Genomic DNA, 115,343 nt, shown 5'->3' on the forward strand with positions numbered 1-115,343 from the left:
TGATAACTGATAACTGATAACTGATAACTGATAACTGATAACTGATAACTGATAACTGATAACTGATAACTGATAACTGATAACTGATAACTGATAACTGATAACTGATAACTGACCAACCTATGAAAATTCACCTTGTAGATACACAAGCAACAATGAACCTGGGTATTGTTCTTGGACAAACTTTAACAGCTGGCACTGTAATTTTACTAGCAGGTGATTTAGGTGCTGGTAAAACCACTTTAGTACAAGGTTTAGGTAAAGGTCTAGGTATTATTGAACCCATTGTCAGCCCTACTTTCACACTGATCAATGAATATACTGAAGGACGTATCCCCCTTTACCATTTAGATTTATATCGCTTAGATCCGCAAGAAGTTGTAAATTTAAACTTAGAAAGTTACTGGGAAGGTATTGAGGTGATTCCCGGTATTGTGGCGATCGAGTGGTCAGAACGAATGCCCTACAAGCCAAGTTCTTATATTAACGTGCTTTTGACTTATGGCGATGAGGGCAGCCGTCAGGCGGAAATTACACCATTCAATTGCACTATCAATGAGTACATTGCTACTATCTGAACGGCTTTAGCTCCAAATTGGGTAAAACGCTGCGTAGCACTTTGTAATATTCGGGTTGTTTAGCACTGTCTCATCACAGTAAACATTTACCCAAATCATACTAATTTTATCCTCAAATTACCAAATCATCAGCGCCATACCCAATTAATCTCCACATAGTTACAACAAAATTTTTAGCGATAGATGAGGAAGAATTGCACAATCGTTCTATCTACCACTACCGCGCTCATCAAATAAATTCACTAACATAATTGCCTTCATAATCATAGAATCGGTGAATTACTCTTCAAAAAAACATTTGATTACGTTTGCTCTATACTGTTGCCATCTACTGATTTATTGATTAAGGTTAGCTAGGATTGCTTATGCTTTGGATTAATCTGTCTGTAGATGGATGGAAACAGAACTCTAAGTGTGTCCAAGGTTTTTGTACAAGTAATATCTAGCAAGCTGCAAGATTTCCTTAATACCTGTTTTTAGAAAAAATTAGATTGGTCTTAACTTTGACATAAACTTTTCCTCTCACGAATTATTTATCTAATCAGGCTTACAGCAGACTTTTAATAAATCAGTCAATACTGGAAAATTCTTTTTATTTATTTGCACTAACGTTGTGGTTCTAAACTCACTCTCTGAATTATCTCTGTAAAATTTGTTCTCTAATATGCAGGAACAAATACTGATTTCTCGTTTCTTGCTATGTTTTGCTAAGTAATCCTGAGATCCCAAGCATTCCAAAGTTTAGAAGCATTAAACAAGCCCAGATGTAAGAAATAAGTTTTTAGAACATACAATTTAAGTGCATATAAAATTTTTATATGTATAAAACATTGTTTTCACAAAAATTTGCCCGTTTACTTAACCCTACTTTTCTCTACGGTTATTTGCTAAAAAATCCGGATAGTTAAATGCAAAAAGCTCATCGGGGCAAGTCAAGCCTTACTACTTTGCGTACTAGTTGCTTAGTCTATCTTGGTACTTAACTATTCTCAAAAACAATTTAGGTTGTATACCCGTAAGGTTACTAATAATCAATATATAAGCAAATATAAATTAAGTTAAGTATATGTAAAGTTTATGTTATAAAAAGAATAGGATTTCAATAATTTTAGTGTGGAATTTCGCTAGCTCACACTATCAGGACTTACGCACCAATGTTATCTGTTAAGACTGGGTGTAAGGGTGTAAGGGTGTAAGGGTGTAGGTTTTGAAGGCTTACCCCCCTATACCCCTATACCCTTGTCCAAACCCTTGATTTTTCGTTTTCATGCGTAAGTCCTAACTATTTTACGGAATGCCTGATACAGATATATGGATAAGGGCGCACAGATGTGCGTCCCTACCAAATGCCCCACTACCGCACTTTAGCATCCACAGTTTTACCCGTTCTACTCTAAGTAACAGGAAAATATGATTAGCTACACAAAACTTAAAGCTTGACCACGCACTTCTGTGTTCAACTTGCCTTTATCATAAACAATCTGACCGCCAACTATAGTTGTGACAGCCCATCCTGTGAGGTTCCAACCTTCAAAGGGACTCCAGTGGCATTTGGTTAACAGTTCTTCTCTAAGAACGGGGCGGTATGTATTTAAATCTACAAGCACTAAGTCAGCATCGTAACCAGGGGCGATCGCACCTTTATTTGGGATACCATAAGCTACAGCTACAGCTTGAGACATCCAGTTAACGACTTGGGCAACGCTACATTTCCCTTCCATCGCCGCCGTCAACATCACCGCTAAGGATGTTTCTACCCCAGGCATTCCCGAAGGGCTGTTGGGATAGGGTTGTGCTTTCTCTTCTAAGGTGTGGGGTGCATGGTCTGTAGCGATAAAGTCTATCACCCCATCCCGCAAAGCTTGCCATAAAACTTCATTATCTTGGGGCGATCGCAATGGCGGATTCATTTGTGCTAATGTGCCAATACGCTCATAAGCACTAGTATTTAACACCAAATGTTGTGGTGTTACCTCTGCTGTTACCCAACTAGGTTTATCTTGACGCAGCAATTCGGCTTCATCGCCAGTGGACATATGCAGAATATGTAACCGACGCTGATATTTTTTAGAAAGTTTTAATGCTAGTTGCGTTGCTAACAGTGCCGCTTGGTTATCTTGAATTTGGGAATGAATTGCTGGGTCTTGAATTCCCGCAAATTGTTGGCGACGCTGGTTAATTCTAGCTTGGTCTTCGGCATGAACGGCAATTAGGCGCTGACCTTGAGCAAATATCGATTCGAGTATCGCTTCTTGGTCTACCAACAGTTGCCCGTGCATCGACCCCATGAAAATCTTAATGCCTGGTGTGGGATGCGCCGCTAACAAATCAGGAGTGTTATCCCCCGTCGCCCCAATAAAAAAGCCATAATTTACCAAGCACTTTTGAGCAGCACGTTGTAACTTGTCATCTAAAGCTGCTTGGTTAGTTGTCAGAGGGCGCGTGTTGGGCATTTCCAAAAAAGAAGTTACCCCCCCCTTGGCACAGGCACAACTAGCCGTGAATAGGTCTTCCTTATGTTCTAGCCCTGGTTCACGGAAATGTACCTGGGGGTCGATGACTCCAGGCAACAAAGTTAGTCCTGCCGCGTCAATTTCTGTAGTTGCTGTATTGTCGGCAATTGTCGGGGCTACTTCAACGATGTGGCGATCGCGCGTCAACACATCCCCAAGCAAAAATTCACCATTCGGTAAAATGATGCGAGCGCCGCGAATTAATAAACTTTGTGGAGATGTCATGAGGCTAACACTTTTCCAACTAGGAGCTATAGACTATAGAAAACTATGCTTTTAGGTCAATCTCGTAAACCGTTTTTGTAATAATTTTTTGCACTAAGTTAAAAAAAAGTTTATTTTTAACTTATGAATCAGCCTCACCCCCTAAGTCAACAGTCAACAATTTAGACTATGGACTGATGACCAATCACTAACCCACTCTCTCCCGCTAAGATTAACAAATATAGTCTCTCTAAGCGAGTTAATTGCTTACACTTTTCTTACTTCAGTAATTTCATGCAAAATCAAGTGTCTGAAAATAATTCCAGTAAACAACCTGATAACTCTTGGATCGGAGAGTTAGGTAGAACAGTTGTATTAAGTATTGTTCTGGCTTTAGGTATTCGTACCTTTGTAGCGGAAGCACGTTGGATTCCTTCTGGTTCGATGGAACCCACTCTCCACGGAACCCCGAACCAGTGGGAAGCAGACAAGATTATTGTGGATAAGTTGAAGTATAGATTTGCTCAACCCCAGAGGGGAGATATCGTAGTTTTTTCACCTACCGAAGAGTTACAAAAAGAACAATATCAAGATGCTTTTATTAAACGGGTGATTGGCTTACCTGGAGAAACAGTAGAACTGAGGAATGGTAAGGTATATATCAACAAAAAACCCTTAAACGAGGGCAATTATCTAAGTGCTAAACAAACTACTGTAGTTGATGTTTGTACATCAGGTCAGCAACCAGCTTTCTTAGCAAAACCCCAGACTATACCCCCTGATTCTTACTTAGTCTTAGGAGATAACCGCAATAGCAGCTACGACAGTCGTTGCTGGGGTGTTGTCCCTCGTCAGAATATTATCGGTCGTGCAGTGGTTCGCTTCTGGCCACTTAATAATGTAGGAGGAATTGATAAATCACCCCTATACCCACAGTAAAAAATAGAGGCAGCCAACAGTCAAAAGTCAACAGTTAAGCAATTTTAGACTAATGACTAAAAATGTCATGCCTTACCTAGCTAAGATGCTCATCTACCCAATTAAATCACTGGATGGGGTAGAAGTAGAACAAAGGCGAGTGCTTGCTAGTGGCGCATTAGAAAATGACCGGGAATTTGCGATATTTGACGAAAATTCTCAGGTGGTGAATGGCAAGCGTCATTCATCAATTCACAAATTGCGATCGCCTACGGCGGGGCGTAGCCCATCGCACTTTAGCATCCCTCATCGAACCATCTCTTTGCAACTCCCTGGTCAAGCATCAAAACACATATTTCATCTAGACAAAGAAAGACAAGCGCTAACGACAGTTCTGAGTGATTTTTTTGGGTTTGCTGTAACGCTACAGCAGAACTCTTTAGTTGGCTTCCCTGATGATTTAGAATCAACAGGGCCAACTGTCATTAGTACAGCGACTTTGCAAGAAGTCGCTTCTTGGTTTCCTGGCGTGACAGTCGAGGAAATGCGCCGTCGAATGCGTGCAAATCTGGAAATTGATGGTGTCCCCGCCTTTTGGGAAGACCAATTATTCACCGCATCAGGTGATATGGTTGCTTTTCGGATTGGAGATGTACAATTTTTGGGTGTTAACCCTTGTCAACGTTGTATAGTTCCCACAAGAGACTCCCTCTCAGGTGATGCTTACCCAAGCTTTCAAAAAATCTTCATCCAAAAGCGACAAGCTACCTTGCCAGAATGGGTTGCTTCATCTCGGTTTAACCATTTTTATAGGTTAAGCATCAATACAAAATTACCCAAGTCAGAAGCAGGGAAAATTATTAGGACTGGTGACAAGGTAGAAATTTTGACAAGTGATGCGTAACATTCCGTTACCCTTTCGGCAGCAAAAAGGCAACGAAAAGCTCATATAGCAGGGGACAGGGGACAGGTGACAGAGTTAAAAACCTTTCACTGTATAAGTTTTCTCATTTTCTGATGTCCTAACTGTCTTGGCTATTGCTATATCTCAAAATCAGGGGTTGTCAAATGGATATCCCCTACATCTTTGCTAGCAATTTTAGTATTGAAAATATAGCAGGGGACAGGTGATAGGTGACTCTTGACAGGGCTGCAAGCCTTTGAAATAAAAAGTTTTAAAATTGTATGATGTCCTAACCTATGCTTCGACTGCTATATAAATTATTATTTTTACACAAATTAATTTAGCAGAATTTAGGGGCTTGTGTTCCTTTCCCCTTCTTAATCATTTAGAGTTTCGATAATACCAATTTGAAAAATGAATGGAACAGATATGTGGAATTATCGTTAGGTCGCACGCTTAACCTTAACACAACGGCTTTAACGCGGGAGAGGCACAGTTCTTTGACTTCTCTACTTAATATTTACTGCTTAATCAATATCAATGTATGAGGGCGCTCATTCAATCATTCATATTCATGTATTTTCGGATGAAATCTCACAAATTCTAGTGTTATAAAAAAATTTAAGGCGGCAAATTAGAAGAGATAGCCTACTTATACGATATGTGTAAATATAATTTAGTATGTCTTTACTCACATCTTGCAGCAAGAAAAACTGATGTAATTTTATTACTCAATAAAAAAGCAAAACCCTTGATTTAGCGATGAAAGCCCATAAAAATGATGTAGCTTTATCTCACATTTTTTTACCTTACCTGGGTTTTTACGTAGAAGTGCAAGATATGAGTTTATACAAATATCAGCTAATTGCTTGATAGAATCTGCTATTGTAGACCATACTAATCTTTAATTTTCAGGTGGTTTATATATAGTAAATTCACCATAATTTACATTGTATAACTTGCCACAACTTATGTTCTCCACACTTCACTATCTTAGGCTATACTACCGCTCAATTAACAACAAGTTTTTCCATAAAACTCTGATGTTATCCCTAAAAGTACCAATTTTATTGTTGAGTTTATAAAACCAATGTAGCAAAATTTATTTAAAAATCTCTAACTTGCGTTTTGCATGAGTTAAGAAATAACCATCAATTTGCCAAAACATGGCTAATAATGAGAAAGAATCCATAATGAGTTATAAGCAGTCAAACCAATACAGAAAAGATATTTTAATTATTGATGATATGGCAGATAATTTGCGTGTTTTATCATCAATTCTTACAAGTCAAGGATACAATGTACGCAAAGCTTTAAACTGGCAGATGGCTTCTACTGCTTGTCAAACATTATTACCAGATTTAATATTACTGGATATCATGATGCCAGATGTTGATGGTTATGAGGTCTGTCAACGATTTAAAGCTTGGAAACTGACTGCTGATATTCCAGTGATTTTTATTAGCGCTTTAGATGATGTTTTTGACAAAGTTAAGGCTTTTAAAACTGGTGGAGTAGATTACATCACAAAACCATTTGATTTGGCAGAAGTACTAGTGCGTGTACAAAATCAAATGGAATTACGCGCTGCAAAACTGGAGATACTAACCCTCAATGCTGAATTAGAACAAAGGGTAAAACAGCGCACTTGGGAGCTAGAAAAGGCTTTGCATAAATTGCAGATAGAAGTTAATGCCCGTCAAAAACTGCAAAATCAACTATTAGAAATGGCTCTACATGATGCGCTTACTAGTTTACCAAACAGAATTATGTTTATTAAGCGATTAGAAAAAGCCTTAAATCTTGCTAAACAAGAATGTAACTATCAGTTTGCAGTTTTGTTTTTGGATTGCGATCGCTTCAAATTTATTAATGATTCTTTAGGTCATTTAGTAGGTGATGAATTACTGATTGCTGTGGCTAACCGTCTACAATCTTGCCTCACACCAGATGCTACTTTAGCCAGATTAGGTGGTGATGAGTTTGGGATTTTGTTGGAAAACATGGAAGATATTCATGCTTCAATCCATGTAGCTGATCATATTCTGCAACAATTATCAATGGCTTTTAAGTTATCTAGATACGAAGTTTTTATCAACGTCAGTATTGGGATTAATTGGGGACATAAAGGCTATGAAAAACCAGAATATCTATTGCGAGATGCTGATACAGCTATGTACCGTGCTAAAGACTTAGGACGAGCTAGATACCATGTTTTTGATCCCCAAATGCACCAGGAAGCCATCAAAACCTTAGAAATAGAAAATGATTTACGTAGAGCTGTTGAGCGACAAGAGTTTATTGTTTATTATCAACCAATTATTTCTTTGACTACAGGTCAAATTTCTGGATTTGAAGCATTGATTCGTTGGTTACATCCAACTAAAGGTTTAATTCACCCTACAGATTTTATTCCCGTAGCGGAAGAAACCGGTTTAATTAATGCTATTAATGTATGGGTATTACATTCTGCTTGCCGCCAACTACGTATCTGGCAAGCTCATCCAGTAAGGACAAAAAACTTAACTATTAGTGTTAATTTAAGCGCCAAATTATTTTTACAATCTGATTTTCTAGTGCAGATTGATAAAATTATTGAACAAACTCAAATAAATCCCTCTAGTTTAGAGTTAGAAATTACAGAAACTGTAATTATGCAAAATAGTAATGAAATTAAAACAATTCTTCAACAATTAAAGGAGCGAAAGATTAAACTAATTATGGATGACTTTGGCACAGGTTATTCATCATTAAGTTACCTACATATATTTCCTTTTAATGCTTTAAAAATTGACAAATCCTTCGTCAATCGGATGTTAGACAATCAAGCAAATATGGGGTTAGTACCTGCAATGATCAGCATTGCTGCATCTATGGGAATGGCGGCGATCGCAGAAGGAGTAGAAACCGAAGCACAACTTGAACAATTGAAAAGTTTAAAATGTGATTTTGCTCAAGGATATTTGTTTTCTCAACCAATTCCACAGCACTTAGTCATGGATTTTATTACTTCAAAAACCCAATGGTAACTTTCTGTCGCTACAGCATTTTACTCATTAATAATTTATATCAGCTTTTTATCTATTAGCTTCTCGCAATCATGGCAATTAAATAAGATTTAATACGTTTATCAAATTTTTATATGTATATACTATAGCGTTTCCCCAATCCCCAATCCCCAGTCCCCAGCCCCCAGTCCCCATCCCTAAAAACAATAATCAAGAAATCAGAATTTTTATTGAACAGAGACTACTATTTTTTGTGACATAAACGCATAATAGAAGAGTGACTGATCTGTTAGCCCCTTTACAATCTTTAAAGCAAGGTCACTGGTTCAAGCTCATCTGCGGAGCTAGTTTCCAGCACCTACCTGCTGTCAGAAGTTTAACATTAGCCTATACCTTGGCAGGTGCTGACTGCATAGATGTCGCAGCTGATCCGGCGGTGATTAAAGATGCCAAAGAAGCAATACAAGTAGCCAAAACTTTGGCAAAGGAAGCCCAAACAAGAGGGCTGAATTACAAAGGTGATGCGCCTCTGTTGATGGTGAGCTTAAATGATGGCGAAGACCCCCATTTTCGCAAAGCCGAGTTTGACCCCAGTCAATGTCCTGAAGATTGCCCTAGACCTTGTGAAAAAATTTGTCCTGCCCAAGCAATAGTTTTTAACCATAAAAAAGATAGTTTTTCTGGGGTGGAATCTCAGAAATGTTACGGTTGCGGGCGTTGTCTACCAGTTTGTCCTTATGATAGAATTTATACAAATTCGTATATGTCCAAACCAGAGGCGATCGCGCCTATGGTCATGTCAGCAGGGATCGATGCCGTAGAAATCCATACCAAAGTAGGACGTTTGACCCAGTTCAAGCAATTATGGCAAGTAATTTCACCGTGGGCAGAGCAATTGAAAGTATTAGCTATCAGTTGCCCCGATGGCAAAGATTTAATTGAGTATCTGCAAGCAATTTATGAACTAATTTCTCCACTCCGTACCACCTTAATCTGGCAAACCGACGGCCGCCCCATGAGTGGTGACATCGGAGACGGTACTACTTTAGCCGCAGTAAAACTAGGGCAGAGGGTTTTAGCAGCTAAGTTACCAGGATATGTACAGCTAGCAGGTGGCACTAACAGCTACACAGTTGCTAAGTTAAAGGCAATGGGACTACTGAAGAGAGCAGGGGGAGTAACCCACCCCTACCCCCTCCCAGGAGGGGAAAGGGGAGATGAGGGAATAGGGGGAGATGGAGGAGTAGTATGTTCCTTATCCTCCACAGGGGGACAAGTTAAAGCTATATCTGCCTCATCCCCCTCATCTCCCTCATCCCCCCCATCCATCGCCGGAGTCGCTTACGGTAGCTACGCCCGTGTCATGCTGTCACCGATTATTGAACAGTTAGAAAAGGAGGTGAATCATAACAGTGTTAAGGCAGTCCGCCTGGAAGAAGAACCCCAATTGCTCTGGCAAGCTGTAGAGCTTGCACATTCTCTCGTCTCTCAGCTCAAGTCACAGCAGGAGCGCTAATCGCTCTTCGTTATCTCTCAAAACGTCACCATAGAAAGCATGACGATTACAGACGATCTCCAAAAGTTATTAGACATTTTGCCCCAAGACCTGCGACAAGTACTAGAGAATCATCCTCAGCGAGATAGTTTAGTAGAAGTGGTCTTGGATTTGGGTCGTCGCCCAGAAGCTCGCTTTCCCAAGGGAGCCGAATATCTGAGCGAAACGCCCGTCACTCAAGCTCAAATAGATGATTGCATTCAGCGAGTTGGAAACTTTGGTGGAGATAATCGGGCAGGAATTGAGCAAACTTTGCACCGGATCAGTGCTATCCGCAACCGCAACGGTAAGATCATCGGTCTAACCTGTCGCGTTGGTCGAGCGGTATTCGGTACTATCGGCATGATCCGCGATTTGGTAGAAACTGGTAAATCAATTCTCATGCTAGGCCGTCCAGGCGTAGGCAAAACCACAGCTTTAAGAGAAATTGCCCGCGTACTAGCTGATGAATTGCATAAACGTGTGGTCATTATCGACACCTCCAACGAAATTGCCGGGGATGGCGATGTGGCTCACCCTGCCATTGGTCGTGCTAGGCGGATGCAGGTGGCTCATCCAGAACAGCAACATCAAGTGATGATTGAGGCAGTAGAAAACCATATGCCTGAAGTCATCGTCATTGATGAAATTGGTACAGAATTGGAAGCCTTAGCTGCCCGTACCATCGCCGAACGGGGTGTACAGTTGGTAGGTACTGCCCACGGCAACCAGATAGAAAACCTCATCAAGAACCCCACATTGTCTGACTTGGTTGGGGGTATCCAAGCTGTCACACTGGGAGACGATGAAGCAAGACGCAGAGGTAGCCAGAAAACCGTTTTGGAGAGGAAAGCGCCTCCTACCTTCGAGATTGCTGTAGAAATGTTAGAACGGCAACGGTGGGTAGTACATGAAAGCGTCGCGGATACTGTCGATACACTGTTGCGAGGTCGCCAGCCTAGTCCGCAGACACGCACCGTAGATGACCAAGGTAAAGTCTCGATTACCAGACAGTTAGCCGTGGTTAACGGGCGTGGCGGGTTGGCAACATCAGAGGAGTCCTTTGCACCTGCCAGACAAGCCAATGGTTGGCGTTCATCAGGTCAGATGCTAGCTGTACCATCATTAACTGTGGAGCGGGAAAGGCTGGGACAAAGCGAATTTGACCGCTTGTTAGATGAATCCTTCAATTACCCAGAAGTTGTTGATTTCAACAGCGCTAGAATACCAGGGCCGAATGGGGAAGATTTGCCCTTGCACATTTACCCTTACGGTGTCAGTAGACATCAATTGGAACAGGTAATTAGTGTCTTAACTTTGCCTGTGGTCTTGACAAAAGACATCGATAGTGCTGATGCAATTTTGGCTTTGCGATCGCACGTCAAAAACCACGCCAAACTCAGGCAAATGGCTAAGGCGCGTCACGTACCCATCCATGTGATCAAGTCCAGCACCATCCCACAAATTACTCGTGGGTTGCGACGGTTGCTGAACATTGATGACCCCGATATGGCTGATGATAAAGAACTGCAACTGTTCTTGCACAACGGTAGCGATGACGAAATCGACGCTTTAGAAGAAGCAAGACTAGCCGTAGAGCAAATCGTCATTCCCAAAGGACAACCAGTGGAGTTATTACCCCGTTCTGCACAAGTCCGCAAGATGCAGCATGAGTTAGTAGAACATTATCGCCTCAAATCTCATAGCTTTGGGGAAGAACCAAATCGCCGTTTACGGATATATCCAGCGTAAACTGAGGAGAGTAAATTAGGCGATCGCTCTGATTCTAGGGCGATCGTTTTTTTATGGCAGGGGATAGGGTTGAAACCCCTTTGAAGTAAGGGTTTTATGATTTGTTGATTTCCTAATCTATGTGGCTACTGATATATATAGCAATAGCCAAGACAGTTAGGACATCAGGAAATTAAAAAACTGAAACAGCAAAAGGCTTTTAACTCTATCACCTGTCACCTGTACCCTGTCCCCTGCTATATAAGCTGAACACTGAAGTCACGGTTTATGCCAAGATAACATCAACGTATAAGTTCAATCTAAGATTGCTTGTTGTGAGTGAATTAAATTAATTGGATATTATAATTAAAATTACTCCTGTCAGCACAAAATTAATGTAAAAATTAACCAACACTGAAAAACATGACTACGATTACTCTGATATTATCACCAGAATTAGAGCAAAAATTACGAGAAAGTATTGCTAGAAACGACACTGAAAGAGTTCGACAGTTATTGGCTGATGCCTTTGCGCCAACAGTAGAATTATTACTAGGAGAAAAAACAAACAGTAAAATTCATGATGATGAATTCGAGGTAATTGCTGACCAATTAGTTGATGATTTTGCAGCTTGTGTCGGGTCAGACGTACTTCCATTATCAGATTATGCAGTAAGTCGTGAAGGTATTTATGAGGAGCATCCTTAAACGTGGATTACCTTTTAGACACTAATATTTTGTTGCGTTTTATTTTTCGTACTGATCCGCGATACCCAATCGTAAAAACTGCGATACGAAAACTACGAAATGATAAACACACACTGTATATCTCATCACAAAACTGTATCGAATTTTGGAACGTCGCTACAAGACCTACAGCAAAAAATGGTTTTGGTTTGACTCCTACAGATGCAAAAAGAATGCTGCAACGGATTGAGCGTCTGTTTCCATTATTGCCTGAGACACCTGCTGTTTATCATGAGTGGCGTAGACTTGTGGTAACATACAATGTCTCAGGTGTGCAAGTGCATGATGCTCACCTTGTTGCTGCTATGAAAGCACAAAATTTATCTCATATTTTGACATTTAATATTAATGATTTCAGGCGCTATGCAGCAGAAGGTATTGTAGTAGTTGACTCTGGAACAGTATAAATTTTATTTGCAATGAGAAAATGCGATCGCCTCCTGTCGGCTGACGACATTGCACAATCTCCAGCAAAGCAGCTCGCGCTACATCCCTAACTTATAGCAGGTTACAGGTTACAGGTAACAGGTAACAGTCTTTAAAGCCTGTTCTTATAGACATTTTATGCTTAGTCGGTGTCCTAACCTATCAGGGGATTGCTATATATATGCCTAGCCACTGTTGAAGTTGTCTGAGATAATTCAGCGCATTCTGATAAAAATTGACCTTGCTTTTTCATAAGTCTAGAAGACTAAACATTTTAAAAAAGTGTAAATCGCTTTACAACGGGAATACACTGAGATAGAAATGCAAAACGGTATATTTACTACCATACTGTAAAATTACCACATTCGTCTGTCTTTTTAATCATCATGCCCAGACTCAATTTTTTGGTAATTACTTTTAATCGCACTCCAGTTACTGGCTATTGGCATTCGCCAACCAGTACCAAAGGCGCGGTCAGTGATTTTTAAGCCTGGGGGTGCTTGGCGGCGTTTAAATTCTGCCCTCGCTACCATTTGGATAACTCTGTCTACCACTGTTGGGTCATGTCCGGCGGCGACAATTTGCCCTACTGATTGATGGTCGTGAATTAGGCGCTGTAAGATATCGTCTAAGATTTCGTATGGAGGTAGGGAGTCTTGGTCAACTTGACCGGGTTTGAGTTCGGCGCTTGGTGCTTTGGTGAGGATGTTTTCAGGGATGACTGGGGACTGGTGGGAGTTTAGCCATTTGCACAGGGAGTAGACGCGGGTTTTGGGAACGTCTGCAATGACTGCTAAACCGCCGTTCATGTCGCCGTAGAGGGTGCAGTAACCGACTGCCATTTCTGACTTGTTACCTGTGGAGAGTAGTAGGTAGCCAAATTTATTGGCGATCGCCATTAATAAGTTACCGCGAATCCGTGACTGAATATTCTCCTCAGCCAAACCAAATTCTGTACCCGCAAATAACCCCGCCAAGCTATTATCAAAGCTTTGCATTAACTCCCCAATGGGTAAAATCTGCGTTTTAATTCCCAAATTATCAGCTAATTGTAGAGCATCACTAATAGAATGGTCGGAACTATAAGGGGATGGCATTAATACACCCAAGACGTTTTCTTTACCTAATGCCGCAGTGGCAATTGTCGCTACCAGTGCAGAATCAATTCCCCCACTTAACCCCAGTACTACTTTATAAAAACGACATTTTTGAGCATAATCTTTCACACCCAAAACTAGAGCCTGCCAAATTTCTTCCTCTTCTGATTCATATACAGGGGCAACGGAACTTAATCTAAAATCTCTTTGTGTTTCCTCAAATTCTACTGTAACTAAATCAGTGGTGAAACCATTAGCAAGGCACATTACCTCACCTTGACGATTTAAGGCAAAGCTGCGACCATCAAACAGCAAATCATCATTACCACCGACTTGATTAGTATAAATAACAGGCTGTTGAAACCTGACAGCGCTATGTTTTAGCATTTCTTCTCGAAAGCTTGGCTTACCCACACTGTAGGGTGATGCCGATAAATTAACTATGAAATCTACTCCTAAAATTGCTAAGTCAGCAATAGGATTTGCTATATAAGTACGTTTGCCCCAAAACTCCTCATCATTCCATAAATCCTCGCAAATTGTCACGCCAATTTTGACATTATCTAATACAAAATAATTTGTTTCCTGTCCTGCTTCAAAATAACGCTGTTCGTCAAATACATCATAAGTGGGCAATAATCGCTTATAAAAGTATTGCTTAATTTTGCCATTTTCTAATAAAGCTGTGCTATTAAATAAAGGTTTTCCCCCTGTAGTAGAAGCTTGATGATTGGCATCAACCGTACCTACTAATACAGCTAAATTCGCAGGTAAATCTTGAGCTAATTGGTGCAAAGTTCCCGTCATAGCTTTCAGAAAACTAGGATTTAATAATAAATCCCGTGGTGGATATCCACATAAAGATAGTTCTGGTGTTAATAATAATCTTGCACCTTGTTCGACTGCCTGCTGTGCCATTACTAGTATCTTCTCGGCATTGCCTGACAAGTCACCAATTATGGGGTTAATTTGAGCGATCGCAATTTTCATAGTCATTAGTCATTAGTCATTGGTCATTAGCTACAACTATTCGCATATCAATAATTACGAATTAAATAAATACTAAAGGTTTGTCTTTAAAAGGAGCGAAAGCTTCTGCATCAAATTTGTACAAACTAGCGGGACGACCTGCACCTCTTGAGACTTTTACCCCAGTATCAGATAAGAATCCTAGTTTCAACAGACGGGCGCGGAAGTTGGAATAATCGGAGAAGTTCTCACCTAAAACTGTTGTATATAACTGATATAAATCACTTAAAGTAAACATTTCTGGCAACACTTCAAAAGCCACTGGGCTGTATTCTAATTTATTACGTAAACGTCTATGTCCATAAGTCAAAATTTCATTATGGTCGAATGCTAATTTTGGTACTTGCTTGACTGGATACCAAGCAATACCTGTGACACCATCAGCAATTAATTCTGCTTCTTCAAATCTGACTAGAGCAAAGTAACTAACTGATAGGTAACGTACACCATAACTCTCATTTGCTTCTCTGGGGTCACGATTAGGGCCGCCAAAGGTATATAACTGTTCTAAATAGAGATTTTTGACTCTAATTTTTTCTGCCATAATGCGATAAGCAGCATCTTCTAAAGACTCCCCTTCTCGTACCAAAGTCCCAGGAAGACTCCAATAATTTAAAAAAGGTTCTTGCTGTCGCATTACTAACAGTACTAACAGCCGATTTTTTTCGGTATCTACAGAAAAAATTACATTATCAACACCAACCTTAAAATTAGCTAAAGGTTGTTGATTTAAAGAAGTTGGAAACTTTTTGTGGTTGCGTCCAGGCATTTGTACAAATGCTGTTGATGAATATAAGCGACAATAGGGGGGGTGAGAGCGGCGGTATCTCCACATTCGCGATAAGCAGTTGAGGAAACATCTAAACCTGTAAAAGAGGCGATCGCAATTTTGCCTCCCAGTTGTTGGACAGTTTCTAGACTAGCTTCATCTATTGCATATCCTGGTCGTGGCACTATCAACAGTTCTACCTGCTGTAACAATTCTTCAATTCGATACCAACGCGGTAACTGACTCAGCAAATCTGAACCAATTACTAAAGTAAACTCTGTTTGTGTACCCCAACGCAATTTTGCTTTTTCCAGGGTTTCCAGTGTTCTCAAGCTACTTAAATCCTGTTCTAAAGCAATATTCTGTCTAGGTGCGTCTATATCCGCAATCAACAACCGCAACATTGCCGCCCGATGTGCTAACAATGTTTGATGGGCTTTAAATGGGTTATCCGCCGCCCACACAGCCACCCAATCATAACGCTCAGACAACCACCGCAGTATAGTTTGATGCCCTGCTGTTGGCGGGTCTGCACTTGTACCAAATAAAGCGATTTTGTTCATAGTCGGTTGACAGTTGACAGTTGACAGGTGACAGGTGACAGTTGACAGGTGACAGTTGACAGGTGACAGGTGACAGGTGACAGTTGACAGTTGTTCTCCTCTGCTCCTTTCCCCTCCTGGGAGGGGTTAGGGGTGGGTTGCTCCTCATCTCCCTCATCTCCCCCCACTCCCTCATCTCCCTCATCTCCCTCATCTCCCCCCACTCCCTCATCTCCCCCCACCCCCCACTCGCCTCTGAGTCTGTTGTGTCAACTCTTGTAGTGTGGCGGAAATTTCTACGGGAATGGGAACAGGATGATCTAACCTTCTTGTTTGTTCAGGTAGGCTAGCGACGGAAGCGGCGGTACGTTGACGGATTTCTGCTAGGCTTTGAGGTGGTTGTAGGCGTTGACCTTGTTTGACTACTAGTTGTAGTAAGGGTGTTTCCAGGGCGAGAGGTGTATCTGTAATTAACCCCAGTCTGTCTGCTTTGACTTTACCTTCCGCATACGACCGGAAAATTTGTTTGCGTCCGGGGTATGTTACTTTTCCACTGGAATGTTTCATGACTGGGATATTGTCAATTTCTACGAGTTTGTAAACTCCATTCACAGGGAAACCTGTAACAAGTTTAGTTCCGAGTCCGTAGCCGTCGATTTCTGCACCGGCGGCTTTGAGTCTGGCAATTTCCCATTCATCTAGATCGCCACTGGCAAGAATTGCTACTTCTGGTAGGAGCGATCGCACTTGTTTTGATAAGCTAACTAGGTCGCCAGAATCTAACCTCACGCCGGATAATTGCATTTTTCCACTATTTACTTTCTCTGCTAACTGCTGGGCCGCCGCGACGGTATCATAAGTATCTATTAATAGTGGCGCACCAGGAAAATAGCGATGAAACGCACTAAAGGCTTTTTCCTCACTGCCTTCCATCGCTGACAACGCCATAACCAAGGCGTGAGCCATCGTACCACTTGGTAGTTGCCCTAGTTGTAGCGCTGCTAACACATTCGAGGTGGCATCTAAGCCACCAGCTAAGGCTGCCCTAGCCGCCCACAAGGAGGCTTGGGGACTAAAGGCTCTTCTTGTCCCAAATTCTAAAAGTGTAGCTTTTTCACCCGCTATATCACGCAGGCGTGCTGCCTTTGTTCCTATTAAGGTTTGGTAGTTGATGGTGTTTAATAAGTATGTTTCTACTAACTGAGCTTGCCATAGAGGCGCTTCCACCCGTAACATTGGTTCGTTGGCAAATACGGCCGTCCCTTCCGGTACTGCCCATACATCCCCAGTGAACCTTGCCTGGGCTAGCAGTGACCAAAAGCTGTCATCTACATGAGCAAAAATTCCTGTGGCTTGTAATGCAGCTATTTGTTCCTGGCTAAAGCGTAACTTTTCTAAATATTCCAGTGCTTGCTCTAGCCCCATCGCAATTAAGTAGCCAAAACCTTCTGGCGATCGCCGCACAAATAACTCAAAACTTGCCCTTTGTTGTTCTATACCTTCACCTGTATAACAAGCGGCCATTGTCAACTGGTATAGGTCGGTAAGCAGACTGTAGTCAGCCGCAGAGATGTTTAAGTCTGGGGTTTGCTGAACATCCCAGATGGGGATAGTTGTCATGCAAGCGCTTCCTTAAAAGAATGCTTCTTTCTATTATGGTATTTTTTACCAAAAATATTGTCAAGTAGCAAAAAATATTTGGCTAGATGCAGGTTAATACAGCATCTTCAGCAATTAATAAATTTAAAAATATCTATTAATTATTATTTCTTAATAGTTAAATTAGACAATATTTCGCTGTTGGTCAATTCTGCATAGCTATAGCAGGGGACAGGGGACAGGTTTCAGGTAACAGGCGCTTTAGCTGCTTGCTATCAGGATTTTATGATTCACTCATGCCCTATAGGCTACGGCGATAAATTAGCTGTTGACTGGGAAAATTCCTCCTCACCTGCTCCTATCTCTTTTCTTGGGTTAAAATGTTAGTGAAAGCTTTTGCTTGCAGAGACTTTAAAGTATTGCAAAGCTATCTAAAAAAAGATTTCAGACATTATCAATATATTGAGAAAGAGAGTCAGCCAACTTTGTTTGAATTAGAGTAGATAAATCACCAGGAATTGGCTCAAATAGGAGTCTAAGTTTATGGCTATTTCCAAAATGCTTGCTGGCGTAATGCAATATATTTCTGAAGCCTTCTTGCGGATTTTTGGGCCTACAGACGATGCTTATCCAATTATAGGTGTACAACCATTTACAGGTGAACCTTATAAAAAACGTGCAGCAGATATTTGGTGAATATAGTAAGAAGCGGAGAAAATCAACTCGCTGATTGTTGCTATTACGCATTCATCAATACATGAAAAATAAAGTTTTAAGTCATGGAAAGGCATGGGATGATCATCCCATGTCTTTTTTGTTGATTGCTAAAAGTTGATAGCTGTTACGGGATCATGAGTGTAAAAATTCTTGTTGGATAGGGATTTCAATTGTAAATTTTGTACCCTGTCCGGGTTCGGAAAAACATTCTAGTTTACCATTATGTTTTTCGGTGATAATTTGGTAACTGATAGACATCCCCATACCTGTTCCCTTACCTACAGGCTTAGTAGTAAAGAAGGGGTTGAACACTTGCTGTTGAATTTTTTCTGGCATTCCCATACCATTATCAGCGATCGCAATCTTAATCTTACTAGAACGACTGACTGAAGTAGAAATACGAATAGTAGGTATTTTCCCACTTTCCCAACCCCCTTCCTCTTTCCCCAAACCATCCTCCAAAGCATCAATAGCATTTGCCAAAATATTCATAAAAACTTGATTGAGTTGCCCAGCATAGCATTCAATTAGGGGCAATTCGCCGTATTCTTTGACAACTTGAATGGCTGGACGTTCTGACTGTTCTTTGAGACGATGTTGCAAAATCATCAATGTACTATCAATACCCGCATGAATATCCACAGCCTTAAACTCGGCTTCATCCATGCGAGAGAAAGTACGCAGTGACAGCACAATTTGACGGATACGTTGAGTACCTACCTTCATGGAATTGAGGATTTTGGGTAAATCTTGTTGGATGTATTCCATGTCAATTTCTTCATACAATTCCTGAAGATCAGCATCGTAATTAGGAAATTTTTGTTGGTAAAACTGAATTACTCGTAATAATTCTTGTGTATGTTCTTCCAGATAATTCAAATTGCCGTGAATAAAGTTGACAGGGTTATTAATTTCGTGGGCGACACCAGCAACTAGTTGTCCCAAGCTAGACATTTTTTCGGCTTGAATCATTTGTGTTTGAGTGCGTTGGAGTTCTTGTAGAGTTTTTGCTAAATCTTGGGCTTGTTGTCTAAGTCGGGCTTCAATTTGTTGGCGATCGCGGATATCGCGGGCAATTGTCGAGATAAATTCCAGTTCTCCCTGTTCATTTTTATGTGCAATAATTACCTGAGACACAGGAAATTCTTCACCACTGCGCGATCGCAATATAGATTCTCCAGACCAGCTTCCCTGTTGTATGGCTGTGGGTATAATTTCCTGGTGAAATTTCTCTAACATCGAAGTTGCCACCATCTCAGTAACCGGCAAATTGTCAGATTCACTAATGTTAATACCAAGTATCTTTTGTCCGGCTTTATTTGTATAGCAACTTTTTCCAGACGCATCAGCGATACCAACAATATCTGGCGTTGCTTCTAAAATAGCTAGTAATTTTTTTTGCTCTCGTTCTGCCTGTACCCGCTCGCTAATATTGCGTATTACTGCAAGTGCATGAGGCTTACCATTATAGTTAAAACTTCTTGCTGTCACCTCTATATCAATGAGAGTACCATCTTTGTGAATATCGATAGCCTGAGAGTAAAATATTTTTCCGGCTTTGATTGTATCGACTAATTTTCTAAAGTTCGGAAGTGAATGAGGATGAATATAGTCTTCGGGGCCTAAATTCAGAAAATCTTCCTGAGTATAGCCGTGCATTTCACAAAAAGCAGGATTAAAAGCAACAAGCTGGCCCGTTTCCAGATCATTAATACCGATACCATCACTGACAGTTTCAAAAATACTCCGATAATGGATTTCTTGTTGACGCAGCATTACCTCAGCTTGTTTACGTTCGCTAATATCACTCAAAGTACCCAGCATTCGATATGCCTGACCTTCATTGTTGAACAAAAAGATGCCGGTATCTTGGATATCAATGTATGTGCCATCTAGCTTTTGAAAACGATACTCAACTTTATAGCGGGTTTTTTGCTCCATTGCTTGTGTCAGCAGGCTAGTTGCCAGATCCCGATCCTCTGGATGTATTCTTGATTTCCAACTAGCAACATCAAAATTTGGCAATTCTTCAGCAGTCAAACCTATGACTTTTTCGCTAGTCCCCGCCCATAAAATTTTGCCTGAGAGAATTTCATAGTCATAGATAGCTTGCCCAGTTTGCTCAGTTGCTAGGCGAAATCTTTCTTCACTATCGCGTAGAGCAACTTCTACCTTTTGGCGATCGCTCACATCCTGTACCATTGAACAGATGCCTAAGAAAGTACCATCAGCATCAATCAACGGGGTATTAATCCATTCACAGGTAATCAAGTTGCCGTCTTTGGTAATGTTTTCATTCAAACTGTAATGACCACCTCCATTTTTTAACAGAGATTTCATCGTCTCCATCACAACATCTCTTTGATTTTCCGGCAAAATATCTAGGGCGTTTTGATGTAACATTTCTGCTGCTGAATAACCAAAGATTTTTTCTGCCGCCGGGTTCCATTCAATTATTTCAAAATCAGAGTTCCACTCAATCATTGCTAAGGGAGTCTGTTGCACCAAAAATTTTATTTTCGTCTCAAATCGCTTTAAAGCCTCTTCTGTGGCTTTGCGCTCAGTCACATCCCTAGCCACAGCAAAGATAAAGTTATCATGAGCCACCGAAGTCCATGATAGCCAGCAATAAGAGCCATTTTTGCAAAGATAGCGATTTTCAAACCGAAAAACTCGAATTCCTTGATTCAATTTCGACATTTCCTGCAATGTGGCGGCTCTGTCATCTGGATGTACTAGGTCTAGGAAAGAAATTGATAGTAATTCTGCTTGAGAATAGCCAAGCATTCGTTCACCAGCCGAATTTATTTTCTTGAAGTAGCCATCGAAGCCTGCGATGCAGAGCATATCAACTGATATCTCAAAGAATAGCAATAAGTTTTTGGATTCGTTGAGTTCCTGTTCGAGTCTAGCGATGCCTGTGCTAAATTCATTGGTAGTGCCTGCTAACTGTTGCTTTAATTTCGCATTTTCTTGCTGGAGAAGTTTGATTTGGTGTTGTAGTGTCTCTGTATACATAAAAGCTATTCCTTCCATTGAGTGGCAGCTATCATAACCGTCACTCATGACCTAATCTTTGCTTCATAGTATTATTCCCATGACTGCTAGTAAAAATTACTCTACTCATGTGTGGGTAGAGGAATTTTTATCTGTGCTTAGTCATTAATTCATATTCAAACGTTGACGTACTCCCCACAGATGAATCTAGGGGCTTGCGCGTCATTGATTTTCGGTCAACAAAGAAACTTAAAACTGACTAGAATTTTCTAACAGAGATTTTTTTTGTAACCAATCTTTACCTACTTGAATACTAATATCAGAATTGAGGCTACCAGTACTTTCAACGCGCACTTCGCCGAAGCCAAGAGCGTTACGGATAGATTCAGCACTATTGCCGTCTCCTTGTTGGGCAATAATATTAGTTACTTCTAGAGGTTCAGTCCAAGGTCTAGCTATATAAATATTACGATAACCTGCTTGTTCTAAGGCACGGATCAAGGGACGTAGCTGAGAGCGATCGCTTCCTGTACTATCTTGAATTGCTACCCGTAATGCAGTTGGTTCATTTACTGGGTTTTCCGAGATTGATTGCAAGCCAAAGTGCTGTCCCATTAATTTAGCGATACCATCTCTATTTGGTATCCAATAGCTAGCATTATACTCACCCTGTTCGCTAAAACGTCCAGGTAGCATTAACATCTGCATATTCGTGCGATTAGTCCGCACACCAAAACCCACCAGCGCTACCAATTCCTCAACGGTTAAATTAGTGTCGATGTTATCTTTAACTACGTTAAGGATTTTTGGTATTTGAGCCAGTGTTACCGGGTTAAGTGTCTGGTCGATTAAAGCGCGAATTACCATTTGCTGGCGTTGAATGCGGCCAATATCTCCCAATTCATCATGGCGATAACGCAGTAATTGTAGTGCTTGGTCGCCGTTGAGATGCTGCTTACCTGCCTTCAAATTGATGTATAGGTGTTGAGAATCATCACGATATTTCATGTCTTTGGGTACATATACTGTCACTCCCCCCAAAGCATCAATGAGTTTGGCTACACCTAAAACGTTGATGCGGATATAGCGATCAATTCCCACACCACCCAAAAGATTACTCACAGTGGTAGCAGTTAAGGCTGGACCACCTTCCACATTGGCAGAGTTAATTTTTTTCACACCATGCCCTTCTATTTCCGTGCGGGTGTCTCTAGGAATCGACAGCATCGCTACTTTTTTCGTTTCTGGGTCAAATTTGACCAACAGCATCACATCAGAAAGACCATCAAAAGAGTTGACTTGAGGTAAGTATCTGAGATTTTTGGTATCAGCAGGAGGATTTTTAATATCTGGCGGTAGGACGCTCATCCCCATTACTAACAGATTTACCGGACGGGTTAACTGCGAGAAGTGCAAGCCACTACCGGCGATCGCATCACTATCAAAAACTGCTTCTTCCTGGGGACTCATTTGCGCTTGTTGCAACGGTGTACTCGTCAAAGAAACCGCCAGTAAAGCCCCGGCCGTTGCCGACACCATCGCAATCCCCCCCATACCCATCCAGAACCATAGCCAACGCCCCGGTTTCGTATTTTGCGACTTTTTGCCACCAGAGTTAGGGGCATTCGACGATTGGTTTCCTTCTGCTGAAGTTCTTTGAATGGTCACAGACTTCCTCACACTTAACTAATTAATTAATTTAGGTAAATTTGCCTACTAACAATAATGCTAATAAATCAACCCATAATAGCTAACTTTTAACAGTTATCAGTTATCAGTTATCAGTTACCAGTTGTCAGTTATCAGGTTATGACCATTGTCCACTGTCCACTGTTCACTGTTCACTGATAACTGTCCACTGTCTACTGTTTACTGTGGCTTTAACCACAACACTTATAGCAGGATTTTTTGAATGTTGTGGCATATTCCCTCATGATTTATAGCAGTATGCCAATAGTATGTTCAATTTGGCTAGGCCTGGCAGAAAATCATTTGTAATTTATTAGCCTTAAAGTACAAATACTGCCTTAGCTTGATTTTGGGCAAATTAGTTCAGAGAGCTACTTCCTAAATATACGTTCTGCCAAGCTGCTCATTCCTGGTAAACGGTAAGATTTACCTTGAAGCACACGCACAACCAGCCAGATACTCACCAAAAAGTAACCGGATGTAAAGAAGCTATTAAGTATTAGTAAACGCAATGTAAAAAATTCTGAAGTTGCTGCTCCAGTAGCCAATAACAAGTAACTCGACAACCAAGTAAACGCCAGAGTAATAGACAGACGGCTCACTGCCAGTTGTTCCCGGCTAGCTTGATGGCGATAAACAACCCACAAAGAGGGGAAAAAGCCAATAACGGGGATTAGATGCAGAATTAACTGAGTTTTGGGAATAGGAACCTTTTCCCCAGTCTCCAGAGATGCAGTGAAGCTCTCGTTCGCACAGCGTCTCGTAGAGAAGTCTCCCCAGTCCCCAGTCGGGATAATTTTCTTACCTGATTGAAAATCTTCCATTGTTGTTGTCAAATCCTAAAGTAGAGGGATGAATGACAATGATGTAGTTAGAGATAATAAGCTATAGATACAGAATTTTTTGTTCTATCCCGCAATCAGCTCAAGATGCAGACACTCAAGCTACTCAACTGGTGGCAAGCACTAACACCAATAGCGAGAATCGGGGCGATCGCTCTATTCGCTCCTTTGCTAGTTCTCAATGGTTGGGCATTTTCCGCAATTTTCGATTACTTCCACTCCCTAATAGTTATTTTAGTCGGAGCCTCAGTTTTAGCATTTCTGCTGAACTACCCTGTAAGCTGGATGGAACGTCACGGTGCGAGGCGAGAGCAAGTTGCTATTTTAGTATTTTTATTAGCTCTAGCCATTTTATTAGCCCTTGGCGTTACCTTAATTCCACTAGCGCTGACGCAAGCTCAACAACTGGTAGCCCGAATTCCAGAGTTAATTGACTCTGGGCGATCGCAGTTAATGATTCTTAACGAGAAAGCAGAAACTTTAGGCTTACCGATTAACCTTGATGCTCTTGTAGTCCAAATTAACGATCGCGTCAAGGGGCAACTACAAGCGATCGCCGGACAAGTTCTCAATCTGGCCGTAGTTACCTTCACCAGCTTGCTAGATTTTCTGTTAACAATGGTTTTAACCTTCTATCTATTGCAGCATGGTGACGAACTCTGGGAAAGCTTAGTAGACTGGCTACCTATTAGATTCCGTGACCCTTTTTCCCAAACAGTACGCCTGAGCTTTCAAAATTTCTTTATCACCCAATTAATTTTATCCACTTGTATGGCCTCAGCCCTCATTCCTGCCTTCTTGTGGCTGAAAGTGCCATTTGGGCTATTATTTGGTCTAACTATTGGGATTATGGCGCTTGTCCCCTTTGGTGGCTCTGTAGGCATTGCTCTCACCACCTCACTAGTAGCGCTGCAAGATTTCTCAATGGGGATTAGGGTTTTGATTGCTGCCGTGATTGTACAGCAGATTCTCGAAAATTTAATTGCACCCCGTATTCTAGGCAATTTTACTGGTTTAAATCCAGTTTGGATACTCATCTCAGTATTGACAGGCGCAAGAATTGGCGGACTTTTAGGTGTAATTGTGGCTGTACCCACTGCTGTAATTATTAAAACAGCTTTGACTGCTTTGCGTCCCTCTAGTGTAGGTTCGGAAATGGAGGTAACAGATACTACAGAGATAGCTGCATCAATAGTGCAGAAAGAAAATACTCAAAATCCTCTCAGCATTTCCGAACCAACAGTACCTTAAATCAAGTGATGAGTACCCAAGTGCGGTTAAAAAAGGATATCCACCTTGTGTGGGTGATTTGTCAATAATTGAAAATATCTGTCTATATTTTCAGTGAATAAACCCAATACTAATTTTATCGCGGAAATTTCTCCTGTAGCGGTGAACCAAGGTTTTCTCCACTGGTTGAATGCAGAAGTACCGATGCGATCGCCATTAAAAACTACTTCATAATTAGCAGCCGTAGCCGTAGGGTGGGCATTGCCCACCAAGTCTATTTTAAGAATCAAGATAAATTTAGTAGGGTGGGCAGTGCAGCACCTCATTATGGTTTCAGGTAAAATCTTCACTTCCCTAAGTACCAGAAAACCAAGGTTTTGGTCGAAACAGTACGGTAGGGCATACCGGATCTGGCTTCTGTAATGGAGCGAAAGCTTGCGGACAGACCCACCTCTGGCATAATTAGGCAACTAATTATGGTAAGTGGACTGAATGAAACAAGAATCCCATTGGCTTTTAGCCGTGGGAGTGTCAAAAGCTTCTGTTGTGTTATAAATTGTTTGCACGTTCTCCCTTAACAAAATATTTGGATGAACAGCGTAAATCTTATATTTCATGGAATGATTTTGTAGAAATACGCGATTATTTATCCCAATCATAGAGTTAGAGGTCATTTATAAAGTAAATATTAAGTAGTGGCTTGTCAAGGCTAAAATGTGGCAATAGATTTGGAAAAAATTGAACGCAGATCAACGCAGATGTTGGCGGAGCCTTAAGGCAGGGTACGCAGATGATTAGGGGCCGCACATCTGTGCTTTACGTGAGATACTGTCAAAGATAGAAACCTCAGACCGTCGTAAAATTGACAATGCTATTGCTGATGCCGCAGAAGAAATCAACAAACTACAGGTTGTGGGCATACTCAAGACAGGGACGAAAATGCGTCCATCAACCTTGAGAATGCCCTAACAATAAAGTCAGGTGGACTTCCCCTTAACTTAATGCCTGTGGACAAGCAGTAGCCGTCTACCTTGGTTATTCGCGCTAGCGTCGCGTTGGCGTAGCCTCTCGTAGAGAAGCGAAACAGGAAGAAAACACTAAACTAATCAAGAAGTTTGACAAAGTTTAGGTAAGTTTTTTGGAGCAGTGTCAGACATGAGAATCTGGTTAGATATATAAACGAACCTATAAAAATACAGGAGTCGATAAGGTGAAAAAAGTAGAAGCAATTATCCGCCCATTTAAGCTAGATGAAGTGAAAATCGCTTTAGTCAACGCAGGTATCGTGGGTATGACTGTTTCTGAAGTCCGGGGTTTTGGACGGCAGAAAGGACAAACAGAACGCTATCGCGGTTCTGAATACACTGTTGAGTTTCTCCAAAAACTCAAGGTGGAGATTGTGGTAGAAGATAACCAAGTTGATATGGTAGTTGACAAAATTATTGCAGCTGCCCGTACAGGCGAAATCGGCGACGGTAAAATCTTCATCTCACCCGTAGAACAAGTAGTTCGGATTCGTACAGGAGAAAAGAATACCGAAGCCGTGTAATTAGCGAGTGCTAAGTAATTGTAGGGTGGGCATTGCCCACCAAAACCATAATAGAGTGGCAATGCTTACCCATATCAATCAAAATTACGTAAGTAAGCGATCGCAAATAAATCAAATTATGTTAAGTAATCTAAAGTTATCGTAATTCCGAGGGTTAAAGACCCCTACGTCTGTACGTAGCAAATTTTCAGTTGGGGTTTAAATCCCCAACTGTTCGCGTAGCGTGCCGTAGGCAAAATGTCTTTAATGCGCGAATGCGTGAATGCGTGAATTGTTAACACAATAGGGTTCGTAGTAAGGACTTTAGTCCTTTTTTGAGGACTGAAGTCCTGACTACAAACCTTGATTTCTTTAGTCCGTTCTAGTTAGTTGTTCCAGTTGAGGTAATAAAGCGGCAAAAGCCTTACCTCGATGACTCACTGATTTCTTTACTTCTGGTGTCATCTGGGCAAAGGTTAATTGCTTTTCGGGAACATAAAAAATTGGATCGTAGCCGAAGCCGCCATTACCACGGGGTGCATGAAGAATTTCCCCACGACACACACCCTCCGCCTGTAATACGATCGTCCCATCAGGAGATGCGATCGCCACTACACAGACAAACTGCGCTCCTCGGTTAACTTCGCTACCCAACTCATTTAACAATCTCCCAATACGTTCTGCATCTGTATTCCCATAACGAGCAGAATAAACCCCAGGCACACCATTCAGCGCATCCACTTCTAAACCAGAATCATCGGCGATCGCCCAGTTACCTGTAGCCTTAGCCACTTCGGTAGCTTTAAGACAAGCATTAGCCGCAAAAGTATCACCCGTCTCCTCAACCTCTAACTCCGTCGGTTTGAGAGTTAATTCCCAGTCAGTCTTAGCCAGATAAGCCTGCATCTCCCGCAACTTACCCGGATTACTTGTTGCTACTACAAGAAGTTTTGTCATTGGTCATGGGTAATTGGTAATTGGTAATTGGTAATTGGTAATTGGTAATTGGTCAACACAACTTCACTCAGCCCACTCCTTCGCCCAAGCCAGGGTTTTATGGACTTCTTCCAGGGTGGAGGCTTCACAGTAGAGGCGGAGGACTGGTTCTGTACCACTAAAACGAATCATTAACCAGCTATTATCAGCTAGGCGGAACTTGTAGCCATCAATGGTATTACAGTCAATCACGGCTTTACCCGCAATTTCTGTTAAGGGTTGGGTTTGTAGTTGTTGCAATAGACGCGCTCTCACATCCATACTAGCTAGGGGTAAGTCGATGCGATCGTAAGCAGAAGTAAAGCCTGTTTGCTGTTGTAGTTGTCGGTAATAATCGCCTAAATCTAACCCAGATTCCACGATCGCTTCTAAAACATATAATGCTGATAATAAAGCGTCCCGTTCGGGAATATGGCTACCATAACCAATTCCCCCCGATTCTTCCCCACCTAATAATACTGGTGCGGCTAGCATTCGGTCAGCGATATATTTATAACCTACGGGTGTTTCAAATATTGACAAGTTATGCAGTGCTGCTACCTTGGGCATTAAATCGGAACCACTGACGGTTTTCACGATTTCCCCTGTAAAGTTGCGTCTTAAGGTTAAGTGGTCAATTAAGATAGGAATTAAGACTTGAGAACTTAAGAAGTTAGCATTGCCATCTACAGCAGCGATGCGATCGCAGTCTCCATCGAATACCAATCCTACAGATAAACCTGATGGATTCTGTTCTCGATAATTGCGGATAGTCTCGAATAACTGCAAAAGGTATTTGGGTAAAGGTTCCGGCGCACCACCACCGAATAAGGGGTCGCGGTTAGAGTTGAGTTCTTGCACGCGATCGCCCAATAATCTACCTAAGCCGCTTGCTGCTGCACCGTGCATCACATCGGCAAATACTGCCAGTTTACCAGAGGCGATCGCTTCTCGAATTTTGGTAATATCAACCTTCCCTTCTAAACCTTGAGTATAACTAGGCCAGGGGTCAAACCGTTCCAACTTCCCTGGAGTAGCTGCGGTTGGTACTCCCTCTGATAATAATGCTTCTATATCTTTTGTAACTTCTGGTGATACTGAGCCACCGAAATAACCTTTAACTTTTAAGCCTAAATATGGGCCTGGGTTATGACTGGCGGTAATAACTAGCGCCCCCAAAGCATTGAGTTGTTTTGCAGCCCAACTAAACGCCGGCGTTGGTGCATAACTTTCACTAAGTAAAACATCAAAACCGACAGCCGTGACAGAATTAGCGACAGCAAGGGCAAAATCCTCCGCCATAAAACGGCGATCGTACCCGACGATAATTGTCCGACTACCCACCGTCGAATAATAAGTATCATATAATACTTTTGCTGCAACTGGTGCGACCAAAGCTAGGCGTTCAAAGGTGAACTCATCACCAATTACGCCCCGCCAGCCGTCAGTACCGAACTTAATAGAGCTAGCTATAACTGGCATTGGGGAACCCTCAGTATACACTTGAGGATTTTAGCATTTATACAGTTCCTCAAGTAACAAAAGAATCTAGCTGATTTAACTTTTTACCTATTCTTGTCAAAAACAAGCAACAAAGTCTTGTGACGCACAGACAAAAATTTTTGCCAAGTTCCAACTTAGATATGCAATTGCTTGATTCATGACAAATGATTCCTGTATAAGTTATCTTAAGTATAGTAAGTATAAAAATAAGAACTCTTTTGATTTTTCACCACTCACAAGTAAAAATGCTAACTAAGTCGGTAAATCGCTACATAATAATTGTAGGGATGAATTTTGCGATCGCTTCGGGTAACATCACCTCTGCATCAGCACAAATACCCAATAATCTCCAACCTAATTCTAATCCCCTTAACTTGCCAACCTCACCAGCACAAGTCACAGTTCAACAAACTCAGTCACTCACTCTACAGCAAAGCTTAGAATTAGCAAGACGACGAAATACAGAGTTACAGGCTGTTTTATTACAAATTGAACGCAGTCGTGCAGCCTTAAGAGAAGTAGAAGCTTCTCAATATCCCAGCATTAGTTTAAATATTGAGTTAACTCGTTCTCGCTCTGTTTCCATCCCGTCAGCGTCACAGCAAACACAACAATTTGAATCAGGATTAAGTCAAACAAATACTGTTAATCAACCAGAATCCGTGACTACATTTAATAGTAATTTGGAACTGACTTATGGTCTTTATAATTATGGGCAAGGTCTTAATAGTAGACGAGCAGCTGAAGAACAAGTGCGTCTGGATGAATTAGAAACAGAGCTTACATCGGCAGAAGTCCGCCTAAATGTCACCCTTGATTATTATAATCTCCAACAAGCTGATGAAAATGTCCGCATTAGGCAATCTGCGGTCTCAAATGCCCAAGCTAGTTTAAGAGATGCAGAAGCTCTAGAAAGGGCTGCTGTAGGTACAAGATACGACCTGCTGCGATCGCAAGTAAACTTAGCTAACGCTCAACAAGAATTAATTAATGCCATTTCATCACAAAGAACCGCCCAGATTCAATTAGCAACGCGATTGAATTTACCTGAAACAATCAGCGTTAGAGCCGCAGATCCAGTAAGATTAAATGGCTTATGGAATCGGACGCGAGAAGAAAGTATTATACTAGCCTTGCAAAACCGACCAGAATTGCGCCAAAACTTAACACAGAGGAATATTGCTGAATTAAGAAGAAGAATAGCACTTTCTCAATTGAAACCAGAAATTAGCTTAGTAACCAGATACAATCTTTTAGATAGATTTGATGACACAGTGTCCGTTACAGACGGTTATGTAGTAGGAGTCCAAGGAACAGCCACATTATTCGATGGAGGAGTAGCAAGAGCGCAGGCTGCTCAACAGGCTGTTCAAGCTAACATTGCTGAAGCACAATTTGCCAATCAACTCAACAATATTCAGTTGGAAGTAGAACAAGCCTATTTTCAATTGCAGTCCAACCTAGAGAACGTGAATACAGCTAATATAGCCCTTGAGCAAGCCAGAGAAGCTCTTCGTTATGCGCGGTTAAGTTTCCAAGCAGGTGTAGGTAATCAAACTAATGTAATTAATAGTGAAAATGATTTAACCCAAGCAGAAGGCAACCGAGTTCAAGCTATAGTAGAATACAACCGTGCGCTAGCTAGATTACAACGAGCCGCTAACTTAGAGTGAAAGCAATTTACAATTAAAAACCTAGATGCAGCAAAACTTTTCTAAGTTTTATTTGTTGCCTAATTTCGGAGAATTGATCAAATCACTTGCTTTTATCTTTTCATATAATAAATAATCCTTAATAGTAGATACTATTAAGGATTATTTATAAGATCCAAATTCCTCACAAAATATAGATTTTTGTTAAAAATCGTCAAGAAATTGACTTAATCTGCTGATAAGAGGGTCAACTTCTTCGGGAGGCGTAACAGCATTAGTAGTAGTAGTAGGATTAACTACTTCTACTGCTGGTGCTGGTGGAGGCGCAGCGTAAACCACGGTGGGACGCTCATTCACCATAATTGCCAGATGCGCCAGTTGTTGCGTTAATTGCAAAATCTGGCGTTCTAGCGCCTCCAAGCGATTAGATTCCTTGGCAAAAAAACGTTCCTCAAGGTCAGCTATTTGACGGCGAAGTTCAGCGATTTTCGGTTCAACCGACTCTGTAGCTGCTGTTGTAGAACCAGATTTTACAGATTCCGGTACGCATAAATACTGCCATAAGGCTTCTTTACAGAGGTCGCTAAAAGTCTTCTCTGGTTGTTTTTCAAGCAAATTTTCTACAACCGCTAACAAACTTTCATCAGCGACCTCTGGGTTGAACGTAACCGACTTAACTACTTTTTTTGACCATTGGAACATTCTTTTTAAGCCCTAGAAGAGCGACTGGAAGCTAATTGAGCCTCTCCATAAATATACTGCCCTAAAGCGTTTGCTTGTCGGGAAGGAGCAGCTAAGTGAGCATTAATTTTGGCATCCTTAAGTAAACGTTGTACATCTTCCCAGAAGAACTCACCACCGCCACCAGTGATAATTACATCAGTGACACGTTCTGGCAACCAAGCCAACACACGGCTGCAAATTTCACGTGAAAACTGCTCTATTAAGTTAGGCAAGGAGTCATCTAGGTTAGTAGGTTTGCTAGCGCCTTTGGGACGATAGAAACGCTCACCTTTGGGCTTGTTAACAGCAGAAATTAACGCTAAAGATTGACTGTCTGCACCTTCGATTTCCGCAGCTACTAGTTCATAGAACTTGTTCATACCGAAATCTTCACTCTTAGAAGCACCGCGTGCAAAGCGGAAGTTATCGACCATCAACAAATCAATGGTTTGATGTCCGATATCAACGATCGCCGTAGAAATTTTGGTAAAATCGGGGCTACTGCCATTCTTTTTAGGTTGCGCTTCCGACCAAAGAAGGCTACCGTAGCCTTCAGGCATCACCCATACTTTGGTAATATTCAAAGATAAAGATTCGCCTCGGAAATTGAGAACATGAGGCCCGGTAACTTGGCTAATTAACTGTGCTTTTTCCCGTTCAAATTGCTCTAACGAGAGAAAAGGCAAACCCAGAACTACAGAAATTTCGTCTTTAAGCTTGAAGTAGCCAGCACTAGACAATACCTTAATTAGTGCATCCTCTACTTTAGATTGACCCACTCCCAAGTTAGCCCCAAAGTCTGCTGCTAGTTGACCGACAGCATAGCCTTTACCTTGATATTCCAGCCACAAGTCCATTAAAGGGTCGGTAGCACGGGCTTCAAAAACACCGCCGCGTACTTGTTCTATTGTCATTTGCTTAACGTTGGCAGGTACGAACACAACATTATTTGGTTCGCGGCTGACACAAGTTTTTGTGGAAGTTCTGCCTAAGTCAACACTGAGAATAGCTTTCCCAGAACCATTATTTGGCTTGTTAGCTGGAGCAGCATTCACTGGAACTCTGTTTAAAGGGATAGCAGCAGCATTCATTGGGGTAGCGGCCGAAGGTTGGTCTGTCATAAAAGTCCTCGTACTTACCTGTAAAAAGTTATCATGCTAGTTGTACAAACAAGGGGAATACCAGATATCCTGAGTTTCGTCAAGTGTAGCTACAAATACGCCAAATTTTAAAATTTTTGTAAAATTTCGGCGAAATCAATTCAGCATTATTGGGCATAGTGTAGGCGAATTTTTACCAGTTGTAACCCCCAAGTGTAAAGAAAAAAGCACTTTATGTTAAACTCTGGTATTTCTACGCTTACGTTTGAGTACCCAGACTACAAATGCCACAACTAAAGTCCCTAATACAATTTTGGATACAGGAGCGAGGTACTTATCCACAAGTTCATACTGACTACCTAAAAGATACCCTGAGTATGTTAACAAACCAACCCAAGCAGCGCTACCTAATGTCGTATAAAGTAAGAAAGGTAACAAAGGCATATTGCTAATGCCTGCCGGTACGGAAATTAAAGTCCGCACACCAGGGATCAGACGACCGATAAAAACTGCCTTGTTACCTTGATTGTCAAACCATCGTTTAGCTTTGCTGATATCTTTGCTGGATACACTAATCCACTTACCATATTTATCAGCTAAATCTCGTAAACGCCTTTCACCCAAAAACTTTCCTGGGTAATACCAGATCAGCGCCCCAACTGTAGAACCTAAAAGCCCAGCAACAAATACACCGACTACATTTAACTTTGAACCCGGCAGATTTGCTGTATAGCCTGCCAATGGCATGATTAATTCTGAAGGAATTGGTGGAAACAGATTCTCTACAAACATGAGTAGAGCAATTCCCCAATAGCCCAGGGATTCAATAATATTTTTTATCCAATCAGATGACATGGATTTGATGATTCAATCTTTGGTAATATTTCGTTGTTCAGTTTAGCTTTATTTTCACAGAACTTCATAAATTCCGTAGACATAAGCCGTCTAGAGAGACTGGAAGACATAAGGGAAAGAATCATTGCTTCATCTCTCCCTTTTTTCCCATCTGTTGCTATACAGTTGGAGTTAGTGATTGCACTCTTGATTCAGATTGCCAGTCTAAAGGGTTCCATACCCGTTCTTCCAAAGCCATCTGCTCAATTAAACTTGCTAATCTCAAAGCTTTGAGCGCCTGTTCACCACCAACTGAGGGTTGATTACCACCGTGTACGCAGTTGACAAAATGCTCAAGTTCTGCACTTAACGGTTGGATGTTAGTAGTGTAAACTTTCTCAATTAAACCATCTTGTCTGTAATGCCGATGATCATTTAATGAGCTAGCAGGGGTTTGACGATGGATCAAAATTTCGTTCTTCAAGAAATCCGCCTCGGTAAAGGAGTTTTTACAGTGGGCGACGATGCGACGGATTTTCCGATGAGTGACTTTGCTGGCTGTGAGAGTTGCCACAATTCCGTTAGCAAATCCTAAAGTTGCAGTCACATAATCCAAATAACCGGAATCTAAGGAGCGTGTGCCACTAGCGGTTAATTTTGTTACTGGTGAGGCAGCTAGTTCTAGAAGCAAGTCAATGTCATGAATCATTAAATCCAGCACTACCGAAACATCATTGGCTCGGTCTGAATAAGGACTCATGCGGTGAGCTTCCAGTGCGAGGACTTCTTCAGTCTTCAGGACTTTGCTGAGTTCTTGAAAGGCTGGGTTGAAGCGTTCAATGTGACCTACTTGCAGAATACATTGAGATTCGGCGGCGGCGTTGACAAGCAATTCTGCCTCGGAAATACTAGCAGCGATCGGCTTTTCAATTAAAACGTGGATTCCTGCTAATAAACAATTAATCCCCACAGCATAATGTAAGCGGGTGGGGACAGCGATGCAGACAGCTTCCACGTGAGGAAGCAAGTCACAGTAATCTTCAAAAAAACGCACCTTATACTTACTGGCGGTTTCTAAGCCTCGTTCGACATTGATATCTGCCACGCCAACCAGTTCAACATCCTTCATGGAACTGAGTACGCGGGCATGATGTTGCCCCATGTTACCCACACCAATCACGCCTATGCGAATTGGTCGTGGCTGGTTACGTTGTGTAAATGAATTTGGTTCTGCCACTGACATGCTATTTTGCACTATTGTTCTCTCCTCAACCACCAAATTTAGAGACGCTATGGCCGTTGGCCTTTATACTAAACAGCCAATTATGATCCGTCTAAAACCATCCAGATGGTAACATAGAGGCCTGTTCATGAAGAATTTCAAACTTTGCAATCAGTTCCCGTAATTTGGCTGTCTTTAGTTATAGACATTTCTAAATTCTCAATTTCTTGAGCTTGATATACGAAAAAGGTGTATCTTTTATTACATAAAAACTCCTGTCAATAGTTAAATAATCATCCTTGAAAGTGATTTAGTTAATCAAATAACTATATGAGAAATTAATGCTTTTATTGTTAGTAAAATCACTAATCAATATAAATAATACACGTAGGGGAACAGATAAAAAAATATTTATCTGAAATTGTCATGGTAGTTAGACTTAAATGATTGTGGCATTATTTGCAGATTATGCCCTCTATTTTTAGGGAGACAATGGTGTAAATATTTTGCTTTGGCTACGGTAAAAGACTGTTGCAGGATGCAAAAGCTAGGAGTAGTGGTTCAACCGCGCCCTTCTCCTTCCCTGCGGGACGCTACGCGAACGGAGACGCTACCGCGTAGCTTGCTTCCACAAAGTGGTACGACTACGCTCAAGACAGGCTCACCAACCGGAGGCAGAAGATAGCAGATAGAAACATTTCTGTTGCTGATTTGCCCTCTGAGAATTTACTAATCTTGATGCTGTTGGCTGGGAAAACCTAAAATTCTTGGTGTATTTTAGATTGCTTCTAGCTGGCGACAGAAAGATAATTTTGTGATTAACTGCCAAGAATTGAAACTGAAATGAAAGCTGTAATTTTATTATCTGGTGGATTAGACTCTTCTACAGTTTTGTACCAAGCAAAAGCCGATGGTTGTGAGTGTTACTCTATTTCCTTTGACTACCAACAGCGCCATCGACGAGAGTTGCACTCTGCTTTTTTAGTAGGACAAAAAGCCGGGGTAGTGCAACATCAGGTGGTAAATTTTGATTTACGCCTCTGGGGTGGTTCGGCACTGACAGACGACTCAATTGATTTACCTCAAGAGCGTTCTTTGGATGAAATGTCACAAAATATTCCTGTGACCTACGTACCAGCCCGGAATACGATATTTTTAAGTTTTGCCTTGGCATATGCGGAAGCGATCGCCGCACAAAGAGTATACATCGGAGTCAACGCCCTTGATTATTCAGGATATCCAGATTGTCGCCCCGATTATATTCAGGCGATGCGCGAAGTTTTCCGCCTGGGAACCAAACAAGGACGCGAAGGTCAACCCATAGATATAGTTGCACCTTTAATTAATCTGAAAAAAACCGAAATCATCCAACTAGGGAACCAATTAGGCGTTCCTTGGGATTTAACTTGGTCATGTTATGCCGGTGCTGATGTTGCTTGCGGTGTCTGTGATTCCTGCCGCTTACGCCTAGCAGCATTTGCGGAATTGGGGTTAGAAGACCCGGTTCCTTATGCGTAAGGACTGGGGATTGGGGATTGGGGATTGGGGATTAGGTAGTACGAAGTGCTGAATGTTGAGTTCTGAGTGAAAATTTCTCCCTCATCTCCCTCATCTCCCTCATCTCCACCATTTCCCAGTCCCCAATCCCTAAGATCCACCCAAGCGCCGCAATTGAATTTGATGCAGCCTCGGCCCGTCAACGGAGATGATTGTAAATTCGATATTGTCGTAGCAGAAAATTTCGCCTTTGATGGGCATTTTCTGCAATTGATATAGTAAGAATCCTGCTAAGGTCTGATACTGTTTTGTTAAAGGTAAATTGAGATGTAATACTTCATTCAGGTCTTCTAGGTTGACTTGGGCTTGCACTAAAAATGTTTGCTGGTCTTGCATCTCAATCAATAAATCCTCGTTACTTGAGGGTTGACCAGCGTTACCAATAATTTCCGCTATGACATCTTGAATTGTTACTAGCCCTACAGTCCCGCCAAATTCATCTACCACAATGACCATTGCTGGCTTCTCTTGCTGCATCATGGGCAATAGTTCACTCAGGGGAGTGTGTTCGGGGACAAACCGCGCTGGACGCATCCAAGGTTGAATTTGTGTTTCTTGAGATAGCTTACCGACTGCCAAGGGTTTGGCTAAATCTCTAAAATAAACAATCCCCCGAATATCATCTAAGGATTCACCAATGACGGGATAACGAGAGTGTCCAGTCACGGTCATTTGTGCGAGTAGGTTTTGAAAAGTGGCATCTTTGGGTAAGGCGATAATGCCGTTGCGGGGAATCATCACATCTTGGGCTGTTACATCTCCAAACTCAAAGATATTATTTAGCAGTTCTCTCTCTGCCATCTGTAAACCTGTGGATTCTCTCTCTGTAGAGATAATTAACTGCAATTCTTCTGGGGTTACAGGTGGTCGCCAACTTTGACCTGTGTATTCAATGCGAAACAGGCGTAATAAATAACTGGTAGATTGGTTGAGAATCCAAATAAAGGGACGGAAAAAACGGACGATCGCTCTTATAGCTGGCCCCAAAAAACGAGCTAGCTGTTCTGAATACAGCATAGCGACAGATTTGGGGCAAAGTTCGCCTAAAACGATTTGCAAGTAGGCTATTAAGAAAAAGGCAATGGGAATTGAGAGAGAATGAGCGAAAAAATTATTGATATTGATGGGTAATGGCCAAGATTTCACCCACCAACGCATGACTACGGCGATCGAACTTTCGCCAATCCAACCCAAAGCTAAACTAGAAAGGGTGATGCCTAACTGGGTAGTGGATAAGAGTCTATCGATGTTGCGCTGTAGTGACTCGACAGAGATCGCCTGAATATCACCAGCCATGACTAACTGATGAATGCGCGATCGCCTGACGGTCACTATCGAAAATTCTGCCGTTACAAAAAAAGCATTGATTAAAATCAGCAGCAGCACTGATAATAACCGCAGCCCCACATCTGTCAAACTCAAATTAGGAAATTCATTCACCGCCAAATCTTTTTAGTCATTAGTCAATAGTCCATAGTCAATAGTCATTAGTCCATAGTCATTAGTTTTCCTCCTCTGCTCCTCTGCTCCTCTGCTCCTCTGCTCCTCTGCTCCTTTCCCATCCTGGGAGGGGTTAGGGGTGGGTTGCTCCCCTGCTCCTCTGCTCCCCAGTCCCTACTTATCCACTGGAACATTTGTCACTTCTAGCTTCAATTTTTGATCTGGATAATCTGTCAGTGAGAGAGAGACTTTCTTGACATCATCTAATAAAGCTGTGGGAATACTGACAGTACCAGTAAATGCTGGGCCGTTGGCGGGTAAATCTGTTGGTAAACCCTCGGTACTTGCACTGAGAGTTCTACCTTTGTCATCGGTAACATCCAAAAAACTATACAAAAAGCGTACAGAATCTTTACCTTTATTCTCCATTTTGACTTTTAACAGTAAATCACCGCCAGAGTAACGAGCAGATTGTACAGCCATTGTTACCCCTTCGCTTTCGGCGCTAACGGGAAACCCTGGTTGGAGTTTTTCTTCAACTACTTCCTTGGGCTTTTCTTCTGGTTTCTGCTTCTTGCTGGTAATTTCCTCATCATCTTCATTTTGTTTGTCGGACTTAGCAGCTTTTGACTTACCGTCAATACGTGCTTTAACAGTTTTTAATATATCTTCTTCTTTTAAGAAGGTCACAGACCCTGATTGTGAGCTATTTGTTTTAGTAGCAGCAAACTTGCTGGTAGGACGACCATCGGGTGTGGTTACGCCTTTGAGTGCGGAACTTCCCAAGTCAAAACCTAGAAACGCACTCACGGAACCTGCGCCTAACATAAGGAATAACAAAATCAAAGTTAGAAGTACAGTAGAATTTATTTTCATAAGCTATTGCAGAAAAATGCTGGTCTATATTAGCTGGTCTATGTTAAGACCTTTGAAGCTGTATAGCTAGTTCCTTAAAATAACTGAATTAATCATAGTCGCCACTATTCCATAATTAATTATGTAATATAAAAATCTAATAAACCATTTTAGAAGGTACACAAGTCTGATAGTCTAGGATACAATTAAAACTTAACCAGGGTTGGCCGAGCGGTTGAGGCAGCGAACTCATAATTCGCCCAAGGCAGGTTCAACTCCTGCACCCTGGATTATAATCAGTTATGAGAAAAATAATTGCTATTAAAGGGTGGGGGTTGGTAAAGGGCAAAGCAGGATGATTTCATACGAAAAAAGAAAAATTTATAAGTCTTGATTTCTGGTGTTGTAGCAGAGATTTTGACCCCTATCCAAACCTCTCCCCCCAAGGGGGGAGAGGCTTTGCAACACATTGGTCTTTTTTCTTTGATTGTATGAAACCACCCTGGGGGGTTAGTAAAGGGCAAAGGTAACTGATTCTTACTTTTCGCCTTAACCTTTCCCCTTTCCCCCTCTTTTATCTTTGTGTCATATTGTCAAACCGAAATTCCGTTCCCGTCTTTAATTTGTTGGCATTCATACGCGGGGACATGAGCAAAGTTGTATCGTAGGGATTGGGTAAATCTGGAGTGCGAAGATAGGGGTCATTCATACTCTGTTGGGTAAGAACATCGCGGTAGAGTGTGTTGACTAACTCAGCATCGCGGACAATTTCATTTTCTGGGAAGGATTTGCCAAAACCATTACCAGTACCAAAAAATGAGTCTAACTGGCGTTTGATTGTGGAATTTCGGTAAAAGTTGGGGTCGTGGCGAAAGAAAGCCCGCTCAAATACATCACTTGCACTTTCATAATTAGGGGGTGCTGATTCGGCAACGGCTATAGAAGGAATGGCGATCGCAGTAGCTAACAGCAATAATAAACCACTGAGGGGTGGAAATTTTATACCCATCTTTTTTACTCCTCAACTTTTGGGTGAATCTTAACTTATGCTTAATTGCAGAACTCCGATGAGTTCAACCTTTGGTGTAGCACAACTTATAATGTTTTGTAATGACGTATTCTACTGAAACCCTTACGCAATCGGATAATTGGGCAGCCACTGCCGATGTTACCACCCTGCGCCAAAAACTACTGGATTTATTTTGTCAACTGGCTTATCAAGAGGGTGATTTTGTTCTCTCTTCAGGACAACCCAGTTCTTACTATATCAATGGTAAACAGGTGACACTGCACCCCCAAGGGGCTTTAGCAATTGGTAGGGTGCTGTTGTCTATTTTACCTCCAGATACTCAAGCAGTAGCTGGATTAACACTGGGGGCTGATCCAATGGTGACAGCAGTGAGTGTGGTTTCTGCTTATGAAAATCAACCCATACCAGCGTTGATTATTCGTAAAGAAGCTAAAGGTCATGGGACTAAGGCATATATTGAAGGCCCCAATTTGCCAGAAGGGGCTAAAGTTGTGGTTTTGGAAGATGTGGTTACGACTGGACAATCGGCGATGAAAGCTGTTGACCGCCTCAGAGGGGCGGGTTATGTTGTAGATGAGGTAATTTCTCTAGTAGACAGACAGCAAGGGGGAGCAGAGTTTTACCAGTCTGTTGGGTTGAAGTTTACAGCAGTGTTTGCGATCGCGGATCTTCAACAAAGGTATCGAGAATTGGGTAGTCATACCAGGGGACAGGTAACAGGTGACAGGTGACAGACCAGGGAAGCTGCTTAATATAAGGGTTTTATGATTTACCTATGTCCTAACCTATGTGGCTACTACCATAGTAAGCCATAACTTAAGCACAAGGTTGTGTTTTGAGGCTGGGTGTAAAGGTTTTGGAGACTTACACCCTCATAACCTTGTCCAAACCTGTGATTTTTCCTTTTCGTGGATAAGTTCTCAAGTTTTCAGCGATCGCACTCTTTGATACTTTGATAGGCGATGGTGTGATTTCCCATCCTAGTTTACGTAGAAATACTAGCTATCATAGAAGATAAGAGTTCAGCAAAGTGAAGTGTCTAACAAGAAACTACGGCAATGTGAACTGTGCCAACGTGAGATGGATAAATTGACAGTCCATCATTTGGTTCCGCGACAAAATACCAAACGCAAGAAACAAGACCCTGGAGAAACTGTAAATATCTGTTCTGCTTGTCATCGGCAGATTCATACTTTATTTGATAATAAGCTTCTTGCCAAGGAATTAAATACTGTTGAAAAACTCAGTACTGAACCACAAATGGAAAAATTCTTGACGTGGGTAAGGAAACAACGCCCCGATAAGCGGATTTCCGTCCATCGCTAATAATTAAGCAATTACAATTTAGGTGATTAGTTATACTTGCGGATGGGTTTATGGCAGATATTCGTTTAGCTATTGAAGGTGAGGATGCAGTTGCAGCTACAGAAGCGTTGTTAGCAATTCCTGGGATATCGGGGAATTATCAGGTGAGCGATGAAGCGCCGAAAAAAGAAACTGTAGTGGCGACTATAGCGACTATTATCGGGATTGTGGGGGGTGCGATCGCCATTGCTGAACAAATCCGCAAATGGTATCAGGAGTATAAAGCGAATCAGTCTGGAAAACGGATTGAAAAGGTGTTGATTGTCGGGCGTAATGGTAGGCGTATCCTTTTGGAAGATGCAACCATAGAAGAAATTCGGCAAATTTTAGAAGAGTGAAGGTTTTTGAGGAAGTTTGTAGTGAGGACTTTAGTCCTCAAAGAAAGGACTGAAGTCCTTACTACGAACTCAGTGTTATATTTGATTGAATTACTGAGTTTTTGGACTTAGAACGTGCGTAGGCATTGCCCGTCGGAGACATCGCTCCACATCGACCTCAAGCTAATTACCGATAATTTTGTTTAGTTACGCTACTTTGCGACTGTTCTTTCTCTAGTGCCAATAATAGAAAGTATGATTGATTACTCCAAGACAAAATGAGTCAAAGTTATTTGATAAAAGCATCAATAGAACATCACTTTTTATCGTTCTTTGGCTTCTAAAGCTGCTACTCTTTCCTCAAGAGCAACTATCCTTTGAATTAGTGGTATATCGGAAGTAGAATCAAGGTATTTAGCTAAAGCACTAACTACAACATCCGTTTGAGACATACCTGTTTTTTGGATATGAATATTGAGCTTCCGTAAAATAAATAGTGGAACTCTTACAGCAATCTGAGCTTTTCTTTTAGGTGATGAGCCTTTAATTTTTGGTTCTACCGTTAATGGATCTACGGCTTCTATAGGGCAATTATTATTTGTATATGCTTCATAATCCCCGTTACAAATCGTAAAGTATCTTCGATAAAAATACTCTGGATCTCCATTCCTTGAACTAGGAGGCGTATGATCTTCTAGGTTTGCATAGCCAATAAGTTTATGTCCCTCCTCAATCTCTCTTTTCCGGGATTGAGAAATTCCTTGTCTTGTAGAAAAATCTGTGAATCCTTCTCGCACCCAAGGATAATCATTAGGATCAAAGAGCCAAATAATTTCTTTTTCGTAGTTAAGACTTTCTTCTTGCCGCATATTTTTATTTTTTGTAAATCGATTACTATTTTAGCTTTGCATGGCATTGACATACAATGCCATGCAAAGCTAAATTCTTTCATAGCCCTCTTGGGTGTTATCTCATAAGTGGGCGGTAGCACAACAAAACTGAGAGGGCAGGTCTTCTGTGTCACTACCACTCCCGACAGCACAGTTATTAGAATGAAATAGCCGACTCGCAATGGTTTTATAAGGAGGATAATGAGTCAGTCAGCAATCATTACCGCATCGCCAGATGTGATGAGTGGTACACCAGTCTTTGCAGGAACGCGAGTGCCTGTACAAACCCTGCTGGATTATTTGAAGGCAGGAGAGTCAATTGATGATTTTCTAGAGGGATTCCCCACAGTCAAGCGAGAACAGGTGATTGCCTTTCTGGAAGCCGCACAAGCGCAGATTCTGAAGTTGGTTGCATAGTGTGAATATCTTATAAAGCTTGCACATGAACAGGAGAATTAGCATTGGTCAGCAGTCTTAAAGAACTAATTTATGAGCCAGAACTGGGTAATAGTGACGACCCAGAGGAAAGGTTTATCAGTAGTGGAGTAAGTTGGGAAAACTATGAATCCCTGCTAGCCAAACTAGAAAACAACTCTCATTACCGTGTTACTTATTTAGATGGAATATTAGAGATTGTGTCGCCATCAATCAGGCATGAAAGAGTCAAAACGAATTTAGGAATGCTGCTAGAGCGTTTCTTCTACTACAAGCGCATTCGTTTTGTACCTATGGGAAGTTCTACTTTTAAAAACAAAGCAAAAAAAGCCGGTGCAGAACCAGACGAGTGTTACTGCATAGGGGAAGAGAAAAAAGTACCGGATTTAGCTATAGAGGTAGTTCTTACCAGTGGCAGTGTAAGTAAACTGGAAATCTACCGAAGATTAGGAGTTGCAGAAGTCTGGTTTTGGGAGAGAAACCAGTTTAAGTTATACCATCTACGGGACAATCAAGAGAGTGAGTTTGCCACTGTTTACCCTGATACATATGGGTATGAAGCTTTGGTAAAAAGTGAGGTACTGCCAGAATTAGACATTCTCTTGCTAGAGCAATGCCTGACAATTTCCGATTCAATTCAAGCCATTGACGAATTTGAGCAAGGGTTAAAAGCCGCTTCCGAGCAAAAGCTGCTTTAGCCGCAACCTCGCAAGAAAGGTGGGCGGCATTGGCTCTTGAAAGTTCTGCCATTGCTTACTTTTAACCACCAAAGTAAGCAATTAAGTCCTAAAGTTTCTTAAAACTCCAAATTTCCCTTGTAAACAAACAAAGTGTGTGGCACACCAATAATTAAATAACAACCATCTGCTGAAAAGGTCGCCCAACGCCAATCATGTGACTCATCCCAAAATTCAATAATCTGCTTAATTTCGTAGGAGCGATTTAAAACCACTAACCGCTCCTGTTGTGGTTCTAAAGGCGTTGCTGAATTAGAATATGAAATCGCAAAATGACCGTCCTTTTTCTTTGTAACTTAGCGCCTTTGCGCCTTTGCGTGAGACAAATTCATATCTTGATTCAGCAACGCCGAATTTTTTATGTTCCTGATGCTCAACAGTTGAAAGGGGTGCGACTTTCTAAAGTTCTCTGTCAAGATGCACTTAATAAAATGTTATTCCTTTGTGCCTTTGCGCCTTTGCGTGAGCTTAATAATCTAGGGTATTAAGTGAATTTATATAGAGAAATGGTATCACTTGGATTGAGAGTAGGAAGTGAGGCGACAAATTACGAATTACGAATTACACTAATTCCAATCCTGCTCCTCCCGTTTCCCCCGACTCTTATAAATCCCCCCCACCTGATGTATCTGTCGGGTTTTCTCGAATAATTCCGATTCGGTTAACCCCCATTGTTGCAAAACTTCATCTAAGTCCTGTTGTATGTCCCTCGCCCCTGGGAAGCCTTGATAGCGGATTCTTAACCGAGCTAATTCGGCTAAATCTTGGTCTGAGGGGGCTGGAGTTTGTAGAATATTATTTATGAGGGGGCGATCGCGGTTGTAAAGTGGGTGTTGTTGGTCTTTTCCGCCTTTTTGCTCAGTCATGGTTCATTCCTTTAGATAGAGAGTAAATTCAGTCAGAGTCTAGAGTCCAGGGTCTTGCCAACGCGCCATAATACCATCATGACGGCAACTACACCTGAGCCAATACGGCTCTCACCACTGTCGGTCAATATCAGACAAAGATACATTGTCTTTAAGAAAGTACAGAAAACTTTAACAGTGAACAGTCAACAGTGAACAGTAAACAGTTAAATACGAAGGTGCAACACCACACCATACACCGTCAAAACTGATAACTGATAACCCTTACGGGTTCGCCAGTCGCTCATGGGGGAAACCCCCAAGACCGCGCTGGCTCACTGATAACTGATAACTGATTTAAGAACAGGGTGAATTTATTAAGTCGCCCAAAGTCCAAGCAGCAAGGGAGCAAGAACCCGCTATGTTTGAACACTTCACTTCCGAAGCCATCAAAGTCATTATGCTCGCTCAGGAGGAAGCACGTCGCCTGGGACACAACTTCGTAGGAACAGAACAGATTCTCCTGGGTTTGATGGGAGAAGGAACTGGGGTTGCTGCCAAGGTGCTGAGTGAGTTGGGTGTGACTCTTAAAGACGCTCGCCGTGAGGTTGAAAAAATTATTGGTAGAGGTTCTGGCTTCGTACCGCCAGAAATTCCTTTCACCCCAAAAGTTAAAAGCCTCTTCGAGCAGTCGTTTAGAGAAGCTCATAATCTCGGAAATAACTACATCAACACAGAACATTTACTCTTAGGTTTAACAGAAGCAGGCGAAGGTGTTGCCGCTAAAGTATTACAAAATCTGGGCGTTGACCTCAAGAGTGTCCGCTCTGCTGTCATTCGTCGCTTGGGTGAAGACCCGACTGTAGTAGTCGGCGCTGGTGGTAGTCCCAACAGACGCACCCAAGCACCAACGACAGAAGAGTTTGGCAGAAATCTGAGCAAATTAGCTAAAGAAGGTAAACTCGACCCCGTAGTCGGTCGGGAAAAAGAAATCGAACGTGCAGTGCAAATTCTCGGTCGTCGCACCAAGAACAACCCCGTGTTAATTGGTGAACCAGGGGTGGGTAAAACTGCGATCGCCGAAGGTTTAGCACAAAAAATCATTAACCAAGATGTCCCCGACATTTTGCAAGATAAACAAGTCATCAGCCTGGATATGGGCTTACTGGTGGCGGGAACCCGCTTCCGGGGCGACTTTGAAGAACGCATCAAGAAAATTATTGATGAAGTCCGCAATGCCGGTAACATCATCCTGGTCATCGATGAAATTCACACCTTAGTCGGTGCTGGTGGTACAGAAGGCGGTTTGGATGCAGCCAACATCCTCAAGCCAGCCTTAGCCAGAGGTGAATTACAGTGCATCGGTGCTACCACACTAGATGAATATCGTCAACATATTGAACGGGACGCAGCCTTAGAACGGCGTTTTCAACCCATCATGGTTGGCGAACCATCAGTCAACGAAACCATTGAAATTCTCTATGGTTTGCGGGGAGCCTATGAGCAGCATCATAAAGTAGAAATATCTGATGCGGCGGTAGTAGCAGCAGCCCAATTATCTGATAGATATATTAGCGATCGCTTCCTCCCCGATAAAGCCATTGACTTGATTGATGAAGCCGGTTCCCGTGTGCGCCTGCGGAACTCGCAAATTTCCAACAATAAGGAACTCAAGCGTCAACTAGCTGAAGTCAGCAAATCCAAAAACGAAGCAGTGAGATTGCAAGACTTTGACAAAGCTGGTAAACTGCGTGACCAGGAAATCGCCTTGGAAGCTGAACTACAAGCAGCATCCGCAGGACAAACTCCCAAACCCGTGGTAGACGAAGAAGACATCGCCCAAATCGTCGCCTCTTGGACTGGTGTCCCCGTCAACAAGCTGACAGAATCCGAATCTGAATTGCTGTTGCACTTAGAAGACACCCTGCACAAACGGTTAATTGGGCAAGAACAAGCAGTTACAGCCGTTTCTCGCGCCATCCGTCGCGCCAGAGTTGGGTTAAAGAATCCCAACCGTCCCATTGCTAGCTTTATCTTCTCCGGCCCCACTGGTGTCGGTAAGACAGAATTAGCCAAAGCATTGGCGGCTTACTTCTTCGGTGCAGAAGAGGCGATGATTCGGTTAGATATGTCCGAATACATGGAAAGCCACACCGTATCCAAACTAATTGGTTCACCTCCAGGTTACGTAGGCTACGACGAAGGCGGACAACTCACTGAAGCCGTGCGTCGCAAACCTTACACAGTGTTGCTGTTCGACGAAATCGAAAAAGCGCACCCCGATGTCTTCAATATGCTGCTGCAAATATTGGATGACGGACACCTCACCGATGCTAAAGGTCGGAAGGTAGACTTCAAGAACACCTTAATTATCCTGACCTCCAACATTGGTTCTAAGGTGATTGAAAAAGGTGGCGGTGGTTTAGGCTTTGAATTTGACAACCAAGCCGATGCTAGCTACAACCGCATCCGTAACTTAGTTAATGAAGAATTGAAGAATTACTTCCGTCCTGAGTTCCTCAACCGACTGGATGAAATCATCGTCTTCACACAACTAACTAAGGATGAAGTCAAGCAAATCGCCGATATCATGTTACGCGATGTCGCCAGCCGCTTGACCGAGAAGGGAATTACCTTACAAGTTACCGAAGCCTTCAAAGAACTAGTAGTAACCGAAGGTTATAACCCCAGCTACGGTGCGAGACCATTACGCCGGGCGATTATGCGCCTGTTAGAAGATTCCTTAGCAGAAGCCATGCTAGCTGGGGAAATTACGGAGGGAGATGTGGCGATCGCTGATGTCAACGATGATGGTCAAGTATACATCCGCCAGTCCAACAGCAGAGAGTTACTCTTGGCAAGCGTTAGCTAAATCAATCACATTGCAGTAAAACTGCGTAAGTAACTAATTTGGGCTGAAAAGCTTAGTAAAAATAAACCCTGGTAGAAATACCAGGGTATTCTTTTATCAAATTTTAAGTATATATTGTGCTTTATATAGTAAATTTGGGAACCATATGTCATGTAAGACATTGATAAAAACCACCTATCTGTCTTTGAATGTAAAAATCAGTATCAGCGCGATTAAACCAAATAGTTCCCTCCTGCCTCCTGCCCCCTAACTCCTGCCTCCTTTGATAAAATCCTGAGAGCAAAAGCTTTCCTTGCCAGTCCCCAGTCCCCAGTCCCCTACTATATAAGAAAAAAAGAGGCATATCTCTCATTTACAACATGGTTAAGAAGACACATACTGACGACACCATTCTCTACTTACCGCTACTCAAAGCAGGCGTGCTGAGTCGGGCAATTACCTCTTATTCACAGAAACTGGGGATTTTTCCACCATGAATAAGAGTTTATCCTTGCTGAAAATCCGCTCACTTCCCTTGCAATTACTATTAATTGTCCCCTTTGTGTTGCAAATTTTTGGAGCAGTAGGATTAGTTGGGTATGTGTCATTTAAGAACGGTGAGAAAGCCGTTCAGGATTTAGCAAAGCAGTTGATGGAACGCACTAGCAGCCAGGTAAATAGCCATTTAGACTCCTATCTAGCGATTCCTCATCAACTCAACCAAATCAATGCTAGTGCGATACGTATGGGATTGCTGAATGTACGCAACGGGCAAGACCTGACGCTAAATCAACGCAAAACAGTTGGCAAATTCTTTTGGCAGCAAATGCAGGCTTATGACGTGACATACATTAGCCTAAGTCTGCCTACAGGGGAATTTGCTGGAGCAGCCCGTTACGATGGGAAAACTGTCACTATTGATGATGTAGTCACCTATACGCCTAGTAAACCAGAAAACCTTACCACTTACCTGACAGATCAGGATGGCAATCCCACCAAAGTCACTGCCACCGGAACCTGGGATACTCTCAACGAAGTTGTTTACACCGAACCCATAAAAGCTGGAAAATCTATCTGGGTGAGAATCTATTCCTTCAACGATCCTGCCTATCCGCCCTACATTGCCGCATCAGCAGGTCGCCCAGTTTATGATGCCAATGGCAAGCTGTTGGCTACGGTGGCGGTAGATATTCATCTGTTGAAATTGAGTGAATTTCTCCGATCCCTAGATATTAGTCGTTTTGGGCAAGTATTTATTCTGGAGAGGAATGGGATGTTGGTGGCTAATTCTGCCAAACAACAGCCTTTTGTGGTCTTTAATAAGGAAACTAAACGCATCAAAGCCACCGATAGTCCTAATCCGGTTGTGAGCGCTTTGGCAAAGGATATTCAAAAGAGTTTGCCAAACCTGCATAGCCTAACTCATGGTGAAGACTTAAAAATTAAGTTGCAAGGACAGCTTCATTATCTGCATATTACTCCTTGGCGCGACCAATATGGCTTGGAATGGTTCATTGTTACCAGTGTGCCAGAAAATACATTCATGGCACAAATCAACGCCAACACCCGAACTACAATCTTGCTATGTGTGGGGGCGTTAGCAGTGGCAATTGTCGTGGGCATCTTCACATCGCGTTGGTTAGCAATTCCTATTTTGCGTGTAAATAAAGCCAGTCAGGCAGTCGCAGCTGGTGACTTAGACCAAATAGTCACCGGAGGTAATATCCAAGAACTTAACTCCCTTGCCAATTCCTTCAACCAAATGGCAGGAAAATTGCGTGAATCATTTACCGCTTTAGAAACAAGCAAGGCAGAACTAGAAATACGGGTGGTAGAACGCACGGCACAACTGCAACAAGCAAAGGACATCGCCGAAGCCGCTAACCGCACCAAGAGCGAATTTCTCGCCAATATGAACCACGAACTGCGGACTCCACTCAATGGCATTCTCGGCTATGCCCAAATCCTTCAGCGTGATCCCGCCACCAACGCCAAACAACTCAAGGGGGTAAATGTAATTTATCAGTGCGCTTCCCACCTGTTAACCCTCATCAACGACATTTTGGATCTGTCGAAGTTGGAAGTGCAGAAGATGGATCTCTATCCCCAGGACTTTCATTTGGCAAATTTCCTGGCTTCCACAGTCGATATCTGCCGCGTCAAGGCCGAACACAAAGGTGTGGAGTTTCATTACCAGCCCGCAGCCAACCTCCCCACTGCTATCCATGCTGACGACAAGCGACTGCGACAAGTGCTGTTGAATTTGCTCAGTAATGCCGTCAAGTTTACCGATGTTGGTAAGGTAACTTTCCGGGTGGAACCAGTGGATGTACTGATGGAGTCTGTTCACATCCGCCGCATTCGCTTCCAAATCAAAGATACAGGCATTGGTATTCCCGCAGATAAACTGGCAACAATTTTCTTACCCTTTGAACAGGCTGGGAAACGAGAACGCAATATTGAAGGTACAGGACTGGGTTTGGCGATCAGCCAACAGATTGTCGAGAAGATGGGTAGCAGGATTCAAGTTGAAAGTGTATTGGGTCAAGGGAGTTGCTTCTGGTTTGAAGTAGATTTGCCTTTAGCTTCAGACTGGAGGCTAACACAGGCGACCGATGAAAAAGTTATGGGTTATCAAGGCGATCGCCGGAAGATTTTGGTGATTGATGACCACCCGGAAAACCGCATGGTTGTAGTCAATATGCTGGAACCGTTAGGTTTTAAGTTGGCAGAAGCAAACAATGGACAAGCTGGCTTAGATACCGCCTTGCAAATGCGCCCCGACTTAATTATTACTGACGTACATATGTCTATTATGGATGGCTTAGAGATGACTCGCCGCCTACGTCAATTATCTGACTTTGCCACCATCCCCATCATCGTTTCTCCCGCTACTCTCTCTGAGGTGGATATGCAGCAAAGTCTGGATGCTGGCTGTAGTAGCTTTTTCCCCAAACCCCTCGATTTCAATGGGTTATTGGCTGAATTACAACGACTTTTGCAGTTGCAATGGGTTTATGAAGGTTTGCCAGAATCTTGCCCAATTGCTAATACTGACGATGATGCCGATTTATTGCTGCCTCCGTTGGCAGAACTCACAGCCCTTAACACTGCTATTCAAGGTGGTTTTATAGGTGATGTGCAGCAGGAAGCCCACCGAATTAAGCAATTAGCACCTGAATATACTGCCTTTGCTAACCGGGTGCTGGAACTCAGCCAAAGATTTGATGATGAAGCCATCCTGCGTTTGTTGAAAAGAGCGGTGTAATCATCTAAGGAGTTAATCAGTTAGCAGGTTATATTGATTGATAACTGATAGCTGATAGCTGATAACTGATAACTGATAACTGATAACTGACACACCCACTCACAGGTTTACGATAGTTTAGTTTTTCTACGTCGTTCTACTTAATATTAATTTAGGGCTGTAATTATGTGTGTTGATTACTTGGCGCAGGAAAACACGATTCTAGTTGTAGATGACACTCCTACTAATCTGCAAGTTTTGTTTGATTTGTTGAGTGAACAGGGCTATCGAGTGGCGATCGCTAAAAATGGTGAAACTGCCCTGCAACGTCTACAAATCTCGCAACCTAACTTGATTTTATTAGATGTGATGATGCCTGGAATCGATGGTTTTGAAACCTGTCAACGGCTCAAAACCAATCCAGCCACTGATGATATTCCAGTAATTTTCATGACCGCTCTTTCTGACTCAGTGGATAAGGTCAAGGGTTTAAGCCTGGGTGCAGTAGACTACATCACTAAACCAATTCAGAATGAAGAAGTCTTAGCCCGTATCCGCGTACATCTGCAACTACGGAATGCCAATCTTGTCTTGAAACAGCGCACGAAGGAACTTAACCAAGCATTAGAAGACCTCAAGCAAGCCCAACTGCATTTAGTCCAGGCTGAAAAAATGTCTGCACTCGGTCAGTTGGTGGCGGGTATTGCACACGAAATCAACAATCCCGTGAATTTTATTCACGGCAACCTGAACTATGTGAAGGAATATACTCAAGATTTGCTGGAGTTTGTCCAACTCTACCAAAAACATTACCCTCAACCAGTGCCGGAAATCCAAAAGCGGGCAGAACAATTGGATTTGGAATTTTTGCAAGCGGATTTGTTAAAGATATTGGGTTCGATGCAGATAGGCAGCGATCGCATCCGTGATCTCATTCTCTCTTTGCGTAATTTCTCTCGTTTGGATGAAGCCGAATTTAAAGCCGTGGATATTCATGCCGGCATTGATAGCACCTTACTAATTTTGCAACATCGTCTCAAAGCTAAAACAGATTTTCCTACTATTCAAGTCATTAAAGACTACGCTAAATTACCACAGGTGGAATGCTATCCTAGCCAACTTAACCAAGTTTTCATGAATATTATCAGTAATGCCATTGATGCCTTAGAAGCGCCGGCGATCGCTTCCCCCACCATCACCATCCGGACTTCTCTCATCGAGACTAACTGGATCGAAATTCGCATTATCGATAATGGAGTTGGCATTCCCGAATCTGTCCACCCTAAACTTTTCGATCCCTTTTTCACCACCAAATCTGTTGGTAAAGGAACTGGATTGGGGCTGTCGATTAGCTATCAGATTGTCACAGAAAAACACGGTGGTAAAATCGATTGTTATTCCACTGTCGGGCAAGGAACTGAGTTTGTCCTCAAAATTCCCGTGTGGCATAGCGAGGTTAGAGGCTAGAAGAATTTATCATAGATAGAAACTGTTGTCTCAAAATGACCACCACTTTTTTTCTGTGAATAAAATCTTCCCATATATTGGAATACCTGATTATTAAATTTACTCTTAATATTAAGATAGCGAAAACTTTAAATAAAATATAAAAAATCTGTCAACCAACAATATGGTTTTTTAACAAAGAATGTAGGGCGGTTCTTACCCATCATATAGCAGGGGACAGGTGATAGGTTACAGGTGAGTCCATTCCTGTAGGCGGTGAGTGCAGTGCTGCGGGAGGGTTTCCCTCTCTCCGAGACGCTTACGCGAACCGCAGGCAACTGCCGTTAGCGCAGCGTTAGCGAGCTTGCGAGCTTCACCCGGAGGGGTTTCCCGCGCCCTGGTAACTGGCGTTCGCCGCAGGCGTTCTCGTCAGAGTACCCGGAGGGTGACAGGTTCAGAACCTGCTTACTATAAAGATTTTTTGATTCATCAATGTCCTAACCTATGTGCCTACTGCTATAAATTTAACGTGAGTTCGATGAACCTCTCCCTCCCAACCTCTTACTCCCCTCTCCTCGTAGGAGAGGGGTTGGGGGTGAGGTCAAAACAACGCTGGTCGAACTCACGTTAAATTTAAAATTTTTGTAAAGATACAACAATATCAACATAATTTCTTATAAATTACTTCAGTAATATTTCCCTTGGCTCTGCAACTATTACAACCTTAACGTATTGATATCTCAGATTAATCATCAAAACTAAGTATTCAATGCGTAATTTTTTTGTTACTACCTTATTATTTAGCCAAGCTTTGATATTGCTACCATGCCAAGCTCAAACTGTTAGAGAATCAGAGCAGCCAGCTAACAATCCTGTATCTATATCTTCAGAAACAATTTCTAACACAAACAAAACTTCATCGGCTAGATCCAGCAATTCTCCTAATTCTAGCGAGTTGAAAACAGAAATTGCTTCGGACACGAACAGTAGTGAACCATCAGTAGCTAATCAACCTAGCTCAAGGATTCCCATATTTAGTAGGATTTTCTTTCATCCTTCGATGCAACAGTAGATTTACATAAAAATAGGGGTATGGGGGTGTAAGTTTTCAAAACCTACACTCCCACACCCAGTTTGAACAGATAATCTTGTTGCGTAAATCCTGTATAAATTCGACTTAAAAGCTGAAAGTACTGCGGAGTATACCGATAGTAACAGGATCATTATCAGGTGTATGACCGGGTTCTATGATATGAATTATCCCTGGTGTCAGGCTGATATTATCAGTTAACTGAAAACGATAAAATGCTTCAATTTGAGTAGTCGTTCCCGGTTGTCCTCCTGCAAGTCCTCTACCAGAATTATTCTTGTCGGGGACATTACTACCTTCAGGTAAGTCACTGCTAATAATTTTTGGCGGTTGTCCAATATAAATTCCACCTAGATTACCTTTAGCAAATAAATCAGGGAAATTCATAAACACCATATAATTGGTTGTCTCTACATTTCCTGAACTACCAGGAATGTAGGAGTTGGTGTAACCACCCCATGCACCTAAAGCGACACGCGGCGAAATTTGCCAGTTTACGGTAGCACCAACAGCATTCGTTTGTAGAGGTTCTGAATTAGCGGTTAAGCAATCATCACCGACCGCACTTAACCAACAACCGTCAGGAGCATAGTTGTTGACGTAGTATAAGCTCACATCTAGATTATCATTTGGCGTTAACAACAACTGTAAACCTGTAGTAGTTTTGCCATTAAATAGACCAGTTTTTTTACTGGGATTGTCGGGCGTATTACTAGTATAAATGGCTTGCAAACTGGCACGTTTAGCAAATTGCCAATCGAAGGCTACACCACCACGACCAAAGCCTATATTTAAAATTGGGTTTCTCTGGGCGAAATAAGATAATGGGCCTGTAGCCGCACTTTCTACTCGATTTGGGCCTCGGAAGGCGTTTGTCATGTTTACGCCTTCTGTTCCTATCATTAAGGCTAAGTTATCTGTTATTAACCAGCGATAATTGAGGTCACTGATGATTAGTTGATCTTTTATGGGATATTCGTAGCCGAGAAATACATCATTGCGAGAAACATTATTGCCAAATCTAGGCGCAGTGTTACCAGCAGTATACAAAAGATTTGTGACTAGGTAACTGCGGGGAGTAAATTGGCTAGTTAAAGATAACTGTGTTAAAGAGAGAAGGTTAACATTTGTTCCAGCATCATCTGTATCTTTCTGACCGTCTCTAGGGTTGACATCACCGCGATTGCTAGTCCGCCCTTGCACCCCAGCGATTAACAATCCACGGAGTTTAGTAGTAGGAGAAAATTGTTTGGCGGCTATATCGGCGGTACGGGATTCTAGACTGTCAATTCGACCGCGTACAGTCGCTAATTCACCAGCAAACTCTTCCCGCAATTTCTGCAATGTTGCTAAATCTTCTTTGGTGACTAAATCACTAGTGGTTGTGGTGATGAGTTCATTGATGCGAGTTAAGCAAGTATTCACACCAGCAGCAAATTCATATCTGCTGATCGCCCTATTACCCCTATATGTGCCATTGGGATAACCAGCTATACAGCCATACCGTTCGACTAAAGACTGTAATGCTTGGAATGCCCAATCTGTAGATTCTACATCCTGTAATTGGGAAACCGATGTGACTTGTGACATCGGTTCTTGGCTTTCTGTTGAGGAAGCTAAGAGATTGAGGTCTGGACTTTCATTAGCTTCGGAAATTGGGTATTCTTGAGCGATCGCTTTTTGGGTAACTCCGCTTACTTGTGCAACTATTAGACAGACGGCAACCCAGAATACATATTTACTAGAGTACAGTACGGTTTTTTTCAATTTTTTTACACTTCGGCTTATCTAGTATTACGTATAAAGTATATTTAAGTAATTCTAGTATCACCTGAGTAAATTTACGATTTTACAATCACCCTTTACTAGAGCAAAGTTGCACTGTGTTTTTACAAAAAAAATATTCTGTGATATCCCTACTTTTTAATTTTATTTTCAGTTTCTGGTAATACATTAATAACATCATATTGTTCCCTTTCTCAAGGTAGAACGATTTACTTTTAATTAGGACTTACGTCAGTGTCATTATCAAACTAACTGTAAGGTGCGTCAGCCCCAATAATTCCGTACAGATTCAAGCATTTTCCACATCTGACGCACCCTACCCCAAGTGCCAGTCCTGTTAATAAAATTTTGTCAGTACATTTGAAAGTATAGGTTATAATTTTTACAAATTTTATTATGGTCTTGGTGATTTCCTAAATTATGGATACACTTGCTTATTTGTATTTAGCTGAGACTTATGAAGCACCTACTAGCGAAGTAACTTTCCCTGAAATATCTTACCCAAAAAACCAAAGTAAAGCCTTGATGTTGGCGGTTTCCTTTGCTATGGGTTCTTTGAGTGGGTATTTTCCGGCTACGGCTGCTTTGAAAAAAGGCCAAAGAAATGCTCAGGTGATGTCACTCCAGCAAAAATTAAGAGCAACTGGATATTTTTCGCAAGCTGCTACCGGGTATTTTGGCCCTGTGACGGAAGCGGCGGTGAAGAGATTTCAACAAGATAATGGGTTAAAGGCTGATGGTATTGTCGGCGCAGCAACCTTAGCAGCATTAAATTTTAATATGGGTGCATCAGATTCTCCTGTTGCATCGCCTCAAACAGTGGAAACTAAATCTGCTTTGAAAAAAGGTGATATTAGCGATCGCGTCATTTCTTTACAAGAAAAATTACAAGCTGATGGATATTATATAGGAGATATTAACGGTATTTTTGATGATGCAACTCAAGCGGCTGTAATTCGATTTCAAAAAGCTAATCTCCTCGTTGCTGATGGTATTGTTGGCAAAATCACAGCATCTGTTTTAGAATCCAATTCCAGAAAATTAGCTAATTCTCTTCCCCGAAAAACTACACTTAAACCTTTTCTGGCTGAAGAACCACAACCACAAAAGCAGGTAGAAATTGCACCCCAATCAGTAACGCCTCCCGACCCTTCATCAAAAATGAGGCTAATCAAAACTATCTCTGGGAGAATTTCCCCTAAATCTGTAGTTTATTCGGGCAACGGTTTATTTTTTGCCCAAAATATGATGTATAACCATACAATTACCGTGTATAATCGCGACTATGAATTAGTCAAAGTTATTCCCGATGAAGTAGATTTGTCTAAATATGGGCATTCCCAGTTTAAAGGTAAGTATAGAGGTTCACCAGTTGAAGCTAGTTTTTCCCATAATGGTAAGTATGCTTGGGTGTCTAATTATCAAATGTATGGGCGAGGCTTTAACAAACCTGGTGATGATAGATGTAACCCATCTCAAAAAACTGACAAGAGTTTTTTATATCGCATCAATACAGAAACTCTCAAAATTGACCGAGTTATTCCTGTTGGTTCTGTACCCAAATTTGTAGCTGCATCCGGTGATGGAAACCTAGTATTAGTTAGTAATTGGTGTTCTTGGGATTTGAGTGTAGTAGATGCTAATCAAAACCGGGAAATCAAACGCATTCCACTAGGACGATATCCTCGCGGAATTGTTGTTGATGCAGCTTCAGAAACCGCCTATGTTGCCATCATGGGTGCTTACGAAATTGCTAAAGTGAACCTCAAAGATTTTTCTGTAAGTCGGCTAAGAAATATTGGTCGTTCACCACGTCATTTAAATCTTGACCCATCAGGTAAATATCTCTATGCTTCCTTAAATGGCGAAGGTAAAATTGCCAAAATTAGTTTACCTGAAGGTAGAGTAATAGATAAAGTTGCTACAGGCGATGCTCCTCGTAGTATGGTTTTATCGGCTGATGGGGAAATTATTTATGTTGTAAATTACGGCGAAGATACAGTTAGTAAAGTTCGTACTAGCGATATGAAAGTTTTACAAAAAGTCAAAGTGGAACCTAATCCTATAGGTATTACTTACGACCCAGAAAAAAAGGAAGTTTGGGTAGCTTGTTATTCTGGTAATATTATGATTTTTCAAGATTAGAAGTTTCTAGTGGCTTGTCTAACCTAAAATGTTGCATTATTCCTTTCTTGTAGGATGGGCATCTTGCCCGTCCGGTGCGGGCAAGATGCCCACACCACAAGATTTATTTTTATTGCAACATTTTAGCCTTGCCACGCCAATATGGTGTGTTAGCCCAAGATAACACACCATTTTAGTAAAAATTAATCAATAGATTATCCAAATTGACTTTTATTCGGGTGCATCACTATAAATATTTTCTGTATAATAGCTCATCGGTAATTGTTTTTTAGGATTACCAATCACCAACTACCAACTCCCACGATATGATCAATGTTTAAGCAAACATGATATTATTTCACTTTCTACTCTTAGGAATAGTTTTCTTATGCTGCAAAGACTATATATACACAACTTTAGATGCCTAGAAAACTTTGAACTACCTCTAAAGGGTCTGTCCTCTGCTCTCTTAATTGGCAAAAACGGTGCAGGTAAATCAACTATTGCTAGTGCATTAGAAGTTCTTCAGTCTGTTGGTAGAGGTATAAATAGAGTTGCCCAACTTGTCCAGCCGAAAGATTTAGTTCGTGGCAGATCAGATGTGCCAATTCGCTTTGAGATAGAAGTATTAATTAAGCAGAAATTATATAGATATGTCTTAGCTTTAGAGTTGCCAGAAAATTTTAAAGAACTGCGAATTTTTGAAGAACAACTGTTAGTTTCAGGAGAGCCAATCTACTCTCGAAAAGCAGCCCAAGTCAATCTGTATAATAGTCCACAAAATCGTGAGGCGCAATTTCTCGTAGACTGGCATTTAGTAGCCCTTCCAGTAATTCAGGAGCAATCAGAGACTGATCCGCTTCGGATTTTCAAGAATTGGCTGGCTCACATGATCATTTTAGCCCCGATACCCAGTTTGATAACTGGAGAGTCCAACGGTGAAACTTTGGAGCCAAAGCGAGAGGGTTCAAACTTTGGAGAGTGGATTTCTGGGTTACTTAGTCGTTATCCGGCTGCTTACACACAGATTGATAAATATCTGCGAGAAGTTATGCCTGATATTCAGGATTTTCTCAATGAACAGACTGGCAAAGATTCTAAAAGTATGATTGTGAGATTTGAAGCAAAAAATGCCAATCTAAGTATTGAATTTAAAGATTTATCTGATGGGGAAAAATGCTTTTTTCTTTGTGCTGTCGTCTTAGCTGCTAATAAATTTTATGGGCCTCTTTTTTGCTTTTGGGACGAACCTGATAACTATTTATCCTTGTCCGAGGTTGGACATTTCGTGGCTTCATTGCGACGCTCATTTAAAGATAGTGGGCAGATTTTAGTAACTTCTCATAATCCTGAAGCAATCCGAAAATTTTCTCATGAAAATACTTTATTTTTGGATCGAAAAACTCACTTAGAACCAACTTTAGTCAGACTGCTCAGTGATATCCCTGTTCAAGGTGATCTTATAGATAACTTGATTCTTGGTGATATAGAACTATGAGCATCAATAAATATCAACCGCACCTCGTTGTTTTACCTGAAGATGATGCTGATCGCCAAATCGCCAACGGATTTATTCTTGATTCAAATCTTAACGACCGTGCTATTCAAATCCTACCACCTGCTGGTGGATGGGGAAAAGTTGTGGAGCAATTTTTGGCAGTTCATGTTCCTGAAATGCGAAAGTTTCCAGAGAGATTCATTGTTTTACTGATTGATTTCGATGATCAGCAGGACACAAGATTTGATTATGTTAAGAATCAGATTCCAGATGAAATTATTGATAGAGTATTTATTATTGGAGTGCTATCAGAACCAGAGGCTCTTAGGGCAAAGACTAACAAAAATTTTGAAACAATTGGAGAGACTCTTGCAAAAGATTGCTCACAAAACACAAATGAATTATGGGGACATGAGCTTTTACGACACAATAAAGCTGAGTTAGATCGTATAGTTGTATCTGTCAAACCATTTCTATTTAAATAAATACTTATAAATAAAATAGGGAAAGTATTAGCTTTCCCTTTACTGCTAAACAAATGCTAAAGCTCCCATACTTAACAGCAATAGCTTTTAGCCTATTTAGTTGCTTCCTAATCTTATTCAAGCTAATTTATCAGAAAATATATTCAGACTAAAGTCACAATTATATCCATGACTTTAGTCACGGTTAAAGTAAACAGCATATATAAATTTATGGCTAAGGTAATACTAATTAATAGTGGTAAGATTCAAAAAATTTATTAAGATAGAGTTTGTGACTTGATGCTTTGACTCTTAATTGATTTTTGTTCCCTATGTGTAGATTAATTGGCTATCTTGGCAAAAGTATTCGCTTGGATGAATTGTTATATAAACCAGAACATTCTCTACATGAACAAAGTTATAATTCTCTGGAGTTAAAATCTGGAGTGGTATGTGCAGATGGTGTTGGTATAGGCTGGTACGATGAAGGGGGGAAATCATTTATTTACCGTAATACTATCCCACTTTGGCATGATTCAAATTTGCAAGAATTAAGCCAATATGTACAAGCTCATTGTACTGTAGGTTATGCAAGATTAGCTGGAGTAGGTGAACCACTGGATATTAGTAATTGTCAGCCGTTCCGTAGTGGGAAACTTTTGTTTGTTCATAATGGTGAAATATTGAGCTTTCAGCAGACATTATATAGACCAATACGTGATAGCCTTGCTGATTCAACGTATAATTTGATTAAAGGTCAGACTGATTCTGAACACATTTTCGCTCTACTTGTAGAAATGTGGCAGTCATTTCCAGATAGTAATCTGGTGTCAGCTATAGGGATGACGCTACAAAGATTGACTGATTTAGCGCAAAAACATGATACCAGCTTTAGTGCTAATATGATTGTGAGTGATGGTCAGGCGATCGCAGCAGTGCGTTACGCCTATGGTATGGAAGCACCTACCCTTTATTGGTGTTGTGATGACAGTCAGCCAAACGGTGTTACTGTTGCATCTGAACCTTTATCTCAGGACAATTGGATAGCCTTTCCAGAACAAAGTATTTTATTGGTGGAATCAGATGATTTAGTGCCTAGAATTATAGCTTGGGAGAAATATTTTTAGTTCACTGTGACAAGGTTTGTAGTAAGGACTTTAGTCCTTATTACGAACTCTAATTTTTTGCCAGTTATTTTAATTATCAATGTTAGATAATATCTTATAAGCTTCATTAAACAAAAGCATCTTTTCTTGCGCCTGCTTTTGCAGTTCTGGCTTACCTACAAATAAATCTGGATGCCATTTTTTCACTAAATTTCGGTAAGCCTGTTTCACATCAGCAAAAGATGCACCTTGTTGTAATTCTAATATCTTATAGGCGTGAGCAATTTTATCCTTTTCGCCTTGATTTTTTGGTGGTGTAGCTGTTTGCTGATTTTGAGAACTAGGTGAACCCATTTGTGCTTTTATCTGCGCTATTTCCTCATCCAATTCCCAGTTACGAAACTTCGCTTCTAACTCTGCTGGGTTAGGAGAAGGTGGCGGGGGAGTAGATACTTGCTGACGAGGTGGTTCTACTTTTTTCTCCGCAGTATTTCTTGGTGGGGGAGTAGATACTTGCTGACGAGGTGGTTCTACTTTTTTCTCCGCAGTATTTCTTGGTGGGGGAGTGTAAACCCTTTGCTGTTGTCGAGATGATGGTATTGCTGTATAAGGCTGATAGTTAGAACTGATTTTGAATTTTGCCAACTCATGTAGTAATTGATTAAAGCCATTTTGCAATTGCTGTAATTCTTCCCGCTTTCTAGTAATTTCCGGTGGTTCTGGACTAACTTTAAAACATATTATTATTTCAGCTTGGCGTTCGTATGCAGCTAAGATTGATAAACCTTGATGACTTAACTGAGAAAAATAATCTTCGGTTGCAGCAATACAAAGTTTTGCTACTTGTTGATGATATGATTCTTTCACAAAATCATCATCTTGCTTTTGGACATTTTTGTTTAACAAATAAGAAATACTACCCACCACAGCCGCACCTACAGGCCCACCTATTAGCCACCCAATACCGCCACCTACAGCAATTGAACCGGGTTCACTCCAAGTATCATCATTATCTGGCTTAGGTGGTAATGTAATAGTTGGTTGACTAGGGAAGGGAATTAATAAATCTTCTGGTCTTTCTTCTTGGAAAAAATCATAGGCTTGATACAGCCATTTGACTACTGCTAATTGTAAATCTTGTAGGTCTTTTTTCAGCTTATTAGTTTGCCAAGACTTAAAATTATTCTCAGCCAAAGCCACAGCAGCATCAGATTGATATTTATTAAGTAAATTAGGTAAAGCTAACCAATCGCGTAACTCTTTCACACTGGTATTAAAGCCACGCTGAATCAAATCTAAAGCTTTTTGTTTAATCTCTAACTTAGTATTTTGTTTATCATTAAATGACTGAATTTCATTCACAAGTGGGTCAATTTTATGCTTTAATGATAATTGAATTTGCGAAGCGATCGCCTGCACTCTCGGCAACCTCACCCCACCCCGACTTTGTTGTAAAATCCCCACAACATTTTGCAAAGCCGCTTCAAAACTCGCCAAACCGCTACTGCTAGCCGCCGCGACATCACCTTTTAATCTGGCGCGTAAAGCAGGTAAAGCATCAACACGATATAAATTACTAAATCCTGGTGGTAATTCAGCCCGGAAACTTTCAGCTACAAACCGCAAGCGATTTTGTACAGACTGTTGTTCTTCCGGTTCTAATAAATTAAGAAAATTAGCAACAAAAATAACCGTCTTAATACCCCTATCCAATAACCAATCTCGCAGATTTTCTCGTTCTCCCAAAGTCATCAACTTACGCGCATCAAGTAACTGCACAACTAAATCTGCACTTAAAAGTTGTTCCTTAACTAAATTATCCTGTTCCTCCCTATCATTAGTTCCAGGTAAATCGATAAACTCTACACCAGTTTCTAAAAAAGGATGAGGACAGAACACCTCAACAGATGCCACATCTTGGCGCATTTGTCGATTACCATCAAGAATAGCAAACTGTTGTAAAACCTCCGTACCACTGCGATAGACTTCCGTACCGTCCACTAACATGATACGCGATCGCACATTAAAACCATACTTAACCGTAATCGCCGCGCCCGTAGTCGGAATTAAATCAATAGGTAAAGTCCGACTTCCCAACATGGCATTTAACAAAGTAGACTTACCATAATTAAAAAGCCCAAAAACCGCAATCCGAAAATTAGGATTCACCAGATAATCACATATAGAAATCACATCCCGATACTGTTTTGATTTTCTCTCCCACCCCAACAACTCACACCCAGACTTCAACCCACCAATTAAACCCTCATACTCCCTCATACTCTCCCCTCCTCAACTAAAAACAGAGAGAGAAGAAAACCCCCTCTCCCTCATTAAACCTCCACCTTTAACAGTGAACAGTGAACAGTAAACAGTAAACATAACCTGATAACTGATAACTGATAACTGATAACTGAATCAGCCATAATAAGCCAACAAACTACTATAAGCCCCCTCAATCTTTTGCAACTGCGCTATCACATCCTCCTGTAAACTCTTAAACCTCCGCAACTCACCCTCCCTATTAATTTCCCTCGTTTTCTTCTGCTTCAGCAAATTATCCAACTCAGACTTACGAGAATTGATATCATCATTAATGCGTTTACTCACCTCCCGTTCATAAACATCAAAACATTCCTTCACCGCATCATATACAGTTTGAGATTGTTCATGTGCTACCTGCGGGAGATATTTCACCAACTCTGTCTTAGCAGTTTTTACTAACTCCTTCCGCGCTTGATCTGCTTGTAAAAAACCGACTCCCAAACCAAGTACAGCAAATCCAATAGGGCCTAAAAGTGTCCCGGTAACGGCTGTAATTATTCCCCCAATACCGATAACTGTGAAATAGTTTAAGAGGATATTCTTCCAATCAAAACCAGCACCAGCCATCGCTACCCCAGCTAGATTTCCGCGAGTTAAAGATAACAATCCCATCGCCCATTTTGCCCAAGCTGGGGATTTATCATCTTCTGTAGTTGTGGTAGGGTTAACTGTAACTTTTTGTCCCGTAAGTTTTTCTGTTATTCTATCTGTTACTTGACTGTAAGATGCACCGTATTGAGAAGCACTATAAGACAGTTCTTTAAACGCCCGATTAATATCTTTCTCTGCTGTTAAAGTCCAGGCGGCGAACTTATCAGTCATGTATTCTTCAAAAGCTTTTTGTAATGCAGCATTAAATGCTTCCCGCTTACCACTACTGAGGAAGTCCAACAACTTTAACTCTGGTTGGTAGCGTAAGAAATCAGTTTCAAAAGTATTACCCAAATTTAATATATAGCTGCGGAAAGATTCAGAAACTTTTCTCGCTTGTGTATCTCTGGTATTGAGAATTTCCTTTTGAAATTGGTCGCGGATGTTGGTAAGTTTGGTAAACTCTGGTTCAACAGAATTGATGCGTTTTTTTAACTCATCAACATCGTGATCTAATAATGGTAGCCTGCGTCCAATGGCTTCGCGGGTGTGGTTTACAGCTTGTCTAGCAAGGGTTCTGGCTTGTCGTAGTTCGGCGATCGCTCTTTCTCTGGTAAGAAATATATTCAGACAAGCCATAAACTCAGGAAAGCCAGTCCCGGTTAAATCAGCTTCGGTATTTTTCAACCGCCGCCGCAATGCTTGAATTGATGAAAGTTCAAACACTCTTTCATCATAAATATCGTGACCATCTACATAACAATATTCTGATAAATTGGCTTTAAATACTTGCCGTAATCTATCTTCCGCCGCTTGCAACTCTTCTACATCATCAGGATCAATCAATGATTCTTTCACCTGATCCCAAGCATTAATTAAGAAGAAAACTGATAAACCTCTACCTTTAATATAGTTTTCTAAATACCGACGCTCACCCAAAGTGCAAGGTTGGGAAGCTCTCATCACAAATAGGATAGCATGACAGTTGTTCACATATCCCAAAGATAATTCATTACGTGCTTCCGTGTCATTCAACCCTGGACTATCAACAATTTCAATCCCCTTTTCTAATAAACTTAAAGGATATTCCACCACTGCATAATCAACATCAGGAAAAGCTTGTTTTTTCTCTTGCTCTAACTTCTTCGCTTCGGCTGGATCAATGGTATATTTATATTTAAAACTAGCAAAATCTAATACTTGTGGGCTTTTGCCATCATTAAAATGAATTGTAACTTTCTTCTCTGCCCCGTAGCGTAACACAGTTAAGACTGCCGTACAGGGATTCACATCACTAGGTAGTAAATTCTCTCCAATCAAAGCATTAAGAAATGTACTTTTCCCTCGCTTCATATCGCCTAATACCAACAGGCGAAATACACCTTGTTTCAGGTTATTACTAGCTACAGAAATATCTTCTAAATCTCGTTCTAAACTGAGTTTACCTGATGATGTATCCCCAACGAACTCAGCTTGACTAATTGTTTGGGATAATTGTTGTAAAGATACGGCAATTTCCGAACGTACTTGTGCAACACGTTCCAAATCTTGAATAAACTTATCAGTTGCTACTTGATTAACCACAATATTTACACCTTAATTAAGATTGTTTGCGAGAGGCAAAAAATAGTTGATAAGATACCCATCCCAGCACAGCAATAATAATGAACCCAGCCAACAGTGAAGCAATTCTTACCGCCACTAACGCCGCCACACCTAAAGCAAATAACTTCCCACCCAGAATCACTTTTTTCATCCAAGCTTTTTGTTCTGGCTGATGCTTAACAGTCTTATACAAAGGAACATCGTTTTCCCTTAGCCGTAATTCCACTTCTTTCTCTCGTAGCCTACGTTCCCGTTCCTCAAGTTCTTGATTGCGATCGCTTGGAGATGTCATTGATACCCGCCCAGGCTAAAATATTAATCGGAATATTGGCACTTATAGTATTAATGTATATTAATTCACATTAATTCTTGCCAGCTACAGTAAAAATACTATTTTGTCATTTGAAGAATTGAGTTTGTAGTGAGGACTTTAGTCCTCAATAAAGGACTAAAGTCCTTACTACAAGCTTGATTTATTTACACGGTTTTACTTAGCTTCCACAAGCTACACTCGCTTTTCGGAAAGTTAGATAAATTAAATAACAGACCCATCAGCTATTACATTCTTTTATATTGCATATTTATTTATCAATTTCCTTGCCTGCTGACAGTTAATTAACTGTCAACTGTCAACGGTATTGCCGAGATAGCTAGAATAACCGTATATCTTGCCACTACATAAGCCACAATTTTTATATGCACTCAACCCAAGTGGAAACACAATGGATATCAAAAATGGCTTCGTAGGCACTATTGGCAACACACCACTGATTCGTTTAAATAGTTTTAGTGAGGAAACAGGGTGTGAAATTCTCGCTAAAGCAGAATTTCTGAATCCTGGTGGTTCAGTTAAAGACCGTGCTGCACTTTACATTATCCAAGACGCAGAAGAAAAAGGTTTACTCAAACCCGGTGGAACCGTTGTCGAAGGAACTGCTGGTAATACTGGTATTGGACTGGCGCATATTTGCAATGCTAAAGGCTACAAATGTTTAATTATCATTCCCAATACCCAGTCACAAGAGAAAATTGACGCACTCACAGCATTAGGCGCGGAAGTTCGTCCCGTGCCGGCTGTACCCTATAAAGACCCAAACAACTACGTCAAGCTATCTGGTAGAATTGCTGCTGAGTTAGATAACGCTATTTGGGCAAATCAGTTTGATAATTTAGCTAACCGTCGCGCTCACTACGAAACCACAGGCCCGGAAATTTGGACACAAACAGATGGTAAAGTAGATGGTTGGGTCGCGGCAACTGGTACTGGTGGTACATTTGCAGGTGTAGCTATGTACCTGAAAGAACAAAATCCCGCAATTAAATGTGTTGTCGCCGACCCACTAGGTAGCGGACTTTACAGCTATATTAAAACTGGGGAAATCAAGATAGAGGGAAATTCTATCACCGAAGGGATTGGTAATAGCCGCATCACAGCTAACATGGAAGATGCACCAGCAGACGATGCCATTCAAATAGATGACAAGGAAGCTTTGCGAGTAGTTTCTCAATTGCTACGCAAAGATGGGTTGTTGATGGGTGGTTCGACGGGTATTAATGTAGCGGCGGCTGTAGCTTTAGCGAAGCAATTAGGCCCCGGTCATACTATCGTTACCATCCTATGTGATAGTGGTTCCCGCTATCAATCACGCATATTCAACCGCGAATGGCTGGCCTCTAAAGGTTTATCACTAGATTAGTCAATAGTCAATAGTCAATAGTCAATAGTCAATAGTCCATAGTCCATAGTCCATAGTCCATAGTCCATAGTCAACAGTTAACAGTTAACTATGGCTTTGACTATCGACTCAATTTTTTCAGGGTGAAATATGACAGATATCGCACAACCATCCAACTCGCCCATAAAAGAAGCTTCCACTCCCAAATGTGTACGGGTATGTCAAAATCGCACTTGTAAAAAGCAAGGTGCAAAAGAGGTGTTAGCGGCTTTTGCAGCTTTACCAGTTGCTGATGTGAGTGTCACAGGTAGCAGTTGCTTAGGACAATGTGGAAATGGGCCGATGGTGCTGGTTTTACCGGATATGGTTTGGTATAGCGGTGTTCAAAGAGATGAAGTACGTCTGTTGGTAGAACAACACTTGCTAGGTGGTCAAAAGGTCAAGCAGATGCTCTATTATCGGTTTCATCCCAGTACGTAGTAAAGGCTTTAGCCTTTTGTTGAGGACTTTAGTCCTCATTACAAACCTGGATAAAAGCAATTTAAAAGTCTGCACTATTTTTGACTGAAGCGAGGCATCCGATGGACATTCAGGGGCTGCGTCAATCCTTGAAAATGAAGTGGCTGAGTTATTACGAGCAAAATCGTGCTTGGTTGGTGAAAATGAGGGTTTGGGCTACTTATAATGGTTTACGGCGGCCTTCCTCTGGATTTATTTTGGCTACACTTTCTGTTTTAGAACCAGAGTTTGATCAGGTACTGGCTTTTATTATGGAGTTAAATAATGACCCAGATGAAATTGTGACGGCTTTGGGTTTGAATTTTAATCCCGATGCTGAGTTACGGCAAACGCAACTAAACCAGCAGCCAACCAAAGCTACAGCATCAAACGGCTGTGTTGTCAATAATGCTTCCCAAAATCAACAATCGGAAAGTCAGCCATTGCTGTCACTGGTAGACAAACCTGTGCGATCGCCTGTTAATATTAACCAGGTTGATGAACACAAGGCAATAGGCTACACTTCACCCAAAGTTAAGGCAGTCTCTACCAACGGTAAAGATGTATACGCTCACTCAGTGGAAATGGCTGTGAGCGATCGCACTAGGTCATCCCCAATTCCCACTACGGAAATCCCCGTCAAATCTAAGCCCCCGTCTATCAGGCTGGCATTAGCAAGCGAAACTATTCCTAATAGTAAAACAATACGTGTTTTAGAAATTACAACTAAAGTTCCAGTCCAACAAAAAACCCTACCTTTATTAACCTTGGCTACAGAAACGCCCCAAACCGAAGCATCTACTCACAAATTCAACCCATCACACAGCACAAACGCCACTACTTTGGCTTCTTGGGTGGATGAATTTTGTCAGGGTACTGGTTTTGAGCGAGAAGAAGTATGTAGTAAGGACTTTAGGTGAACTACCTACACTGACCTGACGGTACAGTGTAGGTAGTTCACTCCTTTGACCCAGCACTAAAGTGCCTACTACATACCTCTAATTCACCAAAACGTTGCTTGTTTCCGGTTGTAGCAACCCATTCAACAGGGATGCAGGACGTTGACCGTAAGGCCAAGCAAAGGCATGGCGGAAAGCTGCATCCTGACAAGCTTGTAGCTGTTTAAAGTTGATAATGTCGTAAGTCAAGAGATTTTCATACTCAAAAGGCAAACGTACATTATGCAGCCCAGCGTTGTCAGTACAAATAGCGATATCTACCCCAGCATCAAAACATCGGTCAAAGACTAACTTAAGTTGGCGGATGTCTTGTAAAGTGCCAGTTTGAATATAGGTTGTGGGACAAACCTCTAAACATTGTCCGCGCCTAGCTACATCTGGTAGTAACTCTGGATACAATAGGGGAATTTGGATACCGTGACCTATCCGCATGAGGTAGGGTAACAGTTGGGGGTAACAACCAGCCGGGGTTTCATAAAAGTGTCCGGTGGTATTGATGTTTTGCGATCGCGCATACTCAAATAAGCTAATCCATTCTGCCATGCGATCGGCGTAATGGCTATCACCCCCAGCTACATCTATCCCACATACATAATCTCTGTTTTGCACCGCCAAATCAACGATCGCCTTATTTACCTCATAGGGTAGCCTTGTGTGCATACACAAAATTTGGCTAGTCACAATGGGATATTCTGGCTGACTACTAGCTTCCCCTACAACTTTGACGATTTCCACCATCTTATCAATTCTTGCGGACTGACTCAGATGTTCTGGTGTACGTAAGTAGGGAGTGTAGCGCAGTTCCAGATAAGCCAAATTTTCAAAAATGTAAGCACCGCGTACCAGACGATAAATAAAGTAAGGTAGGGTATCTACGGTTTGCACACTTTCTACAAGGGTATGCAGTTCTAAATACTCGTCCAAGGTATTGCGGGGACGGGTGTAAAAATCCTCAAACTCTGGATACTCAGCAAAACGAGAAATCAAATCTGATGAATGTCGCTCAAAATAGCGCCATAAGACACGGGGGACGACAGAACCGCCCAAGTGTCTATGTAATTCCGCATATAATGCCATAGTGGTACTTTTTTATAAAAATTTCACTAATATTAACAAATACATCAAGAGAAAAAATCTATCCCTCCACAAAGATTGTATAGCAGGGGACAGGTGACAGGGCTGAAAGCCTTTGAAATTAAAGGTTTTAAAATTGTATGATGTCCTAACTTATGCTTCGACAGCTATATAAATTTACTTATATAGCTGTCGTCTCAAAGGTTGACACTCAGCACCTGACCATAACTGTGAGTATTAACCTTATTAATTGTCTGTACTAACTCTTGGGCTGTGCAGGGTTTAGATAAAAATGCCTTCACTCCCATGTTAGCAATTGCACTCTCATCTGGTTCAGATAATAGCCCACTCATGGCAATAATTTTGATTTGGGGGTTAATCTTTTGTAACTTGCGGATAGCGATCGCTCCATCCATTGATGGCATCATCATATCTAGCAGCACTACACTAATTTGCTCTTGATACTTTGTATAAATTGATAGCGCTTCCTTCCCATCCCTAGCAGTTAATACTTGATAGTTATATGCTTCTAAAGATGATTTAGTAATTTCGCGAATAATAGCCTCATCATCCACTACGAGAATTAATTCTTTATTCCCCATAACTGAGGGTATCTCTACACAATTCCCTAGCTGGGTATGAGATACTAAAGCAGGCAAATAAACTTGAAATTTAGTACCTTTACCTTCCTCACTCTGCACATTGATAAAACCACCGTGATTATCAATGATACTCAATGCTGTAGATAGTCCTAAACCTGTACCTTTGCCTACTTCTTTTGTTGAAAAGAATGGCTCAAAAATTTGCTTTTGGATTTTTGCAGGTATGCCTAAACCAGTATCTTCTATAGATAAACTAATATAATGTCCACCTTGACGGGAAAGCACCACATTATCAGCAGTAATTTTTAATATCCCACCATGAGGCATGGCATCACGAGCATTAATTACCAAATTCATCAATACTTGATGTAATTGAGTTATATCGCCTGATACATACCATAGATTTTCAGGAATATTTGTCTGACAGGTAATTGACTTAGGAAAAGTTTGTTGGACAATTTGTTCAATTTCTAACACCAATTGTTTGACTGAAACTATTGTCTTTTTACCTTCAATACCCCGTGCAAAAGATAACACTTGTTTAAGCAAATTTGCCCCGCGTTTAACATTATTTTCTAAAGTATTTAACACTTTTTGCATCTGCAAGTCGTGGGTTTTCATTTGCAAAAGCTGCACCGCCATTAAAATCGGAGACAAGATATTATTGAGGTCGTGTGCAATACCACTTGCTAGTGTACCGATACTTTCGAGGCGTTGCGATCGCAATAATTCTGCTGGGAGTGGTTGTTTAGGTGTAAGCGTATTTACCATCACAATAGATTTTGGTTGTCCCTGCTGATCCCGCAGCAAAACCCAACGACTAAAGACGATAAGTTCCTCGCCATTTTTCCTCAGTTGATGTAACTCTCCTTCCCACTCACCCTGATGAATAACTTTTGACAGTGCTATTTCTAACTGGGTTGAATTTTTTTGATACAATTGTCCAATATCTTTCCCTAAGATATCCTCAGCTTTCCAGCCATATAAACGTTCTGCGCCTTTATTCCAAAAAGCAATCTCATAGCGGAGATTACTGACTAAAACCGCATCATTAATTACATTGAGAATTGCAGCTTGTTCAGAAATTTTTTGTTCAGCCTGCTGATGTTTAATAATGTAGCGCCATAAGCAACAGAAGAATGTAAAAAATATCACATTTCCACAAGCAGCCAGACAAAATATTGGTTTGAGCTGATGAATAACAGAAACATTTTCCATGCGATCGCCTTTTATCCTATCGATACCTCCAATGAGTTACAAGTAAAAGTAGAAATTTCTCAGTTTAAGGTGAATACAAGAATTTAAAATTATCATAATTACAGCAGTTGTAGCTCACTGTAATTAATTACAATCCAGCAGACACCATAACAGCATTAAGAGTTCCTTTTCTTTTTTAGCAGGGGACAGCTTTCAAGGGCAGGTTTTTTACACTTCGATCCAATATACTGGTTTTAGGGTGTAGGGGTGAATGAAACTGGGATAATGTCGTGGTTTTACAGTCCTCACTCATTACTTTATTAAAAACCTGCCCTTAAGAGGTGTATTAATTTCCCCTTTCCCCTTTCCCCTTTCCCCTTTCCCCTTTCCCCCACCATACACCTTTAAGTTAAAATAGCCCCGCCCATCAAGCGTTCATAGCGATATTTCAACTCTGCTTTCATTAAAGGCCAGCGTTCCAAAGTTGCATCTATCTCTATCACCTTTTCGGCTGCTTGTCTTGCTAATACTAAAATTTCTTCATCCTCAACTAAACTAGCCAAGGTAAAATCAGGCACACCCGACTGTCTTGTTCCCAACACCTCACCCGGCCCGCGAAAACGCATATCCATTTCCGAGATGAAAAAACCATCCTGGGACTGTTCCAACACCTTCAGCCGTTGTTGAGCGTCGGGGCTTCTAGAACTACTCATCAATAAACAGTAAGACTGCGCTGCACCCCGACCCACACGCCCCCGCAATTGATGGAGTTGCGATAAACCAAACCGTTCCGCATTTTCAATGAGCATAACTGTAGCATTAGGTACGTCTACACCAACCTCAACAACGGTTGTAGATACAAGAATCTGCGTTTGATTATCGCGGAACTTGGTGATGGCTTCGTCTTTCTCCGCAGAAGTCATGCGACCGTGGAGTAACCCGACCTGAAACTCTGGAAACACACTCTCTTGTAACTTTTGGTGTTCTTCCACAGCCGATCGCAAATCTAATTTCTCAGATTCTTCCACCAAGGGCAACACCACATAGGTTTGTCTACCTTGGGCAATTTCCCGGCGGATGAGGTCATAAGCCTGGGAACGTTGTTGACCAGTTAACAAGGTAGTTTGTATTTTCTGCCGTCCTGGTGGTAACTCATCAATTTGGCTGACATCCATATCCCCATGTATGGTTAACGCCAGCGTCCGGGGAATGGGTGTGGCTGTCATAGTTAATACATGAGGTTGTTCGCCCTTTTGCTGTAACAGCGCCCTTTGTTTCACCCCAAAGCGATGTTGTTCATCAATGACAACTAAACCCAAGCGTTGAAAGTTTACCGGGTCTTGAATTAAGGCGTGAGTTCCCACCAACAAAGGTAATTCCCCCGTTTCTAACTGGGAATGTATTTGTCGCCGTTTAGCGGTTTTAGTCGAACCTGTGAGCAATTCCACAGGTAAATGCAACAGGTTAAACCAACCAACTAATTTACGGTAATGCTGTTCGGCTAACACTTCTGTAGGAGCCATGAGGGCGGCTTGATAGCCAGATTGAATTGCTGCTAAAATTGCTACCACAGCCACAACTGTTTTCCCTGAACCTACATCACCCTGTACCAAACGATTCATTGCTGTGGTTTGTTGTAAGTCGTTGAGGATGTCGTTGAGGACTCGTTGCTGTGCGCCAGTCAGTTGAAAAGGTAGAATTTCGTAGAACTTTTCGATTAACTGACCCTTGGGAGCGAGGACAGCACTAGTTTGAATAGCTTTAGCTTGCTGCTGACGTTGTAATAAACCTAATTGTAAGTAGAAAAATTCATCGAAGACCAGACGACGACGGGCAACTTGTAGGGTAGCACTTTCATCAGGGAAATGAATGTTAGCGATCGCATCCTTCAATTCCATCAAATTATACTTTTCCCGCAAACCTTTCGGTAACGGGTCTTTCAAAAGAGCCGCCGCAGGTAAAGCCGCCAGCACCGCCTGTCTCACCATATTTGCCATCACCCCTTCCGTAAGGGCGTAAATTGGCACTACCCGCCCAATAGTCAAGGATTCAATTGTATCCCCTGGGTTCCCTAAAACCTCCAACTCTGGGTTATCCAGCGTCAAGCGCCCGTACTTATTACCTTTAACTAACCCGCAAGCCGCTAACACGCTACCCACCGGATAACGCCGTTTTAAACTTTCCTGCCAACCACGACTAGCATACCGCGAACCCGCCCAAAAGCGACTAGCGTTAATTTGCCCTGTATTATCCTTGAGAGTTAATTCTAAAATCGTTAACTTCTGATTCTTCGGGCTAGTAAAACAATTGCATTTCTTCACCGTCGCTACTATAGTCACCGTCTCACCCGCCTGCAACTCGCGGATATTTACCTGACGCGCATAGTCAATATGGTCACGGGGATAATAAAACAGCAAATCCCGCACCGTATACAACCGCAAAGCCGCCAACTTATCAGCCTTGCGAATTCCTATTTCGGGTAAATCACTTAGTTTCTGGTCAATTTTCGGAGCCAGCCTGCGGCTCACCTCCGCCACAACTGGCGCAGCATTGGGAATCTTAGATTTATAACTCCTCCCCTGCTCCCCTGCTCCTCTGCTCCCCTGCTCTTCTTTCGGTTCTTCCTGTTCCTTTTGCAGTTGATATAGATACCTACGAGTTTCCGCTATTAAATGTTGCCTTTCTTTCTGCCCCAAATTTGGATAATTAGCAAATTTTTCCGCCAATTCTTGCCAGCGACGACGTTCAATTGCAGGTAAAACCGTCGGGAATTTCCCAAAAGTCAGGCTGAGAAATTCACTGAAGCGGTATTGTCTACCCAGCAAGTCAGTAAAGCCGTTGTCTGCTTCTACTGCCAAGGCTTTATGCAATCTTATCCAGTCTGGTTGGTCATTAGTCATTAGTCATTAGTCATTAGTCAATAGTCAACAGTCAACAGTCAACAGTCAACAGTCAACACAGCTTTGGACTGTGGACTTTGGACTATTGACTAATCTTCATACCAACTTGAACGCCATGCGGCTTCAGCTTCGGCAATTGAAAGTTCCCTTTGCTTTTTTTGATACTCTCGTCCTAGTTGGTTGAGTTTGCCTAAAACATGGCGAATTTGGCTACGACTGGAAGAAAGGGTTGGATCAGCAAACTCTATTTCTCCTAACCTTAAATTAATTGTCGTGATTTGTGTCAGGCTAGATTCATCTTCATCTTGCTCATTTTCAATTTCAATCACCAAGTTTAAAAGGTTAGGCGGACCTGGCATCATTTCTGCCGCAGCTTCAGATGCAGCCGCAGCCGCTTCTAAAATAGGTTCTGGCAATTTTTTGGGCAAAATGTCAGCATTCTGCAACAAAACATTAGCTTCATGAGAAACCTTTCTCAACGTCCGTTGTGTTGCCTCTTCTACAAGCTTTTGCCACTTCGCCAAGTCTATAGGATTAGAAGTATCCAATACATAAACCTGAGAAGCCGGAGCCACAGAACTCACCTCCCCTACTCCCTCATCTCCCCCTACTTCCTCATCTCCCTCATCTCCCCCTACTTCCTCATCTCCCTCATCTCCCCCTACTTCCTCATCTCCCTCATCTCCCCCTACTTCCTCATCTCCCTCATCTCCCTGAATAACCAACTGAGCCAGCAACAACTCCGCTCCTTGTTTACCTAATTTACGGATACCTTGTTGTAATTGTTGCCTTTGATTTAATGATAACTTCAAGAAATTTTCAGGATAGTTATGGGTACAAAGGTGATAACTTGCCAGCACTAACTGCTTACCTAGTGCTTGACCCAAAACGCCCAGATAATTAGCATAAGCGCTGTGGAGTTCTGAGGCGATCGCTTTTATCGCTTCTTGCAAAACTGCAATATCCTGCTCAATTCGCTCAATTGCTCTTCCCATATCTTGTAATTGTCCACCTGAACCTACTTATGGTACAAATGTACGCAACTATTCTAAAATAATTACCGAAGAAATTTAATATAACTGATAAATAAAATACAGGTCACGCAATTTGCTTGACCTGTTTAATAAGAGTCAGTGGTCAGTTGTCAGTGGTCAGTTGTCAGTAGCTTAAAATCTCTAATTTGTTAACTAATGACCAATGACCAATGACTAATGACTAATTAATTACTTCGCACCAATTTGGGCGGCGACTTCTTCAGCAAAGTTGCTTTCTTGCTTCTCGATACCTTCACCCAGGACGTAGCGCACGAAGCGTTTTACTTCGATATCTTCGCCGACTTTCGCCTTAACTTGCTTGATCAAGTCTTCCACAGAAATACTTTGGTCGCGAATGTAAGGCTGATCCACTAGAGTAAGTTCTTTCAGGCGTTTTTCAATCCGACCTTGAACAATCTTTTCTCTAATGTTTTCTGGCTTATTCGCCAAATCTTCTTTACCTGACTCGATGTCCTTTTCTTTCTGGACAACTTCAGCCGGGATTTGGTCTACGTTGACATACTCAACGTTTGGGCAAGCTGCTACCTGCATGGCTGCATTTTTTGCCAAGCCTTGTACTTCTTCGTTAGCAGCCGCAGCATCAGATTTAGCGCTAACTTCAACTAACACACCAACTCTACCGCCAGTGTGAATGTAGCTATCTACTACTCCAGGTTGACCTGCTACATCAAAATTGATAAAGCGGCGTACTTGGATGTTTTCACCTAAGTTAGCGATCGCTTGCTTAATCGCTTCATCTACGGTAAGGCTAGAATCTTCAATATAAGATTGAGCTAGCAAAGACTCAACACTCTCGGCAGTTGCTGCTTGTTGAGCTAGGTTCTTAACGAGATTTTTGAAAGCATCGTTACGGGCGACGAAATCTGTTTGGCAGTTAACTTCGATCAGTACACCTATTTTACCACCAGGCTGAATATAGGTATCTACTAGACCTTCTGCCGCAATGCGATCGCTTTTTTTACCCGCAGAGGCAATGCCTTTTTTCCGTAGCCAGTCAATGGCTTCTTCAACGTTACCTTCAGTTTCTTTCAGCGCTTTTTTGCAGTCCATCATGCCAGCACCAGTCTTTTGGCGTAGCTCTTGGACGAGTTTTGCAGATATTTCCGCCATGTTGCCTCAATTCCTAACTTGACCTTGAGTTATATTCGCTCACTAAAACAGTGCTGAGTTCTGAGTGCTGAAGCGCGGTAGCGCGGCTTTGAGCCAGTTCTGAGCAGAAATCTTGTGAGAGTTACTAGAACATGAGTAATTACTTTTTACTTCCGTTCTCGTGAGCCAAAACTAGCAATTTTCTTGCTGATTTGTCTAAACATTGATTTTGGGATCATACTCAGCACTCATAACTCAGCACTCAGCACTAGCAAATGTGTTGAGTATTTCTATCTTACTCAGGGCTGGTGAAGAAAAAGCGATGAAATTTTAAGTCTGAAAGATAAAGTCTCAAGTTTGAGCTTCTAACCCCATCCTTCATGCTTAAATATGGCTTATTCTTCTTCGTCTTCGTCGTCGGGAATCAACGAATCAGTGTAGTCACTTTCATCGTAATCGTAATCTTCCTCAGCGCCTTCGTAATCTTCGTACTCTTCTTCTACATCCAGTTGACCGTGACGACCTTCGTAAATCGCATCTGCCAATTTACCAACTATCAACTTGATTGATCTGATAGCGTCGTCATTGGCTGGGATGGGGATATCTACTACATCTGGGTCGCAGTTTGTATCCAACATAGACACAATGGGAATTGCCAGTTTTTGACATTCTTGAACTGCGTTGTATTCCCGGCGTTGGTCTACAATTACCACAACATCGGGGACTTTCCGCATCGTTTTGATGCCGCCCAAGTATTTTTGTAGTTTCGCCAGTTCGCGCCGGAGCATGGATGCTTCTTTTTTCGGCAGTAAGTCTAAAGCGCCGCTTTCTTCCCGACGCTCCAAATCTTTGAGGCGGTCTACTCTGGTTTTGATGGTTGCCCAGTTGGTGAGCATTCCCCCCAACCAGCGCTGGTTAATATAGTGAGAACCGCAACGAGCAGCTTCTTGAGCGATAATGCCTGCTGCTTGCCGTTTTGTGCCGACAAAGAGAAACTTCTTCCCTTGCTCGGCTTGCGATCGCATATAGTTATAAGCCTCATCCATCAACTGGGCTGTTTGCACCAAGTCGATGATATGTACACCATTGCGAGAGGTGTAAATGTAGGGAGACATTTTTGGGTTCCAGCGTCGGGTTTGATGCCCAAAGTGAACCCCAGACTCCATCATCTGAGCCAATGAAACGACTGGCATATATTTTCTAACTCCTATTCGGGTTAAACCTCCACCTGGGCGTATTTCCCCAAAGGAAAACACCCGAATCCCCAGATGTGCGGAAATTGGTCAACCATACTAGGGTAGCACATTTGTGCAAACTTTCAGGAAAAAGTAAACAATCTTGAGAAGTCCTTGATTTTTTCACCACAATCGCTGCTTAAATATGAGCAACAATAGATTAAAAATAACGTATGCTTATCTTTAGAGGTTCGCAAATAAAAAACAGCAGCTTCATGCTATGAGTAAGCACAAGCAAGTAGAAGAAAAGGATGCTTTTACTAGGGCAAGGTTTGAAAGAGCTTGTACCTTAATATATCTTGACTTTCAAAATGCCCCTGAGCTTAAAGATAGGCGATGTGTACGTAAGATTACTGCTTGGGATAAGATATATTTTGTTCAGTTTTATTGGGGTAGTCCTGTTTTTCTAACTAAACAGACATATCTGTCCTCTGCTAGTGAATTAGCTAGTGATGTAGGCCTAGTGCGTGAGTTTGCAGATCCCTACCGTCTTCAAAACAATAAGTCTCAAAAAACTAGACAAAAACATCATGCTGATTCGAGATGGAGTAGGGATGTTCACCAGAAGTGGCTTGATGATCATGAGTTAATGGTTCGCTTATATTTAGCACGTAAGAAATATCAAGATTTGGGAGATTCGGAAGATTTGGCTCATGTCAAAGCAAGTTATGATTTATTGAGGATAGAGCCTTTTTCGAGTCCTGAAATTGTAAAATCAGCGTATTATCAACAAGCAAAAAGTTTTCATCCTGATTATGGTGGAAATACAAAAAATTTTTTGTTACTTCAAGAAGCTTATAAAATCGCATTAGAAAACTCTGTTGAAGTTAACGTTACTTTGCTTTTAAAGTCATGAGTGTAAATGTTTGAAGTAAGATATTTTCACGGAAATCCAATTACTTTTTCTAGACAACTTATTGAATTAGATGAATTTCTTAAGGCATTAGGAGTGCAGCAATCGCAAAAAACTTACTTGCAGATAGTAAAGGAACATAATGAGTATTTAGCTAATACTAGTGGGGATGCAAATAATTGTGAAAATCTATCTGATGAAAGCATTTTCTTCTTTGGACAGGAAAAAATAAGTTTGGTGACTGGACAAAAGCGGAGATTTATCAATTCGCGTCAATTAGTTATCTGTATTCAACAACTAATTGAGATGGGAAAGATATCTAGCAAGAATGGTTGGATATTTCTTCAATGGTATAATGGAATTGTTGACAGTGCTATTGAGCAGTGGTACGTAGAGAAAACTGAAGAAGATATTCAGGATAAATTAGTGCTATTGGCTGGTTACAGTAATATTCGACTTCGCCAAGAATTTACTGTTATTGACAATATCCCCGATTCCGATAAGAAAACTCGAAGATTTGATTTAGTAGAGTTTGTCAATCGTTCAAATTTGGTAAGAATACGTGAAATAAAGAAACATAGAATTACACTCAATCATGTTAGAGATGCGATTGAAAAACGTTGTTATATAGAACTCGCTTCTCGTAATTTTCCTGGAAAGCAAGTTGAGTTTGTCTTTTGTAGTCCGAGTGGAATTGAAGAAGATGCAAGCCAATTCATAGACCAATTAGGTAGTATTTACTATGAAGCAGTGCAAGATTTGGGATTACGTTTGTATCTAAATGCGCTTAAAAACAGACCGATTGAGGGTTGGACGTTTTTCCAGTTGAATGTTGCTGGAAAGTTTCGTAACGTTTTACCAGAGACAAGGCTTCTACAAGCAGCAGAAGAAAGATTACGCAAGCAAAAATGATGCTAGCATCGCCTACAATAAAATAATTGTTGTAGCGATGGCAAATTGTCAGCATTAGTAATTAATCAAGCGAACATGATGTTAAAAGTCATTATTCGCCACTCAATTGAGAATAAGCCTCATACACACCCTTAACGTTGTACCAGTTGAGGAAAATACGCGCTATTTCCAAAGCTAACTGAGGTTTACCAGATTTAATTAACCACCGCAACAAAGGAGCCATTGTTTTTTCATTCAGTGCGCCATTGAGTGAAAGTATTCCCCACAGTAAACGGTGCAACCATGTCATTTGAATCATCATCCGCACTTCCCATGTAGGATGTTTTTTGTAGAACAAAACACCCATGCGTCCGCGTTGAATTTCTTTATCTATTAAGTTGGGTATTTGCTCTAAATTAAATGGTGGATGCCAATGATAGCCGACAGCAGCCGGACATTTTATTAGTTGTAATCCCAGGTTTTTTAATCTAACACCTAACTCTAAATCTTCCCAACCGTAGAGTTGAAACCCTGTATCAAATAAACCTGCTTTATTTAGCCAATGTTTAGGGATGGCGACGTTACCTGTGGCGAAAAAGGCGGCGGAAAAGTCTGTGATTTTATAAGGTTCTGCCGTGGGATTATCGAAGTTACAAGTATTAATTACTGCACCGTAGGTAAAAAAGCGATCGCTCCCCAATTTCTCTTGTCCCTGCACCAACGCATCAGTATGAGCTTGCAGGAAATTTTCCAACACAACTAAATCGCTATCAATAAATATAATTATATCCCCCAGCGCCTTTTCCACGCCTAAATTCCGCGCCGCCGCCGGCCCTGCATGGTCTTGTTCAAAAGGGCGCACATGGGGAAACTCTTGTTTATTTGCTGCTAACCAATCTATTGTCCCATCTGTCGAACCATCATCTACTAAGACAATCTCGTAGTCTTTGATGACAGTCGATGCACTCAGCGTCTGCACTTCCAAAGCGCGTAGACACTTCTCCAGAATTGGACGGCGATTGTAAGTTGGTATCACAACACTAATAAACACAGTCTCACCTACAACATTATTACCCATCTCCAGAATAGGACACTGTGGTACTTCAGTCTGTTCCTTGTCTCTTCTGGGTGTAAGGCAAAAACTTCAGCTTTGATTGTCCCCCATACCGCTACACTCCTACACCCTGAATTTTTCGTTTTCATGGGTAATTTCTATTAACCCTAACAGACAAGCTGATTCTTTCTTGTGTAAATACTGATTTAAGATGAATTAAACATTACATAAACTATTCTTAATCTTTTGTGAATAAAGTTTTGTAAAGGTGGACAACTTTTTCGCATTTGAGCAATTTAGATAGATTTCCATCAGCCTTGAAGCTAGGAAATTTAAACTTAAAACTTTAATAAAATCGCAAATTACTGATATCTTCAGTGAATTTGTAGATTGTCTAAATGAACATTTATTCTGCTAAATAGAGGGGTATTTGATGTCTAAATTCAGTCGGAGACAACTTTTAATTTTTTTTGCAGGCAGTGCTGGTGCTGCTGTATTAGGAGACAAGTTATTTGAAGGTGTTTCCAACGTTGCAGATGCACAAACTACACCACTGACATTTACACCAATACGATTACCGCATCCTCTGCCAATTTATCAGCAGCAGAAAAATTATTTACCCACAGGTATAGGACAAGGGCAGGTACTCAACGCTTCTGCCAATACTGCTTTATCAACTTATAACGTTATAGATGATGTTGTAGTAGCACCAGAATACGAACGTTATGTAATTGTAGGTTGGGGAGATAAAGTATTTACCAACAAGGATGAATATTTTGGTTATAACTGCGATTACACAGCTTTTGTACCCATTGGTAGAACCACAGAAGAAGGCTATTTGTGGGTCAATCACGAATATGTTAGTTTTCCCTTTTCAGGTTTAGCACCAGAAACTCCTGCTGATCTCCAAGGATTTCCTACCGCTTTTGCATCGGTAATTGGGCGGCCTTTACCCTCAAGTAATAACATTGAACTGCAAGGGGAATTTCTGTATAACTTAGGCGGATCGATTGTTCGCATTTCTAGCCGCAACGCTAGCAGGCATTTTAAAGTAGTAAATGATTCTAAAAATCGCCGCATTCATGGTTTATCTGGGTTAAAAATTAACGCCCAAAGAAAAGATGCTTATAAAGACGTGACTTCATGGGGAACTCTCAGCTATCAGCAAGGTGACGACAAATATTTAATTGGTACTGGCCCAGCTGCAACAGAAGTTTTTAATATCAGTGCTGATGGACTGGGTAACAAAATTATCGGTACAGCATACAACTGTTCTGGCGGTATAACTCCTTGGGGAACAATCTTATCTGCTGAAGAAAACTTCCAAGGTAGTTCAGTCTTTTTCGTGGGTGTGACAGAAGCAGTTAAACCTGATGGCACTCAGACAGGTTACACTAGTGGCACTACTGGCGCAACCTTTGGGTTAGTTGGGGAAAAATACGGCTGGATGGTAGAAATTGACCCAGCTGATCCTAACTTCCACCCACGCAAACATACATGGCTGGGTCGTTACCGCCATGAAAACATTGCCCTGCGCGTGGAAACTGGAAAAAGATTAGTGGCTTATTTGGGTGACGATAGACGCGGGGGACATACTTGGAAGTTTGTCAGTTCTGGTACTGTCTCCTCCCCAACAAGTAAAGCTAACAGCCAGTTGTTTGAAAGCGGTACTTTGTATGTCGCCCGTTACAACCCAGATGGTACGGGTCAATGGCTACCCTTACAATTAAATACTCCCACCAATCCCATACCACCGACAACACTGTCTTCTGTAGAATTTGCTGCTTTGGGGTCAGCACAAAGAGATGGGCGGCTACCATTACCAAGGCGAAATGGCATTGCTGGACAAACTCAGGATGGTGGTGCATTCAACTGCGATCGCACAAATGAAACAACAGCTTTAAGTGGCTATCAAAATAAAACTCTAGCTAGTTTCTACCCTACCCAAGGTGCAGTTCTCGTTGATGCTTTCTTAGCAGCCAACCTAATTGGCGGAACTCCCACAGCCCGCCCAGAAGACATTGAAGTTCATCCCTTTACCAAAGAAGTCTTCATTGCATATACTGATGGTGCGCCTGGTAGCGATGGTTATCCTGATTCGCGTATTTTCCAGGTTGCTAAATTAAATGCGAATGTCAACGCCACACAGCAGTCAGGCGGAATCTACAAAATTATTGAAGATAGCGCCGATGGTACAGGTACAACCTTTAAGTGGCAAAAATTTGCCCAAGGGGGAGAAGCTGGTTCAATTGGTGGTGCAGGTTTCGCCAACGTAGATAATTTAGTATTCGACACTCAAGCAAACGTTTGGGGTGTAACAGATATGTCTACATCAACCCACAACGGTTTTAACGTTGGTGCAACAGGAAACCAAACTACTATCAATCACACGGTTAGTGGTAACGTTTCCAATTTTACAGGAGTTTTTGGTAATAACTGGCTGTTCTTTATCCCCACTAGCGGCCCCAATGCTGGACAGGTATTGCCCTTCGCCTATGGGCCAGTACGTTGTGAGATGACTGGGCCTACTTTTGTGGGAGATACATTAATTGTTGCCGTGCAGCATCCAGGCGAAGACTGCCCAATTAACGATGGTACGCTACTCAACCGCAGCATTGAAATACTTAATTTGGATGGTACAACATTCAATCAGACTCGTACTGTACCCCGTGGTAGTAGCTGGCCTAGCAATATCTCAAAAAATGATGGTGGTCAAGGTCAATCTACAGGTGTCCCTCGTCCTTCTGTAATTGGTATCCGTCGTAAAAACTCCACTGGTAGATTTATCTAACTTTTCACGTTATGTGGAAAAGTTAACGCTCCTACCTAACCCCCCAGCCCCCTTCCCTTCAAGGGAAGGGGGAGCAATTAAAGCCTCTCCCCTTTTAGGAGAGAGGATGGAAGTGGGGTTTTCTAGACCCCGTGAAAAGTCAGGTAGATTTATCTAACGCCAACTTTGTTGAGAGAGACGTTGCAATGTCATGTCTCTAAATAATTTTCGTATCGGTTAAATCAAGGTTAGGGTTGTCAACATTCAACAGTCCAGAGTCGAAAATGTGGCTTGTTTGGACTTTTGAAGATTGACAACCTCAACCACAAATTGCCGTAATTTGTATCCATCCTGTGCATCCATCCTGAGAATCGAGGCATAAAAATGAAAACTTTCATTCGGTTGGGCTGTGTATCATTATTATGGGTAATTGCGATCGCTTCCACAGCAAAAGCCCAAACACCATCAACCGAAAGCACCCCCCAACAGCCACCAATATTTACACCCCGCTTAGGAGTCCGCTACACCACCGAAGGCGCAGGTTTTGATTCTTTTACTAGCTTGGAAGGATTTCTGCCCCTATTGCAAAATGCTGGTAACAATCTCACTTTTCTGCAAGGGGCAGTGCAGTTAGATAATAACTCCACCGTAGCCACAAATATATTATTAGGTCATCGATTCTACAACGACGAAAGCAACCGTGTCACAGGTGGTTATATCTCCTACTCTACCCGCGATACTGGCGAAAGTAATTTCGACCAATTAGGGCTAGGTTTTGAAAGTTTAGGTAATTGGGATGTACGCTTTAACGCTTATTTGCCATTAAATTCTACAGAAAATCAAATCACCCAATTCATTAGTAACCAGGGTTCATTTCAAGGAACATCTTTACTTTTACCTCGGACAAGATTATTTGAAGTCGCCTTGTCAGGTGTAGACGCAGAAGTGGGAACAAGGCTAACAAAACTTGGTAATGGTGATTTACGAGGTTACGCTGGCGTATATTACTACAGTGGCGGCGATAGTAGAGAAGCATTCGGCTGGAAAACCAGAGTAGAAGCCCGTCCTACAGATTTATTAGGCTTAAGTTTGTCAGTTCAAAATGACCAACTATTCGACACTAGAGTAGTTTTTAGTATTGGTGCAAATTTCCCAGGTAGCGGTGCAACCAGAAGCAAGCCTAACCCTGACAGCGCCTTAGCGCGGATGGCTGAAACAGTAGAAAGACAAGCTACTATTCTAGTAGCTGATGAAACTAGAAACGATCAAATTGCGGCTACTGTTGCTGGTACTGGCACAGGCAATCAGACTTTAACCGTTATACACGTAGCTCCGGGTGGCAACAGTGATGGCAGCTTTGAATCTCCTTTTGGCACAATTGGTCAAGCCGTAGCCATAGCTAGACCAGGTAACATTATTTACGTCCGTTCTGGTGATAATACAGCTATTTCTCCATTTACTATTCCTGATGGTGTTCAAGTATTATCTAGCGGCCCAGTGCAAGTAGTGAATACTAGGGAATTAGGAACTGTACAGTTACCTTTGTCCGGTAGTGGTAGATATCCTACTGTTACAGGAACAGTATCAAGCGGTAATGGATTAATTACATTAGGAAATAATACAGTTCTATCTGGGTTTAATATTCAAGTTGCAGGTGGCAACAATATTAGAGGTATTCAGGGAAGAAATATTAGCAATGTTACTATTCGTGATAATAGAATCAACAACGCTACAGGTGAAGGAATTTATTTACAAGACGTAAATAATTCAACAATTGTTTACAATACTATTAGTAATAGCTTGGGTGCAGGTATTCAATTAAATAATGTAAATTCTTTATCAGTTAATAACAATAATATTAGCAATTCTAGTAGCAGAGGCATTCAAATAGAAAGAATAGCTGGCAATAGTGAAATTGTTAATAATATTGTTAATAATTCTAACTCAGATGGTATTAGTTTAAGCCAAGCTACTGACAATTTAGCTATTAGCAATAACAATATTAGTCAGAATAATGATAATGCGATCGCCATCACCAATACAACAGGTACAGTTAACTTAACCTTGGCAGAAAATCAAATTGAAGATAACTTCAACGGCATCAATTTGAATCTATCAGGCAACAGTCAAGGCACAGTTACAATCGACAAGAACAGCATCACCAACCCAGGCAATGCAGTAGATGTGACCTTAGCAGGAGATGCCAATTTCAGCAACTTGACTGTCAGCAATAACCAGATAACTGCATCTACAGCAAATATTCCTGCACAAGGTATCAATTTCCAAGCCTTTGAGAATGCGCGGGTGAATGCAGCTAACATCAATAATAACAGCATCAGTAATACCCAAGGTGACGGCATCACTATACAACTCAATAATGATACAAATACCACAGTTAATATTACAGGCAATACAATTAGTAGAGTCCAAAATCCCACAGGTACAGAATTTACAGATGGCATAGACCTACAGATATTTGATAATGCTACATCGACAGTGAATATTGCTGGCAACAACATTTTCGACATAGCAGGAAGAGGTGTTAGTGCATCTAACTTTAGTAACAATAGTAACAATTTGAGAATTACTAACAACAATCAAATCAGGGACACCACAGAAGAAGGTATTGGCATAGATAATTTCACTGGCACAATAGAAATTGCCAACAACACAGTCAGCAACAGTACAATCGATAGCATCAAATTAACCGGAACCGCAAACGCGACAATTCAAAATAACACCATCAATAACTCAGGAAATCGAGGCATAAGATTAGAAAATGCCACTGGTAACACTACCATCACAAATAACACAGTTAGCAACTCCACAGGCGAAGGTATTAGCCTATCCCAAACAACAGGCATAGTGGCAATTTCTAACAACACAGTTGGCAACAGTGCCGTCGATGGTATCAAATTAACTGGAACCTCAAACGCGACAATTCAAAATAACACCATCAATAACTCAGGAAATCGAGGTATCAGATTAGAAAATGCCACTGGTAACACTACTATTGCTAATAACACAGTCAGCAACTCCACAGGTGAAGGTATTAGCCTATCCCAAACAACAGGCACAGTAGCCATCAATCAAAACAACATTAACAACAATAATGCTAATGCTATAGCCATCACCAATACAACAGGTACAGTTAACTTAACCTTGGCAGAAAATCAAATCAAAGACAACTTTAACGGCATCAATTTGAATCTATCAGGCAACAGTCAAGGCACAGTTACAATCAACAAGAACAGCATCACCAACCCAGGCAATGCAGTAGATGTGACCTTAGCAGGAGAGGCAAATTTCAGCAACTTTACTATCAGCAATAACCAGATAACTGCACCTACAGAAAATATTTCTTCACAAGGTATCAATTTCCAAGCCTTTGAGAATGCGCGGGTGAATGCAGCTAACATCAACAATAACACCATCAGCAATACTCAAGGCGATGGTATTATTGTTGGGCTAAATCAAGATAGCAACACCACAATTAATATTACAGGCAATAGCATTAGTAAAGTGCAAAATCCCATAGGCACAGAATTTACTGATGGGATTGACATACAGAGATTTGATAATGCCACATCGACAATAAATATTGCTGGAAACAACATTTCGGAAATTGCTGGTAGAGGTATTAGTGCCTCAAACTTTGGCAGTGCTAATAATTTTAATTTAACGATTAACAACAACAATCAAATCAGTAACACCACCAGCGAAGGTATTGGTATAGATAACGTTGGCACAGTGACAATTTCTAACAACATAGTTGGCAACAGTGCCATCGATGGCATCAAATTAACCGGAACCTCAAACGCAACAATTCAAAATAACACCATCAATAATTCGGGAAATCGAGGTATCAGATTAGACAATGCCACTGGTAACACTACTATTGCTAATAACACAGTCAGCAACTCCACAGGTGAAGGTATTAGCCTATCCCAAACAACAGGCACAGTAGCCATCAATCAAAACAACATTAACAACAATAATGCTAATGCTATAGCCATCACCAATACAACAGGTACAGTTAACTTAACCTTGGCAGAAAATCAAATTGGGGATAACTTTAACGGCATCAATTTGAATCTATCAGGCAACAGTCAAGGCACAGTTACAATCAACAAGAACAGCATCACCAACCCAGGCAATGCAGTAGATGTGACCTTAGCAGGAGAGGCAAATTTCAGCAACTTGACTATCAGCAATAACCAGATAACTGCACCTACAGAAAATATTTCTTCACAAGGTATCAATTTCCAAGCATTTAATAATGCTACTGTAAATGCAGCTAACATCAATAATAACACCATCAGCAATACTCAAGGTGACGGTATTATTGTTGGACTTAATCAAAATAGCAACACCACAATTAATATTACAGGCAATACAATTAGCAACACAAAAGATATCAATTTAATGAATTTTGCTGATGGTGTTGACCTGCAAGTATTTGATCAAACCAATTCGTCAGTTACTATTTCTAACAACATCATTTCAGCTATACAAGGACGTGGTATCAGTGCTGTCAGAGATGGTAATGCTGCTAATGTACAGTTGGAAATTAAAGACAATAACATTACAGGCACTAACGATCAGCCTATCGGAGTTGATAACATCCCTAATGCTGCTATTAACCAGTAAATATAGGCAATGAAACAAACCGCTCTCAGTATTATGTGCTAAATATGGCTTTATGCAGAGGGTGCTGATGAAATTTTTGTTAATTGCATTTAGGTCTACCAAAAGAGTATGAAGCCATATCATAAAAAGGAGAAATGCTCTTAAAGTCTCCTATTTTGATGATACATACAGCGCAAATAAAAACCCCACTCTGTTAAAGTGGGGAGTGATTCAATCAGGATTTCTCTTGTCAGTACAATTGTACTATATATTTCAGAAAATAACAAGCTAAGTAAAACGGCCTAAATAAATCAAGGTTCGTAGTAAGGACTTTAGTCCAAGAGAAAGGACTTTAGTCCTTACTACGAACTCAATTGCGATAACTTTACATCACTTAACATACTTTGATTTATTTTCGACGGCTTACTTATATGCAGAAGACTATTGATAGCCTTCAACTGTGCTTGTTATGAGTTGCTAGCATAAATTTTATTCTGACAGTTGAGTGCTTTTTTGCGACGGTTCACCCATAACCCAGCAACAGAGGCGATCGCAGTTCCCACAACAGCCAAAGGTTCTGGTACTGTAGAGTAGGTGACTGTTCCTACCTGGTTAGCAGTGAATAAATCAGCACTCTCAACACTATAAAAAATGTTCCCGCCTACAAAGGGATCATCTAAATCTCCACCGATAAAAAACTGGTCTTCAACTAAATAACTCAGTCCTAAAACTTTGCCATCTTTAAAGCTAACTGTTGGTGCTACTCCTGTTCCGTAATCAACATCATCTACTTCTGTATATTTAGTACCCAAGTAATCAAATTTCACAGATAATAATCCATTGCTGACATCTAGACTCTCTTCACCAACACCAGTCAAATTTGAGTCATCGTAACTAAAAGAACCAAAGTACTGACCTGGATTAGCACCAGATGTGGCATTCACCGTGAACTTATAATTAAATATAGCAGCTTGTGTTGGTTTAACTTCTAAAGCACTCAAAGAGACGGTAAGAGCAAAGGTAGCAATACCAAGACTTTTGTTTAATTTCATTAGACAAGCTCCAAAACAAAAATGTAAATAATATACCTATATCATTTAAATAAACTTTGAACTAATGAGAAAAGGTTAAGATAAATACAATAAATGGTTAAGCTCGTAGTAAAGGCTTTAGCCTTTTACGGAGGAATAAAGTCCTGACTACAAAACTAAAAATCATAAAACTTTGACACAAAACGAATAGATTTTATGCCTGTTCCCTGTTCCCTACTAATTCCCTAATTATTTAGGGTACAGAGAAAATATACAGGGTGTAGTTAGATATAATAATGACTCATTATTTGTTTTCCTAACTGGAGAAAGCAATGGGTCGCGCCAAAAAGGTTGTTCTGGCATATTCTGGTGGGGTGGATACCTCCGTTTGCATTCCCTACTTGAAGCAAGAGTGGGGAGTAGAAGAGGTAATTACCCTCGCCGCAGATTTAGGCCAGGGAGATGAATTAGAACCAATCCGAGAAAAAGCTTTAAAATCGGGTGCAAGTGAATCCCTAGTAGCGGATGTTAAAGACAGTTTTATTAAAGATTATGCTTTTCCCGCGATTCAGGCCAACGCCCTTTATGAAAATCGCTATCCTCTAGGAACTGCCTTAGCCCGGCCGTTGATTGCTAAGATATTAGTCGAAGCAGCAGAAAAATACGGTGCTGATGCGATCGCACATGGTTGTACAGGGAAAGGTAACGATCAGGTGCGCTTTGATGTATCTTGCACCGCCCTCAATCCTAACTTAAAAATCCTCGCCCCAGCGCGAGAATGGGGAATGAGTCGGGAAGCAACCATCGCCTATGGTGAAAAGTTTGGTATTCCCGCACCAGTGAAAAAGTCTTCCCCATACAGCATTGATAAGAATTTGCTAGGTCGCAGTATTGAAGCTGGCTCCTTAGAAGATCCTACATTTGAGCCGCCAGAAGAAATTTATGAAATGACAAAAGCGATCGCCGACACCCCCAATGAGCCAGAATACATTGAAATAGGATTCACTCAAGGTATTCCCACCAGCATCAACGGTACGCCCAAAAATCCCGTAGAACTCATTCAAGAACTCAACCAGCTAGTGGGAAACCACGGTGTCGGACGCATTGACATGATTGAAAACCGACTAGTGGGAATCAAATCACGAGAAATTTACGAATCCCCCGCTATGTTAGTGTTAATTCACGCACATCGCGACTTAGAAAGCTTGACCCTAACCGCAGACGTTAGTCACTACAAACGAGGTATTGAAGAAACTTACAGCCAGATAGTTTATAACGGTTTGTGGTACAGTCCCCTCAAAGCAGCCTTAGATGCTTTTATTCAAAAGACCCAAGAAAGGGTATCGGGAACTGTCCGAGTAAAACTGTTCAAAGGTAACGCCACCATAGTCGGACGTTGGAGTGACAACACACTCTACACCCCAGACTTAGCCACCTACGGCGCAGAAGACCAATTCGACCATAAAGCCGCCGAAGGCTTCATCTACGTTTGGGGACTACCCACACGTATCTGGGCGCAAAAGGACAGAGGTTAGGGATGAGGTATTGGGTATTGGGTATTGGGAAAACTCTTTCCCAGTCCCCAGTCCCCAGTCCCCAGTCTCTACTCCTCAGCTGCACGTTTAACCTGACGAGACTCTAGCCATATTGGCACGAAAATCAACGCCGCAAGTATTAATACAGCTACAATGGCAAACTGACTTACCCAAGCCACTAATTGTTCAAGAGAAATTACCTTGCCAGCAAAAAAGGCTAATGTCACCATCAAACTAGCCCAAGCGGTCGCCCCTGCTACGTTATATGCAAAGAATTTTCCAAAAGGCATCTCAGCTATACCTGCTAATGGTGCTGCAAAAATTCTTAACAATGCAAAAAAGCGTCCAAAAAATACTGCCTTAGCAGCATTCTGACTAAATTGTTCTTTGATATTTAATAATCGTTTTTCAGAAACCCGAAAAATTTTCCCAATTCGCAGTAAGAAAGGCCAACCGCCTAGTTTACCTATCCAGTAGCCGCAATTAGCGCCAATTACAGCTCCAGTAACGGCGACACTGAGAACTAGCCAGTAATTCAATTCATCACTGCCAGCCAAAAATCCACCCACTAGTGTTACAGTTTCACCGGGTATGGGAAGACCCAAATTTTCTAGTAAGATTCCTAAAAAAATCGCCCAGTAACCGTAATGATGGGCAAACTCCTGAATGTTTTCTAGTGAAATCAGCTCAAGAGACATCCCGCACCGCCGCCTTTACAATTTTTTACCATATACCCTATCTTGGCTCGTTTATGCCTGGGGTGTCAATCAAACCGCCTTTGCATATAAGATTAGGGCTTACGCCAGGGTGTAAGGGTGTAAGGGTGTAAGGGTAGAAATTCTTCTAATCTTTTCCCTATACCCCTATACCCCTATACCCTTGTCCAAACCCTTGATTTTTAGTTTTTATGCGTAAGTCTTAAAGATGATTTTGCACCGCCTGTCCCCTGTCCCCTATCCCCTGCTACATCTACTACTGCGTAGGTATTGACAATAGAAGATTGTGCCGTTAAATAGCACAACCGCATAATTACGGACATAAATCAACATTTAATTATAAAAAATTTATAAAAACCCTAGACAAATATAAAAATTCTGTAAAAGATGCGCTTGATACCGAATTCATTAGGCGTTTGTGCCTATATTGAGAAAAGTTAACACAAATTATACGACATGAATACTGACGGAAAACTTGTCATCTAGATAACTCTCTCTATTCGCTTATGCAAATAGAAAAGAACTTTTTTTGATGATGTTCAGTCAGTATTAATGTTTGTTTTTTACTTTTGTTAAGTGTGCAGTTTACTCACTAAACTTTATGACAATTACACAAGAACCACAGATCGTTTTGTTCAAGCCCCAAGGCAGCATTGATTTACAGGGTGGCTTGGCTTTGACGGAACAGATGGCTCAGGCAGGCTCGCAACCGGATCAACTCTGGGTAATTGATTTAGCAGAGGTAGATTTTATGGATAGCTCCGGTTTAGTATCGCTGATAAAGGGACTCACATCTGCACGGCAATATGGTTGTCGCTTGGTTCTGTGCAATGTACAAACACCAGTAAGATTGATTTTAGAACTTACTCAACTAGATTCTGTATTTGAAATTTTTGACACTTACGAAGACATTCTTACCCTCGTCGATAGTAGCAGTTTAGCTTTAGTGAGCTAACCTACAAATTTACGATAGATAGATGGCAATGTCAATATAAAGTGGTAATTTTTCCTCAAAATCATCCTTCTTGATCATTGCCTGCGATCGCACCTATTGCCCCAGTATCTCATCACAGAAGTATCAGTATATGATTTATCAAACAAGGGGCTTTGTCGTCAGTTAGGCAATAATCAAGTAGCTTTTCTGGTCAAAGCGGGTGCAGTGGGAAATAGCCGTAATACTTTACAAGTATTGGAGCAGAAAGCCCACCAGTAACAGACTAAAAATCCAAAAAATTTTCAGTCTGTTACGTCCTTTAGGGGCATCACAAGGTCGTTCGCGCAGCGTGCCATAGGCAAACGATGTTAGTCTTAGAAGCAAAATTAAATGGCAAACAAAGTCAATACAATTTGTTAGATGAAGCTATTAGAACATCTTTATTTATCCGCAATAAAGCTCTAAAACATTGGATGGACAACAAAGATGTCGGCAAGAACGACCTTCAAAAGCTTTGTGCTGTTTTAGCTAAAGAGTTTGATTTTGCTGACAAACTAAACTCTATGGCTCGTCAAGCTTCTGCTGATAGAGCTTGGTTTGCTATTAAACGTTTCTACGACAACTGTAAAGCTAAAAAGCTAGGTAAAAAAGGCTATCCGCGATTTAAAAAACGTGGACATTCTGTAGAATATAAAACTTCGGGATGGGCGATTTCTGCTGACAAGAAGTACATCACTTTTACTGATGGCTTCAAGGCAGGAAGATTTAAGTTAGTGGGAACTCGTGACCTAAGCTTTTATTCTACCAAGCAAATTAAACAAGTCAGAGTAGTTAAACGAGCAGATGGTTATTATTGCCAATTTTGTGTTGATGTCGAGCGCCAAGAGCAACATCAACACAATGGTAATATTGTAGGAATCGATGTAGGACTTGAGTTTTTCTATACCGATTCTGACGGTAAAACTGTAGAGAATCCTAGACTTTTGCGTAACTCTGAGAAGTCTTTGAAACGCAAACAACGCAAGGCTTTTAAATGTAAAAAAGGTTCTTCTAATCACCGTAAAGCTGTTAGAAAGTTAGCTAAAAAGCATCTCAAGGTAAGTAGACAGAGGAAAGATTTTGCTGTTAAGACAGCAAGAACTCTAGTCCAGTCTAACGACTTGGTAGTTTATGAGGACTTGCAGGTGCGAAACATGGTTAAAAACCATCATTTAGCTAAATCTATCAGTGACGCATCATGGTCAATTTGTTTGCTACCCATACTGCACCGGATAGGTGATTTCAATTCAAAATTCCCAGTTCGCTCATTAAAAAAGTGATACACAACAGGCGCTTAAGATTGTTTATCTGTTGTGTTTTTTCAGTTTGCTATGAATAGTAAAATCGGAAAACTAAAGAACTAGTAAATATAGATAAAGAGTTACTAAATATCTAGTTAATTTAATATTAAGAATGTTTCCACTCCACAAAATCGAAATTCAAAGAGGAATTTTTAGAAAAAATTAGAAGTCATAATCAATGGGATGCAATAAACAATCAAGCATTCTGTACACTGGGCATACCATCTTGTCCTGATGCTGGACGAGGGAAGTTAGGTAAATCTATGCCACTGTGGCTAGAAGTACGGGTTTTTAATGCTAGACGATAACTTACACTTTGCAGTTCTGCTTGCAATTGACGGTTCTCTCGCTGTAGCACTGCTACTTTCTCTCTAATAGGAGCCATGCGTTCTTCAAACTTACGGCGGTAAATTTGAGGTAATTCCTGTACTACTTGCTCTAGCATCCGACTGCGGTCAGTTAGTTCTTGTACTGACTGACGCAGTTGGTAAATTTCGGTATCACGAGATGTAATTTGCTCCTGATAAAATGTTACTTGCTCCTCAACAGCTTGTAGCTGTTCGCTCAGGGCTTGTAATTGGCTTAAATCAGGCCCAGACTCAGTTCGTAAGGGTGGCATAAAATTAGTATTGCCCTTGACTAACCGAAAGAGTTCCTGAGATAGCTGTTGCACTAGTTGATCTCGCAACTGTAGTTCTTGACGCAGCTGCGATATTTCCGTCGATAGAGCTTGGATGTTGGGTGTATCAGTTTGGCTCACGGTGGCTTACAGTTCCCATTGACGAATGTCGAACCTTATGTGTAGTTGCCAAAACCAGTGCTATGGCAATTACTTGTTAATCTAGCATTCCCAACTAAATCAAAAACAAGTCAGCAGGTAAAATTTTTTGTAACAGGGACTAGGTACTGGGGACTAGGGATAAGGGGAAATTAAGAATTGTCTTTTTGCTCCTCTGCTCCCCCGGTCAGCGTCAGAGGTTCCTGCTTATGTGACTTCAGGTTCCTGGGATACTGAGCGTTGAGTTTTGCTAACCCAATGCTCAGTGATTAGTTAGAGACTATATTAAGCGGTCGCAGCAACTTTGTCTGCTTTTTCTTCTGCGACTTCTTGCTTGACTGTCAAGTAACGAATTACTTCTTCACTCAATCGCATGGCACGCTCTAAAAGTGCGATCGCACCTCCGGGTGCATTATAGTTAAATTGAACGTAAACACCATCTCTTTGCTTTTTGATTTCATAAGCTAGACGACGCTTACCCCGATTTTGCACTTCTAGGTCGGTTGCGCCTTGGTCTTGGAGGAGGGTTTGGTATTTGGCGATCGCTTGCTCTACCTGTTCATCTGTCAGGTCAGGGCGTAGGATGAATAAAGTTTCGTAAACTGTGGACATTCTGATTAAGTCTCCTTTTGGACAAACTGGCTGCTGATCTCGATTTATACAGTAGCTTGATAATAACTACTTGCGTTAATCAATAATTTGAGCAACAAGGAACTATAATCTTACCAGTTTTTAATTTGAATCATCAGCTTAATCTGCCCAAACATCAAGGACATTTATCAAAATTATGGCGCAGCGCTACGTGCGAGTTCAAAACCAAGAAGGCAAAGTCTACTATGGGTTGCTACAACCGTCTTTCAATGTGCAGGTGCTAGATGCTCCACCTTGGCTGCATGGACAACCTACGGATTTAATTTTAGAACCCGATGATTACCAAATTTTAGCTCCCTGCGCTCCTTCTAAAATTATCGCGGTAGGCAAAAATTATGCCAATCATGCAGCCGAAATGGGAACGCAGGTTCCTAGCGAACCATTGCTTTTTCTCAAACCACCTACCACGATTATTGCCTCGGAGACAGAGATTAAATATCCCTACCAGTCGCAACGGGTGGATTATGAGGGAGAATTAGCGCTAATAATTGGCGATCGCGCTCGTAACTGTACACCAGAGGAAGCCCAAACTAAAATTTGGGGATATACTATTGCCAATGATGTGACGGCGCGAGATTTACAGCAAAAAGATGGACAATGGACTAGAGCGAAAGGGTTTGATACTTTCTGCCCGATAGGGCCTTGGATTGTGCGAGAATTGAGTCCAGGGGCAAAACTGCAAACCTTTATTAATGATGATACCAATCCTGTACAATCGGCTGGGATTGATCAAATGGTATTTACTCCCGATTTTTTGGTGTCATATATCAGTCAGGTAATGACATTGCTACCTGGTGATTTGGTGTTAACGGGTACGCCAGAGGGTGTAGGGCCTTTGCATAAAGGCGATCGCGTCCGTGTAGAAATCGAAGGTATCGGTCGCCTGGAAAACACCGTAGCCACCCATTAACCTTAGCGAACCTGCATATAAACTGCATCGGAGATGGCGGGAATTTCTGCGTAACGTCCCATCAAAGAGTTAGCCACAGAATATACAATACCAGCAACGATGCCTAAGAATATTGTTGTGTATAGGGTTTGTGTGGCAAAGCCAGCACCTGGAACTAACCTAACTATATCTGTGAGAATGCCGCATAAGAATACAATGATATCTAACAATATGGCCTGCATGGTGTTGAAACGAATAAAATGACTTATTTTTTCGTTTCTTACGACTAATAACCATAAAGCAAAGAAAATAATTATACCAGCATAGCGAACACCGTAGTAAATTCTCAATAATGGGATGAGGGGGACAAACAGCACTTGCAAAGCTGGAAACTCTGACAGAAAAAATTGACCAAAGGCAAAAACCTCAATTAAAGGAAGTAGGTAAGGTAGACAAGCAAAAATTCTATCTTTAATCGTTATCTCCCCGCGCCATGTCATCTTGCGTTCTCCTGTGGTTAAATTTCATAAGCTACCTGAGCTTAGGATAACGCAGTTACTCAGCATTACTAGCAAATATGATTATTCTATATGGGCAACAAGAAAACCCATGAGGCATTCGTACTGCTCTGGCTGCTCTTGGGCTTGACGAATAGCTTGACCACAACCAAGTTTACCTCCATGCCATCGGGGTTGACCGCTACCGTTAGCAAGTAAACAAGATTGGCAAACCCGCTCAGGGGCGAGGATTTGATCGTCCATTAAAATGACTAACATCTCCATTCCTCCTGTAACTCCTCAAATTGACCCCAGTGAGTGCTGAGTCATGAGTCCTGTTAGTGCCACTACCGCTAACGCAACTCAGCACCTTTTATAAAAATTGCCAAGTGAGCCTAAATTTATTGTATGTTGTATATCTTGGAGATTAGCTCTTTGGTTTAATAGTCATACATAAATTATTATTTATTGTGTCAGTGGTTGGTCGTTTCTTTGTCAGGAAGTGCCAAATAAAAAAGTATTCCAAATTTTCTTGTAGGATAGACCGGATAGCCCTTCCTAGTTTAGGGGCGCAACCCACAAGATGAAAATTTTATTTTTGGGAAAGACAAGAGCAATTTTTATACATTGACAGCAACTAACCACTGACTACTGACTACTGACAAAAGGCTAATAATAAATAAACCAGCATAAATAAAAGTCAATAGTACAGATACGATTATCGTATCTGTACCGTAACCCAAATAGATGAAACTCTGAATGGGAAACCTTAATTTTATGCTGCACTCAAACCAAATCATCGGTTTTGCAAGTTTCCATTAGGTATAGTTGAAGTGACTAGAACAAATTCTGATTTTCTCGCTAATTCTGATCCGGCGATCGCCGGATTAATTAATCAAGAACTCCAACGTCAACGCGACCACTTGGAGTTAATCGCCAGTGAAAACTTTACCTCGGCGGCTGTATTGGCGGCTCAAGGTTCGGTACTGACAAATAAATACGCTGAGGGCTTGCCTGGAAAGCGTTATTACGGCGGTTGTGAATTTGTCGATAAAATTGAGCAAATCGCCATCGACCGTGCTAAACAGCTATTTGGTGCGGCTCACGCCAACGTCCAACCCCATTCCGGCGCACAAGCAAACTTTGCTGTTTTCCTGACTTTACTAGAACCAGGAGACACAATCATGGGGATGGACTTGTCTCATGGTGGACACCTCACCCACGGTTCCCCTGTCAACGTTTCTGGTAAATGGTTCCAAGTGCGCCATTACGGCGTGAGCCAACAAACAGAACAATTAGACTATGACCAAATTCGTGAGCTGGCGCTAAGGGAGCGTCCCAAGCTCTTAATTTGTGGTTATTCTGCTTATCCACGAATTATTGACTTTGAAAAATTCCGTAGCATTGCTGATGAAGTAGGTGCTTATTTGCTGGCAGATATTGCACACATTGCTGGTTTAGTGGCAACTGGACTGCATCCCAACCCCATACCATACTGTGATGTAGTCACAACCACCACCCATAAAACACTGCGTGGCCCCAGAGGCGGTTTAATTTTGACCCGTGACGCAGAACTGGGGAAAAAATTCGATAAATCAGTTTTCCCTGGAACTCAAGGCGGGCCTTTAGAACATGTAATTGCTGGGAAAGCAGTTGCTTTTGGTGAAGCCTTAAAGCCAGAGTTTCAAGCATACTCAGCCCAAGTAATTAAGAATGCTGGTGCTTTGGCAGATCAACTACAAAGTCGTGGGTTAAAACTAGTATCAAATGGTACAGACAATCATTTGATGCTTGTAGATTTACGGTCTGTGAATATGACAGGGAAACGGGCAGACCAATTAGTGAGTGAAGTAAATATCACTGCTAATAAAAATACAGTTCCCTTTGACCCACAATCACCATTTGTTACTAGTGGCTTGCGCTTGGGTTCCCCCGCCATGACAACAAGAGGTATGGGAGTAGATGAGTTTACCGAAATTGGTAATATTATTGCCGATCGCCTACTCAACCCAGACTCAGAAACAGTAGCCCAAGATTGTCAACGCCAGGTAGCCGCATTGTGCGATCGCTTCCCCTTATATCCACACTTGGAGATTCCTGTACCTGTATTAGCGTAGGGAAAAGGTTAAAGGGGAAAGGGGAAAGGGAAGAATTTGAACCCTTTACCCCTTACCCTTTTGCCTTTACCCCTATCTTCCCCCAATCTCTACACCAAAATTTCACACTGAACAGGGTCGAAAATATAGTAAAAATAAGTAAGAAAATTTTTTTGTTTATTTTTGTTTCATAAACTACTCATTAAATATACAGATGCCTGCTCAGATTTATCATCTGATTGCCTTTTTAGTGGCGGCGGTAGTTGTTCTCTGGACTACGCCAGATGTGAAAAATATTGGTATAAAAAGTGGACGTTTGGATAGGCCAGGCGATCGCAAAATTCATGACCGTCCGATGGTGCGTCTAGGAGGCGTTTCTATCTTCGCGGGGACGATAATTTCCCTCATGGTCGTTTGGTGGTTGGGTGGGTTTAACAACCTCTCACCCGAAAAAGGATGGCAAATTTGGGGTGTAGTTTTAGGCGGTCTGGGCTTTTTCCTGATTGGTTTAGCCGATGATTTATTAAGCTTATCCCCTTTGGGACGCTTGGTCATACAAGTGATTGTGGCGGCTGGTGCATGGAAAGCTGGTGTTAGCATAGATTTTGTTACCGTTCCCTTGATGGGGATAGTTGACCTCAACTGGCTAAGTTTGCCCATCACGGTGGTATGGTTGGTAGGAATGGTCAACGCTATCAACTGGATTGATGGTTTAGATGGTTTAGCGGCTGGAGTTTCGGGAATTGCGGCTGTGGTGATGCTGCTTGTGTCTTTATTTATGCAGCAACCAGCAGCCGCTTTAATTGCAGCCGCTTTAGCCGGCGCAGCTTTGGGATTTCTCCGCTACAATTTCAACCCCGCACAAATCTTTATGGGTGATGGCGGGTCTTATTTTATGGGCTTTACCTTGGCGGCGGTGGGTGTTATTGGTTTAGTAAAAATCCCCGCTTTTACGGCTGTGATTTTGCCTTACTTAATTTTGGCAGTTCCCATCGTCGATATGTCAGCCGTGATTTTGTCCCGCATTCGCCGGGGAAAATTGCCTTGGGTAGCAGATAAACGCCATCTCCATCACCGCTTATTACAAGCTGGTTTATCTCATCGTTGGACGGTATTGTTTATTTATGCCTTAACTTTGTGGGTGGGTAGTTTAGCGTTGGTTTTGGCTGGTGTACCTAGTAGTATTGCTTACGCTTGCGGTTCTACCTCGCTGTTAAGTTACGTAATTTGGAAAGCTTGGAGAGTTTCTCAGCAAAAGTAAAGTATTAGAAAACTTCACTTAAAGCATAGTCAAATATAGGCAAACATTGTCAAATAGGGAATGTTCAAATGGTAAAATAATTCATAGACTTATTTTGAATAATGAAGCAAGTAGAAAAACATATAATCAAAAAAGGGCATAGTTACTTTGATTATTGTGCTGAAATAACCGCAGTTTCAAAGAGACTCTATAACGCGGCTCAATTTACACAGCGTCAAGGATTTTTCTATGGATGGGGAACTCAATCACAAGCAAAATTAGATGTAATGTTCAAACAAAATGATCATTACAAAGCACTTCCGGCGAAGGTGGCACAACTGGTACTAAAACAAAATGCCGATGCGTGGGCTAGTTATTACGAAGCGGTAAAAGCATACAAGTTAGAACCAGAAAAATTCACAGGGGAACCAAAGCCACCGAATTACATTGACGGTGAATACAATATAATCAAATTCAATAATCAAGCGGTAGGTAAGCGGGAATTTGGTAAAGGTTGGATTGTTCCATCAATGTCACCAATCAGGATGCCAATAAAACCGGGACTGAGCAAAGATGATTTATGCGAGGTTCGGATTATTCCCAAAATTGGATGCTTCGTAAGTGAGGTGGTTTACGAAGTTCTACAAAACGCATTTTTCTGTAGTTTGAATCCCCAACTTGCCGCAGCAATCGACATCGGGTTAGATAACTTAGCCACGATTGTATTCAATGACCCCACAATTCAACCAATTGCTGTCAACGGTAAACCTTTAAAGTCAGTCAACCAGTTTTACAACAAACAAGTCGCCAAGTACCGAGGATTTATCAAAGTTGGGTCATCACGCCGGATTGCAAATATAGTCCGCAACCGGAATAATTTTGTTGATTCATACCTACATCAAGCCACAAAAATGATTGTGGATGAGATGGTGCGACTAGGTGTAACTTATGCCTCTATCGGCAAGAACGACCAATGGAAAACACATCTTAATTTAGGGAAGCGCACAAACCAAAACTTTACGCAAATTCCCCACGCTCGATTTATCGAAATGCTGACCCTGAAATTAGAGCGAGTCGGCATTACCGTTGCGATAGGCGAAGAGTCATACACAAGCCGCGCTTCGTTTATTGACAGGGACATCATCCCAACATTTGACCGCAACACCAAGGTAAAACACAGATTCTCTGGTAGGCGTGTGGCCAGAGCGACTTATGTGAGTGCATCTGGCTTAAAAATTCATGCCGATATCAATGGTGCATTTAACATCGGCAGAAAATGTAATCCCAAGGGGTTTGATTGTCTCAAATCTATTCTCAGGGATAGGGGGTGTCTGGTAGTACATCCAAGGCGAATAACTCCATTGTTCCGGCGTGTCCGCGCTCAAAGTGGGGTTGCTTAAAGCTAAAATCCTATCTTGTCTATGTTTGACTATGGATTTTGGAACTATTATTAGCGCGTTTTGCTTTTTTACTTAATTTCATGAGTGCAGAAATTATTTGTGTTGGTACAGAATTGCTGTTAGGAGATATTCTGAATGGAAATGCTCAATATCTAGCGCAGCAACTAGCTCAACTGGGTATTCCCCATTATCATCAAACAGTAGTTGGGGATAACCCTGAACGAATTAAGCAAGTTATAGAAATTGCTATTTCTAGAGCCAAAATTTTGATTTTCACGGGTGGTTTAGGCCCTACACCAGACGACCTCACTTGCGAAACTATCGCTGATTTTTTTGGCGTACCATTGGTGGAAAGTCCAGAAATTATCGAAGATATTAGCCAGAAATTTGCCCAACGCGGTCGGGTCATGACACCTAGCAACCGCAAACAAGCTTTAATTCCCCAAGGTGCAGACATCTTACCTAATCCTACAGGTACAGCACCCGGTATTATCTGGCAACCCCGTCCTGATGTGACAATTTTTACTTTTCCTGGTGTACCTAGTGAAATGCACCGGATGTGGGAAGAAACAGCCGTACCATTTCTCAAAAGTCAAGGCTGGGGTCAGGAAATTATTTATAGTTGCAGTCTCAAGTTTTGGGGTATTGGGGAGTCTGCTTTGGCTGAGAAGGTGACAGCTTATTTAAATTTACCCAACCCTACGGTAGCACCCTATGCCGGGAAGGGAGAAGTGAGGCTGCGTGTTTCCGCAAAAGCACCTTCAGAAGCCGCCGCAGAAGCTTTGATTTTGCCTGTAGAGAAGCAAATCAAAGATATTGCTGGTTTGGACTTTTATGGTGTCAATAATGATACTTTGGCTTCTGTTGTTGGGGGTTTGTTACGGGCATCAGGGGAAACTCTCTCGGTGGCAGAATCCTGTACTGGTGGATTGTTGGGGCAAATGCTGACGGAAATTTCCGGTAGTTCTGATTACTTTTGGGGTGGTGTAATTTCTTACGACAACTCCGTGAAGGTGGGGTTGTTGGGAGTGAAGGCGGAAGATTTAGATCAATGGGGAGCGGTTAGCGATACTGTAGCCGAACAAATGGCTCTAGGTGTGAAAACTCGTCTGTCAACCACTTGGGGATTGAGTATTACCGGGATAGCTGGGCCGAATGGGGGGACGGAAACTAAGCCTGTGGGTTTGGTTTATATTGGGTTAGCAGGGCCGAATGATGAGGTGAAAAGCTTTAAATATCAGTTTGGCACAATGCGCGATCGCTCTTTCATTCGTCTTTTAAGTGCTTCTACAGCACTAGATTTGCTCCGTCGGCGGTTGTTGACAAGGTAGAATTAGGGACGGGGTAGAAAGCATCTCATAACTTGGAGAATAACAGAGGATTGTGGTGTAATACATAATTAATTTATCTGAGGAAGATTGCATCCACGGTAATATTAATATCGGTGAAACTGGGGATTGATAAAGTTTGACCGCTAGTAAATTTCTGCATCCGTTGATATCCTGCGGCTGTTGGTTGTTGGTAAACTTCTACCACTTGCGCGTTAATATCTACTAACCAAACTTCAGTTATATTTGCTTCTGCATATAAAGGAATTTTCTCTTCTCGGTCATATATAACAGTTGTATCAGCTACTTCAATTAATAAGATAATATCTTCAGGTTGGGGGTGTGCATTTTCATAAAAATCATCACGGGGTTTGAGTAAAGCTACATCTGGCTGGGGTTCTGAATTATCGTTCAAAGCCACTGGATTTTGAGCAGCAACTATGACTAGTTTCCCTAATAACTGCACCAATAAATTAACCAGTCGATTTACACAAGCTGCGTGTTTTGTCCCAATGGGTGACATTTCAATAATTTCTCCCCTGATCAACTCTACTCGGTCATTTTCTGTGAGAATAGCCGACTCAACCATCTTATGATATTGCTGCACTGTGAATTTTCTTCTTAGCAATTGTACAGTCATGGCTAGCTCCATTGTTGCTTGTATCTTTATTATGGAGGAGCAGAGAGAAATTGGCGATCGCACAAATGTAGCAAGGTAGTGGAGTACACTAGTTATCGTAAATAAAAGGGTTTAAAACCCCTACGTCTATACGTAGTATCAGTTTCAGTCGGGGTTTAAATACCCCTCTGAAAATGTCTTTATCGGTTCTCCAGTTGTTCTCCCCTTCTCCCCTGCTCCCCTGCTCTTTGTTCCCCTCTTGGGAGGGGCTAGGGGTGGGTTACTCCCTCATCTCCCCATGAAAGAAGCCTTCTCCATTCTGAGAATAGTCTTAAGTACTATTGGTCTATTCTTGAGTATCTGGGTTGTAACTCCCGCACCTATTTATGCTTTACTACCTCTAGCGGTAGGAGCGCCGGAAGTCTGCCATTGGCTACTTTTGTTAAACATCACTGCTTTTGTAGTCTTATTATTCAGCCTCCAAAGTAGCTGGCTGCAATATTTGGGTTTAGGTATGAGCGTAGTGGGAATTATTTTAAGTATCCTGCCATTTGTCCAACTACCTACAGCCCAACAGCAGATGCAGTTGGCGATGGAGAAACAATTGGGTAAAGACTACCCCAAAACAATTGTCAAACCAGAATCTTTTGGGCGCTTGTCTCCTTTCAATTTAATAGATGCGTTCAAAGGTATCCATCTCGGTGAAATACGCTACACAGCCAACGTTGAATTTGCTGCGCCCGATGGTGTACCCTTGCGTCTCAACATCTACCGTCCCCCCCAAGCCGGAAAATACCCCGCAATAGTTGTCATTCACGGAGGCGGTTGGCAAAGTGGGAGTCCCGAAACTAACGCTAATTTCAGTCATTACATGGCAGCCAGAGGCTATACTGTTTTTGCCATTACCTACCGTTATGCACCCGCTTATAAATTTCCCGCACAACTTGAGGATGTGCGTAGCGCCTTAGCTTATATCCAAAAACACGCCACCGAGTATGAAGCAGACATTGACCGTATCGCCTTACTCGGACGTTCCGCAGGTGGACAGTTAGCCATGTTAGCTGGTTATCAACAAAGTCCTTTACCTGTTCGTGCAGTCATTAGCTATTATGGGCCATCTAATCTTGCTCAAGGATACCGAGAACCACCCACACCAGATCCCTTAAATGTACGGGATGTACTTGAAGCTTTTTTGGGTGGTACACCAGATCAAGTTCCAGAACAATATGCCAAAGCTTCACCCATTAACTATGCTAACCGTCCGCTTCCACCAACTTTGTTGGTGCATGGTAGTCGCGACCATATCACCCGCATATCTTTTCCAAGGAAATTATTTGAATCTTTGCAAACATCTGGCAATCTAGCTATTTTATTAGAAATTCCCTGGGCAGAACACGCTTTTGACTATATCTTTAACGGCCCCAGCAATCAGCTAGCATTATATCACACCGAGCGTTTTTTAGCTTGGGTATTGAGAGATATGGGAGAGTAGCGAGGAATCAATTGAAAATTAACTCAGGGGTTTAGGTTTAGCGTTAGCTTTTTCACAGGTCGTAAAAAGTCAGATAGACACACATCTGTAAGCCTCTACTTGCGTAATTAATTATTTTTTCAGTACCCAATCTATTGAAGCAAGATATAAATTCTTTGCCAGTCATTGTTTCTCAGCTACTACGAAATTAGTTTAGCTTCCTGATTTATAGGACTTAGGCAAGTGTCATCATCAAACTAACTGTAGGGTGCGTCAGCCCCAATAATTTCGTACAGATTCAAGGATTTTCCACATCTGACGCACCCTACCGCAAGTGCCAGTTGCGTAATTCCTGATTTATTTTACATTAAACTTGATTTGATATGATTAATTTTTACAAATCAAATATGAATGCCATAGTTTAAGATTTTTTAATTTATATGGTCAATGATTAATAATTTATCTTAACTGTCTTAACTGTCTTATCTGTCTGAAAATAATAATGCTTAACTGTCTTAACTGTCCTTGCCTACATATTTAATTACTGGTATATCTTTTAGTGGCCGAAACAATTTCCTATAGGAAAAACATCATGTCTACAAGTAAAACTAAGACAGTGGATGTTGGGATGGTTCCATTCTTTGCGCGTTTCTTGGAAGGACAAACTACAGAAGGAGAAGGAACAGAAACTCCTTCTTTCCCTTGGACTTTCAAGTATCCTTCAGATTTGGAAGACCAGTAATTTAGTCTTCTTCATCTAAAAGTAAAAAAGTAAGGAAGTAGTAGTTATGAACTAACTCCTACTCCCGGTTAACAATCAATATCAAGGAAGATTACCATGTCTACCAACACAGTCAAACCAGCAAACGTAGAAGTTGTACCATTCTTTGCCCGTTTCTTGGAAGAGCAAGCAGCCCAAGCGCCTGATCATGCTGCACTCCCACGTGAGACTCTCAAGTATCCTTCCGATTGGGAAGAATACTAAATCTAGTTAGGTTCAACTGAAAGCAAGGGAGTACCAGTGATCAACTAACTCCTACTCCCGGTTAACAACAAATATCAAGGAAGATTACCATGTATACCAACACAGTACAAACAGCTAACGTAGAAGCTGTACCATTCTTTGCCCGTTTCTTGGAAGAGCAAGTAGCTGAAGTATCTGATACTGCTCCATACAACTCCACTAAGAAGTATCCTTCCGATTGGGAAGAATACTAAATCTAGTTAGGTTCAACTGAAACTAAGGGAGTAGCAGGTATGAACTAGCTCCTACTCCCGGTTAACAACAAATATCAAGGAAGATTACCATGTCTATCAACACAGTACAAACAGCAAACGTGGAAGCTGTACCATTCTTTGCTCGTTTCTTGGAAGAGCAAACTACTGAAGTATCTGATACCGCTCCATACAACGCCACTAAGAAGTATCCTTCCGATTGGGAAGAGTACTAAATCTAGTTAGGTTCAACTGAAACTAAAGCAATGGTTATCAAATAACTAAACGCTACTTTTAGAAAGGCGATCGCCTATATATTACCTCATCAATAACAGCGATCACCTTTAGATCCCCGACTTCTTTCAGAAATCGGGGATCTAGAAAGATGTTGACATACCTTAACGTTTATATATTTTATGCATCTGTCTCGTGATGTTGTTTTATTAATCAGCCATAGTGGTGATTTCTTCACAATAGATAGAGTGGCTGAAGCCTTATTAAAAAAAGGGGCGCAACCATTTCGTCTAGATACTGATAAGTTTCCATTAGAAGTACAATTAACAGCACATTTTGACAAGAATAAAAGCTACCACACTATAGAATATAATAATCAATCTATCAGCACAGAGCAGGTGCAGGCTGTATGGATGCGCCGCATTTGGGAACCACAACTAGGTGAAGAGTTAGCGCCAAAGTTCCGAGAAGCTTGTATCAAAGAATCAAGGGCAACTTTAGATGGTTTTTGGGATAGTCTCAAAGACGCTCGTTGGGTAGATAATTTAGAGCGGATAGATTACGCAAGTAACAAACTGCGTCAACTGCGGATAGCATCTGAAGTAGGTTTTGCTATTCCTCAAACTCTTGTCACCAACAAAGCCGAAGCAGCTAGAGAGTTTTTTGTCCAAGTCAATGGCAAAATGGTAAGCAAGCTGTTAACTGCTATTTCCCGTAGTATGCAGGCTAATTCTTCATTCTTTGTTTATACCAGCACCGTTAAAGAAGAAGACTTACAAGATGCCGAGTCACTGCGCTACTGCCCGATGGTATTTCAAGAGCTAATTCCTAAGCAACAAGAATTGCGGGTGGTGTATGTGAATGGCAATGTATTTGTAGGGGCGCTAAATGCAGATGTGTATGCAGCCGCCAAAGTTGACTGGCGTAAACCAGGCGTTGATGTGGGCGCATGGCAACACCATCAGCTTCCAGATGAAGTAATTCGTCGTTTGCAAGCTTTCATGGCTAAATTTGGGCTTTCCTTTGGCTCATTAGATTTCATCCTCACCCCATCAGGAGAATATGTCTTTTTGGAGATCAACCCCGTAGGCGAATGGGGAATGCTGGAAAAAGATTTAGACTTGCCTATTGCGAATGCGATCGCCGATACTCTGCTTGCTGAATAAAGCTCGTAGTCAGGACTTTAGTCCTTAAATTAAAAAAATCAAGTTAAAATTATGACAGTATTAATAGTTACATTTAGCCAAGACAACGAAAGCATTCCTTTAGTCATCAAAGAAATTGAAGCCAGAGGTGAAAAAGCATTCCGGTTTGACACAGATAGATATCCCACCGAAGTCAAACTAGATATTTACTCCGGTGATACCGAGAAGGTAATTATTACTGATGGCGAACAGCAACTAGATTTGCGTGAAGTGTCCTCAGTTTGGTATCGGCGGATGCGCTACGGACACAAAATTCCCAACTCAATGGACAAGCAATACAGAGATGCGTCTATTCAGGAATGTCGCGCCACTGTTAGGGGAATGATTGCCAGTCTTCCAGGGTTCCACTTTGATAGAATGTCCAATGTGGATAGGGCGAATAATAAGCAATTACAGTTGCAAATTGCCAGAGAAGTAGGGCTTTTAACTCCCCGGACATTAACTTCAAATAATCCAGAAGCAGTGAAGAAGTTTGCACAAGAATGTCCGCAAGGGATCATCACCAAAATGCTTTCTTCCTTTGCAATTTATGATGATCAGGGACGAGAAAACGTAGTGTTTACCACTCCAGTTAAAGATGAGGATCTGGAGAATATGGAAGGACTGCGCTTTTGTCCGATGACATTCCAAGAAAACGTGCCGAAGGCGCTGGAGTTACGCACAACTATTGTCGGACACCGCGTATTTACCGCCGCAGTTGATTCTCAAAGCTTAGAAGGATCTACTTATGACTGGCGTAAAGAGGGAAGAGCTTTATCTAAGAATTGGCAACCCTACAACTTGCCAGAAGATATTGAGAAAAAGCTGCTCAAACTCATGGCTGAGTTTGGTTTAAACTATGGAGCGATTGATATTATTGTCACTCCCGATGGTCGTCATGTATTCCTTGAAGTTAACCCAGTCGGGGAATTTTTCTGGCTGGAGATATACCCACCATACTATCCGATTTCGCAGGCGATCGCCGAAGTATTAGTCAACAATAAAAGTTAAGGTATTAAGCATTGTATATTTTTGTTGTCCTCTACCATACAAGTATTCAGTTAAATGATAGTTTTGCAGTAGCTTTCTGTAGAGGATAGTAGCAGCTACCGCGTCTACATCCCCTACTGCGTTTAAAGTTAGTAGTGGGATTTTCTCATTAATTTACTTAATAGTCAATATTTTAAATTAATAATTAGGAATTATCTAAATTTGGAGTTTAAATTGTTGTGACAAATCTAGCAGATACACAAATAGTTTTAACATTCGATGGTGTAGACGATTATGTAGATTTTGGCAGAAATGATCTTGGTGGCGTTTTCGCTCAAGGAAGTTCAGCATTTACCGTTTCCGGCTGGATAAATCCCCATGAACTAACAAATAAAGCTACTAGTTACGGAACCCGCAATGTATTTTTTGCCCGTTCTTCAGAGCGATACAGCGATAATTTTGAATTTGGCATCAGTGAAACAGGCAGCCTAGATGTTTTCATTGATGAAACTGTTAGCAAAGGTATCAAAACCTTTGGACAAGGAGAATTAACCATAGAACAATGGCATTTTTTTGCTATTGTGTTTAACAATGGTCAAGTAACAATATATCTTGATGATAAAGAATACAACGATTCTCTGAGAGGTTCATCTTTAAACAAAGCCACAAGTTCGATAACACTAGGCGCAACTTTACACAAACAGGTCTATTTTAAAGGACAAATAGCCAACATTAGTGTTTGGAATTATCCATGTACTCAGGGACAAATCCAGAATCATCGCCGTGGGTTAATAGTTGGCGATGAAGAAGGATTAGTAGCTTACTGGAAATTAAATGACGGGCAAGGAACCACTGTCAAAAACCATGTTGGCAAGTCATATCATGGAAATTTTCGGGGAGATCCTAGTTGGGAATTAGCACAAATTCCCTATGCTACACAATTATCACCTCAAGTTCCATTTGCAGAACCATCAACTCAAGAAGATATCCAAATTGAACAAGCAGTTATAGCCGATATTACCGAAGACAATATTACCACACTAACTACAGATTTATTAGCAGCCACAGTACCCTTAGCCAGCAACGAAGAATCTGAGATTGACCTAACTCTGTTTAATCTCCAGCCAAATGAAGAAGAATCTAAAATAGAGACAATTGAAGTTAATGAAAATATCCAACCAGCCCAAACATTAACTCAGGAGGAATCCCCAAAAACCATGAATACAGAAGCCCAGCCCAAATATAAAATACTTGCCATTGATGGAGGCGGTATTCGGGGCATTATTCCTGCATTCCTGCTTGGAGAAATTGAAAGGCGGACACAAAAGCCTATATTTAGTTTATTTGATTTAATTGCTGGCACTTCAAGCGGCGGAATTTTGGCGCTTGGACTAACTAAACCTCGATTAACTACTGAGATATCTGATAACCCGCCAGAGGCTGAATACAGTGCTGAGGATCTCATACAACTATTTCTTGAGTATGGGGTAGAAATATTTTATGAGCCATTATTTGAAAGAATACTTGGCCCGTTAGAAGATATATTTCTTCAACCAAAATATCCTTCTAAAAGCAAAACAGAAATTTTAAAGCACTATTTTGGCGACGCACTTCTACAAAATAGTCTCAAAGAAGTTTTTGTTACTAGTTATGATATTGAGCAACGAGTCCCGATATTTTTTACTAACAAATTAGAAAAACAACAAATAGACTCGAAAAACTTTCGCAAGTTATGCGGAGGTTTTTCGCTCCTAGATGCAGCATTAGCCACTAGTGCCACTCCAACTTATTTTGCTCCTCATCGCATTGCTAGCACTCACAATACCAACGGCTTTTATACTTTAATCGATGGTGGAGTCTTTGCTAATAACCCGGCCCATTTAGCTATTTTAGAAGCTCAAATTACTAGTAAACGCCAAGATAACCAAGTCCTCAATACGGAAGATATTTTATTGGTGTCTTTAGGTACAGGTTCGTTGACGAGTGTTTACCCTTATAATGAGGTTAAAAATTGGGGACTTTTGCAATGGGGAAGACCACTTTTAAATATTGTATTTGATGGTGGTAGTGAAGTAGTATCGGAAGAATTAGAACGGTTGTTTGAACCTAGTGATAAAGCAGCAAAAAGCTTTTATTATCGCTTTCAGGCTTTGTTAGATGGGGAAGTAGAAGAAATAGACAATATCAAACTACCAAACACTCGTCAATTACAAACAATAGCCCATCGACTCATATCTGAAAAAAGTCAACAAATCGATGAACTTTGTAGTCTTTTGTTAGGCTAAATCAGATTTTTTATATCTTGCACCAAGCAATTAGGTTACATTTTATGAGCGCTAATGCTAGGTGCAAAATGTAAGATGATTAATTTCTTTTTTGAAGAAATTAACAATCACTTTCTTAGTCATGTTTTCACCTTATATTGTAGGTAAATACAATGGATGAACTCGTCAAAAAAATTGCTGGTTTAGGACTTCCTGGTATACTCTTTGTGATTGCAACGGCTTCATCAGGGGGTAGTGTAGCTGCTGTTGTCGCTATGCTGTCATCTTTGGGAGGGCCGTTGGGTTTGTTAGGAGGTTTAGGACTGCTTGGTTTGGTAGGCGTTCTAGGGGAATATATAGCTTCATTTGGAATTGAAGCTATTCTCAAGCTAGTTTATACAGAACGTAGCAAAACCGACTCGGTGAGATTTCTGCTCAAAGAAATTGACGAATTACCTATTACAGATGACTTAAAAGTCAAGCTGAAAGACCATATTAGTCCAGTCGGTGTTAGTGAACATTCACAAGATGAACCTCCAAAAACAATCGAAATTGTTGATGAGGAATCATTGACTTAGTAGATTCTATGTTCCAAAATCAGTTATGAGTTATTAAACTTATGTAGCTGATAACTAAACCTAACCCCTTTCCCTCTAGGGAAGGGGGAAACATGAAAGCCTCTCTCTCATCAAGAGAGGTTTTATAAATAAGTAAAAAGTCAGTATAACTGATAATTAATAAATAACTGTTAAAGAACGACCACATTTTTAGAATATGCAAACTTCATCCGTGCGTGAGCAAACGATAACAAATCCTTTTTCAGCATTAACTCAATTTTGGGAGGATGTGAAAATAGTTGCTCAACCTTATTGGTATCCAACAAAAGCAGAAGGAAGAGCATTTATCGATGTGATTCGTTCATGGGCAATGCTCATTTTTCTATTATTACTAATATTGGCAATTGTAGCGGCAAGCGCTGCCAATAGTTATTGGAACCGCTATGTACTCGATATTATTATTGAAGAGAGAGACCTGACTAAATATAATACTACTCTGTTACCCTCTTGCTTAATCCTTGTAGGGGTAGTTTTGTTGGTAACTTCTTTAAGGTATGTCAGGAAAAAAGTTACTCTTGACTGGTACAAATGGTTAAATAATTATATTTTAGATAAATATTTTAAAAATCAAGCTTACTATAAAATTAATTTTAAATCTAATATTGATAATCCTGATCAACGTCTATCACAAGAAATTGAACCTATTACTAGTAATGCTTTGAGGTTTTCAACCACTTTACTAGAAAAAGTTCTAGAAATGGGAAGTGCTTTGTTAATTCTCTGGACGGTTTCTAGAGATGTCACATTTTATCTAATTATTTATACAATTATTGGTAATTTAGTAGCGGTTTATTTAAATCAAACAATAAATAAGGTAACTCAAGAAGAACTTACGTTTAAAGCAGACTTTTCCTATTGCCTAACTCATGTTCGCAATCATGCGGAATCAATTGCTTTTTTTCAGGGAGAAAAAGAAGAATTAAATATAATTCAGCGCCGATTCAATAATGTTCTAGCAACGGCTGAACGGAGGATGAATTTAGAGAGGGGACAAGATGCTTTTGGTAGAGCATATCAATCGGCGATCGGCGTATTTTCAATGTTTGTCCTCACACCTTTATTTATTCAAGATCAAATTGATTATGGCGAAATTAACCAAGTTAGTTTTGCTTGCTTTATGTTTTCTAATGCTCTGGGAGAGTTAATATCTGAATTTAATGTTTCCGGGCGATTTTCTAGTTATGTAAAGCGTTTAGCTGAGTTTTCTGATGCTTTAGAAGCTGTTAGTAAAAAACCAGAGAAGGCAAAAACTATTCAAGTTATAGAAGAAGAACGTTTAGCTTTTGATGACTTTACATTACAAACGCCAAATTATGAGCAAGTGATTGTTGAAGATTTATCACTTTCTGTTCAGCCAGGTGAAGGGTTGTTAATTGTGGGGCCTAGTGGTAGGGGGAAAAGTTCCTTGTTGAGAGCGATCGCAGGTTTATGGAATGCAGGAACTGGTCGCTTGGTACGTCCTCCCCTAGAAAAAGTATTATTTTTACCGCAACGTCCTTACATTATTTTGGGGACTCTCCGGGAACAGTTGCTTTATCCACACACAAATCGGAAAGTGAGCGATCGCGAACTCAAAGCAGTTTTGCAACAAGTCAAATTGGAACACTTACTTACCCGTGTAAATGGCTTTGACACAGAACTTCCTTGGGAAAATATCTTGTCGTTGGGAGAACAACAACGGCTAGCTTTTGCGCGACTATTAATTACACATCCTAGTTTCACCATTTTAGATGAAGCAACCAGTGCTTTAGATTTAAATAACGAAGGTAATTTATATCAACAGTTACAGGAAACGAAAACAACTTTTATCAGTGTTGGACATAGGGAAAGCTTATTTAATTATCATCAATGGGTCTTAGAGCTTTCACAAGAGTCTACTTGGCAACTTGTTTCTATACAAGATTATCGCAGGCAAAAAGGAATTGCTGTTACACCAGTTAAGGAAGAAGTGACCATAGATGTTTTAATTGAAAATGACCTGAATACAGAGCCAAAAACCTCCGATGCAACAGACACAATTGTAGGTTTTTCTCATCAAGAAATGCAAACATTAAGCAACTATTCTCTTAACACTATTAGAACTAAGGCAAGTCGCGGACAACCAATTATCACAAAGGATAATGTGACTTACCACTATGACAAAGACCCGCAAGTGTCAAAATGGGTCAGACAATAGGCACAATGTTTGTCATCATGCGAAAAAATTTAACAGTGAACAGTTATCAGTTATCAGTTAAATACGTTGGTGAAACACCACACCAATTGATGAAAAGCGTTGCTGGCGGGTCTAAATCCCCCACCATCCGCCGTCAAGACTGATAACTAATTTAAAAAGTTTAATAACTTAAGTCAGTGTTAATTAAAGAGGATACTTATAGTATGGAAAAACTTTTTACGCCACGACTAGAGCTAGTACCTTTTAAACTAGAATTAGTAAAAGCAGCCATCAAAGGAAATGCTGAATTAGGATCACTTTTGGGTGTACAAGTTTTACCCAACTGGCAAGATGAAGAGTTTTTTGCAGATTTGCCAATCCTTGTAGATATCTTACGTCAATATCCGTTGCAAGGTGAATGGGGATGGGGAAGTTTAATTATACATCAAGCAGAAAACACACTTATCGGTCACGTTACGGTGAAAATTATTCCAGATGACACAGGTTCTCCTTCCGGTTCCTTAGAAATTGGTTATCATGTAGCTCCATCATATCGACGACAGGGGTATGCGTCTGAAGCTACGAAAGCTGTGATAGATTGGGCGTTATCTCAACCTACGGTGCAAAGTGTGACTGCTGGATGCGATCGCAATAATATAGCTTCAAAGCGAGTGCTAGAAAAAACCGGAATGCAGCTTGTAGAAACACGAGAGAAAATATTGGTATGGAAATTAGGCAAAACAGCTAGCGTCAAGTAATTTGATATGCTTTAACAAAGTTGTAGGCTGTACCCATCAATAAATTGAGGGTATTTAATAGTCAAAAATTTTGCTCAGGATTTAGGAGACACTTCTATTTTTAAGAATCAGTGATGCTAGCTAAAAAGCAAAAACAACTCATTACTTATGAATCAATTACGATTTATGAAAAGAAATATAAATATCCCATTCTTAAAAACTCTAATTTAAAAAGAGTTCAGAAAAAAATTAAGAAGTGCCAAAACTTAATTAAAGATGGTACTAAATATCATACTTATTTCTGGGGAGTAGTTAAACGCAAACAAGAAATTAATCAAAGCGAAGTTTTAGCAGAGGTCAAGTTATTAATTAAAGACTATAGCATACTACTTGATTTTTTAGAAGATTATAAAGATAGTTATCAAGATTTTTTATTAAAATTTATAGATGACTGGAAAGAACTGTTTAGTCAAAAATATATTGAAATCAGAAAGATTAACGAAGAAAGAAATAAACTAGAGATAAAAAATAGTGATAACCCTCAAATCGTAGAAAAACTGAAGAGGGAAAAAGAAGAAAACTTAAAGTCAACCTTACTGTTAAGTAATACTAACCTTTTAATTTTAGAAAAAGTAAAATTACTCAGTGAGGGAATCAAAGAGTTAACAGAAGATACTAAAAAACAGCAACAAGCTATTCAACAAATAGTTAAAGATATAGAACTGTATCAAGAAATTTATGAATATCAAATCAAAGCTACAAAAATTCGTCAAGAAATAGCCAAAATAGCTGAAACAGCAATAAATTTAGAAAACTCTCTACAAGATTACTTTAGTCCGTTTCAATCTTTAATAGATGAAGTGGTGAAAGTAGATGCAAATTTTTACGCCACTGTAGGAGAAATCCATAACTTAACAAGTAGTACTTTAAATTCTCAAGCAAATTTACTAACAATTCAGGATACTAATACAGTTTCTCATAATATCCTCAGTTTGCTGGTAGCAAGTTATGAGAAAAAAGACAGGTTGCAAGATGCTTTTTTACAAACACAGTTTTTAAATGATGAAGTTTATAATTTTGACTTAAGTAAAGAAGAGATAAATGTAAATCAAGCGATTTACTTAATCTCTAATTATATGTCTACTCAACTAATTGCTCAAAAGCAAATGCTAGGGATAGTAGACATAGATGTTGCTCCTCTTCCTTCTCAACCTACTTTTGAAAAAACAGAACTACCAGAGACACTTAATAATCATATTGAGTTTACCCAAGAATTTATAAGTAATACAAAAATTGACTATACAACATTGCAACATCTGCTGGCAAATTACAAGTGGCTAGAGGCTGATGTCGAAACTGCTAAATTAATGTTACAAGTCATGGGTAAGAGTTATTGGAATGAAGTTTATAAAGAGGATATTCTAAATTTTTCTTGTCAAGCTTTCCATACAATAGATCAGCTTTGGCAACAATACAGTCATGGTTACTTCGGCTTTAGTGTTCAGCAAAGTATTTGGAATGAAATAGGTGGACAAGTAGATTATGAATCGGGGAAAAAATTAGGCGATCGCCTGGGTTGGCGCAAGGAAGGAAACTGGCTAAATTACAACCAACTAACCTTCAAATTATCGCCAACAACACCGATGGGACACCTACCAGTCACATGGCTACACTATGAGCAAGACATTTGTGATACATCAACAAATTCATCTGTGGAACCTCTATCAATGGGAGCTTGGCGAGTTGGCTCGTGGCTAGTATGGCAGATGCACTTATTTTTTTCTCGTGCAAAAGTTTGTAATGAAACTTCCTGATGATGACAAAATAACAGGTTGTAAAACTAATTATTATGTAGGGTGGGGAGTGCATCGCCACCCGCTTATTGATATTAATTAATAGTTCTAAAAATTACCCCAATAGCTGACATTAGCAAATCTTGAGAACGGTTTACATTGTAATCGGAAGGAACCTCCGCTCCAAAAAAACCAATTATTTCTTCGCCATCATTTCCCTTAAACTGAAAGAATTCTCGGTCTTCTGAACTATGAGCCATAGTACCAAAAGTTTGAGATTTGCCATTTTTCGTTGTTAAAGTTAGTTGGAGAATGTGAGGTGCGTTAAACCAAGTGCCATAATAACCAGAGACTTCTTCAAGATAATCGCCTTCTGGAATTGTAAAAACATCTCCTTGATTAGGTTTCTTACTACCGTATTCTCTAGACCACTGATTGAGAGTAGTTTTATTTTTATCAGTTGTTGCGTAAAATACCTGTAGTCCATCAAGAATATCACCGTGGCGAACAATGATTTTTGTCAGGGTATTCATACCATTGAGAATATCTGAGAAAGCATCAAAGCCACTGGTTTGTTGCTGTGACAGGTTATGCTTGTCTAGAGCATCCGAAAATCCATCAAACGTCTCTGGCGCATAGCCTCGATATATTCCTGTTGTGCTACCAACTAATTCTGAGCGGCGGCATTTTGTCGCTTCTATAATTTTGTTGGAACATAGCACACCAGAACGCAAAGCTCCCTCCATATAGCCAAAGAAAGCTAAACAAGTATGTTCTCCAGCAAAGAAAAGACGATCATAGTATGCTTGAGTTAAAAAACGTGCGATCGTACAAACTTCTTTTGGTCTAGGACAAGAATACCCTCCTCTTGTCCATTCTTCTTCAGGCCAGTTGATAAATTCTTGTTTGTTACTGTTACTTTCATAGCCTTGA

97 protein-coding genes, 1 tRNA gene and 1 pseudogene (1 of these 99 running past the window's edge) are annotated in these 115,343 nt (G+C 41.1%); 57 read left to right on the forward strand and 42 right to left on the reverse strand.

Annotated features, from left to right (window positions below):
* The first annotated feature begins 122 nt into the window (after positions 1 to 122).
* Positions 123 to 578: a tRNA (adenosine(37)-N6)-threonylcarbamoyltransferase complex ATPase subunit type 1 TsaE gene (tsaE, locus tag H6G83_RS17695; RefSeq protein ID WP_190474664.1), complete on the forward strand. Its 456-nt coding sequence runs from the start codon at positions 123 to 125 to the stop codon at positions 576 to 578.
* A gap of 1,418 nt (positions 579 to 1,996) precedes the next feature.
* Here tsaE and H6G83_RS17700 read toward each other — a convergent pair.
* A complete protein-coding gene (locus H6G83_RS17700; protein ID WP_190474666.1) occupies positions 1,997 to 3,316 on the reverse strand; it encodes a dihydroorotase in 1,320 nt (439 codons plus the stop codon).
* A 273-nt stretch (positions 3,317 to 3,589) separates the two neighbouring features.
* Between H6G83_RS17700 and lepB the strand changes: the two genes are divergently transcribed.
* The 7 genes from lepB to H6G83_RS17735 all read left to right on the forward strand — a co-directional run bounded on the left by lepB (position 3,590) and on the right by H6G83_RS17735 (position 12,544).
* Positions 3,590 to 4,234: a signal peptidase I gene (gene lepB, locus H6G83_RS17705; protein WP_190474668.1), complete on the forward strand. Its 645-nt coding sequence runs from the start codon at positions 3,590 to 3,592 to the stop codon at positions 4,232 to 4,234.
* A 67-nt stretch (positions 4,235 to 4,301) separates the two neighbouring features.
* Complete coding sequence (locus tag H6G83_RS17710) at positions 4,302 to 5,117, forward strand: MOSC domain-containing protein (RefSeq protein ID WP_190474835.1); 816 nt, start codon at positions 4,302 to 4,304, stop codon at positions 5,115 to 5,117.
* Positions 5,118 to 6,310: 1,193 nt separating this feature from the next.
* Positions 6,311 to 8,146 carry a GGDEF/EAL domain-containing response regulator gene (locus H6G83_RS17715; protein ID WP_190474670.1) on the forward strand — a complete coding sequence of 612 codons (1,836 nt, stop codon included), beginning with the start codon at positions 6,311 to 6,313 and terminating at the stop codon, positions 8,144 to 8,146.
* Positions 8,147 to 8,402: 256 nt separating this feature from the next.
* Complete coding sequence (gene ldpA, locus H6G83_RS17720; RefSeq protein WP_190474672.1) at positions 8,403 to 9,641, forward strand: circadian clock protein LdpA; 1,239 nt, start codon at positions 8,403 to 8,405, stop codon at positions 9,639 to 9,641.
* A 39-nt stretch (positions 9,642 to 9,680) separates the two neighbouring features.
* On the forward strand, positions 9,681 to 11,411 hold the full coding sequence (locus tag H6G83_RS17725) for a R3H domain-containing nucleic acid-binding protein (protein ID WP_190474674.1): 1,731 nt from the start codon (positions 9,681 to 9,683) through the stop codon (positions 11,409 to 11,411).
* Positions 11,412 to 11,813: 402 nt separating this feature from the next.
* The gene (locus H6G83_RS17730; protein WP_190474675.1) at positions 11,814 to 12,098 is read left to right on the forward strand and encodes a hypothetical protein; all 285 of its coding nucleotides are present in this window, start codon (positions 11,814 to 11,816) and stop codon (positions 12,096 to 12,098) included.
* A gap of 2 nt (positions 12,099 to 12,100) precedes the next feature.
* Positions 12,101 to 12,544: a type II toxin-antitoxin system VapC family toxin gene (locus tag H6G83_RS17735; RefSeq protein ID WP_190474677.1), complete on the forward strand. Its 444-nt coding sequence runs from the start codon at positions 12,101 to 12,103 to the stop codon at positions 12,542 to 12,544.
* 396 nt (positions 12,545 to 12,940) lie between these two features.
* Here H6G83_RS17735 and H6G83_RS17740 read toward each other — a convergent pair whose 3' ends face one another.
* From H6G83_RS17740 to H6G83_RS17760, 5 genes are all read right to left on the reverse strand, one after another.
* Positions 12,941 to 14,650 (reverse strand): NAD+ synthase, encoded by a 1,710-nt coding sequence (locus H6G83_RS17740; RefSeq protein ID WP_190474837.1) that lies wholly within the window; start codon positions 14,648 to 14,650, stop codon positions 12,941 to 12,943.
* 61 nt (positions 14,651 to 14,711) lie between these two features.
* Positions 14,712 to 15,458, reverse strand: coding sequence for an NUDIX hydrolase (locus tag H6G83_RS17745; RefSeq protein ID WP_190474680.1), 747 nt, complete (start codon positions 15,456 to 15,458; stop codon positions 14,712 to 14,714).
* Positions 15,419 to 16,021 (reverse strand): nicotinate-nucleotide adenylyltransferase, encoded by a 603-nt coding sequence (locus H6G83_RS17750; RefSeq protein WP_190474683.1) that lies wholly within the window; start codon positions 16,019 to 16,021, stop codon positions 15,419 to 15,421. The genes H6G83_RS17745 and H6G83_RS17750 overlap by 40 nt, the downstream gene beginning before the upstream one ends.
* Positions 16,018 to 16,242: a hypothetical protein gene (locus H6G83_RS17755; RefSeq protein ID WP_190474684.1), complete on the reverse strand. Its 225-nt coding sequence runs from the start codon at positions 16,240 to 16,242 to the stop codon at positions 16,018 to 16,020. The genes H6G83_RS17750 and H6G83_RS17755 overlap by 4 nt, the downstream gene beginning before the upstream one ends.
* Entirely contained in the window at positions 16,229 to 17,620 is a 1,392-nt protein-coding gene (locus H6G83_RS17760; protein ID WP_190474686.1) for a nicotinate phosphoribosyltransferase, read from the reverse strand. The genes H6G83_RS17755 and H6G83_RS17760 overlap by 14 nt, the downstream gene beginning before the upstream one ends.
* 522 nt (positions 17,621 to 18,142) lie before the next feature.
* Here H6G83_RS17760 and H6G83_RS17765 point away from each other — a divergent pair.
* Complete coding sequence (locus tag H6G83_RS17765) at positions 18,143 to 18,295, forward strand: nicotinate phosphoribosyltransferase (RefSeq protein WP_190474688.1); 153 nt, start codon at positions 18,143 to 18,145, stop codon at positions 18,293 to 18,295.
* 153 nt (positions 18,296 to 18,448) lie between these two features.
* Here H6G83_RS17765 and H6G83_RS17770 read toward each other — a convergent pair whose 3' ends face one another.
* From H6G83_RS17770 to H6G83_RS17780, 3 genes are all read right to left on the reverse strand, one after another.
* Positions 18,449 to 21,334: a PAS domain-containing sensor histidine kinase gene (locus H6G83_RS17770; RefSeq protein WP_190474690.1), complete on the reverse strand. Its 2,886-nt coding sequence runs from the start codon at positions 21,332 to 21,334 to the stop codon at positions 18,449 to 18,451.
* Positions 21,335 to 21,562: 228 nt separating this feature from the next.
* Positions 21,563 to 22,981: an LCP family protein gene (locus tag H6G83_RS17775; protein ID WP_190474692.1), complete on the reverse strand. Its 1,419-nt coding sequence runs from the start codon at positions 22,979 to 22,981 to the stop codon at positions 21,563 to 21,565.
* A 392-nt stretch (positions 22,982 to 23,373) separates the two neighbouring features.
* On the reverse strand, positions 23,374 to 23,826 hold the full coding sequence (locus H6G83_RS17780; protein WP_242044653.1) for a hypothetical protein: 453 nt from the start codon (positions 23,824 to 23,826) through the stop codon (positions 23,374 to 23,376).
* A gap of 105 nt (positions 23,827 to 23,931) precedes the next feature.
* Here H6G83_RS17780 and H6G83_RS17785 point away from each other — a divergent pair, with 105 nt between their 5' ends.
* Complete coding sequence (locus H6G83_RS17785) at positions 23,932 to 25,095, forward strand: AI-2E family transporter (RefSeq protein ID WP_190474694.1); 1,164 nt, start codon at positions 23,932 to 23,934, stop codon at positions 25,093 to 25,095.
* Between the two features lie 26 nt (positions 25,096 to 25,121).
* On the opposite strand, the gene H6G83_RS17790 is transcribed toward H6G83_RS17785, so the two are convergent.
* The gene (locus tag H6G83_RS17790; protein WP_190474696.1) at positions 25,122 to 25,400 is read right to left on the reverse strand and encodes a hypothetical protein; all 279 of its coding nucleotides are present in this window, start codon (positions 25,398 to 25,400) and stop codon (positions 25,122 to 25,124) included.
* Between the two features lie 884 nt (positions 25,401 to 26,284).
* Between H6G83_RS17790 and H6G83_RS17795 the strand changes: the two genes are divergently transcribed.
* Positions 26,285 to 26,623, forward strand: a complete 339-nt coding sequence (locus H6G83_RS17795; RefSeq protein ID WP_017749852.1) for a P-II family nitrogen regulator — start codon at positions 26,285 to 26,287, stop codon at positions 26,621 to 26,623.
* 351 nt (positions 26,624 to 26,974) lie between these two features.
* On the opposite strand, the gene rdgB is transcribed toward H6G83_RS17795, so the two are convergent.
* Together rdgB and H6G83_RS17805 are read right to left on the reverse strand one after the other, a co-directional pair.
* Positions 26,975 to 27,559, reverse strand: coding sequence for an RdgB/HAM1 family non-canonical purine NTP pyrophosphatase (gene rdgB / locus H6G83_RS17800; protein ID WP_190474698.1), 585 nt, complete (start codon positions 27,557 to 27,559; stop codon positions 26,975 to 26,977).
* A gap of 63 nt (positions 27,560 to 27,622) precedes the next feature.
* The gene (locus H6G83_RS17805) at positions 27,623 to 29,059 is read right to left on the reverse strand and encodes a phosphoglucomutase/phosphomannomutase family protein (RefSeq protein WP_190474700.1); all 1,437 of its coding nucleotides are present in this window, start codon (positions 29,057 to 29,059) and stop codon (positions 27,623 to 27,625) included.
* Positions 29,060 to 29,325: 266 nt separating this feature from the next.
* On the opposite strand from H6G83_RS17805, the gene H6G83_RS17810 reads away from it, so the two are divergent.
* On the forward strand, positions 29,326 to 30,753 hold the full coding sequence (locus tag H6G83_RS17810; protein WP_190474702.1) for a TolC family protein: 1,428 nt from the start codon (positions 29,326 to 29,328) through the stop codon (positions 30,751 to 30,753).
* Positions 30,754 to 30,936: 183 nt separating this feature from the next.
* On the opposite strand, the gene H6G83_RS17815 is transcribed toward H6G83_RS17810, so the two are convergent.
* From H6G83_RS17815 to H6G83_RS17830, 4 genes are all read right to left on the reverse strand, one after another.
* The gene (locus H6G83_RS17815; protein WP_190474704.1) at positions 30,937 to 31,434 is read right to left on the reverse strand and encodes a plasmid segregation centromere-binding protein ParR; all 498 of its coding nucleotides are present in this window, start codon (positions 31,432 to 31,434) and stop codon (positions 30,937 to 30,939) included.
* Between the two features lie 5 nt (positions 31,435 to 31,439).
* Complete coding sequence (locus tag H6G83_RS17820; protein ID WP_190474706.1) at positions 31,440 to 32,576, reverse strand: ParM/StbA family protein; 1,137 nt, start codon at positions 32,574 to 32,576, stop codon at positions 31,440 to 31,442.
* A 216-nt stretch (positions 32,577 to 32,792) separates the two neighbouring features.
* A complete protein-coding gene (locus H6G83_RS17825) occupies positions 32,793 to 33,410 on the reverse strand; it encodes a DedA family protein (protein WP_190474708.1) in 618 nt (205 codons plus the stop codon).
* A gap of 157 nt (positions 33,411 to 33,567) precedes the next feature.
* The gene (locus H6G83_RS17830; RefSeq protein ID WP_190474709.1) at positions 33,568 to 34,644 is read right to left on the reverse strand and encodes a Gfo/Idh/MocA family oxidoreductase; all 1,077 of its coding nucleotides are present in this window, start codon (positions 34,642 to 34,644) and stop codon (positions 33,568 to 33,570) included.
* Between the two features lie 810 nt (positions 34,645 to 35,454).
* Between H6G83_RS17830 and queC the strand changes: the two genes are divergently transcribed.
* A complete protein-coding gene (gene queC, locus H6G83_RS17835; protein WP_190474710.1) occupies positions 35,455 to 36,129 on the forward strand; it encodes a 7-cyano-7-deazaguanine synthase QueC in 675 nt (224 codons plus the stop codon).
* Positions 36,130 to 36,258: 129 nt separating this feature from the next.
* Here queC and H6G83_RS17840 read toward each other — a convergent pair whose 3' ends face one another.
* Together H6G83_RS17840 and H6G83_RS17845 are read right to left on the reverse strand one after the other, a co-directional pair.
* Positions 36,259 to 37,608, reverse strand: a complete 1,350-nt coding sequence (locus tag H6G83_RS17840; protein ID WP_190474842.1) for a hemolysin family protein — start codon at positions 37,606 to 37,608, stop codon at positions 36,259 to 36,261.
* A gap of 174 nt (positions 37,609 to 37,782) precedes the next feature.
* On the reverse strand, positions 37,783 to 38,484 hold the full coding sequence (locus H6G83_RS17845; protein WP_190474712.1) for a hypothetical protein: 702 nt from the start codon (positions 38,482 to 38,484) through the stop codon (positions 37,783 to 37,785).
* Between the two features lie 196 nt (positions 38,485 to 38,680).
* Between H6G83_RS17845 and H6G83_RS17850 the strand changes: the two genes are divergently transcribed.
* A tRNA-Ile gene (locus tag H6G83_RS17850) sits at positions 38,681 to 38,753 on the forward strand.
* 284 nt (positions 38,754 to 39,037) lie between these two features.
* Here the strand turns inward: H6G83_RS17850 and H6G83_RS17855 are convergent.
* Positions 39,038 to 39,472: a hypothetical protein gene (locus tag H6G83_RS17855; RefSeq protein WP_190474714.1), complete on the reverse strand. Its 435-nt coding sequence runs from the start codon at positions 39,470 to 39,472 to the stop codon at positions 39,038 to 39,040.
* Between the two features lie 101 nt (positions 39,473 to 39,573).
* Between H6G83_RS17855 and pyrE the strand changes: the two genes are divergently transcribed.
* From pyrE to H6G83_RS17870, 3 genes are all read left to right on the forward strand, one after another.
* Positions 39,574 to 40,224, forward strand: a complete 651-nt coding sequence (gene pyrE, locus H6G83_RS17860; protein WP_190474717.1) for an orotate phosphoribosyltransferase — start codon at positions 39,574 to 39,576, stop codon at positions 40,222 to 40,224.
* Positions 40,225 to 40,528: 304 nt separating this feature from the next.
* Entirely contained in the window at positions 40,529 to 40,819 is a 291-nt protein-coding gene (locus H6G83_RS17865; protein ID WP_313936376.1) for an HNH endonuclease, read from the forward strand.
* 50 nt (positions 40,820 to 40,869) lie between these two features.
* The gene (locus H6G83_RS17870; RefSeq protein WP_190474719.1) at positions 40,870 to 41,196 is read left to right on the forward strand and encodes a hypothetical protein; all 327 of its coding nucleotides are present in this window, start codon (positions 40,870 to 40,872) and stop codon (positions 41,194 to 41,196) included.
* 302 nt (positions 41,197 to 41,498) lie between these two features.
* Here H6G83_RS17870 and H6G83_RS34835 read toward each other — a convergent pair whose 3' ends face one another.
* A complete protein-coding gene (locus tag H6G83_RS34835) occupies positions 41,499 to 42,044 on the reverse strand; it encodes a DUF6009 family protein (RefSeq protein WP_199328486.1) in 546 nt (181 codons plus the stop codon).
* A 219-nt stretch (positions 42,045 to 42,263) separates the two neighbouring features.
* Here H6G83_RS34835 and H6G83_RS17880 point away from each other — a divergent pair, with 219 nt between their 5' ends.
* Positions 42,264 to 42,482 carry a DUF433 domain-containing protein gene (locus H6G83_RS17880; protein WP_190474848.1) on the forward strand — a complete coding sequence of 73 codons (219 nt, stop codon included), beginning with the start codon at positions 42,264 to 42,266 and terminating at the stop codon, positions 42,480 to 42,482.
* A 44-nt stretch (positions 42,483 to 42,526) separates the two neighbouring features.
* Entirely contained in the window at positions 42,527 to 43,198 is a 672-nt protein-coding gene (locus tag H6G83_RS17885; RefSeq protein ID WP_190474721.1) for a Uma2 family endonuclease, read from the forward strand.
* 98 nt (positions 43,199 to 43,296) lie between these two features.
* On the opposite strand, the gene H6G83_RS17890 is transcribed toward H6G83_RS17885, so the two are convergent.
* Positions 43,297 to 43,452: a hypothetical protein gene (locus H6G83_RS17890; protein WP_190474723.1), complete on the reverse strand. Its 156-nt coding sequence runs from the start codon at positions 43,450 to 43,452 to the stop codon at positions 43,297 to 43,299.
* Positions 43,453 to 43,509: 57 nt separating this feature from the next.
* Between H6G83_RS17890 and H6G83_RS17895 the strand changes: the two genes are divergently transcribed.
* A complete protein-coding gene (locus tag H6G83_RS17895) occupies positions 43,510 to 43,725 on the forward strand; it encodes a hypothetical protein (protein ID WP_190474725.1) in 216 nt (71 codons plus the stop codon).
* Positions 43,726 to 43,803: 78 nt separating this feature from the next.
* Here H6G83_RS17895 and H6G83_RS17900 read toward each other — a convergent pair whose 3' ends face one another.
* Positions 43,804 to 44,103 carry a DUF3288 family protein gene (locus H6G83_RS17900; protein ID WP_190474727.1) on the reverse strand — a complete coding sequence of 100 codons (300 nt, stop codon included), beginning with the start codon at positions 44,101 to 44,103 and terminating at the stop codon, positions 43,804 to 43,806.
* A 400-nt stretch (positions 44,104 to 44,503) separates the two neighbouring features.
* Between H6G83_RS17900 and H6G83_RS17905 the strand changes: the two genes are divergently transcribed.
* The 4 genes from H6G83_RS17905 (at position 44,504) to H6G83_RS17920 (ending at position 52,698) form a co-directional block, all read left to right on the forward strand.
* Entirely contained in the window at positions 44,504 to 46,954 is a 2,451-nt protein-coding gene (locus H6G83_RS17905; protein WP_190474729.1) for an ATP-dependent Clp protease ATP-binding subunit, read from the forward strand.
* Between the two features lie 472 nt (positions 46,955 to 47,426).
* The gene (locus H6G83_RS17910) at positions 47,427 to 50,201 is read left to right on the forward strand and encodes a hybrid sensor histidine kinase/response regulator (protein ID WP_190474730.1); all 2,775 of its coding nucleotides are present in this window, start codon (positions 47,427 to 47,429) and stop codon (positions 50,199 to 50,201) included.
* A 165-nt stretch (positions 50,202 to 50,366) separates the two neighbouring features.
* Positions 50,367 to 51,647, forward strand: a complete 1,281-nt coding sequence (locus H6G83_RS17915; RefSeq protein ID WP_190474732.1) for a sensor histidine kinase — start codon at positions 50,367 to 50,369, stop codon at positions 51,645 to 51,647.
* Positions 51,648 to 52,395: 748 nt separating this feature from the next.
* Positions 52,396 to 52,698: a hypothetical protein gene (locus H6G83_RS17920; protein ID WP_190474734.1), complete on the forward strand. Its 303-nt coding sequence runs from the start codon at positions 52,396 to 52,398 to the stop codon at positions 52,696 to 52,698.
* Between the two features lie 105 nt (positions 52,699 to 52,803).
* Here the strand turns inward: H6G83_RS17920 and H6G83_RS17925 are convergent, their stop codons facing one another.
* Positions 52,804 to 54,483, reverse strand: a complete 1,680-nt coding sequence (locus tag H6G83_RS17925; RefSeq protein WP_242044655.1) for an iron uptake porin — start codon at positions 54,481 to 54,483, stop codon at positions 52,804 to 52,806.
* Positions 54,484 to 54,921: 438 nt separating this feature from the next.
* Between H6G83_RS17925 and H6G83_RS17930 the strand changes: the two genes are divergently transcribed.
* The 4 genes from H6G83_RS17930 to egtC all read left to right on the forward strand — a co-directional run bounded on the left by H6G83_RS17930 (position 54,922) and on the right by egtC (position 59,714).
* Positions 54,922 to 56,646, forward strand: a complete 1,725-nt coding sequence (locus tag H6G83_RS17930; protein ID WP_190474736.1) for a peptidoglycan-binding protein — start codon at positions 54,922 to 54,924, stop codon at positions 56,644 to 56,646.
* A gap of 367 nt (positions 56,647 to 57,013) precedes the next feature.
* Positions 57,014 to 58,123, forward strand: a complete 1,110-nt coding sequence (locus H6G83_RS17935; RefSeq protein ID WP_190474738.1) for an AAA family ATPase — start codon at positions 57,014 to 57,016, stop codon at positions 58,121 to 58,123.
* Entirely contained in the window at positions 58,120 to 58,608 is a 489-nt protein-coding gene (locus H6G83_RS17940) for a hypothetical protein (protein ID WP_190474740.1), read from the forward strand. Before H6G83_RS17935 ends, H6G83_RS17940 begins: the two co-directional genes overlap by 4 nt.
* A gap of 311 nt (positions 58,609 to 58,919) precedes the next feature.
* Positions 58,920 to 59,714 (forward strand): ergothioneine biosynthesis protein EgtC, encoded by a 795-nt coding sequence (gene egtC, locus H6G83_RS17945; RefSeq protein WP_190474742.1) that lies wholly within the window; start codon positions 58,920 to 58,922, stop codon positions 59,712 to 59,714.
* Between the two features lie 69 nt (positions 59,715 to 59,783).
* Here egtC and H6G83_RS17950 read toward each other — a convergent pair whose 3' ends face one another.
* From H6G83_RS17950 to H6G83_RS17960, 3 genes are all read right to left on the reverse strand, one after another.
* Positions 59,784 to 61,973: a dynamin family protein gene (locus H6G83_RS17950; protein WP_190474745.1), complete on the reverse strand. Its 2,190-nt coding sequence runs from the start codon at positions 61,971 to 61,973 to the stop codon at positions 59,784 to 59,786.
* A 138-nt stretch (positions 61,974 to 62,111) separates the two neighbouring features.
* Positions 62,112 to 64,193 (reverse strand): dynamin family protein, encoded by a 2,082-nt coding sequence (locus H6G83_RS17955; RefSeq protein WP_190474746.1) that lies wholly within the window; start codon positions 64,191 to 64,193, stop codon positions 62,112 to 62,114.
* A gap of 16 nt (positions 64,194 to 64,209) precedes the next feature.
* Positions 64,210 to 64,506, reverse strand: coding sequence for a hypothetical protein (locus H6G83_RS17960; RefSeq protein ID WP_190474748.1), 297 nt, complete (start codon positions 64,504 to 64,506; stop codon positions 64,210 to 64,212).
* A gap of 430 nt (positions 64,507 to 64,936) precedes the next feature.
* Between H6G83_RS17960 and H6G83_RS17965 the strand changes: the two genes are divergently transcribed.
* From H6G83_RS17965 to H6G83_RS17975, 3 genes are all read left to right on the forward strand, one after another.
* Positions 64,937 to 65,911 (forward strand): cysteine synthase A, encoded by a 975-nt coding sequence (locus tag H6G83_RS17965; protein ID WP_190474751.1) that lies wholly within the window; start codon positions 64,937 to 64,939, stop codon positions 65,909 to 65,911.
* 129 nt (positions 65,912 to 66,040) lie between these two features.
* A complete protein-coding gene (locus H6G83_RS17970; protein WP_190474753.1) occupies positions 66,041 to 66,370 on the forward strand; it encodes a (2Fe-2S) ferredoxin domain-containing protein in 330 nt (109 codons plus the stop codon).
* A 101-nt stretch (positions 66,371 to 66,471) separates the two neighbouring features.
* Positions 66,472 to 67,308: a DUF5331 domain-containing protein gene (locus H6G83_RS17975; protein WP_190474755.1), complete on the forward strand. Its 837-nt coding sequence runs from the start codon at positions 66,472 to 66,474 to the stop codon at positions 67,306 to 67,308.
* A gap of 78 nt (positions 67,309 to 67,386) precedes the next feature.
* Here the strand turns inward: H6G83_RS17975 and H6G83_RS17980 are convergent, their stop codons facing one another.
* From H6G83_RS17980 to rpsB, 6 genes are all read right to left on the reverse strand, one after another.
* Positions 67,387 to 68,424: an adenosine deaminase gene (locus H6G83_RS17980; protein WP_190474756.1), complete on the reverse strand. Its 1,038-nt coding sequence runs from the start codon at positions 68,422 to 68,424 to the stop codon at positions 67,387 to 67,389.
* A gap of 194 nt (positions 68,425 to 68,618) precedes the next feature.
* Complete coding sequence (locus tag H6G83_RS17985; protein WP_190474758.1) at positions 68,619 to 70,241, reverse strand: hybrid sensor histidine kinase/response regulator; 1,623 nt, start codon at positions 70,239 to 70,241, stop codon at positions 68,619 to 68,621.
* A 383-nt stretch (positions 70,242 to 70,624) separates the two neighbouring features.
* Positions 70,625 to 73,120 (reverse strand): ATP-dependent DNA helicase RecG, encoded by a 2,496-nt coding sequence (gene recG, locus H6G83_RS17990; protein WP_190474760.1) that lies wholly within the window; start codon positions 73,118 to 73,120, stop codon positions 70,625 to 70,627.
* An 89-nt stretch (positions 73,121 to 73,209) separates the two neighbouring features.
* Complete coding sequence (locus tag H6G83_RS17995) at positions 73,210 to 74,115, reverse strand: hypothetical protein (protein WP_190474762.1); 906 nt, start codon at positions 74,113 to 74,115, stop codon at positions 73,210 to 73,212.
* Positions 74,116 to 74,343: 228 nt separating this feature from the next.
* Positions 74,344 to 75,285, reverse strand: a complete 942-nt coding sequence (gene tsf, locus H6G83_RS18000) for a translation elongation factor Ts (protein WP_190474764.1) — start codon at positions 75,283 to 75,285, stop codon at positions 74,344 to 74,346.
* 374 nt (positions 75,286 to 75,659) lie between these two features.
* A complete protein-coding gene (gene rpsB, locus H6G83_RS18005; RefSeq protein WP_190474766.1) occupies positions 75,660 to 76,457 on the reverse strand; it encodes a 30S ribosomal protein S2 in 798 nt (265 codons plus the stop codon).
* A 262-nt stretch (positions 76,458 to 76,719) separates the two neighbouring features.
* On the opposite strand from rpsB, the gene H6G83_RS18010 reads away from it, so the two are divergent.
* Positions 76,720 to 77,355, forward strand: coding sequence for a J domain-containing protein (locus tag H6G83_RS18010; protein ID WP_190474768.1), 636 nt, complete (start codon positions 76,720 to 76,722; stop codon positions 77,353 to 77,355).
* 6 nt (positions 77,356 to 77,361) lie between these two features.
* On the forward strand, positions 77,362 to 78,264 hold the full coding sequence (locus tag H6G83_RS18015) for a hypothetical protein (protein WP_190474770.1): 903 nt from the start codon (positions 77,362 to 77,364) through the stop codon (positions 78,262 to 78,264).
* A 91-nt stretch (positions 78,265 to 78,355) separates the two neighbouring features.
* Here the strand turns inward: H6G83_RS18015 and H6G83_RS18020 are convergent, their stop codons facing one another.
* On the reverse strand, positions 78,356 to 79,321 hold the full coding sequence (locus H6G83_RS18020; RefSeq protein ID WP_190474772.1) for a glycosyltransferase family 2 protein: 966 nt from the start codon (positions 79,319 to 79,321) through the stop codon (positions 78,356 to 78,358).
* A gap of 409 nt (positions 79,322 to 79,730) precedes the next feature.
* Between H6G83_RS18020 and H6G83_RS18025 the strand changes: the two genes are divergently transcribed.
* Together H6G83_RS18025 and H6G83_RS18030 are read left to right on the forward strand one after the other, a co-directional pair.
* Positions 79,731 to 82,088 (forward strand): PhoX family protein, encoded by a 2,358-nt coding sequence (locus H6G83_RS18025; RefSeq protein ID WP_190474774.1) that lies wholly within the window; start codon positions 79,731 to 79,733, stop codon positions 82,086 to 82,088.
* Positions 82,089 to 82,451: 363 nt separating this feature from the next.
* A complete protein-coding gene (locus tag H6G83_RS18030) occupies positions 82,452 to 86,717 on the forward strand; it encodes a beta strand repeat-containing protein (RefSeq protein WP_190474776.1) in 4,266 nt (1,421 codons plus the stop codon).
* A 446-nt stretch (positions 86,718 to 87,163) separates the two neighbouring features.
* Here H6G83_RS18030 and H6G83_RS18035 read toward each other — a convergent pair whose 3' ends face one another.
* Positions 87,164 to 87,748, reverse strand: coding sequence for a PEP-CTERM sorting domain-containing protein (locus H6G83_RS18035; RefSeq protein WP_190474778.1), 585 nt, complete (start codon positions 87,746 to 87,748; stop codon positions 87,164 to 87,166).
* A gap of 311 nt (positions 87,749 to 88,059) precedes the next feature.
* Here H6G83_RS18035 and H6G83_RS18040 point away from each other — a divergent pair, with 311 nt between their 5' ends.
* A complete protein-coding gene (locus H6G83_RS18040; RefSeq protein ID WP_190474780.1) occupies positions 88,060 to 89,262 on the forward strand; it encodes an argininosuccinate synthase in 1,203 nt (400 codons plus the stop codon).
* 68 nt (positions 89,263 to 89,330) lie between these two features.
* Here the strand turns inward: H6G83_RS18040 and H6G83_RS18045 are convergent, their stop codons facing one another.
* Positions 89,331 to 89,960, reverse strand: a complete 630-nt coding sequence (locus H6G83_RS18045; RefSeq protein WP_190474782.1) for a DedA family protein — start codon at positions 89,958 to 89,960, stop codon at positions 89,331 to 89,333.
* A gap of 200 nt (positions 89,961 to 90,160) precedes the next feature.
* Positions 90,161 to 90,301, reverse strand: coding sequence for a hypothetical protein (locus tag H6G83_RS18050; protein WP_190474784.1), 141 nt, complete (start codon positions 90,299 to 90,301; stop codon positions 90,161 to 90,163).
* Between the two features lie 278 nt (positions 90,302 to 90,579).
* On the opposite strand from H6G83_RS18050, the gene H6G83_RS18055 reads away from it, so the two are divergent.
* The 3 genes and pseudogenes from H6G83_RS18055 to H6G83_RS18060 all read left to right on the forward strand — a co-directional run.
* A complete protein-coding gene (locus tag H6G83_RS18055) occupies positions 90,580 to 90,933 on the forward strand; it encodes an STAS domain-containing protein (protein ID WP_190474786.1) in 354 nt (117 codons plus the stop codon).
* 96 nt (positions 90,934 to 91,029) lie between these two features.
* Positions 91,030 to 91,191 (forward strand): hypothetical protein, encoded by a 162-nt coding sequence (locus H6G83_RS34990; RefSeq protein WP_206758996.1) that lies wholly within the window; start codon positions 91,030 to 91,032, stop codon positions 91,189 to 91,191.
* A gap of 86 nt (positions 91,192 to 91,277) precedes the next feature.
* Positions 91,278 to 92,159, forward strand: a pseudogene (locus H6G83_RS18060) (RNA-guided endonuclease InsQ/TnpB family protein); the annotation flags it as partial.
* A 289-nt stretch (positions 92,160 to 92,448) separates the two neighbouring features.
* Here H6G83_RS18060 and H6G83_RS18065 read toward each other — a convergent pair.
* Both H6G83_RS18065 and rpsF read right to left on the reverse strand, forming a co-directional pair.
* The gene (locus H6G83_RS18065; protein ID WP_190474788.1) at positions 92,449 to 93,012 is read right to left on the reverse strand and encodes an Npun_F5560 family protein; all 564 of its coding nucleotides are present in this window, start codon (positions 93,010 to 93,012) and stop codon (positions 92,449 to 92,451) included.
* Between the two features lie 303 nt (positions 93,013 to 93,315).
* On the reverse strand, positions 93,316 to 93,642 hold the full coding sequence (gene rpsF, locus H6G83_RS18070) for a 30S ribosomal protein S6 (protein WP_190474790.1): 327 nt from the start codon (positions 93,640 to 93,642) through the stop codon (positions 93,316 to 93,318).
* A 175-nt stretch (positions 93,643 to 93,817) separates the two neighbouring features.
* Between rpsF and H6G83_RS18075 the strand changes: the two genes are divergently transcribed.
* Positions 93,818 to 94,591, forward strand: coding sequence for a fumarylacetoacetate hydrolase family protein (locus H6G83_RS18075; RefSeq protein WP_190474792.1), 774 nt, complete (start codon positions 93,818 to 93,820; stop codon positions 94,589 to 94,591).
* 2 nt (positions 94,592 to 94,593) lie between these two features.
* Here the strand turns inward: H6G83_RS18075 and H6G83_RS18080 are convergent, their stop codons facing one another.
* The gene (locus H6G83_RS18080) at positions 94,594 to 95,070 is read right to left on the reverse strand and encodes a Tic20 family protein (RefSeq protein WP_190474794.1); all 477 of its coding nucleotides are present in this window, start codon (positions 95,068 to 95,070) and stop codon (positions 94,594 to 94,596) included.
* Between the two features lie 81 nt (positions 95,071 to 95,151).
* Positions 95,152 to 95,346 carry a hypothetical protein gene (locus tag H6G83_RS18085; protein WP_190474796.1) on the reverse strand — a complete coding sequence of 65 codons (195 nt, stop codon included), beginning with the start codon at positions 95,344 to 95,346 and terminating at the stop codon, positions 95,152 to 95,154.
* Positions 95,347 to 95,900: 554 nt separating this feature from the next.
* Between H6G83_RS18085 and glyA the strand changes: the two genes are divergently transcribed.
* From glyA to H6G83_RS18105, 4 genes are all read left to right on the forward strand, one after another.
* Complete coding sequence (glyA, locus tag H6G83_RS18090) at positions 95,901 to 97,184, forward strand: serine hydroxymethyltransferase (RefSeq protein ID WP_190474798.1); 1,284 nt, start codon at positions 95,901 to 95,903, stop codon at positions 97,182 to 97,184.
* Positions 97,185 to 97,377: 193 nt separating this feature from the next.
* The gene (locus H6G83_RS18095; protein WP_190474801.1) at positions 97,378 to 98,424 is read left to right on the forward strand and encodes a glycosyltransferase family 4 protein; all 1,047 of its coding nucleotides are present in this window, start codon (positions 97,378 to 97,380) and stop codon (positions 98,422 to 98,424) included.
* 101 nt (positions 98,425 to 98,525) lie between these two features.
* Positions 98,526 to 99,803: an RNA-guided endonuclease InsQ/TnpB family protein gene (locus H6G83_RS18100; RefSeq protein WP_190474803.1), complete on the forward strand. Its 1,278-nt coding sequence runs from the start codon at positions 98,526 to 98,528 to the stop codon at positions 99,801 to 99,803.
* Positions 99,804 to 99,883: 80 nt separating this feature from the next.
* Positions 99,884 to 101,134, forward strand: coding sequence for a competence/damage-inducible protein A (locus tag H6G83_RS18105; RefSeq protein WP_190474806.1), 1,251 nt, complete (start codon positions 99,884 to 99,886; stop codon positions 101,132 to 101,134).
* Positions 101,135 to 101,207: 73 nt separating this feature from the next.
* Here the strand turns inward: H6G83_RS18105 and H6G83_RS18110 are convergent, their stop codons facing one another.
* Positions 101,208 to 101,771, reverse strand: a complete 564-nt coding sequence (locus tag H6G83_RS18110; RefSeq protein WP_190474808.1) for a Uma2 family endonuclease — start codon at positions 101,769 to 101,771, stop codon at positions 101,208 to 101,210.
* 331 nt (positions 101,772 to 102,102) lie between these two features.
* Between H6G83_RS18110 and H6G83_RS18115 the strand changes: the two genes are divergently transcribed.
* The 13 genes from H6G83_RS18115 (at position 102,103) to H6G83_RS18175 (ending at position 114,431) form a co-directional block, all read left to right on the forward strand.
* Positions 102,103 to 103,242 carry an alpha/beta hydrolase gene (locus H6G83_RS18115; RefSeq protein WP_313936401.1) on the forward strand — a complete coding sequence of 380 codons (1,140 nt, stop codon included), beginning with the start codon at positions 102,103 to 102,105 and terminating at the stop codon, positions 103,240 to 103,242.
* 571 nt (positions 103,243 to 103,813) lie between these two features.
* Positions 103,814 to 103,963: a microviridin/marinostatin family tricyclic proteinase inhibitor gene (locus tag H6G83_RS18120; RefSeq protein WP_190474812.1), complete on the forward strand. Its 150-nt coding sequence runs from the start codon at positions 103,814 to 103,816 to the stop codon at positions 103,961 to 103,963.
* Positions 103,964 to 104,059: 96 nt separating this feature from the next.
* The gene (locus H6G83_RS18125; RefSeq protein ID WP_190474813.1) at positions 104,060 to 104,206 is read left to right on the forward strand and encodes a microviridin/marinostatin family tricyclic proteinase inhibitor; all 147 of its coding nucleotides are present in this window, start codon (positions 104,060 to 104,062) and stop codon (positions 104,204 to 104,206) included.
* A gap of 89 nt (positions 104,207 to 104,295) precedes the next feature.
* Entirely contained in the window at positions 104,296 to 104,439 is a 144-nt protein-coding gene (locus H6G83_RS18130; protein WP_190474815.1) for a microviridin/marinostatin family tricyclic proteinase inhibitor, read from the forward strand.
* Positions 104,440 to 104,528: 89 nt separating this feature from the next.
* On the forward strand, positions 104,529 to 104,672 hold the full coding sequence (locus H6G83_RS18135; protein ID WP_190474816.1) for a microviridin/marinostatin family tricyclic proteinase inhibitor: 144 nt from the start codon (positions 104,529 to 104,531) through the stop codon (positions 104,670 to 104,672).
* 180 nt (positions 104,673 to 104,852) lie between these two features.
* Positions 104,853 to 105,836, forward strand: coding sequence for an MvdC family ATP-grasp ribosomal peptide maturase (locus H6G83_RS18140; protein ID WP_190474818.1), 984 nt, complete (start codon positions 104,853 to 104,855; stop codon positions 105,834 to 105,836).
* 51 nt (positions 105,837 to 105,887) lie between these two features.
* Positions 105,888 to 106,865: an MvdD family ATP-grasp ribosomal peptide maturase gene (locus H6G83_RS18145; RefSeq protein ID WP_190474819.1), complete on the forward strand. Its 978-nt coding sequence runs from the start codon at positions 105,888 to 105,890 to the stop codon at positions 106,863 to 106,865.
* Between the two features lie 218 nt (positions 106,866 to 107,083).
* The gene (locus H6G83_RS18150) at positions 107,084 to 109,129 is read left to right on the forward strand and encodes a patatin-like phospholipase family protein (RefSeq protein WP_190474821.1); all 2,046 of its coding nucleotides are present in this window, start codon (positions 107,084 to 107,086) and stop codon (positions 109,127 to 109,129) included.
* 152 nt (positions 109,130 to 109,281) lie between these two features.
* The gene (locus tag H6G83_RS18155; RefSeq protein WP_190474823.1) at positions 109,282 to 109,686 is read left to right on the forward strand and encodes a hypothetical protein; all 405 of its coding nucleotides are present in this window, start codon (positions 109,282 to 109,284) and stop codon (positions 109,684 to 109,686) included.
* Positions 109,687 to 109,882: 196 nt separating this feature from the next.
* Positions 109,883 to 111,901: an ABC transporter ATP-binding protein/permease gene (locus H6G83_RS18160; protein WP_190474825.1), complete on the forward strand. Its 2,019-nt coding sequence runs from the start codon at positions 109,883 to 109,885 to the stop codon at positions 111,899 to 111,901.
* On the forward strand, positions 111,886 to 112,044 hold the full coding sequence (locus H6G83_RS18165) for a hypothetical protein (protein ID WP_190474827.1): 159 nt from the start codon (positions 111,886 to 111,888) through the stop codon (positions 112,042 to 112,044). The genes H6G83_RS18160 and H6G83_RS18165 overlap by 16 nt, the downstream gene beginning before the upstream one ends.
* Before the next feature lie 60 nt (positions 112,045 to 112,104).
* Positions 112,105 to 112,638 carry a GNAT family N-acetyltransferase gene (locus H6G83_RS18170; RefSeq protein WP_190474829.1) on the forward strand — a complete coding sequence of 178 codons (534 nt, stop codon included), beginning with the start codon at positions 112,105 to 112,107 and terminating at the stop codon, positions 112,636 to 112,638.
* Positions 112,639 to 112,751: 113 nt separating this feature from the next.
* A complete protein-coding gene (locus H6G83_RS18175) occupies positions 112,752 to 114,431 on the forward strand; it encodes a GUN4 domain-containing protein (protein WP_190474830.1) in 1,680 nt (559 codons plus the stop codon).
* A 74-nt stretch (positions 114,432 to 114,505) separates the two neighbouring features.
* On the opposite strand, the gene H6G83_RS18180 is transcribed toward H6G83_RS18175, so the two are convergent.
* Positions 114,506 to 115,343 carry the 3' portion of an FAD-dependent oxidoreductase gene (locus tag H6G83_RS18180; RefSeq protein ID WP_190474832.1) on the reverse strand. It continues 1,265 nt past the right edge of the window, so only the last 838 of its 2,103 coding nucleotides appear in the window; its start codon lies off the right edge, out of view; its stop codon occupies positions 114,506 to 114,508.

This window comes from Anabaena azotica FACHB-119 (assembly GCF_014697625.1).
Classification (GTDB): Bacteria; Cyanobacteriota; Cyanobacteriia; order Cyanobacteriales; family Nostocaceae; genus Trichormus; species Trichormus azoticus_A.

Excerpts from the sequence above, each read along its gene's own strand:
- H6G83_RS17900 (WP_190474727.1), bottom strand. The coding sequence starts at position 44,103 with ATGACTGAGCAAAAAGGCGGAAAAGACCAACAACACCCACTTTACAAC.
- recG (WP_190474760.1), bottom strand. The coding sequence starts at position 73,120 with ATGACTAATGACCAACCAGACTGGATAAGATTGCATAAAGCCTTGGCA.
- H6G83_RS18035 (WP_190474778.1), bottom strand. The coding sequence starts at position 87,748 with ATGAAATTAAACAAAAGTCTTGGTATTGCTACCTTTGCTCTTACCGTC.
- H6G83_RS17970 (WP_190474753.1), top strand. The coding sequence starts at position 66,041 with ATGACAGATATCGCACAACCATCCAACTCGCCCATAAAAGAAGCTTCC.
- H6G83_RS17730 (WP_190474675.1), top strand. The coding sequence starts at position 11,814 with ATGACTACGATTACTCTGATATTATCACCAGAATTAGAGCAAAAATTA.
- tsaE (WP_190474664.1), top strand. The coding sequence starts at position 123 with ATGAAAATTCACCTTGTAGATACACAAGCAACAATGAACCTGGGTATT.
- H6G83_RS18165 (WP_190474827.1), top strand. The coding sequence starts at position 111,886 with ATGGGTCAGACAATAGGCACAATGTTTGTCATCATGCGAAAAAATTTA.
- H6G83_RS18055 (WP_190474786.1), top strand. The coding sequence starts at position 90,580 with ATGACAATTACACAAGAACCACAGATCGTTTTGTTCAAGCCCCAAGGC.
- H6G83_RS18075 (WP_190474792.1), top strand. The coding sequence starts at position 93,818 with ATGGCGCAGCGCTACGTGCGAGTTCAAAACCAAGAAGGCAAAGTCTAC.
- H6G83_RS17985 (WP_190474758.1), bottom strand. The coding sequence starts at position 70,241 with ATGGAAAATGTTTCTGTTATTCATCAGCTCAAACCAATATTTTGTCTG.
- H6G83_RS17855 (WP_190474714.1), bottom strand. The coding sequence starts at position 39,472 with ATGGGTATAAAATTTCCACCCCTCAGTGGTTTATTATTGCTGTTAGCT.
- H6G83_RS17805 (WP_190474700.1), bottom strand. The coding sequence starts at position 29,059 with ATGCCAGTTATAGCTAGCTCTATTAAGTTCGGTACTGACGGCTGGCGG.
- H6G83_RS17820 (WP_190474706.1), bottom strand. The coding sequence starts at position 32,576 with ATGACAGACCAACCTTCGGCCGCTACCCCAATGAATGCTGCTGCTATC.
- H6G83_RS18105 (WP_190474806.1), top strand. The coding sequence starts at position 99,884 with ATGAGTGCAGAAATTATTTGTGTTGGTACAGAATTGCTGTTAGGAGAT.
- H6G83_RS17915 (WP_190474732.1), top strand. The coding sequence starts at position 50,367 with ATGTGTGTTGATTACTTGGCGCAGGAAAACACGATTCTAGTTGTAGAT.
- H6G83_RS18140 (WP_190474818.1), top strand. The coding sequence starts at position 104,853 with ATGCATCTGTCTCGTGATGTTGTTTTATTAATCAGCCATAGTGGTGAT.
- H6G83_RS18085 (WP_190474796.1), bottom strand. The coding sequence starts at position 95,346 with ATGTTAGTCATTTTAATGGACGATCAAATCCTCGCCCCTGAGCGGGTT.
- H6G83_RS18130 (WP_190474815.1), top strand. The coding sequence starts at position 104,296 with ATGTATACCAACACAGTACAAACAGCTAACGTAGAAGCTGTACCATTC.
- H6G83_RS18155 (WP_190474823.1), top strand. The coding sequence starts at position 109,282 with ATGGATGAACTCGTCAAAAAAATTGCTGGTTTAGGACTTCCTGGTATA.
- H6G83_RS17905 (WP_190474729.1), top strand. The coding sequence starts at position 44,504 with ATGTTTGAACACTTCACTTCCGAAGCCATCAAAGTCATTATGCTCGCT.
- H6G83_RS18030 (WP_190474776.1), top strand. The coding sequence starts at position 82,452 with ATGAAAACTTTCATTCGGTTGGGCTGTGTATCATTATTATGGGTAATT.
- rpsB (WP_190474766.1), bottom strand. The coding sequence starts at position 76,457 with ATGCCAGTCGTTTCATTGGCTCAGATGATGGAGTCTGGGGTTCACTTT.
- H6G83_RS18145 (WP_190474819.1), top strand. The coding sequence starts at position 105,888 with ATGACAGTATTAATAGTTACATTTAGCCAAGACAACGAAAGCATTCCT.
- H6G83_RS18025 (WP_190474774.1), top strand. The coding sequence starts at position 79,731 with ATGTCTAAATTCAGTCGGAGACAACTTTTAATTTTTTTTGCAGGCAGT.
- H6G83_RS17740 (WP_190474837.1), bottom strand. The coding sequence starts at position 14,650 with ATGAAAATTGCGATCGCTCAAATTAACCCCATAATTGGTGACTTGTCA.
- H6G83_RS18045 (WP_190474782.1), bottom strand. The coding sequence starts at position 89,960 with ATGTCTCTTGAGCTGATTTCACTAGAAAACATTCAGGAGTTTGCCCAT.
- H6G83_RS17940 (WP_190474740.1), top strand. The coding sequence starts at position 58,120 with ATGAGCATCAATAAATATCAACCGCACCTCGTTGTTTTACCTGAAGAT.
- H6G83_RS17975 (WP_190474755.1), top strand. The coding sequence starts at position 66,472 with ATGGACATTCAGGGGCTGCGTCAATCCTTGAAAATGAAGTGGCTGAGT.
- H6G83_RS18125 (WP_190474813.1), top strand. The coding sequence starts at position 104,060 with ATGTCTACCAACACAGTCAAACCAGCAAACGTAGAAGTTGTACCATTC.
- H6G83_RS18100 (WP_190474803.1), top strand. The coding sequence starts at position 98,526 with ATGAAGCAAGTAGAAAAACATATAATCAAAAAAGGGCATAGTTACTTT.
- H6G83_RS18020 (WP_190474772.1), bottom strand. The coding sequence starts at position 79,321 with ATGGGTAATAATGTTGTAGGTGAGACTGTGTTTATTAGTGTTGTGATA.
- H6G83_RS17700 (WP_190474666.1), bottom strand. The coding sequence starts at position 3,316 with ATGACATCTCCACAAAGTTTATTAATTCGCGGCGCTCGCATCATTTTA.
- H6G83_RS17810 (WP_190474702.1), top strand. The coding sequence starts at position 29,326 with ATGCTAACTAAGTCGGTAAATCGCTACATAATAATTGTAGGGATGAAT.
- H6G83_RS17950 (WP_190474745.1), bottom strand. The coding sequence starts at position 61,973 with ATGAGGGAGTATGAGGGTTTAATTGGTGGGTTGAAGTCTGGGTGTGAG.
- H6G83_RS17710 (WP_190474835.1), top strand. The coding sequence starts at position 4,302 with ATGCCTTACCTAGCTAAGATGCTCATCTACCCAATTAAATCACTGGAT.
- H6G83_RS17995 (WP_190474762.1), bottom strand. The coding sequence starts at position 74,115 with ATGGGAAGAGCAATTGAGCGAATTGAGCAGGATATTGCAGTTTTGCAA.
- H6G83_RS18040 (WP_190474780.1), top strand. The coding sequence starts at position 88,060 with ATGGGTCGCGCCAAAAAGGTTGTTCTGGCATATTCTGGTGGGGTGGAT.
- H6G83_RS17815 (WP_190474704.1), bottom strand. The coding sequence starts at position 31,434 with ATGTTCCAATGGTCAAAAAAAGTAGTTAAGTCGGTTACGTTCAACCCA.
- H6G83_RS18160 (WP_190474825.1), top strand. The coding sequence starts at position 109,883 with ATGCAAACTTCATCCGTGCGTGAGCAAACGATAACAAATCCTTTTTCA.
- lepB (WP_190474668.1), top strand. The coding sequence starts at position 3,590 with ATGCAAAATCAAGTGTCTGAAAATAATTCCAGTAAACAACCTGATAAC.
- H6G83_RS17725 (WP_190474674.1), top strand. The coding sequence starts at position 9,681 with ATGACGATTACAGACGATCTCCAAAAGTTATTAGACATTTTGCCCCAA.
- H6G83_RS17960 (WP_190474748.1), bottom strand. The coding sequence starts at position 64,506 with ATGACATCTCCAAGCGATCGCAATCAAGAACTTGAGGAACGGGAACGT.
- H6G83_RS17750 (WP_190474683.1), bottom strand. The coding sequence starts at position 16,021 with ATGAACAAAATCGCTTTATTTGGTACAAGTGCAGACCCGCCAACAGCA.
- pyrE (WP_190474717.1), top strand. The coding sequence starts at position 39,574 with ATGACGTATTCTACTGAAACCCTTACGCAATCGGATAATTGGGCAGCC.
- egtC (WP_190474742.1), top strand. The coding sequence starts at position 58,920 with ATGTGTAGATTAATTGGCTATCTTGGCAAAAGTATTCGCTTGGATGAA.
- H6G83_RS34835 (WP_199328486.1), bottom strand. The coding sequence starts at position 42,044 with ATGCGGCAAGAAGAAAGTCTTAACTACGAAAAAGAAATTATTTGGCTC.
- H6G83_RS18050 (WP_190474784.1), bottom strand. The coding sequence starts at position 90,301 with ATGTCCGTAATTATGCGGTTGTGCTATTTAACGGCACAATCTTCTATT.
- H6G83_RS17715 (WP_190474670.1), top strand. The coding sequence starts at position 6,311 with ATGAGTTATAAGCAGTCAAACCAATACAGAAAAGATATTTTAATTATT.
- H6G83_RS17870 (WP_190474719.1), top strand. The coding sequence starts at position 40,870 with ATGGCAGATATTCGTTTAGCTATTGAAGGTGAGGATGCAGTTGCAGCT.
- H6G83_RS17930 (WP_190474736.1), top strand. The coding sequence starts at position 54,922 with ATGGATACACTTGCTTATTTGTATTTAGCTGAGACTTATGAAGCACCT.
- H6G83_RS17965 (WP_190474751.1), top strand. The coding sequence starts at position 64,937 with ATGGATATCAAAAATGGCTTCGTAGGCACTATTGGCAACACACCACTG.
- H6G83_RS18015 (WP_190474770.1), top strand. The coding sequence starts at position 77,362 with ATGTTTGAAGTAAGATATTTTCACGGAAATCCAATTACTTTTTCTAGA.
- H6G83_RS18110 (WP_190474808.1), bottom strand. The coding sequence starts at position 101,771 with ATGACTGTACAATTGCTAAGAAGAAAATTCACAGTGCAGCAATATCAT.
- H6G83_RS17825 (WP_190474708.1), bottom strand. The coding sequence starts at position 33,410 with ATGTCATCTGATTGGATAAAAAATATTATTGAATCCCTGGGCTATTGG.
- rdgB (WP_190474698.1), bottom strand. The coding sequence starts at position 27,559 with ATGACAAAACTTCTTGTAGTAGCAACAAGTAATCCGGGTAAGTTGCGG.
- queC (WP_190474710.1), top strand. The coding sequence starts at position 35,455 with ATGAAAGCTGTAATTTTATTATCTGGTGGATTAGACTCTTCTACAGTT.
- H6G83_RS17935 (WP_190474738.1), top strand. The coding sequence starts at position 57,014 with ATGCTGCAAAGACTATATATACACAACTTTAGATGCCTAGAAAACTTT.
- H6G83_RS18010 (WP_190474768.1), top strand. The coding sequence starts at position 76,720 with ATGAGTAAGCACAAGCAAGTAGAAGAAAAGGATGCTTTTACTAGGGCA.
- H6G83_RS17760 (WP_190474686.1), bottom strand. The coding sequence starts at position 17,620 with ATGACAACTATCCCCATCTGGGATGTTCAGCAAACCCCAGACTTAAAC.
- H6G83_RS18080 (WP_190474794.1), bottom strand. The coding sequence starts at position 95,070 with ATGACATGGCGCGGGGAGATAACGATTAAAGATAGAATTTTTGCTTGT.
- H6G83_RS17745 (WP_190474680.1), bottom strand. The coding sequence starts at position 15,458 with ATGCCTGGACGCAACCACAAAAAGTTTCCAACTTCTTTAAATCAACAA.
- H6G83_RS17770 (WP_190474690.1), bottom strand. The coding sequence starts at position 21,334 with ATGTATACAGAGACACTACAACACCAAATCAAACTTCTCCAGCAAGAA.
- H6G83_RS17780 (WP_242044653.1), bottom strand. The coding sequence starts at position 23,826 with ATGGAAGATTTTCAATCAGGTAAGAAAATTATCCCGACTGGGGACTGG.
- H6G83_RS17980 (WP_190474756.1), bottom strand. The coding sequence starts at position 68,424 with ATGGCATTATATGCGGAATTACATAGACACTTGGGCGGTTCTGTCGTC.
- H6G83_RS17765 (WP_190474688.1), top strand. The coding sequence starts at position 18,143 with ATGGCTATTTCCAAAATGCTTGCTGGCGTAATGCAATATATTTCTGAA.
- H6G83_RS17845 (WP_190474712.1), bottom strand. The coding sequence starts at position 38,484 with ATGAAAATAAATTCTACTGTACTTCTAACTTTGATTTTGTTATTCCTT.
- H6G83_RS17790 (WP_190474696.1), bottom strand. The coding sequence starts at position 25,400 with ATGAGGTGCTGCACTGCCCACCCTACTAAATTTATCTTGATTCTTAAA.
- H6G83_RS17910 (WP_190474730.1), top strand. The coding sequence starts at position 47,427 with ATGAATAAGAGTTTATCCTTGCTGAAAATCCGCTCACTTCCCTTGCAA.
- H6G83_RS18170 (WP_190474829.1), top strand. The coding sequence starts at position 112,105 with ATGGAAAAACTTTTTACGCCACGACTAGAGCTAGTACCTTTTAAACTA.
- H6G83_RS17895 (WP_190474725.1), top strand. The coding sequence starts at position 43,510 with ATGACCGTCCTTTTTCTTTGTAACTTAGCGCCTTTGCGCCTTTGCGTG.
- H6G83_RS18135 (WP_190474816.1), top strand. The coding sequence starts at position 104,529 with ATGTCTATCAACACAGTACAAACAGCAAACGTGGAAGCTGTACCATTC.
- rpsF (WP_190474790.1), bottom strand. The coding sequence starts at position 93,642 with ATGTCCACAGTTTACGAAACTTTATTCATCCTACGCCCTGACCTGACA.
- H6G83_RS18175 (WP_190474830.1), top strand. The coding sequence starts at position 112,752 with ATGCTAGCTAAAAAGCAAAAACAACTCATTACTTATGAATCAATTACG.
- H6G83_RS17920 (WP_190474734.1), top strand. The coding sequence starts at position 52,396 with ATGCGTAATTTTTTTGTTACTACCTTATTATTTAGCCAAGCTTTGATA.
- H6G83_RS18095 (WP_190474801.1), top strand. The coding sequence starts at position 97,378 with ATGCCTGCTCAGATTTATCATCTGATTGCCTTTTTAGTGGCGGCGGTA.
- tsf (WP_190474764.1), bottom strand. The coding sequence starts at position 75,285 with ATGGCGGAAATATCTGCAAAACTCGTCCAAGAGCTACGCCAAAAGACT.
- H6G83_RS18120 (WP_190474812.1), top strand. The coding sequence starts at position 103,814 with ATGTCTACAAGTAAAACTAAGACAGTGGATGTTGGGATGGTTCCATTC.
- H6G83_RS17785 (WP_190474694.1), top strand. The coding sequence starts at position 23,932 with ATGCAGACACTCAAGCTACTCAACTGGTGGCAAGCACTAACACCAATA.